The 113,658-nt window shown below is 72.4% G+C and carries 100 protein-coding genes and 5 pseudogenes (2 of these 105 only partly in view); 67 read left to right on the forward strand and 38 right to left on the reverse strand.

Annotated elements, in window-relative coordinates:
• The 5 genes in view from AC4IHM_RS31790 to AC4IHM_RS31810 are tightly spaced (at most 52 nt apart) and all read left to right on the forward strand, a layout consistent with a single transcriptional unit that may run on beyond the window.
• On the forward strand, positions 1–367 hold the 3' end of the coding sequence (locus AC4IHM_RS31790) for a siderophore-interacting protein (protein WP_490870413.1). It extends 437 nt beyond the left edge of the window; the window shows 367 of its 804 coding nt (coding positions 438–804); the start codon falls outside the window, past its left edge; the stop codon is at positions 365–367.
• A gap of 5 nt (positions 368–372) precedes the next feature.
• Positions 373–1,185, forward strand: a complete 813-nt coding sequence (locus AC4IHM_RS31795; protein WP_490870414.1) for an alpha/beta fold hydrolase — start codon at positions 373–375, stop codon at positions 1,183–1,185.
• Entirely contained in the window at positions 1,182–2,903 is a 1,722-nt protein-coding gene (locus AC4IHM_RS31800) for an ABC transporter ATP-binding protein (RefSeq protein ID WP_490870415.1), read from the forward strand. The genes AC4IHM_RS31795 and AC4IHM_RS31800 overlap by 4 nt, the downstream gene beginning before the upstream one ends.
• Positions 2,896–4,626, forward strand: coding sequence for an ABC transporter ATP-binding protein (locus AC4IHM_RS31805; protein WP_490870416.1), 1,731 nt, complete (start codon positions 2,896–2,898; stop codon positions 4,624–4,626). The genes AC4IHM_RS31800 and AC4IHM_RS31805 overlap by 8 nt, the downstream gene beginning before the upstream one ends.
• 52 nt (positions 4,627–4,678) lie before the next feature.
• Entirely contained in the window at positions 4,679–5,662 is a 984-nt protein-coding gene (locus tag AC4IHM_RS31810; RefSeq protein ID WP_490870417.1) for a phosphotransferase family protein, read from the forward strand.
• A 49-nt stretch (positions 5,663–5,711) separates the two neighbouring features.
• Here the strand turns inward: AC4IHM_RS31810 and AC4IHM_RS31815 are convergent, their stop codons facing one another.
• Positions 5,712–6,398: a TetR/AcrR family transcriptional regulator gene (locus tag AC4IHM_RS31815; protein ID WP_490870418.1), complete on the reverse strand. Its 687-nt coding sequence runs from the start codon at positions 6,396–6,398 to the stop codon at positions 5,712–5,714.
• Positions 6,399–6,516: 118 nt separating this feature from the next.
• Between AC4IHM_RS31815 and AC4IHM_RS31820 the strand changes: the two genes are divergently transcribed.
• Both AC4IHM_RS31820 and AC4IHM_RS31825 read left to right on the forward strand, forming a co-directional pair.
• Positions 6,517–7,650 (forward strand): FAD-dependent oxidoreductase, encoded by a 1,134-nt coding sequence (locus AC4IHM_RS31820; RefSeq protein ID WP_490870419.1) that lies wholly within the window; start codon positions 6,517–6,519, stop codon positions 7,648–7,650.
• Between the two features lie 144 nt (positions 7,651–7,794).
• On the forward strand, positions 7,795–8,139 hold the full coding sequence (locus AC4IHM_RS31825; RefSeq protein WP_490870420.1) for an STAS domain-containing protein: 345 nt from the start codon (positions 7,795–7,797) through the stop codon (positions 8,137–8,139).
• 206 nt (positions 8,140–8,345) lie between these two features.
• Here the strand turns inward: AC4IHM_RS31825 and AC4IHM_RS31830 are convergent, their stop codons facing one another.
• Both AC4IHM_RS31830 and AC4IHM_RS31835 read right to left on the reverse strand, forming a co-directional pair.
• Positions 8,346–8,636, reverse strand: coding sequence for a DUF3040 domain-containing protein (locus AC4IHM_RS31830; RefSeq protein ID WP_490870421.1), 291 nt, complete (start codon positions 8,634–8,636; stop codon positions 8,346–8,348).
• A 93-nt stretch (positions 8,637–8,729) separates the two neighbouring features.
• The gene (locus tag AC4IHM_RS31835) at positions 8,730–10,010 is read right to left on the reverse strand and encodes an ArsB/NhaD family transporter (RefSeq protein ID WP_490870422.1); all 1,281 of its coding nucleotides are present in this window, start codon (positions 10,008–10,010) and stop codon (positions 8,730–8,732) included.
• Between the two features lie 528 nt (positions 10,011–10,538).
• On the opposite strand from AC4IHM_RS31835, the gene AC4IHM_RS31840 reads away from it, so the two are divergent.
• Positions 10,539–11,510, forward strand: a complete 972-nt coding sequence (locus AC4IHM_RS31840; RefSeq protein ID WP_490870423.1) for a HAMP domain-containing sensor histidine kinase — start codon at positions 10,539–10,541, stop codon at positions 11,508–11,510.
• Between the two features lie 35 nt (positions 11,511–11,545).
• Here AC4IHM_RS31840 and AC4IHM_RS31845 read toward each other — a convergent pair whose 3' ends face one another.
• Positions 11,546–12,154, reverse strand: a complete 609-nt coding sequence (locus AC4IHM_RS31845) for a ScbR family autoregulator-binding transcription factor (protein ID WP_490870424.1) — start codon at positions 12,152–12,154, stop codon at positions 11,546–11,548.
• A gap of 452 nt (positions 12,155–12,606) precedes the next feature.
• Here AC4IHM_RS31845 and AC4IHM_RS31850 point away from each other — a divergent pair, with 452 nt between their 5' ends.
• Positions 12,607–13,341: an HAD family hydrolase gene (locus AC4IHM_RS31850; RefSeq protein ID WP_490870425.1), complete on the forward strand. Its 735-nt coding sequence runs from the start codon at positions 12,607–12,609 to the stop codon at positions 13,339–13,341.
• A gap of 1,024 nt (positions 13,342–14,365) precedes the next feature.
• On the opposite strand, the gene AC4IHM_RS31855 is transcribed toward AC4IHM_RS31850, so the two are convergent.
• On the reverse strand, positions 14,366–15,154 hold the full coding sequence (locus tag AC4IHM_RS31855) for an IclR family transcriptional regulator domain-containing protein (protein WP_490870426.1): 789 nt from the start codon (positions 15,152–15,154) through the stop codon (positions 14,366–14,368).
• 201 nt (positions 15,155–15,355) lie between these two features.
• Between AC4IHM_RS31855 and AC4IHM_RS31860 the strand changes: the two genes are divergently transcribed.
• From AC4IHM_RS31860 to AC4IHM_RS31910, 11 genes and pseudogenes are all read left to right on the forward strand, one after another.
• Complete coding sequence (locus AC4IHM_RS31860; protein ID WP_490870427.1) at positions 15,356–16,339, forward strand: ABC transporter substrate-binding protein; 984 nt, start codon at positions 15,356–15,358, stop codon at positions 16,337–16,339.
• 1 nt (position 16,340) lies between these two features.
• Entirely contained in the window at positions 16,341–18,053 is a 1,713-nt protein-coding gene (locus AC4IHM_RS31865; RefSeq protein WP_490870428.1) for a dihydroxy-acid dehydratase domain-containing protein, read from the forward strand.
• Positions 18,050–18,886: an ABC transporter permease gene (locus AC4IHM_RS31870; protein ID WP_490870429.1), complete on the forward strand. Its 837-nt coding sequence runs from the start codon at positions 18,050–18,052 to the stop codon at positions 18,884–18,886. Before AC4IHM_RS31865 ends, AC4IHM_RS31870 begins: the two co-directional genes overlap by 4 nt.
• Positions 18,883–19,659 carry an ABC transporter permease gene (locus AC4IHM_RS31875; protein ID WP_490870430.1) on the forward strand — a complete coding sequence of 259 codons (777 nt, stop codon included), beginning with the start codon at positions 18,883–18,885 and terminating at the stop codon, positions 19,657–19,659. Before AC4IHM_RS31870 ends, AC4IHM_RS31875 begins: the two co-directional genes overlap by 4 nt.
• Positions 19,660–19,667: 8 nt before the next feature.
• Entirely contained in the window at positions 19,668–20,459 is a 792-nt protein-coding gene (locus AC4IHM_RS31880; RefSeq protein WP_490870998.1) for an ABC transporter ATP-binding protein, read from the forward strand.
• The gene (locus tag AC4IHM_RS31885; protein ID WP_490870431.1) at positions 20,456–21,238 is read left to right on the forward strand and encodes an alpha/beta fold hydrolase; all 783 of its coding nucleotides are present in this window, start codon (positions 20,456–20,458) and stop codon (positions 21,236–21,238) included. Before AC4IHM_RS31880 ends, AC4IHM_RS31885 begins: the two co-directional genes overlap by 4 nt.
• A 44-nt stretch (positions 21,239–21,282) precedes the next feature.
• Positions 21,283–22,588: pseudogene (locus AC4IHM_RS31890) on the forward strand (FAD-dependent oxidoreductase).
• A gap of 7 nt (positions 22,589–22,595) precedes the next feature.
• On the forward strand, positions 22,596–23,882 hold the full coding sequence (locus AC4IHM_RS31895; RefSeq protein ID WP_490870432.1) for an aconitase X: 1,287 nt from the start codon (positions 22,596–22,598) through the stop codon (positions 23,880–23,882).
• A complete protein-coding gene (locus tag AC4IHM_RS31900) occupies positions 23,875–24,282 on the forward strand; it encodes an aconitase X swivel domain-containing protein (protein ID WP_490870433.1) in 408 nt (135 codons plus the stop codon). Before AC4IHM_RS31895 ends, AC4IHM_RS31900 begins: the two co-directional genes overlap by 8 nt.
• A gap of 4 nt (positions 24,283–24,286) precedes the next feature.
• The gene (locus tag AC4IHM_RS31905) at positions 24,287–25,117 is read left to right on the forward strand and encodes an SDR family NAD(P)-dependent oxidoreductase (RefSeq protein ID WP_490870434.1); all 831 of its coding nucleotides are present in this window, start codon (positions 24,287–24,289) and stop codon (positions 25,115–25,117) included.
• Positions 25,118–25,171: 54 nt separating this feature from the next.
• Positions 25,172–25,936 carry a DUF1838 family protein gene (locus AC4IHM_RS31910; protein ID WP_490870435.1) on the forward strand — a complete coding sequence of 255 codons (765 nt, stop codon included), beginning with the start codon at positions 25,172–25,174 and terminating at the stop codon, positions 25,934–25,936.
• Here the strand turns inward: AC4IHM_RS31910 and AC4IHM_RS31915 are convergent.
• Positions 25,902–26,865, reverse strand: a pseudogene (locus AC4IHM_RS31915) (AraC family transcriptional regulator). The gene AC4IHM_RS31910 and the pseudogene AC4IHM_RS31915 sit on opposite strands and share 35 nt — an antisense overlap.
• A gap of 126 nt (positions 26,866–26,991) precedes the next feature.
• On the opposite strand from AC4IHM_RS31915, the gene AC4IHM_RS31920 reads away from it, so the two are divergent.
• Positions 26,992–28,011 carry an MBL fold metallo-hydrolase gene (locus tag AC4IHM_RS31920; RefSeq protein WP_490870436.1) on the forward strand — a complete coding sequence of 340 codons (1,020 nt, stop codon included), beginning with the start codon at positions 26,992–26,994 and terminating at the stop codon, positions 28,009–28,011.
• On the opposite strand, the gene AC4IHM_RS31925 is transcribed toward AC4IHM_RS31920, so the two are convergent.
• Positions 27,987–31,358, reverse strand: coding sequence for an ATP-binding protein (locus AC4IHM_RS31925; RefSeq protein ID WP_490870437.1), 3,372 nt, complete (start codon positions 31,356–31,358; stop codon positions 27,987–27,989). The genes AC4IHM_RS31920 and AC4IHM_RS31925 overlap by 25 nt on opposite strands.
• A gap of 318 nt (positions 31,359–31,676) precedes the next feature.
• On the opposite strand from AC4IHM_RS31925, the gene AC4IHM_RS31930 reads away from it, so the two are divergent.
• The 3 genes from AC4IHM_RS31930 to AC4IHM_RS31940 all read left to right on the forward strand — a co-directional run bounded on the left by AC4IHM_RS31930 (position 31,677) and on the right by AC4IHM_RS31940 (position 35,654).
• Complete coding sequence (locus tag AC4IHM_RS31930; protein ID WP_490870438.1) at positions 31,677–32,924, forward strand: MFS transporter; 1,248 nt, start codon at positions 31,677–31,679, stop codon at positions 32,922–32,924.
• Between the two features lie 88 nt (positions 32,925–33,012).
• Positions 33,013–34,413 carry an NtaA/DmoA family FMN-dependent monooxygenase gene (locus tag AC4IHM_RS31935; protein ID WP_490870439.1) on the forward strand — a complete coding sequence of 467 codons (1,401 nt, stop codon included), beginning with the start codon at positions 33,013–33,015 and terminating at the stop codon, positions 34,411–34,413.
• Positions 34,410–35,654, forward strand: coding sequence for an LLM class flavin-dependent oxidoreductase (locus AC4IHM_RS31940; protein WP_490870440.1), 1,245 nt, complete (start codon positions 34,410–34,412; stop codon positions 35,652–35,654). The genes AC4IHM_RS31935 and AC4IHM_RS31940 overlap by 4 nt, the downstream gene beginning before the upstream one ends.
• 64 nt (positions 35,655–35,718) lie before the next feature.
• Here AC4IHM_RS31940 and AC4IHM_RS31945 read toward each other — a convergent pair whose 3' ends face one another.
• Entirely contained in the window at positions 35,719–36,675 is a 957-nt protein-coding gene (locus AC4IHM_RS31945; protein WP_490870441.1) for a DMT family transporter, read from the reverse strand.
• A 39-nt stretch (positions 36,676–36,714) separates the two neighbouring features.
• On the opposite strand from AC4IHM_RS31945, the gene AC4IHM_RS31950 reads away from it, so the two are divergent.
• Positions 36,715–37,242, forward strand: a complete 528-nt coding sequence (locus AC4IHM_RS31950; protein ID WP_490870442.1) for a MarR family winged helix-turn-helix transcriptional regulator — start codon at positions 36,715–36,717, stop codon at positions 37,240–37,242.
• A gap of 45 nt (positions 37,243–37,287) precedes the next feature.
• Here AC4IHM_RS31950 and AC4IHM_RS31955 read toward each other — a convergent pair whose 3' ends face one another.
• Genes AC4IHM_RS31955 through AC4IHM_RS31965 form a run of 3 tightly spaced genes read right to left on the reverse strand, consistent with a single transcriptional unit; the run spans position 37,288 to position 39,541 of the window.
• On the reverse strand, positions 37,288–38,145 hold the full coding sequence (locus AC4IHM_RS31955) for a 5-oxoprolinase subunit C family protein (RefSeq protein ID WP_490870443.1): 858 nt from the start codon (positions 38,143–38,145) through the stop codon (positions 37,288–37,290).
• Positions 38,142–38,792, reverse strand: a complete 651-nt coding sequence (locus tag AC4IHM_RS31960) for a 5-oxoprolinase subunit B family protein (RefSeq protein ID WP_490870444.1) — start codon at positions 38,790–38,792, stop codon at positions 38,142–38,144. Before AC4IHM_RS31960 ends, AC4IHM_RS31955 begins: the two co-directional genes overlap by 4 nt.
• Positions 38,789–39,541 carry a LamB/YcsF family protein gene (locus AC4IHM_RS31965; RefSeq protein ID WP_490870445.1) on the reverse strand — a complete coding sequence of 251 codons (753 nt, stop codon included), beginning with the start codon at positions 39,539–39,541 and terminating at the stop codon, positions 38,789–38,791. Before AC4IHM_RS31965 ends, AC4IHM_RS31960 begins: the two co-directional genes overlap by 4 nt.
• A 236-nt stretch (positions 39,542–39,777) precedes the next feature.
• Here AC4IHM_RS31965 and AC4IHM_RS31970 point away from each other — a divergent pair, with 236 nt between their 5' ends.
• Genes AC4IHM_RS31970 through AC4IHM_RS31985 form a run of 4 tightly spaced genes read left to right on the forward strand, consistent with a single transcriptional unit; the run spans position 39,778 to position 43,278 of the window.
• Positions 39,778–40,497 carry a DUF969 domain-containing protein gene (locus AC4IHM_RS31970; protein ID WP_490870446.1) on the forward strand — a complete coding sequence of 240 codons (720 nt, stop codon included), beginning with the start codon at positions 39,778–39,780 and terminating at the stop codon, positions 40,495–40,497.
• Positions 40,494–41,468, forward strand: a complete 975-nt coding sequence (locus AC4IHM_RS31975; RefSeq protein WP_490870447.1) for a DUF979 domain-containing protein — start codon at positions 40,494–40,496, stop codon at positions 41,466–41,468. Before AC4IHM_RS31970 ends, AC4IHM_RS31975 begins: the two co-directional genes overlap by 4 nt.
• A 50-nt stretch (positions 41,469–41,518) precedes the next feature.
• Positions 41,519–42,169 carry a pyroglutamyl-peptidase I gene (gene pcp / locus AC4IHM_RS31980; RefSeq protein WP_490870448.1) on the forward strand — a complete coding sequence of 217 codons (651 nt, stop codon included), beginning with the start codon at positions 41,519–41,521 and terminating at the stop codon, positions 42,167–42,169.
• A complete protein-coding gene (locus tag AC4IHM_RS31985; protein WP_490870449.1) occupies positions 42,169–43,278 on the forward strand; it encodes a DUF2891 domain-containing protein in 1,110 nt (369 codons plus the stop codon). The genes pcp and AC4IHM_RS31985 overlap by 1 nt, the downstream gene beginning before the upstream one ends.
• On the opposite strand, the gene AC4IHM_RS31990 is transcribed toward AC4IHM_RS31985, so the two are convergent.
• Positions 43,196–43,984 (reverse strand): alpha/beta fold hydrolase, encoded by a 789-nt coding sequence (locus AC4IHM_RS31990; RefSeq protein WP_490870450.1) that lies wholly within the window; start codon positions 43,982–43,984, stop codon positions 43,196–43,198. The genes AC4IHM_RS31985 and AC4IHM_RS31990 overlap by 83 nt on opposite strands.
• Positions 43,985–44,168: 184 nt before the next feature.
• On the opposite strand from AC4IHM_RS31990, the gene AC4IHM_RS31995 reads away from it, so the two are divergent.
• From AC4IHM_RS31995 to AC4IHM_RS32090, 20 genes and pseudogenes are all read left to right on the forward strand, one after another.
• On the forward strand, positions 44,169–44,978 hold the full coding sequence (locus AC4IHM_RS31995; protein ID WP_490870451.1) for an alpha/beta fold hydrolase: 810 nt from the start codon (positions 44,169–44,171) through the stop codon (positions 44,976–44,978).
• The gene (locus tag AC4IHM_RS32000) at positions 44,975–46,243 is read left to right on the forward strand and encodes a PP2C family protein-serine/threonine phosphatase (protein WP_490870452.1); all 1,269 of its coding nucleotides are present in this window, start codon (positions 44,975–44,977) and stop codon (positions 46,241–46,243) included. Before AC4IHM_RS31995 ends, AC4IHM_RS32000 begins: the two co-directional genes overlap by 4 nt.
• The gene (locus AC4IHM_RS32005) at positions 46,240–46,599 is read left to right on the forward strand and encodes an STAS domain-containing protein (protein WP_490870453.1); all 360 of its coding nucleotides are present in this window, start codon (positions 46,240–46,242) and stop codon (positions 46,597–46,599) included. The genes AC4IHM_RS32000 and AC4IHM_RS32005 overlap by 4 nt, the downstream gene beginning before the upstream one ends.
• Before the next feature lie 173 nt (positions 46,600–46,772).
• The gene (locus tag AC4IHM_RS32010) at positions 46,773–47,993 is read left to right on the forward strand and encodes a cytochrome P450 (RefSeq protein WP_490870454.1); all 1,221 of its coding nucleotides are present in this window, start codon (positions 46,773–46,775) and stop codon (positions 47,991–47,993) included.
• A 50-nt stretch (positions 47,994–48,043) separates the two neighbouring features.
• Entirely contained in the window at positions 48,044–48,640 is a 597-nt protein-coding gene (locus AC4IHM_RS32015; RefSeq protein ID WP_490870999.1) for a TetR/AcrR family transcriptional regulator, read from the forward strand.
• Positions 48,641–48,732: 92 nt separating this feature from the next.
• Entirely contained in the window at positions 48,733–48,933 is a 201-nt protein-coding gene (locus AC4IHM_RS32020; RefSeq protein WP_490870455.1) for a ferredoxin, read from the forward strand.
• Positions 48,930–50,138 carry an NAD(P)/FAD-dependent oxidoreductase gene (locus AC4IHM_RS32025; protein WP_490870456.1) on the forward strand — a complete coding sequence of 403 codons (1,209 nt, stop codon included), beginning with the start codon at positions 48,930–48,932 and terminating at the stop codon, positions 50,136–50,138. The genes AC4IHM_RS32020 and AC4IHM_RS32025 overlap by 4 nt, the downstream gene beginning before the upstream one ends.
• 94 nt (positions 50,139–50,232) lie before the next feature.
• Positions 50,233–51,471, forward strand: coding sequence for a cytochrome P450 (locus AC4IHM_RS32030; RefSeq protein ID WP_490870457.1), 1,239 nt, complete (start codon positions 50,233–50,235; stop codon positions 51,469–51,471).
• A 428-nt stretch (positions 51,472–51,899) separates the two neighbouring features.
• Positions 51,900–53,633 carry an aa3-type cytochrome oxidase subunit I gene (gene ctaD / locus AC4IHM_RS32035; protein WP_490870458.1) on the forward strand — a complete coding sequence of 578 codons (1,734 nt, stop codon included), beginning with the start codon at positions 51,900–51,902 and terminating at the stop codon, positions 53,631–53,633.
• 10 nt (positions 53,634–53,643) lie between these two features.
• Positions 53,644–53,988 carry a hypothetical protein gene (locus AC4IHM_RS32040; RefSeq protein ID WP_490870459.1) on the forward strand — a complete coding sequence of 115 codons (345 nt, stop codon included), beginning with the start codon at positions 53,644–53,646 and terminating at the stop codon, positions 53,986–53,988.
• 39 nt (positions 53,989–54,027) lie between these two features.
• Positions 54,028–54,549, forward strand: coding sequence for a hypothetical protein (locus AC4IHM_RS32045; RefSeq protein WP_490870460.1), 522 nt, complete (start codon positions 54,028–54,030; stop codon positions 54,547–54,549).
• Positions 54,550–54,677: 128 nt separating this feature from the next.
• Positions 54,678–56,183 (forward strand): Y4yA family PLP-dependent enzyme, encoded by a 1,506-nt coding sequence (locus AC4IHM_RS32050; protein ID WP_490870461.1) that lies wholly within the window; start codon positions 54,678–54,680, stop codon positions 56,181–56,183.
• Positions 56,180–57,517, forward strand: coding sequence for a pyridoxal-phosphate dependent enzyme (locus AC4IHM_RS32055; protein ID WP_490870462.1), 1,338 nt, complete (start codon positions 56,180–56,182; stop codon positions 57,515–57,517). Before AC4IHM_RS32050 ends, AC4IHM_RS32055 begins: the two co-directional genes overlap by 4 nt.
• Before the next feature lie 4 nt (positions 57,518–57,521).
• On the forward strand, positions 57,522–58,757 hold the full coding sequence (locus AC4IHM_RS32060) for an aminotransferase class V-fold PLP-dependent enzyme (protein WP_490870463.1): 1,236 nt from the start codon (positions 57,522–57,524) through the stop codon (positions 58,755–58,757).
• A gap of 81 nt (positions 58,758–58,838) precedes the next feature.
• Positions 58,839–59,600, forward strand: coding sequence for a class I SAM-dependent methyltransferase (locus AC4IHM_RS32065; protein ID WP_490870464.1), 762 nt, complete (start codon positions 58,839–58,841; stop codon positions 59,598–59,600).
• Between the two features lie 51 nt (positions 59,601–59,651).
• Positions 59,652–60,527, forward strand: a complete 876-nt coding sequence (locus AC4IHM_RS32070) for a helix-turn-helix domain-containing protein (RefSeq protein ID WP_490870465.1) — start codon at positions 59,652–59,654, stop codon at positions 60,525–60,527.
• 166 nt (positions 60,528–60,693) lie between these two features.
• Positions 60,694–61,557 carry an ABC transporter ATP-binding protein gene (locus AC4IHM_RS32075; RefSeq protein WP_490870466.1) on the forward strand — a complete coding sequence of 288 codons (864 nt, stop codon included), beginning with the start codon at positions 60,694–60,696 and terminating at the stop codon, positions 61,555–61,557.
• A gap of 92 nt (positions 61,558–61,649) precedes the next feature.
• Positions 61,650–62,715: pseudogene (locus AC4IHM_RS32080) on the forward strand (iron-siderophore ABC transporter substrate-binding protein).
• A complete protein-coding gene (locus AC4IHM_RS32085; protein WP_490870467.1) occupies positions 62,712–64,814 on the forward strand; it encodes an iron ABC transporter permease in 2,103 nt (700 codons plus the stop codon). The pseudogene AC4IHM_RS32080 and the gene AC4IHM_RS32085 overlap by 4 nt, the downstream one beginning before the upstream one ends.
• Positions 64,815–64,884: 70 nt before the next feature.
• Positions 64,885–65,958: a peptidase C39 family protein gene (locus tag AC4IHM_RS32090; RefSeq protein ID WP_490870468.1), complete on the forward strand. Its 1,074-nt coding sequence runs from the start codon at positions 64,885–64,887 to the stop codon at positions 65,956–65,958.
• A gap of 104 nt (positions 65,959–66,062) precedes the next feature.
• Here the strand turns inward: AC4IHM_RS32090 and AC4IHM_RS32095 are convergent, their stop codons facing one another.
• The 6 genes from AC4IHM_RS32095 to AC4IHM_RS32120 form a co-directional block, all read right to left on the reverse strand.
• Positions 66,063–66,341 (reverse strand): GlsB/YeaQ/YmgE family stress response membrane protein, encoded by a 279-nt coding sequence (locus tag AC4IHM_RS32095; protein WP_490870469.1) that lies wholly within the window; start codon positions 66,339–66,341, stop codon positions 66,063–66,065.
• 106 nt (positions 66,342–66,447) lie between these two features.
• Positions 66,448–67,236 carry an enoyl-CoA hydratase/isomerase family protein gene (locus AC4IHM_RS32100; RefSeq protein ID WP_490870470.1) on the reverse strand — a complete coding sequence of 263 codons (789 nt, stop codon included), beginning with the start codon at positions 67,234–67,236 and terminating at the stop codon, positions 66,448–66,450.
• Complete coding sequence (locus AC4IHM_RS32105; protein WP_490870471.1) at positions 67,233–68,492, reverse strand: CaiB/BaiF CoA transferase family protein; 1,260 nt, start codon at positions 68,490–68,492, stop codon at positions 67,233–67,235. Before AC4IHM_RS32105 ends, AC4IHM_RS32100 begins: the two co-directional genes overlap by 4 nt.
• A 20-nt stretch (positions 68,493–68,512) precedes the next feature.
• Positions 68,513–70,666: a hydantoinase B/oxoprolinase family protein gene (locus AC4IHM_RS32110; protein ID WP_490870472.1), complete on the reverse strand. Its 2,154-nt coding sequence runs from the start codon at positions 70,664–70,666 to the stop codon at positions 68,513–68,515.
• A gap of 24 nt (positions 70,667–70,690) precedes the next feature.
• Positions 70,691–72,748 carry a hydantoinase/oxoprolinase family protein gene (locus AC4IHM_RS32115; RefSeq protein ID WP_490870473.1) on the reverse strand — a complete coding sequence of 686 codons (2,058 nt, stop codon included), beginning with the start codon at positions 72,746–72,748 and terminating at the stop codon, positions 70,691–70,693.
• A gap of 336 nt (positions 72,749–73,084) precedes the next feature.
• Positions 73,085–75,061 carry a helix-turn-helix domain-containing protein gene (locus AC4IHM_RS32120; protein WP_490870474.1) on the reverse strand — a complete coding sequence of 659 codons (1,977 nt, stop codon included), beginning with the start codon at positions 75,059–75,061 and terminating at the stop codon, positions 73,085–73,087.
• Between the two features lie 211 nt (positions 75,062–75,272).
• Between AC4IHM_RS32120 and AC4IHM_RS32125 the strand changes: the two genes are divergently transcribed.
• Complete coding sequence (locus tag AC4IHM_RS32125; protein ID WP_490870475.1) at positions 75,273–76,547, forward strand: hydroxymethylglutaryl-CoA reductase, degradative; 1,275 nt, start codon at positions 75,273–75,275, stop codon at positions 76,545–76,547.
• Between the two features lie 252 nt (positions 76,548–76,799).
• The gene (locus AC4IHM_RS32130; RefSeq protein WP_490870476.1) at positions 76,800–77,729 is read left to right on the forward strand and encodes a hydroxymethylglutaryl-CoA lyase; all 930 of its coding nucleotides are present in this window, start codon (positions 76,800–76,802) and stop codon (positions 77,727–77,729) included.
• A gap of 60 nt (positions 77,730–77,789) precedes the next feature.
• Here the strand turns inward: AC4IHM_RS32130 and AC4IHM_RS32135 are convergent, their stop codons facing one another.
• Positions 77,790–78,725, reverse strand: coding sequence for a LysR family transcriptional regulator (locus tag AC4IHM_RS32135; protein ID WP_490870477.1), 936 nt, complete (start codon positions 78,723–78,725; stop codon positions 77,790–77,792).
• A 196-nt stretch (positions 78,726–78,921) separates the two neighbouring features.
• Between AC4IHM_RS32135 and AC4IHM_RS32140 the strand changes: the two genes are divergently transcribed.
• From AC4IHM_RS32140 to AC4IHM_RS32155, 4 genes are all read left to right on the forward strand, one after another.
• Positions 78,922–80,259, forward strand: coding sequence for an MFS transporter (locus AC4IHM_RS32140; protein ID WP_490870478.1), 1,338 nt, complete (start codon positions 78,922–78,924; stop codon positions 80,257–80,259).
• 44 nt (positions 80,260–80,303) lie between these two features.
• Positions 80,304–81,950: an amidohydrolase gene (locus AC4IHM_RS32145; protein WP_490870479.1), complete on the forward strand. Its 1,647-nt coding sequence runs from the start codon at positions 80,304–80,306 to the stop codon at positions 81,948–81,950.
• Between the two features lie 96 nt (positions 81,951–82,046).
• Complete coding sequence (locus tag AC4IHM_RS32150; RefSeq protein ID WP_490870480.1) at positions 82,047–82,514, forward strand: hypothetical protein; 468 nt, start codon at positions 82,047–82,049, stop codon at positions 82,512–82,514.
• The gene (locus tag AC4IHM_RS32155; protein ID WP_490870481.1) at positions 82,511–83,080 is read left to right on the forward strand and encodes a DUF4126 family protein; all 570 of its coding nucleotides are present in this window, start codon (positions 82,511–82,513) and stop codon (positions 83,078–83,080) included. The genes AC4IHM_RS32150 and AC4IHM_RS32155 overlap by 4 nt, the downstream gene beginning before the upstream one ends.
• 21 nt (positions 83,081–83,101) lie before the next feature.
• Here AC4IHM_RS32155 and AC4IHM_RS32160 read toward each other — a convergent pair whose 3' ends face one another.
• From AC4IHM_RS32160 to AC4IHM_RS32200, 9 genes are all read right to left on the reverse strand, one after another.
• Positions 83,102–84,004 carry a class I SAM-dependent methyltransferase gene (locus AC4IHM_RS32160; RefSeq protein WP_490870482.1) on the reverse strand — a complete coding sequence of 301 codons (903 nt, stop codon included), beginning with the start codon at positions 84,002–84,004 and terminating at the stop codon, positions 83,102–83,104.
• Positions 84,005–84,074: 70 nt separating this feature from the next.
• Entirely contained in the window at positions 84,075–85,178 is a 1,104-nt protein-coding gene (locus AC4IHM_RS32165; protein ID WP_490870483.1) for an NAD(P)-dependent alcohol dehydrogenase, read from the reverse strand.
• Positions 85,175–86,527: an aldehyde dehydrogenase family protein gene (locus AC4IHM_RS32170; protein ID WP_490871000.1), complete on the reverse strand. Its 1,353-nt coding sequence runs from the start codon at positions 86,525–86,527 to the stop codon at positions 85,175–85,177. Before AC4IHM_RS32170 ends, AC4IHM_RS32165 begins: the two co-directional genes overlap by 4 nt.
• Before the next feature lie 65 nt (positions 86,528–86,592).
• Positions 86,593–87,345, reverse strand: a complete 753-nt coding sequence (locus tag AC4IHM_RS32175) for a (5-formylfuran-3-yl)methyl phosphate synthase (protein ID WP_490870484.1) — start codon at positions 87,343–87,345, stop codon at positions 86,593–86,595.
• 248 nt (positions 87,346–87,593) lie between these two features.
• Positions 87,594–88,772 (reverse strand): GTP-binding protein, encoded by a 1,179-nt coding sequence (locus tag AC4IHM_RS32180; RefSeq protein ID WP_490870485.1) that lies wholly within the window; start codon positions 88,770–88,772, stop codon positions 87,594–87,596.
• A 5-nt stretch (positions 88,773–88,777) separates the two neighbouring features.
• Entirely contained in the window at positions 88,778–88,948 is a 171-nt protein-coding gene (rpmF, locus tag AC4IHM_RS32185) for a 50S ribosomal protein L32 (protein ID WP_490870486.1), read from the reverse strand.
• A gap of 88 nt (positions 88,949–89,036) precedes the next feature.
• Positions 89,037–90,113, reverse strand: a complete 1,077-nt coding sequence (locus AC4IHM_RS32190; protein ID WP_490870487.1) for an HTTM domain-containing protein — start codon at positions 90,111–90,113, stop codon at positions 89,037–89,039.
• Positions 90,103–90,714, reverse strand: a complete 612-nt coding sequence (locus tag AC4IHM_RS32195) for a DUF5819 family protein (protein ID WP_490871001.1) — start codon at positions 90,712–90,714, stop codon at positions 90,103–90,105. The genes AC4IHM_RS32190 and AC4IHM_RS32195 overlap by 11 nt, the downstream gene beginning before the upstream one ends.
• Positions 90,715–90,952: 238 nt before the next feature.
• Positions 90,953–92,257, reverse strand: a complete 1,305-nt coding sequence (locus AC4IHM_RS32200; RefSeq protein ID WP_490870488.1) for an ice-binding family protein — start codon at positions 92,255–92,257, stop codon at positions 90,953–90,955.
• A gap of 461 nt (positions 92,258–92,718) precedes the next feature.
• Between AC4IHM_RS32200 and AC4IHM_RS32205 the strand changes: the two are divergent.
• Positions 92,719–93,183: pseudogene (locus AC4IHM_RS32205) on the forward strand (DUF5994 family protein); the annotation flags it as partial.
• 49 nt (positions 93,184–93,232) lie between these two features.
• Here the strand turns inward: AC4IHM_RS32205 and AC4IHM_RS32210 are convergent.
• A complete protein-coding gene (locus AC4IHM_RS32210) occupies positions 93,233–94,396 on the reverse strand; it encodes an FAD-dependent oxidoreductase (protein ID WP_490870489.1) in 1,164 nt (387 codons plus the stop codon).
• Between the two features lie 86 nt (positions 94,397–94,482).
• On the opposite strand from AC4IHM_RS32210, the gene AC4IHM_RS32215 reads away from it, so the two are divergent.
• Positions 94,483–95,172 carry a TetR/AcrR family transcriptional regulator gene (locus AC4IHM_RS32215; RefSeq protein WP_490870490.1) on the forward strand — a complete coding sequence of 230 codons (690 nt, stop codon included), beginning with the start codon at positions 94,483–94,485 and terminating at the stop codon, positions 95,170–95,172.
• An 18-nt stretch (positions 95,173–95,190) separates the two neighbouring features.
• On the opposite strand, the gene AC4IHM_RS32220 is transcribed toward AC4IHM_RS32215, so the two are convergent.
• Both AC4IHM_RS32220 and AC4IHM_RS32225 read right to left on the reverse strand, forming a co-directional pair.
• On the reverse strand, positions 95,191–96,423 hold the full coding sequence (locus tag AC4IHM_RS32220; RefSeq protein WP_490870491.1) for a Gfo/Idh/MocA family protein: 1,233 nt from the start codon (positions 96,421–96,423) through the stop codon (positions 95,191–95,193).
• A gap of 352 nt (positions 96,424–96,775) precedes the next feature.
• The gene (locus AC4IHM_RS32225) at positions 96,776–97,705 is read right to left on the reverse strand and encodes a DUF4232 domain-containing protein (RefSeq protein ID WP_490870492.1); all 930 of its coding nucleotides are present in this window, start codon (positions 97,703–97,705) and stop codon (positions 96,776–96,778) included.
• Between the two features lie 186 nt (positions 97,706–97,891).
• Here AC4IHM_RS32225 and AC4IHM_RS32230 point away from each other — a divergent pair, with 186 nt between their 5' ends.
• Positions 97,892–98,641, forward strand: coding sequence for an SDR family oxidoreductase (locus AC4IHM_RS32230; RefSeq protein ID WP_490870493.1), 750 nt, complete (start codon positions 97,892–97,894; stop codon positions 98,639–98,641).
• Positions 98,642–98,690: 49 nt separating this feature from the next.
• On the opposite strand, the gene eno is transcribed toward AC4IHM_RS32230, so the two are convergent.
• Positions 98,691–99,977: a phosphopyruvate hydratase gene (eno, locus tag AC4IHM_RS32235; RefSeq protein WP_490870494.1), complete on the reverse strand. Its 1,287-nt coding sequence runs from the start codon at positions 99,975–99,977 to the stop codon at positions 98,691–98,693.
• Between the two features lie 175 nt (positions 99,978–100,152).
• Between eno and AC4IHM_RS32240 the strand changes: the two genes are divergently transcribed.
• From AC4IHM_RS32240 to AC4IHM_RS32260, 5 genes and pseudogenes are all read left to right on the forward strand, one after another.
• On the forward strand, positions 100,153–100,575 hold the full coding sequence (locus AC4IHM_RS32240) for a MarR family winged helix-turn-helix transcriptional regulator (RefSeq protein WP_490870495.1): 423 nt from the start codon (positions 100,153–100,155) through the stop codon (positions 100,573–100,575).
• A 266-nt stretch (positions 100,576–100,841) separates the two neighbouring features.
• A complete protein-coding gene (locus AC4IHM_RS32245; protein WP_490870496.1) occupies positions 100,842–101,675 on the forward strand; it encodes an NAD(P)/FAD-dependent oxidoreductase in 834 nt (277 codons plus the stop codon).
• 164 nt (positions 101,676–101,839) lie between these two features.
• Positions 101,840–103,027: an NAD(P)/FAD-dependent oxidoreductase gene (locus tag AC4IHM_RS32250; protein ID WP_490870497.1), complete on the forward strand. Its 1,188-nt coding sequence runs from the start codon at positions 101,840–101,842 to the stop codon at positions 103,025–103,027.
• An 18-nt stretch (positions 103,028–103,045) separates the two neighbouring features.
• Positions 103,046–103,241: pseudogene (locus tag AC4IHM_RS32255) on the forward strand (ferredoxin).
• A gap of 67 nt (positions 103,242–103,308) precedes the next feature.
• Positions 103,309–103,707, forward strand: a complete 399-nt coding sequence (locus AC4IHM_RS32260) for a nuclear transport factor 2 family protein (RefSeq protein ID WP_490870498.1) — start codon at positions 103,309–103,311, stop codon at positions 103,705–103,707.
• 106 nt (positions 103,708–103,813) lie between these two features.
• Here the strand turns inward: AC4IHM_RS32260 and AC4IHM_RS32265 are convergent, their stop codons facing one another.
• Both AC4IHM_RS32265 and AC4IHM_RS32270 read right to left on the reverse strand, forming a co-directional pair.
• Complete coding sequence (locus AC4IHM_RS32265) at positions 103,814–105,058, reverse strand: MaoC family dehydratase (protein ID WP_490870499.1); 1,245 nt, start codon at positions 105,056–105,058, stop codon at positions 103,814–103,816.
• Positions 105,059–105,078: 20 nt separating this feature from the next.
• Complete coding sequence (locus AC4IHM_RS32270; protein WP_490870500.1) at positions 105,079–106,626, reverse strand: class I adenylate-forming enzyme family protein; 1,548 nt, start codon at positions 106,624–106,626, stop codon at positions 105,079–105,081.
• Between the two features lie 176 nt (positions 106,627–106,802).
• On the opposite strand from AC4IHM_RS32270, the gene AC4IHM_RS32275 reads away from it, so the two are divergent.
• Entirely contained in the window at positions 106,803–107,570 is a 768-nt protein-coding gene (locus AC4IHM_RS32275; RefSeq protein WP_490870501.1) for an SDR family NAD(P)-dependent oxidoreductase, read from the forward strand.
• Positions 107,567–108,337, forward strand: a complete 771-nt coding sequence (locus AC4IHM_RS32280) for a crotonase/enoyl-CoA hydratase family protein (protein WP_490870502.1) — start codon at positions 107,567–107,569, stop codon at positions 108,335–108,337. The genes AC4IHM_RS32275 and AC4IHM_RS32280 overlap by 4 nt, the downstream gene beginning before the upstream one ends.
• Positions 108,338–108,509: 172 nt before the next feature.
• Here AC4IHM_RS32280 and AC4IHM_RS32285 read toward each other — a convergent pair whose 3' ends face one another.
• The 3 genes from AC4IHM_RS32285 to AC4IHM_RS32295 form a co-directional block, all read right to left on the reverse strand.
• On the reverse strand, positions 108,510–109,268 hold the full coding sequence (locus tag AC4IHM_RS32285) for an enoyl-CoA hydratase/isomerase family protein (protein ID WP_490870503.1): 759 nt from the start codon (positions 109,266–109,268) through the stop codon (positions 108,510–108,512).
• Between the two features lie 50 nt (positions 109,269–109,318).
• On the reverse strand, positions 109,319–110,152 hold the full coding sequence (locus AC4IHM_RS32290; protein WP_490870504.1) for a mycofactocin-coupled SDR family oxidoreductase: 834 nt from the start codon (positions 110,150–110,152) through the stop codon (positions 109,319–109,321).
• Between the two features lie 178 nt (positions 110,153–110,330).
• Positions 110,331–111,476, reverse strand: coding sequence for a serine hydrolase domain-containing protein (locus tag AC4IHM_RS32295; protein WP_490870505.1), 1,146 nt, complete (start codon positions 111,474–111,476; stop codon positions 110,331–110,333).
• 141 nt (positions 111,477–111,617) lie between these two features.
• Between AC4IHM_RS32295 and AC4IHM_RS32300 the strand changes: the two genes are divergently transcribed.
• Positions 111,618–112,484 carry a mycofactocin-coupled SDR family oxidoreductase gene (locus tag AC4IHM_RS32300; RefSeq protein ID WP_490870506.1) on the forward strand — a complete coding sequence of 289 codons (867 nt, stop codon included), beginning with the start codon at positions 111,618–111,620 and terminating at the stop codon, positions 112,482–112,484.
• 110 nt (positions 112,485–112,594) lie between these two features.
• Entirely contained in the window at positions 112,595–113,203 is a 609-nt protein-coding gene (mftR, locus tag AC4IHM_RS32305; RefSeq protein ID WP_490870507.1) for a mycofactocin system transcriptional regulator MftR, read from the forward strand.
• Here mftR and mftF read toward each other — a convergent pair.
• Positions 113,119–113,658, reverse strand: the final stretch of a protein-coding gene (mftF, locus tag AC4IHM_RS32310; protein ID WP_490870508.1) for a mycofactocin biosynthesis glycosyltransferase MftF. 1,011 nt of this gene lie beyond the right edge of the window; the window shows 540 of its 1,551 coding nt (coding positions 1,012–1,551); its start codon lies beyond the right edge, outside the window — the gene reads right to left on this strand; its stop codon occupies positions 113,119–113,121. The two genes, mftR and mftF, sit on opposite strands and share 85 nt — an antisense overlap.

The raw sequence follows: 113,658 nt of genomic DNA on the forward strand, positions 1-113,658 counted from the left end.
CGTTCTCCTCGGCGACGAGACCGCCCTGCCGGCCATCGCCGTCATCCTGGAGGAACTGCCCGCCGGCCACCCCGTCACCGTCCTCGCCGAAGTCGCCGACGCCGAGGAGGAACTCCCGCTGCCCACCCGTGCCGACGCCCGGGTGCGCTGGCTGCACCGCCATGGCCGCCCGGCCGGCGAACTCCTGGTCCGGCACGCCACCGCCCTGCGCACACCGCCGGGGCGCGGCAGCGTCTGGGGCGGCGCCGAACGCGCGGTCGTCCGCACCCTTCGCGGCCACTTCACCCGGAACCTCGGCATGGACCGCGCCGACACCCACCTCACCGCCTACTGGACGCGGGGCAAGACCCAGGACGGCGAGGTCTGAACCGTATGCCCACCCTCCCCCTCAACGGCATCGACCTCACCTACGACGACCAGGGAAGCGGCGAACCCGTCGTGCTGGTCATGGGCTCGGGGGCGTCCCGCCGCCCCTGGCACCTGCACCAGGTACCCGCGCTGACCGCCGCGGGACACCGCGTCATCACCCTCGACAACCGGGGCATCCCCCCGAACGAGAAACCGCCCGGCGGCATCACCCTCGCCGCCATGGCCGGCGACGTCCTCGCCCTCGTCGACCACCTGCGACTGCCCCCGTGCCGTCTCGTCGGCTACTCACTGGGCGCGTCGATCGTCGCCGAAGTCCTGCTCACCCGCCCCGAAACGGCCCGCCAGGCCGTCCTGCTGGCCGGCCGCGCCCGGACCGACGCCTTCGGCCGGGCCGTCACCCGCGCCGAACGCGAACTCGCCGACAGCGGCATCGCCCTCCCGCCGGCCCACCACGCCGTGCACTCCGCCCTGCGCTACCTCTCACCCACCACGCTCCGCGACGACCAGGCCGTCCAGGACTGGCTGGACCTCTTCCAGTTCGCGCCGCAGCCCACCGGACCCGGCCAACTCGCCCAGCTCGACCTGGACGACATCGGCGACCGCCGCGCGGAGTACCGCACCATCCGCACCCCGGTGCTCTGCGTCGGCTTCCGCGACGACACCGCCATCCCCGCCACCGCCACCCGGGAACTCGCCGACTGCCTGCCGCACGGCCGGTACCTCGAACTGCCCGACTGCGGACACTACGGCCACCTCGAACGCCCCGCCGAGGTCAACGCCGCCCTGCTGGACTTCTTCGCCGGAAGTGAGGCATGACGACCACACCCCCCACCCCCACGACAGCGGAGCCCCCCGGCACCACCCACGCGCTGCGCCTGCTCACCGGCTGTCTGCGCAACCGGGCAGGACTGCTCACCCTCGCCGTCGTCGGCGGCCTCCTCTACCAACTGGCGCTCATCGCCATCCCCTGGTGCATCGAACGCGCCGTCGACCAGGGCCTCGTCGACGGGGACCACGACGCCCTGCGCGCCTGGGCCCTGACGGTCCTCGCGGCCGGAGTCGTCGCCGCCCTCGCGGAGATGGTCCTCGGCTGGTTCTCCACCCTGTCGGCCACCCTGGAGGGCAACCGCCTCTACACCGCGCTCGCCGACCGCGTCGCCGCCCCCGACCCCCGGGACCTCGCCCGCTTCGGCGAGGGCGACCTCGCCATGCGCGGCACCCGCGACATCGACCTGGTCCGCACCTGGCTCATGGGCTTCGCCTCGCTCGTCACCGGCGTCCTCGGCTTCGCCCTGATGATCGTCGCGATCGTCCGCCTCGACCCCCTGCTCGCGGTGATCTGCCTGGTGTGCGTCCCACCGCTGGTCTTCCTCAACACCTACTGGTTCCCCAGGCGCTTCGGAAAGGCCAACACCGCGCTGTCCGCCGCCCACGGCAGCCGCGCCGACGCCGTGCAGGAACTCCTCTCCGCCGGCGCGGCCGTCCGCGGCCTCGGCGGCGAGAGCGCGCTGGTACGCCGGCACGGCACCCGCAGCGCCGAGGTCACCCGGCACACCCTGGCCACCGCGCGGATCTCCGCCGACTGGTCCGCGCTCTCCCCCTTCGTGCCCGCCCTCGCCATCGGCGCGGGCCTGGCCTTCGGCGGACTCGCCGTGCTGCGCGGCAGCATGTCCGTCGGCGGCATCGTCGCCTTCACCAGCTGGATGAGCATGCTCGTGCTGTGGGTCGGCGTCCTGACCATGCGGCTCAGCCAGCTCAGCCAGGCCACCACCGCCGGCCGCAGGCTCCAGGAGGTGCTGAGTCCCGGCCCCCGCGAACGAGACGGCGCCCCGCCCGCGGTCCCGCTGCCCGACAGCGGCGACCTCGTCGCCGAGGACGTGAGCGTCCGCGTCGGCGCCAGGACCGTACTCGCGCCCACCTCACTCAGGGTCCGGCCGGGCGAGTTCCTCGCCGTCACCGGCCCCATGGCCTCCGGCAAGACCACCCTGCTGCGCGTCCTCGCCCACCTCGCCCCGGCCGACGCGGGCACCGTCGCTTTCGGCGGCGTACCCCTCGACGAGGCCGACCCCGAGGAAGTCCACCGGCGGATCGGCTTCGTTCCCCAGCGCCCCGTCACCCTCTCCGGCACCCTCGCCGACAACCTGCGCCTCGGGTCCGCCCACACCGACGAGGAACTGTACGCCGCCCTGCGCACCGCCGCTCTCGACGACCATGTCCGCTCCCTGCCCGAGGGGCTGGACACGGAGGTCGGCGAGGGCGGCGGCACCCTGTCCGGCGGCCAGTTGCAACGCCTGGCGCTCGCCCGCGCCCTGCTGCGCCGCCCCGCGGTCCTGCTCCTCGACGACGTCACCTCCGCCGTCGACACCGCCACCGAGCGCCTCATCGTCGAACGGCTGCGGGCCGGGGCCGGGCAGACCGCCCTGGTCTTCGCCACCCACCGCCCGGCGCTCCTCGACGCGGCCGACCGCGTCCTGCGACTGGAACCCGCCGGAACACCGGCCGAGCAGGAAGTACAGGTGAAGACCGGTGGCTGAGCAGAAGCGCCTGAGCGCGTCCCCCGACAACCGCCGTGTCCTGCGGCGGTTCTGGAGCCACACCGAGGGCCACCGCCGGCTCATCGCCCTCGCCCTCGCCGCCGGCACCGCCGCCACCCTCACCACCGTGGCGGTCCCCGCGGTCATCGGCGCCGGCGTCGACCGGCTCCTCCAGGAGGACCGCGCCGGCCTCCTCACCGCGGCCGGCGCCCTGGTGGTGCTGGCGGTGCTGCGGCTGGTGCTCTTCCGGCAGTCCGAGATCCTGCTGATCGACGCCGGTGAACGCGTGGTGCGCAGACTGCGGGAACTCGCCGTCGAACGGCTCTCCCGGGCACCCCTGCGCTTCCTGGAGGCCCACCCCTCCGGCGACCTGCTGCGCCGTACCACCACCGAGATCGCCGACCTCGCCAACTTCGTCCGCGGCCAGTTGCCCGACGTGCTGAACGTGGCGGGCTTCCTGCTCTTCACCCTCGTTCTGCTGCTCAGCCGGTCCTGGCTGCTGACCCTCGCGCTGCTGGTCGTCTTCGTACCGGCGCTGCTGTACGTGCTGCGCCGCTTCAAGAAGGTCGCCCCGCCGGCCTTCGCCGCCGAGGCCGCCGCGGCCGGCCGGGTCGCCACCACCTACCAGGAGCTGGTGGGCGCCCGCGAGATGCTGCTCACCAGCGGCGGCACCGGATACTGGCGAGAGCGCTTCGCCCAGGACAACGAGGTCCGCTACCGCGCCGCGCGGCGCACCCAGCGCACCTTGTTCGTGATCAGCCTCTCCAGGATCGTGCAGGGCGTCACCACGGCCGCCCTGCTCCTGGTGGGCGGTCTGCTGGTCTCCCACGACCAGGTCAGCGTCGGCGTCGTCGTGGTGTTCGTCCTCGCCACCCGCCAGCTCTTCGACTCCGCGACCCAGGCCTCCAACCTCGTCGGCCAGGTCCAGCACACGGTCACCGGCCTCGCGCGCCTGCTCGACCTCCTGGACGTCACCGGCGGCGGCCCGGACACCGCGGCGGCCGGCCGGCTTCCGGCCCAGCGGCCCACGGCACCGGGCGCCCGGAGCACCAGAGAACGCGGGCCGCTGGAGGCCGAGGGCCTGCACTACTCCTACACCCACGGCGTCGAGGTCCTGCACGGACTCTCACTCCGGGTGGAGGCGGGGGAGCGGGTGGGCCTGGTCGGCCCGACCGGCGCCGGCAAGACGACCCTGGCCAAGCTCCTCACCGGCCTCTACACACCCGACCGCGGCCGGGTCCGCTACGACGGGACGGACCTCGCCGAACTGCCCGCGGACGAACTGCGCAACCGGGTGGTCCTGGTTCCCCAACGGGTGCACATGATCGCCGGGTCGCTCCTGGACAACCTCGGCCTCGTGCCCGGCGATCCGGACGAGAGGACGGTCCGCCGCGCCGTGGAACACCTCGGGCTGACCGACTGGACCGACTCGCTGCCCGTCGGGCTGCACACCCCGCTCGGCGCCGACCGGGGCCGGCTCTCCGCCGGTGAACTGCAGATCGTCGGCCTGGTCCGCGCCGCCCTCCTCGACCCGGCCGTCCTCGTCCTGGACGAGGCCACCGCCGACATCGACCCGGACACGGCCACCCGACTGGAAACGGCCCTGGACGCCCTGCGCGCCGACCGCAGCCTCATCGTCATCGCCCACCGCGAGACGACCATCGCCCGACTCCCCCGGGTGGTCCGCCTCGACCAGGGAGAGGTCGAGGCGGTCCGAACCTAGACCAGCCCCGACGAGAGCCGCAGGCCGACCCACCCCCGGCTAGCCTGCTGCCATGGCTGAGGACGAGAGCGCGCCGGTTGTCGACCACGGGACCGGCGGCGCCGACTGGCCCCGCACCCGCGCATGGGTGGAACGCGGCCTCCCGCCCGGGGACCGGATACACGCCGTGGCGACACTGAGAGGAGGCTGGACGTCACGGATGCGCCGCCTCGACATCGCGGGGGAGGGCGAGCCGTACGCCCTGGTGCTCCGGTCCTTCGTCAAGCCCTTCTTCGTACGGCACGCACGGGGACTGCTGACGAGGGAGGCGGACATCCTCCGGCTGCTCGCGGACACGAGCGTGCCGGCCGCCCGTCTCCGGGGCGTCGACGCGGCGGCCGAGCACTGCGACCACCCGTCGCTGCTGATGTCGTCGCTGCCGGGAAGCCTTCGGCTGGACCCGCGGGACACCGAGCGGCAGACGGAACTCCTCGCCCGGCAACTGGTCGCCGTCCACGGCTTGCCGGTCCCGGAACGAGACCGACCACGCGCCTACCAGGCGTGGACCGGCCCCGAGCGGGTGCGGCCGCCCGGGAGTCCAAAGCGGCCGGACGTGTGGCGGCGTGCCGTGGAGGTGATCCGCCGGCCGCCCCCGGCCCACCGACCGTGCTTCCTGCACCGGGACTTCCACCCCGGGAACGTGCTCTTCACCGGAGAGGGAGCCGACCTGGCGATCACCGGCGTCGTGGACTGGGTGGAGACCTCCTGGGGCCCCGCCGACCTCGACGTGGCCCACTGCTCCACCGCGCTCGCCCTGCTGCACGGAGCGAACGCCGGCATGCGGCTGGCGGACCACTACGTCGCGGCCGGCGGAACGCTCGACGAGGACCCGGCCGGCCACCTGTACTGGCGCGTGCTGGACGCGCTGGCCTTCGCGCCGGACGCGGAGAAGGTCGCCGAGCCCTGGCGGGAGGTCGGCAGGCGGGATCTGACACCGTCCCTCCTCGCCCGGCGCCTGGAGGACTACCTCCAGGCGCTCCTCGTCCGCTACGCCTGACGCCCCGTGGGCCGCTGCCGCCCGGCGCCCTCGGCGACCACCGCGGCCCCTACCCCAGCGCCGGGATGCCGCCCAGGAAGATGTCCACCCCGACGAGGAACTGCTCGCGGTCGTCGTGTTCGCCCAGGTGGGTCGCAGCCTCGTGCACGAACGGGTACCGTGCCGGGTCGATCCGGGTCCAGCGCTTGGCTGCGTCCTTGAGGAAGGTCTCCCGGTCCGTGTCGCCGTCCGCGAGGAGGCGTGCGTTCGCGGCGTTCTGCGCGGCCGCGCCGAGGACGTAGCTGACCAGCGCGCCGGCCGCGTCGAAGCGTGCTTCTCCCGGCACTCCGAGGGCGTCCACGAGGCGGCCCACACTCTCGTAGAAGTCCAGCAGCGCGGGCCTCCACGGCCGGCGGGAGAGCTGCGCCCCGACCCAGGGGTGGGCGTCGACCGCGTCGAAGAGGCCCAGCGCGAGGCGGCGCAGGGCGGTGCGCGGGTCCGCGTCGGCGACCACGCCGGACAGGACGCCGGTGATGACGTCGTCGGTGGCCGTCGCCAGCAGATCGTCCTTGTCCGCGACGTGGTGGTAGATCGCTCCGTAGCCGGTGCCCAGGCGCACGGTCAGCGCGCGCAGTGTCAGCGTCTGCTCGCCGCCGCTGTCCAGGATCTCGATCGCGGTCTGGATGATCAGTTTTCTCGACAGGCCGTCCTTGCGCCGCGGGGCCCGCGCGGATCCGGTCGCCGCTCGCTTCACCATGGCCCCATCGTCGCATGAATGGAGCGTCGATGGAGCGTCGATCCAACTCTGTGCTAGCGTCATTGGAGCGACGATCCAATAGGCATCCGAATGCCCCGAAAGGGGATGAGGAGGAACCATGGCGACACCGGTCACGATCATCGGAGCGGGTCTGGGCGGCCTGACGCTCGCCCGCGTGCTGCACGTCCACGGCATCCCGGCCACGGTCTACGAGGCGGAGCCCGCCCCGGACGCCCGCCGCCAGGGCGGACTGCTCGACATCCACCCCCACAACGGACAGGCGGCGCTGAGGGCCGCGGGCCTGTTCGAGGACTTCCGCAAGCTGATCCTGCCGGGCCGCGAGGCGTACCGGGTCATGGACCGGGCCGGAAACGTGCTGCTCGACCTGCCCGACGACGGCACCGGCGAACGCCCCGAGGTCCCGCGTGGCGAACTGCGGCAACTGCTGCTCGACTCCCTGCCCGCCGGCACCGTCCGCTGGGGCCACAAGGCCACCGCGGTACGCGCCCTCGGCGAGGGCCGCCACCAGGTGGACTTCGCCGACGGCGCCACCGCCGTCACCGGCCTCCTCGTCGGCGCCGACGGCGCGTGGTCGCGGATACGGCCGCTGCTGTCCGGGGCCGTACCGGAGTACTTCGGCGTCTGCGGCGTGGAGACGTTCCTGCTCGACGCGGAGACCCGCCGTCCCGCCTCCGCGGAGGCGGTCGGGGCCGGATCGCTGTTCGCGCTCGCGCCGGGCAGGGGACTGCTCGCCCACCGGGAAGGCGCCGGGAACCTGCACACCTACGCGCAGTTGAGGAAGCCGCAGGAGTGGTTCGCCGGCCTCGACGCCACCGACGCCGCGACCCTCACCGCACGGGTCGCGAAGGAGTTCGCCGGCTGGGCTCCCGAACTCACCGCCCTGATCACCGCAAGCGACACCCCGCCGGCCCTGCGCCCCGTCTTCTCGCTGCCCGCCGGACACCGCTGGGACCGCACACCGGGCGTGACCCTGCTCGGAGACGCCGCCCACCTGCGGCCACCGAACGGCGAGGGCGCCAACCTCGCCATGCAGGACGGCGCCGAACTCGGCCGGTTCCTCGCCGCGCACCCGGACGACGCGGAGACCGCCCTCGCCGCGCACGAACAGGCCATGTTCGCCCGCGCCGCCGCCGTGGAGGCCGACGACGACGACTTCTACACGATCATGATCGACGACCACGCGCCCCACAGCCTGCTCGCCCTGATGACCGGCGCCGGACAGGACGCCTGACCGGCGGCCGGACGGCCACGAGGACCCGGGGCAGGTCCACCGCTTCGTCCGGACCCCGACCGCCGCCGCACGGCGATTTGATGAGGCATATTCAGAACGAATGTGCGGTGCCACCTGTCCCCGGGGCATCCCCGTTGGCTGAGTATGGAACCCCCCATCGAGATCATCTACAGCGAAGCGGACGGCTGGACCGTCCTGGAAATGCTCGGGGAGATGGACGTGTTCACCGTGCCGACGATCAGGCAGTACATGATCGAGCGGCTAGCGGACGGCCACCGCCGCTTCGTCATCGACCTGCGCAGCGTGACGTTCATCGACTCCATGGGCCTGGGCGTCCTGGTCAGTGTCCTCAAGCGCGTCCGCGCCGTCCACGGAGAGCTGCGGCTGGTCATCGCCGACGCGAACACCAGGAAGCTGTTCACCCTGACCGGCCTGCGGCAGGTCTTCCCGATCCACGACTCGGTCCACCAGGCGAGGCGCACCCGGTGAGGGCCGCCGGTCCCGGCACACCCCACGGCACCCGGCGCGCGGGCGCCCGCCCGGCCCGCCGCGTCGTGGGAGGCGGTGGGCCGGGCGGGCGCCGGGGGTGTCAGCCCGAGTGGCTCGGGCGGTGAGTGTCCGGACGTACCGGGTGGGCTCGTACGCGCGTCGGGCGGAACCGTTTCGGCGGCTCCGCGGTTCGGTGGGTCCCGGTGTCAGGGGCCCGGCGGTCGGTTGCGGCGGTCGCGTGTGCCGGGGCCGGGGGACAGCAGTTCCCCGGCCATGCCGGCCAGCACGAGTCCGGCGGCGATGAGCAGTCCGTGCGCCACCGCGACGCCGGTGCCGAGCACCGCGAGAGCGACGGCCAACAGCAGCCACAGCGCGGGGCGTCGGTACTGGCGCGGCTCGTGCGGACGGCCGGTCGACAGGGCGCGGGCCAGCCGGGGGTCATCGCGACGCAGACGCTCCTCGATCTCTCTGAGCCGTCGGTCAGGCGACCGGGACATGGCTCCTCCCTCCCGGCGCCGGGCCGTCGGCGTACGGGACGGTGGGCGTCAGGTGCTGCCATCCGCTCTCCTCACGGGGTCGTGGTGCCACGGTCATATCAGGACGAAGTAGCGCAACCACACATAGGCGGCGGCGACGGTCACGGTGACCGCGGTGACGATCAGGCCGTAGCGGCTGAACTGCCAGAACGAGATGTGGTGGCCCTCCCGCTCGGCGATGCCGACGACCACGACGTTGGCCGAGGACGCGATGATCGTGGCGTTTCCACCGAGGTCCGCGCCGAGGGCGAAGGCCCACCAGAGCATCCCCGCCTCCTCCAGACCGCCGGCGGAGGACACGATCTCGCCGACGATCGGACTGACCGACGCCACGAACGGGATGTTGTCGACGATCGCGGACGGGACGACGGAGCCGAACACCAGGGCCATCGAGGTGCCGAGCAGGTTGCCGTCGGCCGCCCTGGCCGCCGCCTCGCCCAGATCGCCGATGACTCCGGTCTGCACCATCGCGCCGACCATGACGAACAGCCCGACGAAGAACGCCAGCGTCTCCCACTCGACGTCCTTGACAACGTCGCCGGCGCTGAGCCGGGAGACGGCGAGCAGGATCAGCCCGCCGCTGATGGCCACCACCGAGGGCTCCATGTGCAGCACGGTGTGCAGGACGAAGCAGGCCATCACGGCGGTGATCACCACACCGCTCACCAGCAGCAGCCGGCTGTCCTTGATGGCGTCCCGCGGATTGAGTTCCATCACGGACGCGGCACGGTCGGGGTCGTAGTGGAACGCCCCCCGGAACATCACCCGGCTCATCAGAATGAACACGATCATCAGCACGATGACGATCGGCGTCATGTGGAGCAGGAAGTCGTTGAAGGACAGACCCGCCCGGGAACCGATCATGATATTGGGCGGGTCACCGATGAGAGTGGCCGCTCCTCCGATGTTGCAGGCCATCACCTCGGCGATGAGATACGGGACGACGGGCACTCCGAGCCGCCGGCAGACCGAGATCGTCACCGGGACGATCAGCAGCACGGTGGTGACGTTGTCCAGCCAGGGCGAGAGCACACCCGTCGCGATGATCAGCAGGACCATGAGCCGGTACGGTCTGCCCTTGGCCTTGCGCGCGGCCCAGATCGCGATGAACTCGAAGACGCCGGTCCGTTTCAGCACGGCGACGATCAGCATCATGCCGAGCAGCAGAAAAATGACATTCCAGTCGACGCCCGCGTCCTCGGAGAAGAACGCGTGCTCGGCGTCGGTCGCGCCGATGAGCAGCATCACCACCGCGCCGCCCAGCGCGGCGGCGACCCGGTTCACCCACTCCGTCGCTATGAGGACGAAGACGACGGCGAAAACCGTTACGGCCATCCAAGTTGTGAGGCTCACCCAGTGTCCTCCCCCGCGCGGTGCCGGCCGGGGGCTGCCGTCAGGGCGCCCGCCGGGCGCGCCGACGGTTCGGGGTCATCGGATTCCTTGAACCAGCCCAATATCTGCGGCACTGTTTTCACGGCTGCCGGGGCTCCTCTCGTGGTCGACCGGCCGGCGGCGTCTTACGCCCGCCGGCGAGCCGGGCCCGAAGCCTCCGGGGGAGGCTGACGCGGGCGACACGGCCGTCGAGAACCGGGGAGCACCAGACGAGTACGTCGCGGAGCGGCAGAAGGCCGCACGACGCTCACCGGGCCGGGTAAGGGGGTTGCCCAAACCCTCGCCCACCTGACGGAGCGTGGCCATCGGGGACGCCACCCAATTACGGCCGGGTCCGACCTGTAGAAGCGCTCGTGAGCAGGGTGAATGGGTGCCAGAACCGATGGACGGCCGCGCCGCGGGCCGCTCACGCTGAGGCTGACGGCCGCGTAGGCGGCAGTCGGAGCAGGGACGTCAGAAAGGCGGTCCGAGGTGCCCTTGTTCTGGAGGATCTTCCTCTTCAACGCCGTGGTGCTCGTCGCCGGCACCGCGTTGCTGCTGGGACCTGTCACGGTGTCGACGCCCGTCCTGGCCACGGAGGCGGCGATCCTCACCGTGGGCCTGGCCGTGATTCTGATCGCCAACGCCCTTCTCCTGCACGTCGGTCTGGGGCCGCTGCGGCGGCTCGCCCACGCCATGACCGCGACCGACCTGCTGCGGCCCCGGGCCCGGCCGGACGCCGGCGGTCATGGCGAGATCGCCGAACTGGTCAGTACGTTCAACACCATGGTCGACCGGCTGGAGGCCGAGCGCGCCGCCAGCGCGGCCCGCGCCCTGAGCGCGCAGGAGTCCGAACGCCACTGGGTCGCCCGGGAGTTGCACGACGAGATCGGGCAGACCCTGGCCGCCGTACTGCTCCATCTGAAACGGGTCGCGGACGGGGCGCCGGACCCGGTGCGGGAACAACTGCACCAGGTGCAGGAGAGCACCCGGGCCAGCCTCGACGAGATCCGCCGCATCGCCCGCCGCCTGCTGCCGGGCGTGCTGCGGGAGTTGGGCCTGGCCAGCGCGCTGCGGTCGCTCACCGCGGAGTTCGCCGGCCCGTCGACGCTCGTGTGCCACCACATCGAGTCCCGCCTGCCCGCACTGGGCGCCGACGCCGACCTCGTCCTGTACCGGGTCGCCCAGGAGAGCCTGACCAACACCGCCCGGCACGCCGGCGCCACCCGCGTCGACCTCACACTGGAGCGGACCCGGGACGGCCAGGTCGAACTCCGGGTCCGCGACAACGGCTGCGGCATGCGCGACGCCGACGAGGGAGCCGGCATCCGGGGCATGCGCGAACGCGCCTTCCTCATCGGCGCCGCCCTCTCCCTCGGCCCCGCCCCCGGCGGCGGCACCGAACTGCGCCTGACCACACCCGTCCGGGACCGCGCGCCGATGGCCGGTCCCGTGGGCCGGTGAACACGGCGCTGGTGCACGGGGCGCGCGCGTGACCGTCACTCCACCAGGGGTTCCTCGGGCCGCGAGCCCCGTCTCAGCGCGGGCAGGGTGAGGCGCCACCAGTCGTGGAGGCCTTCGGTGAGGGCGTGCGGACCCTCCAGGGACTGGGTGAGGGTGCAGAAGCCGTAGAAGGCGCGGACCAGGGTGCGGGCGGCGAGGGCCGGGCGGACATGGGCGGCCAGATGACCGCTGGAGCGGGCCTGGGCGAGCAGGCGTGTGGTGGCGGCCGTCCAGAGGACGAACGGGTCGGGCAGGGGCGCGTTGATGGTGTCGCGCTCTGCCCACAGGCGTGCGCCCGCGCGCGTCAGGGGGTCCTCGGCGAGGGCGCGGGCGATCTCGTGGCTCAGCGCGATCAGGCGTTCCAGCGGGGGCACCGCGTGGTCGCCGTACCGTGCGACGAGGCCCGGCCAGGTGGCGAAGCCGTCGTGGACGACGGCGCGGGCGATGCCTTCCTTGCTGGCGTAGTGGAAGTACACGGACCCGCTGGTCCGGCCGGAGCGGTTGCCTATGTCGTTGACGCTGGTCCCCGAGTACCCCTGCTCGGCGAAGAGGCCGGCGGCCGCCTCCAGGAGTGATCTCCGGGTTGTTCTGGCCCGTTCCTGCAAGATCCCGTTCACCTTCGTTCGGCTCTGAAGTGACGCCGGGAAATGTAGTGCGCCCGCGTACGCCGGGAGTAATCAGAAGTGGTGCGCGCATGGTAATTGCGCATCTTTTTCGAATATGAACGCGTGTGAGTGGCCATTAGCCCTTTCAGGTGCCGTTCTTGGCTGTCGGCCGGCGAATCGCGGCATGTTGACGGGAGGGTGAAATGTCACGTGCATATGTTCCAACTCCCTCTGTGCGGCGCCTGACTGACTGAGTATCAGGCTACTCGGCCCCGATGTGTTCTCGCTTTCCCTTACACCTGATTCGGGTTCCGGTCCAGCACTCTAAATGGTGATTGCGTTGAATTTCAGGGACGAAATAACGTAGCGGCCACAATGTTTTCCATTTGCGGCTGATGTCCTGAATGTGAACTGTTCTGGCGGCACGGTCGCCCGTTTCCCAGGAGGTCACCGTGGCTGCAAGGTCACACTCCCTGCTCGACTGGTCGCCCGAGGCCGTCGTCTTCGACTGCGACGGCACCCTGATGGACTCCGAACGCCACTGGCAGGACGCGCGCAACCGGGCCTTCCGGGACTTCGGGCTGCTGCCCCCGCCCGGCTTCGCGGACCGGGCGAAGGGCGTCCACTACATCGACTGCGGGCGGCTGATGGCGCAGGAGACCAACAAGCCCGAACTGGCCGGTGAACTGACGGCGGCCCTGCTCGACCACTTCCGGGCGTTCGTCGCGCAGGACCCGGTGACGATGCCCGGGGCGGTCGAGTTCGTCCGGCTGTTCTCCGGCCGGATGCCGCTGGCGGTGGCCAGCAACTGCCCCCTGGAAGTGGTGGAGGAGAGCCTCGGCCGGGCCCATCTGCGCCGGCACTTCCTGCACGTCGTCGTCCCCACCGGGACGCAGGGGCAAGAGGGGGAGGCGGTGCGGCCCAAGCCGTGGCCCGACGTGTACGCGACGGCTGTGCGGCTGTGCGGCGTCCGCCCGGAGGCGGCCCTGGCGGTCGAGGACTCCATGGCGGGCGTCGAGTCCGCCCGGCGCGCGGGCCTGCGCGTACTCGGCGTCGGACCGCGGCCGAGCGACGAGGACGCCGCGAGGACCGACCTGTGGGTACCCTCACTGCGCGCCGAGGAGGTGCTGCTGTGGGCCCGGGACCGGGTACCCGACCGCGCACCGGGCGACGACGAACAGTCCTGACCGCCCCCGCACCCCCGGATGCCGCACGCGCCCACGCCTTGGCGGCCACTCCCCGCCGGGTCACCCCGCGCCCGGCAGAACCGGGCGACCGGCGCCCTTGCGATCGGCGACCCGGCGGTTGGCGACCTGCGGCCGGTGCGTGGTGCTCCGGCAGGCGATCCGCGCCCGCGGCCGGCGGCGGGTGGCAGCTGGCCGGGGGACGTGATCCGTTGGTCGGCGGCCGGCGACCGGCGCCCTTGCGGTCGGTGACCGGGGCCCCGCGCCGGCAATCCGCGGGTGGTGACCGGCGGTTGGTGGTCCGGGGCCCGCGCCCCGCGGCTGGTGACCGGCCACTGATGCGCTGGTGGGCCTGGGTGCCCCGCGACCCGCGCCCGGTGTGCCCCCGGCGCCCGCGCCCCCGGTCGGCGCCCGCGCCCCGGCCGGTGCGTGGTGCTCCGGCAGGCGATCCGCGCCCGCGGCCGGCGGCGGGTGGACTTGGGGACTTGCGGCCGGTGGCCCTGCGGTCGTTGACCGGGGCCCTGCGGCCGGCAACTCGCGGTTGGCGAACGGCGGTTGGTGGTCCGGTGGCCCGCGCCTCGCGGTTTGCGGCCGGTGACTGGCCACCGATGCCCCGGCGACCGGTGGCTGGACCTGGCGCCCGCTGCCGGGGTGACCCGGCGGCCGGCGCCCGCATCCGGTGGCCGGTGGGTGGTGCTCAGGTCGGCGACCCGCGCCCGGGGTCGGCGATGGGTGGACCTGGTGCCCTGCGGTCGGCGGCTGGTGCCGCGCGTTCGCCAACTCGCGGTTGGTGTACGGCAGTCGGTGGTCCGGCGGCCGGCGATCCGCGCCTGCGGTCGGTGGCTGCCGGCCGGCGACCTGATGCCCCGGTGGCCGGTGCTCGGCGGCTGGTAGGGTCTGGGCGCCCCGTTCCCTGCGGCCGGGGTGACCCGGGCGGCCGGCGCCCCCGCCCCCCGGTCGGCGCCCGCACCCCGGCCGGCGGGAGCCGAGGTCATGGCACGCCGGGACCCCTGGGGCGCGGCCGTCGTCAGGGGCCGGAGACCAGTTGCAGGTCTGCCTCTATGCCGGCGGCGCACGCCTGGAGCCGGGGGACCAGGGTGCGCAGTTCGTCCAGGCCGCGCATGCCCGCCCCGACGGCGATGTTGGCCGCGGCGATGACGGCGCCCGACCGGTCGCGCACGGGTACGGCCACGGCCCGCAGTCCCTGGTTCAGCTCCTGGTCCGCGATGCAGAAGCCGCTGTCGCGGACCGACTCGATGATCGTGCGCAGTTCCTCGGTGTCGCGGACCGTGCGGTCGGTCAGGGGCTGGAGGTCGACCCGGGCCAGGAAGCCCCGGAAGTCGTCCTCGTCCAGACCGGCGAGCAGCACCCGGCCCATGGCCGTCGCATACGCCGGGAACCGGGACCCCACGTTGATCGACACGGTGATCACGCCGCCGGCCGGCACCCGCGCGACATGCACCACGTGGTCGCCGTCGAGCACGGACAGCGCCGTGGTCTCGTGCACGTCGCGCATCAGATCCTGGAGGTGGGGTTCGGCGATCTGCGGAGTGGACAGCGCCCGCAGATAGGCGTGGCCCAGCTCCAGGGTCTTCGGGGTGAGACCGAACAGCGTCCCCTCGCTGCGCACGTAGCCGAGCTTCAGCAGGGTCAGCAGCGAGCGCCGGGCCGCGGCGCGCGAGAGTCCGGTCGCGCGGGCCACATCACTCAGCGAGCGGGACGGATGATCTGCGTCGAACACCTTGATCACTTCCAGCCCGCGGGCCAGCGACTGAACGAAGTCCGTGTCTCCCGGCTCGACTTCGAGCAGATCCATGTCTCGTCTCCTGTCTCGGCGCGGTCGCGGCGCCCACTGTCCCACATCCGCCGAACGTGTGCGAGCAGCAGTGTACGCACAGCGAACGACTGTGCGTGCGTCTAGCGCACACGTGTACAGATATGTATGGTCCCTTCCATCGCACCTCGGGTCCGGTTCCCCGGACCCCATTTCACTGGAGGAACGATGGAGTTCCGGAGCATGCGTAGAAGGACGGCGCTGGCCGCCGCGGCCGGACTGGCCCTGTCGCTCACAGGCTGCGGCAGCGATGGTTCCTCGGCCGGTGTGGACCCCTCGTCCAAGACACCGGTGACCGTGCAGGCCGGGTTCATCCCGGTCATCGACGTCGCCGCGCTCTACCTGGGGGAGAAGCAGGGCTTCTTCTCCAAACAGGGCATCAAGCTGAACATCAAGACCGCCCAGGGCGGCGCGGCGCTGGTGCCCCCCGTGGTCAGCGGGCAGTACCAGTTCGCGTTCAGCAACATCGTCTCGGTGCTCGCCGCCCGCGACAAGGGACTGCCCCTGAAGGTGATCGCCTCCGGGTCCGACTCCACGGGCGTCGCGGGCAAGGACGTCACGATGATCCGGGTCCCGAAGGACAGCCCGATCAAGACGCCGGCCGACCTCGCCGGCAAGAAGGTCAGCGTCAACACGCTCAACAACCTCCTCCAGATGCTGGGCGAGGTGGCCGTCACCGCCGACCACGGCGACCCGAAGGCGGTCAAGTTCGTCGAGCTGCCCTTCCCGGACGCGGTCACCGCGCTGGGCAAGGGAGACATCGACGCGATGGTCACCGCGGAGCCGTTCGACACCATCGCCGCGGGCAAGAACACCAGGGTCATCGCCTCTCCCTACCTGGAGATGTCGAAGAGCAGCCTGACCACGTCGGTCTACTTCACCTCGGAAGAGCAGCTGAAGAAGAACCCCAAGCTGTTCACCGCGCTCAAGGCCGCCATCGACGAGTCGCTCGCCTACGCGCAGGCCCACCCCCGGGAGACCCGGGACCAGCTGTCGTCCTTCATGACGATCGACCCGGCGGTGGCCCAGAAGGTCACCCTGCCCACGTTCTCGCCGCAGATCCCGAAGGCCTCGGTCGAGGCGTTCGTCAAGGCCGCCCGCAGCCACGGCCTCGTCGACGGCGACATCTCCTACGACGACCTGGTGTGGTCGGGAGCGGCTGGCTGACATGACGATCCCCCTACGCAGCGACCTGCCCGTCGGCAGCTCCCGCTGGGCGGTCCGGCGGGCCGAGTGGAGGTCTTTGGGCATCACCGACGAGGAGATGGCGCGGCCCAAGATAGCCATCGTCAACTCCTCGTCCGACCTCGCCGCCTGCTTCGCCCACCTCGACGACATCGTGCCGGTGCTCAAGGACGCCGTCCGCCGGGCGGGCGGCCTGCCCTTCGAGATCCGCACCGCCGCTCCGTCCGACTTCATCACCAGCGCCGGCGCGGGCGGTCGGTACGTCCTGCCCACCCGCGACCTCATCGTCAACGACGTGGAAGTGGTCGTGGAAGGCGCCCTGCTCGACGGCATGGTGTGCCTCAGCTCGTGCGACAAGACCGCGCCCGCCCACATGATGGCGGGCGGCAGGCTCGACATCCCCACCCTCCTCGTCGCCTGCGGCTACCAGCGCAGCGCCCTGCACGAGGACGGCGGCGCCGACATCGAGGACGTCTTCCTGCACGCCGGCCACACCGCCCTGGGCCGCACGTCCGCCGAGGACCTGCTCGCCATGTCCGAGAACGCCATCCGCGGCCCCGGGGTCTGCGCGGGAATGGGCACCGCCAACACCATGCACATGGCCGCCGAGGCACTCGGCATGGCGCTGCCCGGCACCACCCCGACCCGCGCCAACGGCACCGTCATGTGGGACGCGGTCCGGGCGGCCGGCCGGACCATCGTGGACATGGTCCACGAGAAGCGGACGGCCCGCTCGGTACTCACCCCGGCGGCGATCCGCAACGCGGTCACCGTGATGCTCGCCGTCGCCGGCTCGATCAACTCCGTCAAGCACCTCCAGGCCATCGCCGTCGAGGCCGGGCTGGACGTCGACGTGTGGCGCACCTACGAGGAACTGGCCGACCGGGTCCCCGTCATCACCGCGGTACGGCCCAACGGACCGCACCTGATCGAGCAGCTCGACGACGCCGGCGGCACCCGCGGCGTGCTCGCGGCCCTGGCCCCGCTGCTGGACCTGGACACCGTCGGGGCCACCGGCCGCCCGCTCGGCGAACTCGTCGCCGAGACCCCGGCCCCGGACCCGGAGTTCATCCGCCCGCTCGCCGAGCCGTTCAGCCGCCGGCCCTCGATCGTGATCCTGCGCGGCTCCCTGGCCGCCGAGGGATCCATCGTCAAACTCCCCGCCGACGAGGAACGCCCCACCCGGTTCCGCGGCCCCGCCCGCTGCTACTCCTCCCGGGAGGCGGCCATCGACGGCCTCGCCGCGGGCGAGGTGCGGCCGGGCGAGGTGGTCGTACTGCGCGGCATGGGCCTGCACGGCGGCCCCGGCATGGCCATGGCCTCGGCCTTCGTGTTCGCGCTCGACGGCGCCCAGCTCGGCGAGAAGGTCGCGGTCGTCACCGACGGCCAGCTCTCCGGACTGGTCAACAAGGGCATCGTGGTCGGCGAGGTCTCTCCCGAGGCCGCCACCGGGGGACCCCTCGGCCTCGTCCACGACGGCGACCTCATCAGCATCGACCTCACCACCCGCACGGTGGACCTCGACGTCGACGCGGACACCCTGGCCGGCCGCGAGCCCGCCGCCGCGGAGACCGTCCGTACCCCGGGATGGCTGGCCGCCTACGACCGAACCGTCACCAGCCCCGCCTGCGGTGCCGTACTCGCCCGCGAGGGCTGCGCGCTCGACTGCGGGCAGAACCGCGGAGGCGTGCGATGAAAGTGCTCGACGCCACCCGGCCGGCCCAGGCCCCGGCCGCCCCGGCCCCGCGCCGCCGCGCGCCCCGGCCCCGGTTCGCCCCGCTGGTCGGCATCGTCGTCGCCGCCCTGGCCGCCGAGATCATCCCGCGCACCGGACTGATCGCGGACGGCGCGCTGCCCCCGCTCAGCTCCGTCCTGGCCGAACTGGGCAGGCAGGCGGGCGACGCCGCGCTGTGGGAGGCCCTGGGCCGCACGATCCGCACCTGGGCCATCGGCCTGGTGATCTCCGTCGTCGCCGGAGTGGTGGCCGGTGTGGTCATCGGACTGGTGCCGGTGCTGCGCGCGATCACCGCGTCGACGGTGGAGTTCCTGCGCCCCATCCCCTCCGTGGCCCTCATCCCCGCCGTCATCCTCATCTTCGGCACCGGCTTCGAGTCCGGAGTGGTACTGATCGTCTACGCCGGGTTCTGGCAGGTACTCGTGCAGGTGCTCTACGGCGTCCAGGACATCGACCCCGTCGCCCACGACACCGCCCGCTCCTACCGCTTCAGCGTCTGGGGCCGGGTCCGGCACGTCATCTGGCCGACCACGCTGCCCTTCGTGTTCACCGGGATCAGGCTGGCCGCCTCGGTCGCCCTGGTGCTGGCCATCACCGGCGAGCTGGTCATCGGCACCCCGGGCCTCGGCCAGCTCATCTCCGTGGCCCAGAGCAGCGGCGCGACGACCGCGATGTTCGCGCTCGTCCTGGTCACCGGCATCCTCGGGGTCCTCGTCAACATCGGATTCAGGTACGCGGAGCGAGCCGTGCTCGGCTGGCACCCCTCCGTGAGGCGATCGGAAGGTGCCCGATGAACATCCTGCGCCGCGTCCTGTTCGCGCTCGGTCTGCCCGTGGCTCTCGTGGCACTGTGGTGGGTCACCAGCGTCAACAGCACCAGCTACTACTTCCCGCCGCTCCCGGACATCCTCGACTGGTTCGGCCGGCTGTGGCTCTCCAGCCGCTTCGCCGACGACGTGGTGCCCAGCATGCTCAGGCTGCTCGCCGGGTTCCTCCTGTCCGCCGTGCTCGGCGTGGCCCTGGGCGTCGCCCTCGGCCTGACCGACGTGCTGCGCCGCGGCGCCGAACCGGTCCTGGAGTTCCTGCGGGCCCTGCCCCCGACCGTGCTGGTACCGGTCATCGCGATCGTCGCCGGCATCGGCGACGGCTCGAAGATCCTGGTCATCGTCTCCGGCTGCATATGGCCGGTCCTGCTGAACACCGTCGAGGGCGTACGCGCCGCCGACGAGGTCATGGTCGACACCTGCCGCACCTACGGCATCACCCGCGGCGCCAGACTGCGCCACATGGTGCTCCCCGCCGCCTCCCCGCAGATCGCGGCCGGACTGCGGCAGTCCCTGTCGATCGGGCTGATCCTGATGGTCATCGGCGAGATGTTCGCCGCCACCAACGGGCTCGGCTTCAGCATCGTGCAGTTCCAGCGCACCTTCGCGATCCCCCAGATGTGGAGCGGCATCATCCTGCTCGGCCTCATCGGATTCGCCCTCTCCGCGCTGTTCACCATTGTCGAGAAGCGGGCCCTGGGCTGGTACCTGGGCCTGCGCGAGTCGCAGAAGAGGAACGGCTGATGGCAGACATGGTCACCGTCAAGGGCCTCAACAAGGTCTACGAGTCCGCCGGCCGCCGGGTCGAGGCGATCGGGGACATCACGTTCTCCGTCGCCCGGGGCGAGTTCGCCTGCATCGTCGGCCCCTCCGGCGCGGGCAAGACGACCCTGCTGAAGTGCCTGGCCGGACTGCTCACCCCCACCGCGGGCGAGGTGCTGCTCGACGGCACACCCGTGACCGGACCGCCCCCCGGCATGGCCGTGGTGTTCCAGGAGTACGGCCGAAGCCTGTTCCCCTGGAAGACCGTGGCGCAGAACATCGACCTGCCGCTGCGGCAGAAGGGCCTGTCCCGCGCCGACCGCGACCGGCTGGTCACCGAGGCCCTCACCGCCGTCGGACTCGCCGACTCCGGCCACTCCTACCCCTGGCAGCTCTCGGGCGGCATGCAGCAGCGCGTCGCCATCGCACGGGCCATCGCCTACGAGCCGCAGGTGCTGCTCATGGACGAACCCTTCGCCGCCGTCGACGCGCAGACCCGCGCCGACCTCGAAGACCTCGTCCGCTCCCTGTGGCGCACCCTGGGCATCACCACCCTGTTCGTCACCCACGACATCGACGAGGCCGTCTACCTCGGCGAGCGGGTCCTGGTCCTGTCCGCCTCGCCCACCCACGTCCTCGACAACGTCCCCATCGGCCTGCCCGCCGACCGCGACCAGGTCACCAGCCGCTCCACGGCCGCCTTCGCCGACCTGCGCACCCGGGTGCACCGCGGCATCCAGGACGCCAAGGCCGGCCGCCGCACCACCGGGGCCGCCGCATGACCTCGTTCACCGACGAGGGCTCCGGAAGCCCGGTCCTCCTCTCCGCCTCGCTCGGCACCACCGCCGCGATGTGGGCACCCCAGCGCGAGCGGCTGCGCGAACGGCACCGCGTCATCGCCTACGACCACCGCGGACACGGCGGCTCCCCGACACCCCCGGGCCCGTACCGCCTCGCCGACCTCGTCCACGACGCCGTGACACTGCTCGACTCCCTGCACGTCGAATCCGCCGACGTGGTCGGCGTGAGCCTCGGCGGCACCGTCGGACTGGCCCTGGCCGCGGCACACCCGGACCGGGTACGCAGCCTCGTCACCGTCAACGCGCCCGTCGTCGCCGACGACCCCGGCTTCTGGCGCGCCCGCGCCGCCACGGTCCGCGAGCAGGGCATGCGGGCGGTGACCCCCGGCCTGCTCGGCCGCTGGTACGCCCCCGCGGTCGCGGCCGACCCGCCGCCCCTGGTGACCGACACCGTCACCGGCGTCGAACACCTCGATCCCGAGGGCTACGCGGCGTGCTGCGAGGCCATCGCCGGAACCGACCTGCGAGACCGGCTCGCCGCCGTCCGGTGCCCCGTACTCGCGGTGAACGGACTCGCCGACGCCGTCGTCCCCGCACACCACGCGGAGACCATCGCGACCACCGTGCCCGGCGCCCGGCACATCGCCCTGCCCGGCGCCGGACACCTGCTGACCCAAGAGATCCCCGACCGGTTCCACGCGCTGCTCACCGAGCACTGGACCCGCGCCGCCGGCGGAACCGACCGAAAGGCCACCGCGTGAACGCCGTGAACACCCATGTCACCGAACCCGCCCGCCAGACCCCGGTGCTCGGCGAGTGGGAGGTCGTCGTCCTCGGCGGCGGACCCTCGGGACTGGCCGCCGCCACCGCGGCCGCCCGCGCCGGCCGCAGCACCCTGCTGGTCGAGAAGAGCGGATACCTCGGCGGCGCCGGCACCGGCGGCGGGCTGTCCACCTTCTGCGGCATGTACTCCAACGTCCACGGCGAGCACGTACTCACCGTCCGCGGCCACGCGAGCGAACTCCTGGAGCGCATCGACCGCCTGGGCGGACTGCGCGCCCCGCACCTGTCCTTCGCCGACCGCATCCAGGCCCAGGCCTACGACATCCCGGCCTACCGCAGCGCCGCCGACGAACACGTGCTCGCCGCGGGAGCCCAACTCCTCTACCACGCCTTCGCGGTGGCCGCGGTCACCGGACCGCAGGGCATCGAGGCGGTCGTCGTGGAGTCCAAGTCCGGCCGCGGCGTCCTGCGCGGCCAGGTCTTCATCGACTGCTCAGGGGACGGCGACCTGATGGCCTGGTCCGGCACCGGACACGAGAAGGCCGACCCCTACGGCGACATGCTCTACCCGTCCACCATGTTCCGGATCAACGCGGTGGACGACGAGCGCGCCGGGGCCGCCTGGAAGACGCTGCCCCGCCTCATGGACGAGGCGGTCGCGGCCGGCCGCCCGCGCTTCCCCCGCCGCGGCGCCATCGTCCGCCCCCAGCGCGACGCCGTCGAGTGGCGGGCCAACGCGACCCAACTGCGCAACCCGGACGGCAGCGCCGTCGACGGCACCGACGTTCTGGCAGCTCACCCACGGCGAGGTGCAGGGCCGCGCACAGTCCCAGGAGGTGTTCGGCTTCATCCGCGAGAACCTCCCCGGCTTCGACCGGTCCTACATCGTCGACATCGGCCCCGAGATCGGCATCCGCGAGACCCGCCGGCTGCTCGGCCGGTACGTCCTCACCGAGGACGACGTGCGCTCCTGCGCCCGTTTCGAGGACTCCATCGGCCTCAACGGCTGGCCCGTGGAGGCCCACGTCGACGGCGACCTCGACATCCGCTGGCCCTACGGCGACGACCCGGTGGGCTACAACCAACTGCCCTACCGCATGCTCGTCCCCGCCGACGGCCCCGGAAACCTGCTGGTCGCCGGGCGCTGCGCCTCGATGACCCACGGCGGCCAGTCCGCCGCCCGCGTCGCCGGCCCGTGCTTCGCCATGGGCCAGGCCGCCGGTACGGCCGCCCATCTGGCGCTCAAGGCCCAGGGCGCGGTCGCCGAGGTCGACACCGCTCAACTGCGTACCGAACTCGAAGTGGAGGGCGCATGCCTGACGCTGTGATGTCCTCATGATGCTGACTCCCGCCGACGAACGCATGCTGGCCGGAGAACAGGGCCCGGCGGTCGGCGCCGCACTCGAACTCCTGGTGCGCTACGGCGAGCTGATGGGCGCCGAGCGCCTCGTCGACACCGACAACGTGTGCGGCGCCAACCTCTTCGGACCGCGGCACGCCCGGGTGCTGGGCACCACCGACCCGGCCGCGCTGTTCTCCCGGTTCTCGCTCGACCTCGACGAGAAGGTCGACGTGCCGCCGTTTCGCGCGCACAGCTGCCAGCTCATCGGGCCCCGGGACCGCGAACAGTGGGACCTCCAGGGCATCGCGCCCACCGACGCCGCCGCGATGGACGACAGCGAGCGCTATCTCGCCGAGCGGGGCGTCGACCTGCTGTCGACCTGCACGCCGTACCAGGTGGGCAATGTGCCCCGGTTCGGCGAGCACTGCGCGTGGATGGAGTCGTCCGCGGTGGTGTACATCAACTCCGTGCTCGGCGCCCGCACCAACACCGAGGGCCGGGAGTCCTCGGCCGCCTCCATGCTGACCGGCCGGACCCCCTACTGCGGCTACCACCTGGACGGACACCGCCGTGCCACGCACCTCGTCGAGGTGCGGCACCCGGTCGTGACCACCGAGGACTGGAACATCCTCGGCTACTGGGTGGGGGAGCGGGTGCAGGAGGCCGTCCCGGTCCTCACCGGCCCCGGCCTCGCGCAGGCCCCCGGTGTGCCGACCCCGGTACAGCTTAAGCAGTTCGGTGCGGCCGCCGCCTCCTCCGGCGACGTGGAGATGTACCACCTGCCCGGTGTCACACCGGAGGCCCGGACGGTGCGGGAGGCACTGGGCGGACGGGAACCCGAGGCGGTCTCGGTGTACGACGCCGCCGCCCGCGCCGAGACGGTGGCATCGCTGTGCCGGACCGCGACCGACCGCGACGTGGACTTCGTGATGATCGGCTGCCCCCACGCCTCGCTGGAACAGGTCCGTGAGGTCGCCCGCCTGCTGGACGGCCGCCGGATCGCCGACTCCACGGCTCTGTGGGTGTTCACCCCCAGGGCGCTGCGCACCGTGGCCGAACGCAGCGGGTACGTCGAGACCATCGAGAAGGCCGGTGCGCGCGTGCTGTCCGACACCTGCCCGGCGATCGGGCAGTTCCTGCCGCCCGGCACCAAGGTGTTCGCCACCGACTCGGCGAAACAGGCGCACTACCTGCCGGCGATCACCGGCGTGCAGGGCTGGTTCGGCAGCGTGGAGACCTGTGTCACCGCGGCTGTGCGGGGCCGGTGGTCCGATGCCTGAGCTGCTGCGGGGCCGCGGTGTCGTCGCCGGCCGGGCGAGCGGACCCGTACTGCTGTGCACCGCGCCGGTGTCGGGCTGGGGCGGCATCGACCCGAACACCGGCGTCATCGTGGAGAGCCGCCACCCCCAGCACGGGCAGAGCGTCGCCGGCACGGTGCTCGTGCTGCCGGGCGCCAAGGGATCGTCCGGCTGGTCCGGGCAGTTCCACCTGGCCAAGCTGCGCGGCACGGCACCGTGCGCCATCGTGTTCACGCGGATGAACAGCAAACTCGCGCTCGGCCTTGTCGTCCTGGACGTTCCGGCGGTGACCGACCTGGAAACCTCCGGGACGCTGCGCACCGGAGTCATGGCGGACGTCGACGGGACGGCCGGAACCGTGCTGATTCGAAGGGAAGGATGACCGGATGGACACTCTCCGCATCGACGGGCAGGTGGTCCTGGTGACCGGCGCGGCCGGCGGCATCGGCCACGCCCTCGCCCGCGCCTGCGCGGCCGGGGGAGCCGTCGTGCACCTCGCGGACGTGTCGGACGCGGTCCACGCGGCGGCCGGGGAAGTGGGCGGGACGGGCGAGGGGACCGTGGCCTCGCACGTGTGCGACGTACGGGACCCGGACGCGGTCCGCTCCCTGGTGGAAGATGTCGTCGCGGCTTCCGGCCGTCTCGACACCGCCTTCCTGAACGCGGGCGTCAACGGCGCGCCCTCCATGCTCCAGCCCGGCGGCGCGATCGACGAACTGTCGTTCCAGCAGTGGCGACGGGTCATGGACGTGAACCTGGACGGGCTCTTCCACTGCCTTCAGCAGTCCGCCCGGGTCATGAAGCGGCAGCGGTCCGGCAGCATCGTCGTCACCGCCTCCACCGCGGGTCTGCGCGCGGAGCCCCGCGTCAGCCACCCCTATGTCGCGTCGAAGTCCGCCGTGGTCGGTCTGGTCCGCCAGACCGCGCTGGAACTCGCCCGCTTCGGTGTCCGCGTCAACGCGCTGGCCCCGGGTCCGGTGGTCACCAACATCGGTGGCCCGGGTCCGCGGCCCGCGGCGGCCGTGGCCGCGTGGGAGGACTCCATCCCGATGCGGCGCTGGGGCCGCCCCGACGACCTCGCGGGCCTGGCCCTCCTGCTGGCTTCCGGCGCCTCGTCCTGGATGACCGGTGGCGTGCACGTCGTGGACGGCGGCGCGTCGGCCCTCACCCAGATCGACAGCGGGACCCTCCCCGCCCCCGACGCCACCGGACCGTGAGCGACTGAGGTGTTCTCCGCCCGGGTGGGGCGCGAGTCGCGCAGAGTGCTCTGTATGAACACGCCCGCACAACTGCTCCGCTCCTTCGCCCGCACCCGGGCCTCGCTCGACGGCGAGGAGGTCACGTACTGGTGGTCGGGAGACGTGTACTCCTGGGCCCCCGACGAGCCCTACCGGCGCGTCTTCGGCTTCGAGGGGCTCAATGTCGCCCGCCTCGTCCAGGACCCCGAAGACGGCCCGGACGCCTACCGGCTGCTCACCCGTGAGGCCGCCTTCTACCTGGATCCCGCCACCCGGGAGATCCTTCAGACCTGGCAGGACCTGCCGGTGGTGCACGTCTGGAACGACCCGGCGAACCAGAAGTGGCGCCCCTTCCCGGTCCCGACGACCGATCTCGGCGAACAGGTCTGCTTCAGCCTGGAGATCCCGCTCGCCCACCCCTCGCCCCTGCCGGTGGCCCAGTACCCCCTCCACTCGGCGGGCGACACGTACAAGGCCCTGGAACTCTTCCAGTTCTTCGCCGACCGCGCCGACCTGGCGGGCCCCGCGCCCGGTGTCGCGGCCACCATGTCGTGGACCCGGATGTCCCCGTGGCTGCCGTGGATGGCGCGCGGCCGGCGGCCCGGCGGCCTCACCTTCCACTGCCGGGGCCGCAAGCTCGGTTCGTACACCGAGGTCCCCGAGCGCACCCGTGCCTACATCGCCGACCACCGACCGGAGTTCGCCCGCGCCCCGCAGAAGTGGAGCGAGCCGAACGAGACCAGCTGGACGTACTTCCGCAAGCTCAACCCGCCCGCGTCCGGTACCGCCCCGGAGTAGTGCCGAACTCCCTCTCGAAGGCGTGCGAGAGCGCGTACGGACTGCCGTAGCCGACCCGCCCTGCGATGGTGGCCAGGGTGTCCGAGGTCTCCCTGAGCAGGGTGGCGGCGAGGATCAGCCGCCACCACGTGAGGTACGCCATCGGGGGGCGGCCGACCAGGGCGGTGAACCGGCGCGCCAGGGTGGGACGGGAGACGCCCGCCTCCGCGGCCAGCCGGTCGTTGCTCCACGGGGCGGACGGGTTCGCGTGCAGCGCCCGCAGGGCGGCGGCCGTCACCGGGTCGCCGAGCACACGGGGCCAGGCTCCGGTGGTGGCCTCGGCCATCCAGGAACGGATGATGTAGACGAGCAGGAGGTCGAGCAGGCTCGGGAGCGCGACGCAGGAGCCGGGCCGCCTCTCGTCCAGCTCGCCGGCGAGCAGGTCGATGGCCGCGCGGAGTTCGAGGTGGCTGCCCACCCGGCTGGGAAGGTGCACGACGTTCGGGCAGTTCCCTCATGAGCGGGTGCAGGCGGCTGCAGTCGAGCCAGTACGTGCCGCTGAGCAGCTCCACCTCGGAGAACCCGGAGAACCCGGAGAACTCTGAACCCTCGGAAGGCGGGACGGGGGCGTGCTCGGGCCGGGACCGCCGCCCCGTCCCCGCGAGCCACTGCCGAAACGGCACCGCCCGCTCCGCGGCGACCGCCGCATCGGTCAGCGAGTCGGCGATCACATGCCCCGTGCCATGAGGCAGCAGCACCGCGTCCCCCACACCGAGAGACACCGGGGCGGCGCCGTCGGGCAACAGCCGGCAGCCGCCCTTCAGGACCACGTGGAAGCCCGCGCCGTCGTACGGGTCGAGCCGCACGCACCAACTCCCGCTCGTCCGCACCCGGTGGGACGCCGGGTGCCCGAGGTGCACCGCGGAGATCGCGTCGCTCACCACATCCATCCACGCAGGCTATCTCCCGCCGTCCGCCGTATGCCGGGCGAGCCGGACGCGGATGAGACGGACACGTATCCCATTGAGCCGCCGGCGCATTGAGAGGATCGTCCGGCCCTTCCTAACGTCGAGCACATGGCTAACGAGAACGAGAACGACCGGGTGCGGAGCATGATGCTGGGGGATGTCGAGGTCATCCGGGTCGTCGAATGGCAGCAGCCGTTCGCACCCGCCTCCGACATGTTCCCGCAGGCGGGCGCGAAGGTGTGGAAGGACAACGCGGACCGGCTGGTGCCGGACCACTGGGAGCCGGAAAGCGGCTGGGCGGTCCTGGCCCTGCAGACCTGGGTGCTGCGCAGCGCCGGGCGGACGGTCCTGGTCGACACGGGAGCGGGCAACGGGCGGGAGCGCCCCGGCATGCCGCCCTTCCATCAGTGCCAGGGGGACTTCCTCGCCCTCCTGGCGGCGGCCGGTGTCCGTCCGCAGGACGTGGATGTCGTCGTCAACACCCACCTCCACGTCGACCACGTCGGCTGGAACACCGTGGAGGCGGACGGGCATTGGGTGCCGACGTTCCCCAACGCCCAGTACCTCCTTCCCGCCGCGGACGACTTCCACTACGGTCCGGACAACGCCTACGGGAACGGCCGACAGGCGGTCGACCGCCTGATCTACGAGGACAGTGTCGCGCCCGTCCACCGGGCCGGGCAGGCCCTCCTGTGGGACGGCCTGCACCGCGTCGACGAACACCTCACCCTGGAGTCCGCGCCCGGCCACACTCCCGGTTCGTCCGTGCTGCGGCTCGCCTCCGGGAGCGAGCGCGCGGTCTTCGTCGGCGACCTGGTGCACAGCCCGGTGCAGATCCTCAGCCCTTGCTGCAACAGCAACGCCTGCCTCGCCCCCGAACAGGCGGTCGCCAGCCGCCGGCGGATCCTCGGGCGGGCCGCCGACGAACGCGAACTGCTCGTCCCCGCGCACTTCGCGGGTGCCGGCGCAGTGGAAGTCCGGCGGGAGGGCGGAGGGTTCGTCCTCGGCCCGTGGGCGGCCCGACGAGGAGAGCGCCGGTCCCCGGGTAAGTCTGCGGCCCGTGCCCCGCGTCGGCCCGTGTCCGCTGTCCCGGCTTCCGCGTTTCAGCCGGAGGCGCCCCGTCCCTGAGAGAGCGCCGTACGCGCGTGGCCGGCCGCGTCCTCGGCGGTCAGCCGGGCGCCGCGGTCGTACGCCCTTGTGAACGCGCCCTCGCCCAGGGCGGCCTGGGCCGAGGCGGTGACGCGGTCGACGTCGGCGCGTTCGGCCGGCGGCAGCGGGGCTCCGGCGCGGCGGCGGGCGGCCGCCGCCGCGCCCAGCAGGACGGCCGCGCAGGTGGCGTCGCAGCCGTGGCCGGGCAGGGCCGCCGCGCCCGCGAGTCCTTCCAGGGAGAGCGCCAGGGCGCGGGGCTCCGCGAGGGCGCGGGCGACCTCCAGCCCCGCCAGGTGGTGCGCCGCCGCCGCACGCGCGTCACCGCGGAGTTCGGCGACGAAGCCCAGCTCGGCCAGGAGCAGGTGGTCGCCCGCCCGGGAGGACACGTCGGCGTAGCCGTCGCGGATGCGCAGCAGGTGCACCTCGGCCCCGTCGAGGTCGCCGGAGCGGCGCGCGCCCAGGGCGAGGCCCATCTCGGAGTGGATCTCCCCGTACTTGTAGCCCTGTTCCGCGGCGCTCCGGCGTGCCTGTTCGTGCAGATCACGGGCGCGGTCCCAGTCCTTGGCCAGCAGCGCGAGGCGGCCGAGCCCGGAGAGCCGCGCGGACACCTCCGCCGCCAGCCCCAACTCCCGCGCCATCCGCAGGCCCTCGTGCTGACGGCGCTCCGCCTCCTCGTAGGCGCCCTTGATCTCGGCGAGCGCGGCGAGTGGGGAGACGGTTTGCAACTCGCCCCAGGGGTCGCCCAGTTCACGGAAGAGCAGGGCGCTGCGCAACCCGTCGCGGCCGAGTCCGGCGAGGTCGCCGCCGACCAGCGCGAGCGTGGCGCGCAGGCCGAGTGCGGCGGCAATGCCCCACCGGTCCTCGGCGGTGTCGAACAGGGCGAGGGCACGGCTGTTCAGCTCATGGCCCGCGACTGTGTCACCCGCGCTGAAGAGGCCGTACGCGCAGAGCCACAGGGCACGGGCGCGGCGCACCGGGTCGGGGACGGCGTCGCCGGTGGCGACGAGGGCGCGTTCAGCGGTGCGACGGCCCCGCGCCGCGGAGGCACCGCCCGCCGTGGGGGCGTCGAGCGCCGCGTGGTCCCCGGTGAGCAGGGCGAACGCGGCGTGCAGGAGGGTGAGTTCGGCGGGGGAGCAGTGACCGGGAGCCGCGGCCGGCACCGACCCCAGGCTGCGGCGGGCCTCGGTGAGGCGGCCACGCAGCAGCCACCACCAGGCCAGGGCGGTGGCCAGCCGAACCGCTTCCCCCGCCTCGCCCGCTCCCGGGCGGCGCACCGCCTCGTCGAGCGCCGTACGCAGATTGCCGGCCTCGGCGTCCAACCGGGCCAGCCAGGACCGCTGTCCGGGCCCGCGCAACAGCGGCTCGGCGTGTTCGGCGAGCGCCAGGTAGTGGCGCAGGTGACGGTCCCGTACGGCGCTGAGGTCGTCCGCCGTCTCGTGGAGCCGCTCGGTCGCGTACGCGGCGACGGACTCCAGGAGCCGGTAACGCGGGCCGGTGGGCCCGTCCACCACGACCACCAGGGACCGGTCGACCAGCCGGGTCACCAGGTCGAGCACCTCCTGTCGGGCGACACCGTCACCCGCGCAGACCGCTTCGGCGGCGGCCAGGTCGCAGCCGTCGCTGTGCGCGGCGAGGCGCCGCAGGACGATGCGTTCGGGCGTGCCGAGCAGCTCCCAGCTCCAGTCGATCACCGCCCGCAGCGTCTGCTGACGCGCCGGGGCACCGCGTCGCCCGAGGGTCAGCAACCGGAAGCGGTCGCCCAGCCGGGCCGCCAACTCCCGTACCCCCAGAGCCCGTACCCGAGTGGCGGCGAGTTCCAGGGCGAGCGGGATGCCGTCGAGGCGGCGGCAGATCTCGGCGACGGCCAGGCGCTCGGGCTCGTCCGGGGCGTCCGGATCGCGCGGGAAGCCGGGGGTCGCGGCGGCCGCGCGTTCCATGAACAGCCGGACCGCGTCGGCGGGCTGCAGGGGCTCCACGAGGAACACCGCCTCGCCCGCCAGAGCGAGCGGCTCCTGTCCGGTGGCAAGGACGCGCAGGCCGGGCGCGGTGCGCAGGAGCAGTTCGGTGAGTTCGGCGGCGGCGTCGACGACGTGCTCGCAGTTGTCCAGGACGAGCAGCGCGCGGCGGTCGCGCAGGGCGGCGGCGAGACGGTGCGGCAGGGAAGGGGCGGAGATGTCGGCGCCCGGCAGCGAGCGAGGGGCGTCGTCCCGGACGCCGAGGGTGGCGGCGACGACCTGGGCCAGGTCGGCGGCGGTGTCTGCGCGGATGCCGGCGAACTCCACGAGCCACACCTCGGCGCCCGGTTCACCGCTCCGGGCGCCGTCCCGCTCGGCGGTGGCCGCCGCCACGGCCAGCCGGGTCTTGCCGACCCCGCCGGGGCCGGTGAGGGTCACCAGCCGTGTCTCCGCGAGGAGCCGGGAGAGCCGGGCGAGGGCCCGGCGACGGCCGACGAGGCGTGTGAGGGGGAGGGGGAGGTTGGAGTGGGGGCACGTGCGCGCCGCGTCCGCGCCGCCCGCGGCGGCCGTCGTGCCCGCGGTGCGTGTGTCCGCCGCCCGACCCGCCGTGTCCCTTGCGGTGGGGACCCGCGTGCTCAGCACCGGGTCCTGGCGCAGCACCGCCTCGTGCAGGGCGGCCAGTGCGGGGCCCGGGTCGACCCCCAGCTCTTCGACGAGCCGGGACCTCAGATCGTCGTACGACGCGAGCGCCTCGCTCTGGCGCCCCGCCGCGTACAGGACCCTGATCTGGACGGCACGCAGGCGCTCCCGCAGCGGGTGCCGCGCCACGAGGCCGGCCAGCTCTCCGACGAGGAGCGTGTGGTCCCCCGCCTCCAGCCGCGCCTCCGCCTGCTCCTCCAGCACGGACAGCCGCTGCTCCGCGAGGCGCCGCGCGGCCCCCCGGACGAATCCGCCGTCCGCGAAGTCGGCGTACGCCGGCCCCCGCCACAGCTCCAGGGCCTCGGTGAGCAGCGCGGCCCGCACGCGGGGGTCGGGCACGGGCCGGGCCTCGGTCACCAGGGCACGGAAGCGTACGGCGTCCACCTCGTCGTCGCCCGCGTCGAGCCGCAGCCGGTAGCCCGGCGGCTGCCGCACCACCCGGTCCCGGCCGACGACCCGGCGCAGCTGGGAGACCTTGGCCTGAAGGGCGCCAGAGGGGCTGCCGGGAGGGGCGTCGCCCCACAGGTCGTCGATGAGCCGGTCGGCGGAGACCGGTCCTCCGTCGTGGGCGAGCAGATCCGCCAGCAGGGCCCGGACCTTGGTCTCGGGAACCCTGACCTCCCGGCCCTCCGCGTCCCACACCACCAGTGGCCCGAGCACCCCAAACCGCATGGGCGTCACCGTACATGTCCCCGGGACCGGCCCCGGCGCACCTCGACAGCACCGGCCCCACCGCCGGCCGGGCCACCGGCCGTTCCGAAGCTTTCCCGAAGGTTCCCCGAAGCACCCGGGCGCAGAGTCGTCCTGGCGGGCGGCACCACGCCCCGGCGAGGAACGGGCACCCCGGAGGGAGCGGCAACCACGACCGGGTACGCGTGCCAAGGCCCTCGCCGTCGGCGAGTCCACCGCCGTCGGCTCCGCCGCACAGGCCGGCCCGGCTCACCTCCGCCGCCCCACACCTCTCGTCCGGCAAACCTGGAGCACCTCCCCATGAGCACCGCACCCGACACGGCGGCACCGGACCCGAAGAGCGAAGGCGAGGAACAGCAGGGGCTTCCGCTGTTCGCCCTGCTCGCCCTCGCCACCGCCGTCTTCGTCACCAGCCTCACCGAGACCCTTCCCGCGGGTCTGCTGCCCGCGATGAGCCGGGACCTGCGGGTGAGCGAGTCCGCGACCGGTCAGACGGTCACCGTCTACGCGATCGGCACCGCGCTGACCGCGATCCCGCTCACCGCCGCCACCGCGGGCCGGCGGCGCAAGAAGCTGCTGCTCACCGCCATGGGCGGCTTCGCCCTCGGCAACACCGTGACGGCCGTGTCGTCCGTCTACGGGCTGACGACGGCGGCGCGGTTCGTCGCCGGCGTCGCGGCCGGCCTGGCCTGGGCCCTGCTCGCCGGCTACGCGCGCCGCATGGCCCCCGTCCACCTCCAGGGCAAGGCGATGGCCATCGCCATGGCGGGCATCCCGCTCGCCCTCTCCCTCGGTGTGCCCGCCGGCACCTTCCTGGGCGACCGGCTCGGCTGGCGGATGCCGTTCTGGGCGATGACGGCGCTCACGGTGCTGCTCCTGGTGTGGATCGTGATGGCCGTACCGGACTTCCCCGGGCAGGAGCGCGGCGAGCGGCCGAAGATGCTGCGCACCCTGCGCATCCCGGGCGTGAGCCCGGTCCTCTTCGTCACACTCGTCTTCGTCCTGGCCCACACCGTCCTGTACGCGTACATCGCCACCTACCTCGACGACCTGGGCCTGGGCGGCAGCACCGGCCTGGTGCTGCTCGTCTTCGGCGCCGCCTCGCTGGCGAGCATCTGGATCGTCGGCGCGCAGATCAACCGCCGGCTGCGCGGCCTCACCGTCGGCGGCGCCCTGCTGGTGGCCCTGGCCGCGGCGCTGCTTGCCGTCCTCTCCGACACCACCGCACTCGTCTATGCCGCGGTGGTGCTGTGGGGCCTGGGCTGGGGCGGCGTGCCCACGCTGCTCCAGACCGCCGTCGGTGACGCGGGCGGCGAGTCCGCCGACTCGGCCCAGGCGATGCTCGTCACGCTCTGGAACGCCGCGATGGCGGGCGGCGGCATCGTCGGCGGCATCCTGCTCGACGTGGTCGGCAGCGAGTCCTTCCCCTGGACGGTGCTGCTGCTCCTGCTGCCGGTGATCGCCGTCGTCCTGTACGCCCGGCGCGCGGGCTTCCCCGCCCGGCGGCCGGCGGCTCCGGCCGAGACGGCTGCGGCCCCGGTGGCCTGACGCACCGCGGCCGACCGCCTCGGAGCGGCCCGCGCACGCTCCGACAACGCCCCCCGCCCCGTTGAACCTCGCAGGAGGAGACCGCACCGTGCCCGCCACCCGAAAGAAACAGGTGCACCTCGCAGTCCAGTTGCCCGGCATCCACAATGTGACCGTCTGGTCGGACCCGCGTTCCGGGAGCCAGATCTCCATCGACTCCTTCGTCCACCTCGCGCGGACCGCCGAACGCGGCAGGTTCGACTTCTTCTTCCTCGCCGAGGGGCTGCGGCTGCGCGAGCACAAGGGGCAGATCTACGACCTGGACATCGCGGGCCGCCCGGAGAACCTGACCGTGCTGAGCGCCCTGGCCGCCGCCACCACGCACCTCGGGCTGGCCGCCACGGTCAACACCACCTTCAACGAGCCGTACGAGGTGGCGCGCAGGTTCGCGACCCTGGACCGCCTCAGCGGCGGGCGGGCCGCCTGGAACGTGGTCACCAGCCACGACGCGTTCACCGGCGAGAACTTCCGCAGGGGCGGCTTCCTCACCGAGGCCGACCGGTACCCCCGGGCCGCCGAATTCCTCTCCACGGCACGGGAGTTGTGGGACAGCTGGGCCGAGGGTGATCTGAGGGCCGACAGGGCGGCGGGAGAGTTCGTACGGTCCGGGGCAGGGAGCTTCGCCCACCGGGGGAGGCACTTCGACGTGTCCGGACGGTTCTCCACCCCGCCGGGCCCGCAGGGCCACCCGGTGATCATCCAGTCCGGGGAGTCCGACGCGGGCCGTGAGTTCGCCGCGTCCGACGCCGAGGTCATCTTCAGCAAACACCACCGGCTCGACGTGGCCCGGGACTTCTACCGGGACGTGAAACGGCGCCTGGCCCGCTACGGCCGCGGCCCCGACGACCTGCTGATCCTCCCCACCGCCAACGCGGTCGTCGCCGACACCGACGAGGAGGCCGCCGCCCGCGCCGAGGAGATCAGCCGCGAACTGGTCGGCCCGCGGACCGCGATCGCCCACCTGGAGGCGGTCTGGGGCCGCGACCTGTCCGCCTACGACCCGGACGGGCCGCTGCCCGACATCGAGCCCGAGGACGACGCCCACTTCCTGAAGGGACACTCCGTCTTCCGCAAGGGCAGGGCCGAGACGGCCCGGCGGTGGCGCGGGCTCGCCGCGGAGCGGAACCTGTCGATCCGGGAGCTGGTCATCGAGGTCGGCGGCCGCCCCACGTTCGTCGGCAGCCCCCGCACGGTCGCCGACGCCCTCGACCACCACGTCCGGAGCGGGGGCGCCGACGGCTTCGTGCTCGTCCCCCACCTCACGCCCGGTGGCCTGGACGACTTCGTGGACCGGGTGGTCCCGCTGCTCCAGGACAGGGGCGTCCACCGCGAGGACTACACCGGCACGACGCTCCGGGACCACCTGGGGCTGTCCGAAGCGCCCCGCCCGGCCGCGTGGACCGGACGGCCCGTGCGCGCGGGGCAGGACGAGAAGGAGACCTCCGCATGACCGGCACGACCGGCGCCACCCACCCGACGGGCACCCCCGGTGCCCCGCTGCACCTCGCCGTCGCCCTCGACGGCGCGGGCTGGCACCCGGCGGCCTGGCGCGAGGCGGACGCCCGCCCCGGTGAGCTGCTCACCGCCGGGTACTGGGCCGACCTGGTCGCGGAGGCCGAGCGGGGCCTGCTCGACTTCGTGACCTTCGAGGACGTCCTCGGCCTCCAGTCCGCCGCCTTCCACCGGCCGGACGACCGCACCGACCAGGTCAGGGGCAGCCTGGACGCGGTGCTGCTCGCCTCCCACCTCGCCCCGCTCACCACCCGCATCGGCCTGGTCCCGACCACGAACGTCACCCACACCGAGCCGTTCCACCTGGCCGTCGGCATCGCCACGCTCGACCACGCCGCGCAGGGCCGGGCCGGCTGGCGCCCGCAGATATCCTCCCGCGCGGCCGACGCCGCCCTCTTCGGCCGCCGCACCACGCCCCGGCTCACCGAGGAGGACGTGACCGACTCGGAGCTGATCGCCGGGCGACTGCGCGAACTCTTCGCGGAGGGCGCCGAGGTGGTGGAGGCGGTACGGCGGCTCTGGGACAGCTGGGAGGACGACGCGGAGATACGGGACGCGGCGACGGGCCGCTTCATCGACCGGGACAAGGTCCACCACATCGACTTCCGGGGCACGCACTTCAGCGTGAAGGGCCCTTCGATCACCCCGCGCAGCCCCCAGGGGCAGCCCCCGGTGGTGAGCCTCGCGCACGCCTCCACGCCGTACGAGTTCGCGGCCCTCGGCTCCGACCTCGTCCACATCACGCCGCACGACCGGGCCGGCACGGCGGCGATCCTCGCGCGGGTCGACGAGGCGGTGCGGCGCACCGGCAGGGACGTGACGGACCGGCCGCTGCGGACCTTCGCCGACCTCCTCGTCCTCCTGGACGACAAACCGGGCACCGCCGCCCGCCGTCGGGCACGCCTGGACGAGACGGCCGGCGCCGAACTCACCTCCGACGCCGAGATCTTCACCGGCACCCCCGGCGAACTGGCCGACCTGCTGCTCGACCGGCGCGCCGCCGGCCTGGACGGCTTCCGCCTGCGGCCCGGCGCCCTCCCGCACGACCTGACCGCGATCACCCGGGGCCTGGTCCCGGAGCTGCAACGACGCGGGGTCTTCCGCAGGGCGTACGAATCCACCACACTGCGCGCCCACTTGGGCCTCCACCGCCCCGTCAGCCGCTACGCGAGGGCCTGACGCCGGCGTGGCTCACCGACCCCCGCCCTCGGGCACGTCCCTCCGGTCGAGCGCGGATCGCGGCTCATCCGCCCGACCGCCCCTCTGCGCAGCGCTCCGCCCTCCGGCCCCCGGTGGACGGCGCCGGGTCCCTCGCGGACGGAGGCCCGGGGAGCGGTGCGGCCGGCCGGGGCTCGCGCGCCCTCGTCCGTCCGCACAGGACGGCGGAGACGACCAGCACCATGCCCGCCACCTGCGGGACGCCCAGGCCCTCCCCGGCCAGGGTGACGCCGAGCAGGACACCGGTGAGCGGGTTGAGCAGGCCCACCAGACCCACGGTGCTCGCGGGCAGGCGCCGCAGGCCGGTGAACCAGGCGACGAAGGCCAGGGCGGTGGCCACCACGGAGGTGTAGGCGTACGCCGCCACGGCCGCGCCCCCGACCGCGGGCGGCGGCCCCTCCACCGCCGCGGCGGCGGCCAGCAGGAGCAGGCCGCCGCAGGTGAGCTGCCAGGCCGTGACCGACAGCACGCCCGGCCCGGTGTCCCAGCGCTTGCTCAGCAGGAATCCGGCGGCCGAGACCAGCATGGCCGCCACCGACGCGAGCACCCCGACCGGCCGGGCCTGCGCGCCGGGGCCGCCCAGCAGCAGGGCGACGCCCGCCGGTCCCACCGCCGCCGCTGCCAGATGAGCGGTGCGTGGCCGCTCGGCGAACAGCAGCCACGCCCCCAGCGTCAGCGCCAGCGGGGACAGCGCCATGATCATGGAAGCGGTGCTCGTGGCCAGGGTCTGGGAGGCGACGTAGACGAGCACGAAGAACGCGCTGGTGTTGAGCAGCCCCAGCAGGGCCGACCGCCCCCACCACACGCCGCGCGGACGCTCACGGGCGGCGAGGAGCAGCAGGCCGCCGGCGGGCAGCGCGCGCAGCGCGGCACCCCAGAGCGGCTGGTCGGCGGGCAGGAACTGGCGGGTGACGTAGTAGTTGGCACCCCAGGCGACCGGCGCCACGGCGGTCAGGGCGATCCATCGGAAAGTACCTTCCATGGAAGCCAATATAGCTTCCCGGGAAGGTATGGTGAGGGTGTGGAAGAGGACAGCACCCCGGCAAGCGGCACCCCGGCCCCGGACCACGTCGCCCGTATCCAGGCCGCCTGGCGGCGGGAGCGGCCCGACCTCGACGTGGCTCCCCAGGGCGTCATCGGCCGGCTGCACCGCCTGGCCGCGCTGCTCACCGAGGAGTTGTGCGTCGTCTACCGCCGCTACGGGCTCGGCGAGGGCGACTTCAACGTCCTGGCGGCCCTGCGGCGGGCCGGTGAGCCCTTCGAGCGGGCACCCGGGGAGCTGGCGGCGCACACCATGGTCACCACCGGCGCCATGACCAAGCGGGTCGACCGGCTGGAGCGGGCCGGCCTGGTCACCCGCCGCCGTGCCGCGGACGACGGCCGGGGCCGCGTCGTCGCGCTGACCGCCGCCGGACGCGAACTCTTCGACCGCGCCTTCACGGAGCACATCCACAACGAACACCGCCTGCTCAGCGCCCTGGACCCCGGCGAGGCCGCGGCGCTCCAGTCCCTCCTCACCGACTGGCTGGCCCGCGTCGAGACCCGCTGAGCCCCGGCCGGCGTCGCCCCGGCCCCGGTGCGGTGCCTCGCGGCGTCAGCCGAGGACGAAGCGCACCGGTGTCCCGGCCGCGGCCTGGGCCGCCGCCGCCAGGGCGGCTTCCGCGACGACCGCGACGACCGGGTAGCCCCCGGTCGTCGGATGGTCGTGCAGGAAGATCACGGGGCGGCCGTCCGGCGGGACCTGCACGGCGCCCAGGACCATGCCCTCACTGGGCAGTTCACCCGGCACCGCCCGTTCAAGCGCCGGTCCCTCCGTACGCAGCCCGATGCGGTTGCTGTGCGGGGAGACCCGGTACGTGGCCGAGGTGAGGGTGCGCAGCGCGGCCGGGGTGAACCAGTCGGAGCGGGGCCCCGGGCACACCGGCAGCACGAGTTCCGCGGGCGGTGCCGGCCAGGGGGCGGCGCCGGGCAGGGCCACCGCCCGTGCGGGGGTGCCCACCGGGACAACGTCCCCGTCCCGCAGGGGCCGCGGACCGAGCCCCGACAGCAGGTCCGTGGAGCGGCTGCCGAGAACGGGTTCGGCGGCGACGCCCCCTGCCAGCGCCACGTACGAGCGCACGCCCGCGGTCGCCGTCCCCACGTCCAGGACCGCGCCCGCGGGCACCCGCACCGGCAGGCCCCAGGCGGCCGGCCGCCCGTCCACGGCGACCGGGCAGTGCGCACCGCCGACCACGGCCGTGACGGCACGGTCGGGCCGCAGGGCGCAGCCGGTCAGGGTGGTCTCCAGGACGGCGGCGTCCGGGTCGTTGCCGAGCAGCCGGTTGGCGAGCCGCATCGCCGGCGCGTCCAGGGCCCCGGAGCGGGGCACCCCCAGATGGGCGTGGCCGGGCCGGCCCGCGTCCTGCACGGTGGTGAGCGCGCCGCAGCGCACGGCCGTGAGCCGGGCCGTCATCCCGCCACCCCCGTGGTCGCGACGAACCGCACCCGGGTCCCCGGCGTGAGCAGCGCGGCCCGCTCCCGCGCGGGGTCCCACAGCGGCCCCGGATCGGGCATGGTGCCGATCAGCTGCCAGCCGCCCGGCGTGGCGCGCGGGTAGACGGCGCTGTACGGGCCGGCGACCGCGACCGCTCCGGCCGGCACCCGGGTCCTGGGCGTGGCCCTGCGGGGTACGTGCAGCTCGGGAGGGAGTCCGGTGAGGTAGCCGAAGCCGGGTGCGAAACCGCAGAACGCGACCCGGTGGGTGAGGGCGGCGTGGCGTGCGGCGGCCTCCTCGGGGGCGACTCCCCACAGTGCCGCCACGTCGGCCAGGTCCGGCCCGTCGTAGCGTACGGCGATCTCCACGACCTCGCCCTCGTCGACGGCGCCGCGCGGCACCTCCCACCCGGCGAGCGCGCGGGCCAGCGCCGGCGGGTCCTGCACCCCGTCCAGCAGGACGGTCCGCGCCCCCGGCACGATCTCCGCCACGGGTGGCATCGTCCCGGCGGCGCGCCGGCGCAGCACCTCGGCGTGGAAGGCCGCGGTGTGCTCGGCGTCGGGCAGTTCGACGAGGAGCGCGCGGCGGCCGGCGGGACGCGCCGTGGGGGAACCGGTTCCCGTCATGCGAACGCCCCGATCCCGATCCCCGACGACTCCAGTGCCTCGCGCACCCGCTGGGCGATCCTGGCCGCGTTCGAGGTGTCGCCGTGCACACACAGCGACCGGGCCGCGACCGCGACGGTCGTACCGTCCACGGCCTCGATCACCCCCGCCACGGCGAACGTCAGCGCGCGCCGCACCACCGCGTCCTCGTCCGTCACCACGGAGTTCGCCTCGCGGCGGGGGACGAGGGTGCCGTGCGGGGTGTAGGCGCGGTCCGCGAAGGCCTCGCTCACGCCGGTGAGCCCGGCCGCCTCGGCGGCGCCGAGGAGTTGTGAGCCGGGCAGGCCCAGTACGGGCAGCGCACCGCCCGCGAGCCGCACACCGGCGACGACGGCACGGGCCTGCTCGGCGTCGTGGACGGTGCGGTTGTAGAGCGCGCCGTGCGGCTTCACATACGCCACCTCGGCGCCGGCGGCCTCGGCGAACACCCTGAGCGCGCCGATCTGGTAGGCGACCTCGGCCGCCAGTTCGTCGGCGGGCACGTCCATGGCGCGCCGTCCGAAGCCCGCCAGGTCGCGGTAGGACACCTGGGCGCCGATCCGCACCCCGCGCGCGGCGGCGAGGTCGCAGACGCGACGCATCACCGAGGGGTCGCCCGCGTGGAAACCGCAGGCGACATTGGCGCTGGTGACGACGGAGAGCAGGGCGTCGTCGTCGGTGAGGGTCCAGCGGCCGAAGCCCTCACCGAGGTCTGCGTTGAGGTCGATCACCTTCTGAACGTAGACGATCGTTGAACGATCCGACAAGGGAGATTGACGGACATCCGTAGCGGTGCCGGCGGGCGCCGGCGGCGGCACCGTGAAATTCGCCTCTTGTTAGATCGTTCAACGATCGCTAGTGTCCGTGTATCTACCACGTATCTGGGGTCATGGTCCGAGGACGCCGAAGTCACGCTTCCCAGGCCTCCGGATCCGTGCCCCGCCCCCTCATGCCCGAAGGCCACCGAATGATCGTTCTCCTCGGTGTGGTCGTGGTGATCCTCGGATTCGTCACGCGCCGCAACCCCGTCCTCGTGGTGGGCGTCGCCGGTATCGTCACCGGACTGCTCGGCAAGATGAACCCCCAGGAGGTCCTCGCGGCCTTCGGCCGGTCCTTCGCCGACAGCCGCTCGGTCACCGTCTACGCCATCGTGCTCCCCGTGATCGGCCTGCTTGAGCGCTACGGCCTGCGCGAACAGGCACGCAACCTCATCGGCCGCCTGGGCCGGCTCAGCGCCGGCCGGTTCCTCACCGTCTACCTGCTGGTGCGGCAGGTCACCGCGGCCTTCGGCCTGAACAGCATCGGCGGCCCGGCGCAGACCGTACGGCCCCTGGTGGCGCCCATGGCGGAGGCCGCCGCCGAACGCTCCACCGGCGCCAGGCTGCCCGACCGACTGCGCGAGAAGGTGCGCTCCTACGCGGCGTCGGCCGACACCGTGGGCGTCTTCTTCGGCGAGGACTGCTTCATCGCGATCGGCTCCATCCTGCTGATCACCGGCTTCGTGAACTCCACGTACCACCAGGACATCGAACCGACCCAGCTGGCCCTGTGGGCCATCCCGCTCGCCGTCTGCGCCTTCCTCATCCACGGCGCCCGGCTGCTGCTCCTGGACAGGCAACTGGAACGCGAGATGGCGCTCGCCGCCGCCGAGCACGACCTGCCGCTTCCCGAGGGGGCCGACAAGTGATCAAGGTCGAATGGCTCTACTGGCTGATAGGTCTCGTCTTCGTCGTCATGGCCGTCCAGATGGCGGCCGACCGCAGCAACCCCAAGCGGTGGACGTCCGCCGCGTTCTGGGGCCTGCTCGGACTCACCTTCCCCTACGGCACCGGTGTGGCCGACGCCACGGCCGGCAACGGCGACTGGACCCTGCCCGCCGAACCGCTCGGCGTCGCGGTCCTCGCCCTGATCGTGCTCGCCGGGTTCAACTTCCTGGGCAAGGGGGTCCCGGTCACGACCACCGCCGCACAGCGCGACGCCTCCGCCGCCCGGCTCGGCAGCCGGATCTTCATCCCCGCCCTGACGATTCCGCTCGTCGCGATCGTCTGCGCCTCCGTACTGGACGACTCCGGCCTGTTCGAGAAGGACAAGGCCACGCTGATCGGACTCGGCCTCGGATGCGTCGTCGCGCTCGCCGTCGGCATGCTGGTCACCGGCGAGCGGAGGCTCTCCGTACCGATCCACTCCGGCCGCTCCATGCTGGAGGCGATGGGCTCCGCCCTGCTGCTGCCCCAACTCCTGGCCGTACTCGGTTCGATCTTCGCCGCCGCCGGGGTCGGCACGCAGGTCGGCGACATCATGGACAAGGTCCTGCCGGACGACTCCAAGTACCTGGCCGTCGTCGCGTACTGCGTCGGCATGTTCCTGTTCACCGTCATCATGGGCAACGCCTTCGCCGCGTTCCCGGTGATGACCGCGGCGATCGGCTGGCCCGTGCTCATCCAGCAGATGCACGGCAACGAGCCCGCCGTCCTCGCGATCGGCATGCTGGCCGGATTCGCCGGCACGCTCTGCACCCCGATGGCCGCGAACTTCAACATCGTCCCGGCCACCCTGCTCGAACTCAAGGACCAGTACGGGCCGATCAAGGCACAGCTGCCGACCGGGATCGCGCTGCTCGGCTGCTGCACGGTCATCATGGCGCTCTTCGCCTTCTGAGCCGCCGCCTCGGCCCCGCCCGGCACCCCTTCGAACCGCAAGGAACGTCCATGCCCCGTGTCCTCATCACCGGCTTCGCCCCCTTCGGCGGGGAGAAGGTGAACTCCTCCTGGCAGGCCGCCCGTCTGGTGGCCGCGGAACCGCCCGCCGGGCTCACGGTCACCGCCACCGAACTCCCGTGCGTCTTCGGCGAGTCCCTCAACGTCCTGCGCGACGCGATCCGCGCCGGAGCCCCGGATCTCGTGCTCTGCCTGGGCCAGGCGGGCGGTCGCCCGGCCGTCACCGTCGAACGCGCCGGCCTCAACGTCGACGACGCGCGGATCCCCGACAACGCCGGCCGGCAGCCCATCGACGAACCGGTGGTCCCGGCAGGACCCGCCGCCTACTTCTCCACCCTCCCCGTCAAGGCCTGCGTCGCCGCGATGCGCGAGGCCGGTGTCCCGGCCGCCCTCTCCCACACGGCCGGCACCTTCGTCTGCAACCATGTGGCCTACGGCCTCGGCCATCTCATCGCCACCGAGTTCCCGCACGTACGGGGCGGTTTCGCGCATGTGCCGCAGACACCGGAACAGGTCCCCGACGGCACCGCGCCGTCCCTGCCGCCCGCCGTCGTCGCCCACGGACTGCGCGCCCTGCTGGCCACCGCCGCCCGCACCCCGGCCGGCCGCGACCTGAAGGTCACCGAAGGAGCCACCCACTGATGCCGCTCAGCGCCCACGCGGCCCCCTTCGCCAGGCTCGCCCTGGCCAACATCACCCGCGAGTACCCCAACTTCCCCGCCCACCTGATCACTTCGCCCGACGAGCAGCTCGCACCCCGCACCCTGCACCCCGCCTTCTACGGCGCCTACGACTGGCACTCCTCGGTCCACATGCACTGGCTGCTCCTGCGGGTGCTGCGCCGCCACGGCGGCACACCCGCACTGCCGGACACCGGGCCGGCCCTCGACGTGCTCGACCGGCACCTCACCCCCGGCAACCTCGCCGCCGAGGCCGCCTACCTCCAAGACCGCCCCACCTTCGAGCGGCCCTACGGCTGGGCGTGGCTGCTCGCGCTCGCCGCCGAGTGCCGGGCCCTCGACGGCCCGTCGGGCGCCCGCTGGACCAGCGCGCTGGAGCCCGCCGTCAGCACCGTGGACCGGCTGCTGGCCGACTGGATGCCCAGGGCCACGTATCCCGTACGCCACGGCAACCACCCCAACAGCGCCTTCGCGCTGGGCCTCGCACTCGACTCGGGAGAACTGTCGGCCGCGACCGACCGAGCCGTACGCGAACGCCTGACGACGTGGTTCGCCGACGACCACGACGCCCCCGCGCACTGGGAGCCGTCGGGGCAGGACTTCCTGTCCCCGGCGCTGAGCGAGGCCGACGCGCTCCGCAGGGTCCTTCCGCGGGAGCGGTTCGCCGAGTGGCTCGACCGCTTCCTGCCCGCGCTGCGCTCCGGCGCCCCCTGCCCGCCGCTGGACGTGCCGGTCGTCTCCGATCACGCCGACCCGCAGATCGGCCACCTTCTCGGCCTCACCCTCAGCCGGGCTGCGGCGCTGCGCTCCCTCGCGGACGCCCTGCCCGCCGGGCCGGTCCGCCGCCGCCTCGACGAAGCCGCCGACGCGCACCTGGCGGCGGGCATGCCCGCGGTGGAGCGCGGCGACTTCACCACCGACCACTGGCTGGCGACCTTCGCCGCCCTGGCCCTCGACCCGGTGGCCGCCCGCCGCGAAGAGGAGCGCGTCAGTGCTCCCGGGCCGCGCGCCGGACGGGCATCATCGTCTCCGGCGCGCCCTGCGCGAGATGGTCGAGGATCAGCCGGTTGACCAGGGCGGGCCTCTCCAGCGGGACCAGGTGGGAGGCCCCGGGGACCACGGCCAGCCGGGAGTCCGGGATCGCGCGGTACAGGGCGACGGTGTGCTCCAGCGTCATCATGTCGTCGTCGCCGACCATGACCAGCGTGGGCGCCGGGATCCTGCCCAGGTCCTCGGTGGTCAGCGTCGGCTGGGTGCGCCACATGTCGAGCACCTTCGCCGCCACCACCGGCCAGTGGCCGGCCCCGTCCGGCGTGACGGCCTCGTACATCTCGCGGAAGAGGGCCAGTTCGGGACCGTCGGCCGCCACGCCGTCGAACATCGCCGGCTCGGCGAAGGACTCCGGGGACGGGCGGAAGGTGGCTCCGATCGCCACGACCCGGCGCACCAGGTCGGGCCGCGCGGCGGCGACGAGCAGCGCGACGATGCCCCCGTCGCTCCAGCCGACCAGGTGCGCCGCCCCGCCCACGACCCGCTCCAGGAAGGCCACCGTGTCGTCGGCCATGTCCTGGTACGAGAGCGGGCCCGCGACATCGGGGGTGTGCCCGTGCGCGCGCCGCTCGGGCAGGTGGACGCGGTACGCGGCGCTGAGGTCCGGGCGCTGTGCTCCCCACGTCCCGTTGGTGCTCAGGCCGCCGTGCAGCAGCACCAGCGGCTCGCCCTCGCCCTCGGTCTCGTACCAGGTCCTGACGCCGGGAAGGTCCGCGTAGTCGCCCATCGCCAAGGCCCTTTCCGGCCGCCGTCGCTCCCGGCCAGTCTCCGCCGCGCCGCACACGCCCGCAACGCGGGCGCCCGGGGCGGCGGGCCGACCCGGACCTGACGCGGAACCTCCGGGATCCCCACGCCCGGGACCGTGGATCGTCCGAGGGCACTCCGCGGGGCGGTCTGGGAGGATGTGGCGCATGAGCGTGCGCAGCAGGAACCACGTGACGGTGACCGGGCGGGCCGGGGCACCGGTGGTGATGCTGGCGCACGGGTTCGGCTGCGACCAGAACATGTGGCGCCTGGTGGTGCCCCGACTGGAGCGGGACTTCACCGTCGTCCTCTTCGACCACGTGGGCGCGGGCCGCTCGGAGCTGTCCGCGTGGAACCGGCAGCGGTACGCGTCGCTGGACGGGTATGTCGACGACGTGCTTGAGCTGTGCCGGGAGCTGGAACCCGGTCCGGTGATCTTCGTGGGGCACTCGGTGAGCGCGATGATGGGGGTGCTGGCCGCCGCGCGGGAGCCGGAGGCGTTCGCCGGTCTGGTGCTGCTCGCCCCCTCGCCGAGTTTCATCGACGACCCGGAGACCGGCTACCGGGGCGGGTTCAGCGCCGAGGACATCGGTGAGCTGCTGGAGTCGCTGGACGCCAACTATCTGGGCTGGTCGGGCGCCATGGCACCGGTGATCATGGGCAACCCGGAGCGGCCCGAGCTGGCGGAGGAGCTGACCAACAGCTTCTGCCGCACCGACCCGGAGATCGCCCGCGTCTTCGCCCGGGTGACCTTCCTGTCCGACAACCGGGACGATCTCGCGGCGGTGCGGGTGCCCACGCTGGTCGCCCAGTGCTCCCACGACGCGATCGCCCCGCCGGAGGTGGGCGCGTTCGTCCACGAACGGATACCGGGAAGCCGGCTGGTCACGCTGCGGGCGACGGGGCACTGCCCCCAGCTCGCCGCCCCGCGGGAGACCGCCGCGGCAATCGCCGCGTTCGCGGGATCAGTCGGATGACGCCCCGGGCCGACGGCGGCGAAGACGGCGGTGCGAGACAGCCCCACGGTCCGGTGGACGAGCGGACACGGTTCTCGGCACTGATGGAGGAGAGCGCCGAGGATCTCTACGAGCACGCGCCCTGCGGCTATCTGTCCACGACGCCCGACGGGCGGATCGTGAAGGTCAACGCCACCCTGCTGGACTGGCTCGGCTACGAGCGCGACGACCTGGTGGGACGCAGACTCTTCTCCGACCTGCTGACCGTCGGCGGCCGGCTCTACCACGAGACCCACTTCGCCCCGCTGCTGAGGATGCAGGGCGAGATCAGCGGCATCGCCCTCGAACTCAGGGCCGCCGACGGCTCCCGCCTGCCGGTCATGGTCACCTCGACGGTGAAGACCGGCGGCGACGGGCAGCCGCTGCTCATCCGCACCACGCTCCTGGACGCCCGCGACCGCCGCGCCTACGAGACGGAACTGCTGCGCGCCCGCCAGGAGGCCGACCGGGAACGCGACCGCCTGAAGCTCCTGGCCACCACCTTGCAGAAGACGCTGCTGCCGCCGGCCCTGGCGAACGTGCCCGGCCTGGACGTGGCCGCGCACTACCACATCGCCTCCGCCGACGAGGTCGGCGGCGACTTCTACGACCTCTTCCCGCTGGCGGCCGGGACCTGGGGACTGTTCCTGGGCGATGTGTGCGGCAAGGGCGCCGGCGCCGCGGCCATCACCTCCCTGGCCCGCTACACCCTGCGCGCCGCCGCCGTCTACGACCCCGACCCGGCCGCCGTACTCGCCAACCTCAACACGGTCCTCAACCACGAGTACAACGGCGACGACCCCCGCTTCTGCACCGTCGTCTTCGGTCTGCTCACCCCCGAGACCGACCGGGGCGGCTTCCTCGTCACCCTGGCCGCCGGCGGCCACCCGCCGGCCCTGCTGATGCGCGCGGACGGCACCGCCGACTTTCTGCCCACCCCCGGCGGACAGCTCATCGGTGTCCTCCCCGACGCCCACGTCGCCACCACCTCCGTCCACCTCGCCCCCGGTGACACCCTGCTCCTGCACACCGACGGACTCACCGAGGCCCACACCGCCGCCGGCCGCCAGGACCGCTACGGCGACGACGCCCTGCTCGACCTCGGCCGCGCCCTGGCCCCCACCACCGCGTCGGACACCATCGAGGCGGTCCGCGACCTGCTCGACGGCTTCGGCGCCGGCGTGGACGACGACACCGCCGCCCTGGCCGTCCACGTGCCCCGAACCACCAGTGAAGAGCGACAGTGACCAGGAACCTGACCCTCCGCATCCGCACCACGACCGCCGGGGCCGTCGTCGAACTGACCGGGGACCTGGACCACACCACCGCACCCGAGGTCCGCGCCAAGCTGCCCGGACTCGGCCTGCGCACGGGCCAGCAACTCGTCCTCGACCTCGAAGGCCTCGCGTTCTGCGACTCCAGCGGCATCACCGTGCTGATCGCCGCCCGCAACCACGCCCTGGCGGCCGGCGCGGGCATCGCGCTGGCCGCCGTCCCGGACCGCGTCACCCGGATCTTCCGCCTCGTCGGCCTGGAACAGGTCTTCCCCACCCACCCCACCGTCCAGGCCGCGCACGACGCCTGGCGGCCCGGCACGGACTGACCGCCGGACACCCGGTCCGCACATCTGTCCGACCATTGTCCGCCCGTGCGAGGGCGCGAAAGCGTGCCCGCACCGGTTTCCGGTCACTCACTCCGCTCAATTAAGTCAGGCGGTTGATTTAAGTATCGGCTGTGGTGTCTAGTGATCGAGAACGCGAACCGAAGGAGGCCGGCATGAGCGAACCCCGGAAACCGCGGCCGCTGGACTACCCGGTCGTCGCGCCGACGGCCCTGGCACCACCCGTGGAGTGGACCGAACTGCGGCAGAAGTGCCCGGTGGCGGACGTGACCTTCCCGAGCGGCGACCCCGCGGTGCTGCTGACCCGCTACGAGGACGTGCGCACCGCCCTGGCCGACCCGCGGCTCACCCGTGAGGGTCTGGCCCGGCCCGACGCCGCCCGCATCACGGCCGGTGACGCCGAGGGCATCTTCAGCAGCCCGATGGCACGGGCCCTGAACGACGAGGGACACGAGCGCTGGCGCAGGATGGTGGGCAGGTGGTTCACCGCCAAGCGCATGGCCGCCCTGAAACCGCGCATGGAGGAGATGGCCGACCGGCTCGTCGACACCATGGTCGAGCACGGCGCCCCCGCGGACGTGGTCGGCCACCTGGCCTTCCCGCTGCCGGTCTACGTCATCTGCACGATGCTCGGAGTGCCCGAGAGCGACCGGGACCTCTTCAAGAAGTGGTCCGACACCTTCCTCAACACGACGAAGTACACGAGGGAGGAAACCGGCGCCGCCCACCAGGACTTCGCCGACTACATGGCGGCCCTCGTCGCCGACAAGCGCGCCGCGCCCGGCGACGACCTCCTCAGCCAGCTCATGACCGCCGCGGACACCGACGGCGAGCCGATGTCCGAGGCGGGGCTGGTGGCCACCGGCCAGGCCCTGCTGCTGGCGGGCCACGAGACGACCGCGGGATTCATCGCCATGATGACGGCGCACCTGCTGTCCGACCGCGGCCGCTGGGAGCGCCTCGTCGAGGACCGGTCGCTGATCCGCCCCGCGGTGGAGGAGGTGCTGCGCTTCGACCCGAACGCCAGTGGCTTCGGGATGCTGCGCTACGCCCACGAGGACATCCCGCTTCCCGGCGGCACCGTGCCGCGCGGCGCGACGGTGGTGTGCAGCATGGCCGCGGCCAACCGGGACGAACACGCCTGGGACGAACCCGAGGTGATGGATCTGGGACGCAGCCCCAACCCGCATCTCGCCTTCGGCGCGGGCCCGCACTCGTGCCTGGGCCAACCCCTGGCCCGTACCGAACTGCAGGCCGTGCTCGGGGTGTTGTTACGCCGCCTGCCACGGCTCAGGCTCGCCGTGGACGCCGACGCCCTGCGACGCCACGAAGGCATGCTCACCAGTCCGCTGCGCGAGGTCCCGGTGCGTTGGTGAGGACGATCCACCCCCACGCCGGTCGCGGCGTCGGCACACGCGAGGCCCTCATGGCGGCGGCCGAGCGCCTCTACGCCGAGCACGGACTGTCGAACGTCTCCAACCGGCAGATAGGCGAGGCGGCAGGCCAGGGCAACACCAGCGCCGTCAGCTACCACTTCGGCGGCCGGACGGCACTCGTACGGGCGATCATCGCCGAGCACGGTGCGCACGTCGACGCCCTGCGCACCCGTCATGTGGAGGCGGCGGGGGACAGCACCGACCTGCGGGACTGGGTGCGCTGCCTGCTCAGGCCGATGACCGAACTGCACGCCGCTCTCGGCGTCCCCTCCTGGTGCGCCCGGTTCGCCGTACAGGTGATGACCGACCCGCTGCTGCGCACGCTCGTGCAGGACGAGTCCCTCACCCGCGACAGCCTGCGCCGCACCCTCCAGGGCCTCGGCCGGTGCCTGCACGGCATCGTGCCTCCCGAGGTCCGCCCCGAGCGCGCCGAGATGGCCCGCCATCTGATCATGCAGACCTGCGCGGAACGCGAACGCGCCCTGGCCGCCGCCACCGCCGCGCCCGGCGCGTCCTGGGAACGCACCGCCGACGCGCTGGAAGACGCGCTCGTCGGCCTGCTCACCGCACCCACCACCCGCCGCTGAGGAGCGCACCGGCCAAGTCAATCCATCCCAGCCAGATCCAACGCGACTCAGATCCAACGCAACTCAGATCAACCCGACAAAGGGGAACCAGTATGAAGATCACCGTGGACGAGGAGAAATGCTGCGGTGCCGGCCAGTGCGTACTGATCGCACCGGAGGTGTTCGACCAGCGCGACGAGGACGGCATCGTCGTCCTGCTCGACTCCGAACCCGCCGCCGACCAGTACGAAGTGGTCCGCGAGTCCGCCACCGTCTGCCCCGCCGCCGCCATCCACCTGCACGAGGACGCGTGAGCACGCCGTCGAACGTACTCGTCGTCGGGGCCGGCGCCGCGGGCCTGGCCGTGGTGGAGAGCCTGCGCCGCAAGGGCTACCCCGGGCGGATCACCCTGCTCGGCGCCGAGACCGGTACACCGTACGACCGCCCGCCCCTGTCCAAGCAGGTACTCGCCGGCACCTGGGAGGCCGAGCGCACACACCTGCGAAGCCGGGACGCGCTGGACGCCCTGGACGCCGAGTTCGTCCTCGGCGAGCGCGCGCTGGCCCTCGACGCCGCCGCGCGCACCGTGCACACCGCGAGCGGGGCGGTACTGGAGGCGGAGGCCGTCGTCCTGGCCACCGGACTGCACCCGCGCGAACTGCCCGGCGTGTCGGACGTGGCAGGCGTGCATGTGCTGCGGACCCTCGACCACGCCACCCGACTGCGCGGCGAACTCCTTGCGGCCGAACGGGTCGTGGTCGTCGGCGACGGGGTGCTCGGCGCCGAGATCGCCGCCACGGCCCGCCACATGGGCGCCGACGTGACACTCACCGGGCCGCAGGCCGCCCCGATGCGGTCACAGCTGGGCCAGGACGTGGCCGGGCTGCTCGCCGCGCTCCACACCGAGCACGGGGTACGGCTGCGCCCGGACACGCTGGTGGAGGAGGTGGAGACGGCCGACGGACGCGTCACCGGTGTCCGCCCGGCCGGTGGTGCGAGCCTGACCGCCGATCTCGTCGTCTCGGCGGTCGGCAGCACCCCCGCCACCGACTGGCTGGCCGGCAGCGGGCTGGCGCTGGAGGACGGCGTCGTGTGCGACTCCCGCTGCCGCGCCGCCGACGGTGTCTACGCCGTCGGAGACGTGGCCCGCTTCCACCACGAGGGCCTCGGCCGGTCCCTGCGTCTGGAGAACCGCACCAACGCCACCGAACAGGCCATGCTGGTCGCGGCGAACATCCTGGGCGAGGACCGCCCCTACACCCCCGTCCCCTACTTCTGGACCGACCAACTCGGCGTCAAGATCCAGGTGTACGGGACACCCGCGCCCACCGCCACGACGCACATCGTCGAAGGCGACACGGAGCGGGGCCGGTTCGTCGCCCAGTACCTCGACGACGAGGGCCGTCCCGTGGCCGTCCTCGGCTGGAACATGCCCAAACAGGCACGCCTGCACCGCGGGCACCTCCTCGACCGGTACGTTCCCGCACCCCGGCCCGAACCCGCCGCCGTCCCACGGTGACCGAAGGCCACCGCCGGTCGACCGGCACACCTTGTCCACTCGCGCCACCCGCCTCCCCCCTGCACGACGGAGGCGCCCCCCACCGGAGGCCATCATGACCAGCACGCCCGCCGCCCCCGAGGCAAGCACCCTCGGCATTCCCGACTTCCCCCCGCCGCGCTCCGCGCAGTGCCCCTTCTCCGTGTCCCCCGACATGCGGGCGCTGACCGGGTACGGCCCGCTCACCCGGGTCCGCTCCTGGGGCGACAGCACCCCCTGGGCCGTGACCGGGCACGCCGAACAGAAGGCGCTGCTCTCCGACCCGCGCCTGAGCGTGGAGTTCACCCGGCCGGGCTTCCCCAGCCCCGTGGACCCGGCGCACGCCCACGCGGGCAGCACCGACCTGAGCTTCGTCGGCATGGACGACCCCGAACACGCCCGGCTGCGCCGCATGATCAGCGGCACCTTCACCATCAAACGCGTCGAGGCGCTGCGCCCCCGGGTCCAGCGGATGGCCGACGACTTCGTCGACGCCATGCTGGAAGGCCCCCGGCCCGCGGACCTCGTCCAGGCCCTCGCCCTGCCGATCCCCTCCCTGGTCATCTCCGAAATCCTCGGAGTCCCCTACGAGGACCACGAGTTCTTCCAGATCAACAGCAAGACCATCGTGTCCGCCGTCGCCAGTCCCGAGGAGCGCCAGACCGCTCACAGCAACCTCGGCACCTACCTCGACGACCTAGTCGGGCGCAAGCTCACCGAACCCGGCGACGATCTCCTCTCCACCCTCGGCGAGCAGATCAAGAGCGGCGAACTCACCCGCCGCGAGGCCGCCACGATGGGTGTGCTCCTGCTCCTGGGCGGACACGAGACCACCGCGAACATGATCAGCCTGGGGACGCTGCTGCTCCTGCAACACCCCGAGCAACTCGCCCTGATCCGCGACACGGACGACCCCGCCGTCGTCCGCGACGCGGTCGAGGAACTCCTGCGCTACCTCTCCATCGTCCACCTCGGCCGCCGGCGCACCGCCCTGGAGGACATCGACATCGCGGGCCACACGATCAAGGCCGGAGAGGGCGTCATCCTCCTCGGTGAACTCGCCAACCGCGACCCCTCGGTCTTCCCCGAGCCCGATCGCCTCGACCTCACCCGCAACGCCCGCCTGCACCAGGCCTTCGGCGCCGGCGCCCACCACTGCGTCGGCCAGCCCCTGGCCCGGATGGAACTCCAAGTCGTCTATCCCACCCTCTTCCGCCGCATCCCCACCCTCCGCGCCGCCGACGACCTCGACGCGATTCCCTTCAAGTACGACGCGATCATCTACGGCCTGCACGCCCTGCCCGTCACCTGGTGAGGTGACGAGCCGGCTGCGCTCGGTGTCCGGAGTCCCGGTTTCGGCCGGGGCTCCGGACACCTCGCCGTGGGCCCGCTCCGCCATCCGAGAGCCCGACGGCGTGGCATCCGCCGCGGGCGTATGCGCGGTGAAAAGCTACCCGCCGCCTTGTACGCCCGGAATGACGGCCCGACGCTTCGGCGCGGACCCGGCGCCACCGCCGCCGTGCGGCAGGCCGAACGTGAAGTGATCGTGAAGTGATGAGGAGTGCTCGACGCGTGCGACCCGTGGTGCGGGAGCGGAGGCGGGGAACGGGCCGGACGCCGGTGACCGGCCTCCCCGGTGACCGCCGCCTCCCGTCCCGGGTCCTGGGACGAATACCTCTCCTGGTCCGTCTCCCCGGCCCAGAGCGGCCCGTACTTCACCGGTGACCTTCAGGAGAGTTCCCCGTGCCCGTAGTCGACCAGCCCGCCCTCACCGCAGTCGAACCACCCCGGCGCAAGCCGGGCAACGCCGTCATCACGTGGTTGACCACGACCGATCACAAGACCATCGGCACCCTCTACTTCGTCACCACCTTCGTCTTCTTCCTGATCGGCGGGGTGATGGCCCTCGTGATCCGGGCCGAGCTGGCCCGGCCGGGCATGCAGGTCGTGTCCAACGAGCAGTTCAACCAGGCGTTCACGATGCACGGCACGATCATGCTGCTGATGTTCGCGACGCCGCTGTTTGCCGGCTTCGCGAACTGGATCATGCCGCTGCAGATCGGCGCGCCGGACGTGGCCTTCCCCCGGCTGAACATGCTCGCCTACTGGCTGTACCTGTTCGGCTCGCTGATCGCGGTGGGCGGCTTCCTGACCCCGCAGGGCGCGGCCGGCTTCGGCTGGTTCGCCTACTCGCCGCTGACGGACGCCGTGCACTCGCCGGGCGTCGGCGGCGACCTGTGGATCATGGGCCTGGCCTTCTCCGGCTTCGGCACCATCCTCGGCTCGGTCAACTTCATCACCACCATCGTCTGCATGCGCGGGCCGGGCATGACCATGTTCCGCATGCCGATCTTCACCTGGAACGTGCTGCTGACCGGTGTGCTGGTCCTGTTCGCCTTCCCGGTGCTGGCCGCGGCCCTGCTGGCGCTGGAGGCGGACCGCAAGTTCGGTGCGCACATCTTCGAAGCGTCCAACGGCGGGGCACTGCTGTGGCAGCACCTCTTCTGGTTCTTCGGGCATCCGGAGGTGTACATCATCGCGTTGCCGTTCTTCGGCATCGTCAGTGAGATCATCCCGGTCTTCTCCCGCAAGCCGATCTTCGGTTACATGGGCCTGATCGGCGCCACGATCGCGATCGCTGGTCTGTCGGTGGTGGTGTGGGCCCACCACATGTTCGTGACGGGGGGTGTTCTGCTGCCCTTCTTCTCGTTCATGTCCTTCCTGATCGCGGTCCCGACCGGGGTGAAGTTCTTCAACTGGATCGGCACCATGTGGAAGGGCTCGCTCAGTTTCGAGACGCCCATGCTGTGGGCCGCGGGCTTCCTCGTCACCTTCCTCCTCGGCGGTCTGACCGGGGTGCTGCTGGCCTCGCCGCCGCTGGACTTCCACGTCTCGGACTCGTACTTCGTGGTGGCGCACTTCCACTACGTGGTGTTCGGCACGGTGGTGTTCGCGATGTTCGGGGGCTTCTACTACTGGTGGCCGAAGTTCACCGGCAAGCTGCTCGACGAACGCATCGGCAAGGTCCACTTCTGGACGCTGTTCGTCGGCTTCCACACCACGTTCCTGGTCCAGCACTGGCTGGGCGCCGAGGGCATGCCGCGCCGCTATGCCGACTACCTCGCCTCCGACGGCTTCACCGCCCTCAACACCACCTCCAGCATCGGATCCTTCCTCCTCGGATGCTCGATGCTGCCGTTCATGTACAACGTGTGGAAGACGGCCAGGTACGGCAGGCCGGTCGACGCGGACGACCCGTGGGGCTACGGCCGTTCCCTGGAGTGGGCGACCTCCTGCCCGCCGCCGCGGCACAACTTCCTCACGCTGCCGCGCATCCGCAGCGAGTCCCCCGCCTTCGACCTGCACCACCCGGGCCTGTCGAGAATCGACCTGGAGGAGAACGCCGGCCGTCGTGACGCCGTCGAGCCGGAAGCGCACAGCCGCGCGAAGCGCCCCCCGCTCGACGAGACCGAGTAGCCGCTCGGGCATGGCGATCCCGAAGGACGGCGCGGACGACCCCGTCGGCGTCGGCATGCGGCAGTTGGAGGGGTTTTTGCTGTGGCAGTCGGAGGTGGAGCGGGCTCGGGCGGAGGCCGAACAGACCGCCGACGCACTGGACTGGCTGACCTCGGCCCAGCGCGAGGCGCTCGTCTCCCGCCTCGCGGAGCGGCAGCTCCTGCTGTCGCGGCAGTACGTGGAACGCACGGCGCGCCGGGCACAGGAATTGAGGGGCGAGTACGAGCGCCGCTACGCCGTGCTGAGGGCGCGGCTGCTCGCCCTGGCACTGGCCGCTCTCGCGGCGACCGTCTTCGCGGTACGCCTGATCGCGTGAGGCGCGACCCGGGTCCGACGACAGGTGAGGGGCCATGAGATGACGGACGACGACCGCCGGGCGGGTCTGCCGCCCGGCGCGGACGCCGGCGTGCTGGCGGACCGCCTCAAGGAGCGCATCTACGCGACCATCACGATGATCGCCGTGGTGGTCGGCCTGTCCTTCACCGACGTGGGTTCCCTCGGCGCCGTCGCCACCGTCCTGACGACCGCGCTGGGCCTGTGGCTCGCGGCGTTCGTCGCCGACCAGCAGGCGCACCGCACGGTCCACCGCCGGCTCGCCGCCGGCCGCGAACTGCGCCGCATGCTGTACGTCAGCAGCCCGCTGCTGTCGTGTGCCGCGGGCCCGGCCGTGCTGATCGGCCTGGCCGCGCTTGACGTGCTCTCCCTGCACGCCGCGTTGTGGGCGTCGGCGGGCGTCGGCGTCGTCTCCCTCTTCCTGTGGGGCTGCCTGGGCGGACTGCGCATGGGGGACGGAGTCCTGGTGGCCGCGCTGGCGGGCCTCGCCGACGCGGTGATCGGCGTGGCCGTGGCCCTGGTGAAGGCGGCTGCCGGGCACTGACGCGGCGGGGTACCGCACAGACCCGCGTGCGACGAGGCTTAGCGGCGCGTGTAGGTGGAAACGACTACTCCGGAACGGTTGTCGTAATCATGAAGCGGCGGCCAGTCGACAAGGGGGAGGGGCACGTCATGAAGGATGCACCCTTATGTCTGAGGCCGCGGGTGGAACCACCTCTGGCCCGGCTGCTCGGGGACGTACCGTTCCTGCACTCGCTGGTCGACGCGCTCGGCTCACCGCTCAACGTGCTGCTCCCGGAGGTCGTCGCCGACAACGCCGAGCGTTTCCGTGCCGTCTACCGCCGGCACCACCTCGCCGGACGCGTGTACTTCGCGCACAAGGCGAACCGTTCCAGCGCCCTGGTGCGCAGGCTCGCGGCCTGCGACCCGGCGGCCGTCGGGGTCGACGTGGCCTCCCTGGCGGAGTTGCGGCACGTGCTGGGCTGCGGCTTCACGGGTGACCGGGTGATGGCCACCGGCCCCAAGGACCGGGAGTTCCTGTGGCTGGCGGCCCGGGTGGGGGCGACGGTGAACCTGGACTCGCCCGGCGAGCTGGAGCAACTGGCGGCCCTGGTGCACGAGTACGGGCTGGGCAGGGTGGACGTACTCGTGCGGCTGTCGGGATTCGAGTCGGCCGCGGGACCCGGCGGCGCGGGCACGAGGGTGCTCTCACGCCGCAGCCGCTTCGGCACGCCGGTCGCCGACGCGGACGACCTGTGGCGGGCACTCGAACGTCACGCGGGCGCCGTCCGGCTGACCGGTCTGGCCTACCACCTGGACACCACCGGGCTGGAGGAGAAGGTTCGGGCCCTGGAGCAGTGCGTGCTGCTGATGGACGAGTGCCGGGCGCGGGGCCTCGACCCGCGGGCCGTCGACATCGGCGGCGGCTTCGGCGTCGGCTATGTCGAGGACGCGGGGGAGTGGGAGCGCTGGACCACCGCGCTGAGCGAGGCGGTACTCGGCACCCGGCCGCCGCTGACCTGGCGCGGCCACGGCTACGGGCTGCGCAACGAGGGCGGCACGGTGCGCGGGGCCGCCGCGCTGTATCCCGCCCACCGTCCCGTCGCGGGCCCCGGCTACCTCGACGAACTGCTCTCGCGCCCCGCGCCCGTGCTGGGCCGGTCGCCCGCCACCCTGCTCCTTGAACACCTGCACGACCTGTACGTCGAACCCGGCCGCGCCCTGGTCGACCAGGCCGGACTGTCGCTGGCGCGGGTGCTGGACGTGCGGCCCACGGGCGACGACCCCGGCCGGTACCTGGTGCGCCTCGGCATGAACGCCGGGGACGTGAGCCTGGAGGAGCACGGTGTCCTCGTCGACCCCGTACTGCTGCCCCGCGGTGGAGCGCCGGCGGGCGATGGCGAGGAGGGGCCGGTCGGGGTCCACCTCGTCGGCAATCTCTGTCTGGAGGCCGATCTGATCACCCGCCGCCTCGTCTTCCTCCCCCGGCTGCCGCGCGCCGGCGACCTGCTGGCCTTCGTCAACACCGCCGGCTATGCCATGGACTTCCACGCCCACCGCGCGCAACGGCAGCCGGTCGCGCGGACCGTGGCGGCCGAGCGGGAGGGCGAGTCCTGGCGCTGGCGCCCGGACGAGGACTACTGGCCGATCACACACCCGCAGGGAGCGCAGTCATGAGGTACGACAGCATCACGGAGGCCATCGGCAACACACCGCTGGTCCGCATCGACCCCGCCGTGCACGGACTGCGCCACATCGACCTCTACGCCAAGCTCGAGATGCTCAATCCGTTCGGGTCGGTGAAGGACCGGCCGGCCTGGCACATGGCCCGCCCCCATCTGGAGACGGCGGCCGGCGGCGACGGGACGGTGGTGGAACTCTCCAGCGGCAACACGGCCAAGGCGCTCGCGCTGCTGGCCGGAATGCACGGGCTGAGGTTCAAGAGCGTGACCAACCGGATGCGCGTCCCCGAGATCAAGGAGCTGCTTCTGCTCCTCGGCGCCGAGATCGAGGAACTCCCGGGGCAGAGCGAGTGTCTGGACCCCACGGACACCGACGATCCGCTGACCCGCTTCCACCAGGCCCTCTCGGAGCCCGGGAGCACGTACCTGCACACCGACCAGTACTTCAACCCGCGCAACGTCGAGGCGCACGCGGAGGGGACGGGGCCGGAGATAGTCAAGGACCTGGACGGGCGGGCACCGGACTGGTTCGTCGCCTGTGTCGGCACGGCCGGCTCGTCGACCGGGGTCGCCAGGGTGCTGCGCGAACACGACCCGGACGTGGCCGTTCTGGGGCTGGTGGCCGACAAGTCGGACTTCATACCCGGCATCCGCACCATCGACGAGGTCCATCAGGTCGGCCTGTTCGACCCCGCCACCTACGACTCCATCGCGTCGGTCACCTCCCAGGAGGCCATCGACGGGATGATCACCCTCATCCGCCGCTGCGGACTGCTGTCGGGACCCACCGGCGGGGCCGCCTACCACGGGGCCGTCCGGCATCTGGCGTCCGTCGACGCCGAGTTGGAGGGCACCGGCCGTCGTCGGACGGCCGTGTTCATCGTGTGCGACCGTGCCGAGAGCTACCTCAGTTACGTACGGCAGCGCCGTCCCGAGCTGCTGGGCAAACCCCGGCGCGGGCACTCCCTCGCGTCGTTGGGCGACCACGAGGCCCAGGCGGAGGCCCGGGTCGTCGGCGTCGAGGACGCCCGGCGCTGGATCGCGCAGGTCGACCCCCGCCCGCTGGTGGTCGACCTGCGAGGTCCGCACGCCTACGCGGCCCTGCACATCGAGGGCTCGGTGAACATCGTCGACGAGGTCTTCGAGGAACTCGTCAGGGGAGGGCTCCCCTTCAGCAGGCGGACGCCCGTGCTGCTGGCCTGCCCGGTCGGTGAGAAGTCCCTGCGCTACGCCGCGCTGCTGACCCGCATGGGCCATCCTGACGTGCGCAGCCTGGCGGGCGGGATCGTCGCCTGGCGGGACGCGGGCCAACCACTGGTGAGGGAGTGAACCCATGGCTGACGAGGCACATGACGCGGACGCCCGCTGGCAGCGGGAACTGCGGGAGCAGTTCCCCATCATCACCGCCCACCCCGAGCTGTCGTACCTGGACAGCGCGGCCACCTCGCAGAAGCCGCGGGCCGTCCTGGACGCCGTCCAGACCTACCTCACGACGTCCAACGCCAACGCCGGCCGCGGCACCTACCCCTGGGCCAACCGGACCACGGCACTGCTGGAACGGGCTCGTGAGCGGGTCAAGGAGTTCCTCGGGGACGGGGATCCGGAGTGCTCCGGTGTCCACTTCACCAGCGGCACCACCGAGGGCCTGCGCACCGTCGCCCGCGACTGGCTCGAACCGCGGCTCGCCGACGGCGACGAGATACTCGTCCCGTTCGCCGACCACCGTGCCAACCTCGAACCCTGGATCGAGGTCCGGCAGACGCTCGCCCGGCGCGGGGTCGACGTGTCGGTCAGGGCGCTGCCCCGCCAGGAGGTCTCCGGCGACTACGACCACCGCGCCCTCGCCCGCGCCGTCGGGCCCCGCACCCGCTTCGTCGCCGCCACCCACGTCCACCACGTGTACGGCGGCGACATGAACGTCCATCGCCTGCGCGCCGCGGTCGGCCCGGACGTACCGATCTGCCTGGACGCCGCGCAGAGCGTCGGCCACCTGCCCGTCCGCGTCGGCGAGGGAGGGCTCGACGTCGATTTCGTCGTCTTCTCGGGCCACAAGGCGTTCGCCCTTCCCGGGACGGGCGCGGTGTGGGCGCGCAACACCCGGGGCCCCGCCCTGCGGCCCTCCGGCTGGCAGGGCACACCCAACACGGCGGGCATCGTGTCGCTGCTGGCCGCTCTCGACTGGCTGGACGCGGCCGGCCAGGAGCGGATCGCCCGCCACGTCACCCGGCTGACCACCCGGCTGACCGACCGGCTGCGCCGCCTCACCGCGTACGAGGTCCTCGGCTGCCCCGCCAGCCTGGCCGCCGACTCCGCACAGCCCGAGGCGCAGCGGCGGCACGGCATCGTCACCTTCCGGCACCGCGACATCCCCTCCGACGACCTCGGCTTCATTCTCTACAGCCACGGTTTCATGGTCCGGGCCGACAGCCTGTGCCAGGCGGGCGCCGACGACAAGGACGGATCCGTACGGGTGAGCCTGCACATCCACAACACCGAGGAGGAGATCGAGAGCCTGCTGGCCGTTCTCGCCTCGTTGGATCCCGGCTCGGATCTCACCGCGGGCGAGTGATTGGCGATTGATTATCGTTTCCATCTGTAGATTGCGCGGTAGTCGCGAACAGATGAGAGACGAAAGAGGTGGCGCGATCAGATGGGCGTGAGCATGGATACGGCCAGTACGTGGGTGGAGCGCTGGGAGCGGCAGCAGCAGCGGTACGCGGTGGACCGGGAGGAGCGCTTCACCGTGATCTCCGACGTGGTGGAGCACCTGTGCGCCGACCGCGACCGGCCCGTCCTGCTGGACCTCGGGTGCGGCCCCGGCTCCCTGTCCGCCAGGCTCGCGCACCGTCTGTCGGACGCGGAGATCGTCGCGGTGGACATGGACCCCGTGCTGCTGGAACTGGGGCGCACCCATCACGCGGACGCCGCCCGCTACGTGGACGCGGTGATCGGCGAGGACGGCTGGACCGAGGCTCTGCACCTGGACCGCAGCCCGGACGTCGCCGTCTCGACGACCGCGCTGCACTACCTCCCGGAAGCGGTCCTGCTGCGGACGTACGAGAGCCTCGCCGCCCTCCTCGCCCCCGGCGGGGCCCTGGTCAACGGGGACCACTTCCCTCCGGACGGTTCGCTGTGCTCCGACCTGACCGCCCACGTCGGGCGCCGCCGGGCCGAGCGCGCGGGCGGCCACGGTCACGAGGACTGGGAGTCCTGGTGGACGGCGGTGGCCGCCGACCCGGAGCTGGCCGATCTGTACGAGCAGCGAAAGCGCAGCCGCCCGTCCACCGACGGCGGCAACCGGCACCTCTCCGTGGGCCGGCACACCGACCTGCTGCGCCGGGCGGGATTCCGGCACGTCACACCGGTGTGGCAGGTCGGGGACAGCTGCGTCCTCGTGGCGGTGAAGGACTGACGCGCGGAGCCGTCCGCCGGGCGCAGGACGCCGGGGGATAGACTCCCGCGCATGGTCCGATCGTCCCGTGGTGAGGCGACCTCCGGGATGTGGCGCCGCGAGGCGGGCACCGTGGTGCGCCCGGTCGCGGCGGTCCCCGAACAGGCCGCGGTCCCCTTCGCCATCACCGCCGGGTTCCGCATTCCCCCCGTTCCCACCGAGTGGGCGCCGCACTCGCACACCTTGCACGAACTCGTCTGGGTGCGCGGGGGAACCGTGACCTCCCGGGTGGCCGACCGCGTCTTCACCGTGTCCGAGGGGCACGGACTGTGGATGCCCGCCGGCATGGTGCACGGCGGGCGCGCGACGGCGGGCGCGGAGTTCTACGACGCCTTCTTCGCCCCCGACCGCACGCCGTTCGCGTTCGGGGAGCCGAAGACGATCGAGATGACGCCGCTGCTCGATTCGCTGCTGACCCACCTCTCCCGCACGGACCTGGACGCGGCGGCCAGGGCGCGGGCTGAGTCGGTCGTGTTCGACGTGCTCCAGCCCTCACCACGCCAGTTCGCGTTGCACCTGCCCAACGACCCCCGGATCGACGCGATCGCCGAAGCCCTGCTGGACGATCCCGCCGACTGCCGCTCGCTGGAGGAGTGGGCGCGCCGGCTGGGAGTCAGCGACCGCACGATCACCCGCGCCTTCCGTCACGCGACGGGTCTCTCCTTCGCGCAGTGGCGGCAGATGCTGCGGGTGCACCGCGCGCTGACGCTCCTCTCCGAGGGCTTCGACGTGATGACCGTCTCCGAGACGCTGGGCTACGCGCAGCCCAGCTCCTTCATCGCCGCCTTCCGGCGGGTCATGGGCACCACGCCCGGCGCGTTCTTCGACACGGGCGGCGACACCCCCGGGAATGTCCGGAATCCCGTATCGGGTGTCCAGAACTCCTGATTGTCGACACCGCGAGCGGAATATAACCTTCTCGGAGTTAGGTGACCCTTAGTTGTTGCTCGCCGCGCACGGCGCTTTCCCGTGCGCGAGGGAGCGTGCGGCCCGGCCGGTGAAGGCCGGACGGAGGGTGCCGCAGCCCTGCCCCTCCGAGCACCCGGAACCATCGATGTTCACAAGCCCCTTCCGGCACACCGTCCACCCGGTGGCCGAGCCCGCCGCGTCGGCGGCCGCCCTCAACGGACACGACCTGGTACTGCGCTACGGCGGCACACCGGTCGTCCACGGCGTCTCGATCGACCTCCGGCCCGGCCGCGCGACCGCCCTGGTCGGGCCGAACGGCAGCGGCAAGTCCACGCTGCTGCGCGCGCTCTCCCGACTGCACCGGCTGGACGGCGGCCGGGTGACGCTCGGCGCCGCCGAGGGACAGCCGGAGCGCGACGCCGCCCTGCTCAGCGCCCGCCAGTTCGCCCGCGAGGTCACGCTGTTCTCCCAGTCGAGGCCCGCGCCCCAGGGGCTGACGGTCGCGGAGGTCGTGGCGTTCGGACGCCACCCCTACCGGCGCGGCTTCGCCGGCCCGACCGCCGAGGACCGGACCGCCGTCGACCACGCCATGGGCGTCACCGGCGTCCGCGACATGGCCGGCCGCCCGGTCGGAGAACTCTCCGGCGGGGAGATGCAGCGAGTCTGGCTCGCGGCCTGCCTGGCCCAGGACACCGGCGTCGTGCTGCTGGACGAACCGACCAACCACCTGGACCTGCGCTACCAGATCGAGACCCTCGACCTGGTGCGCGATCTCGTCGAGGAACACGGCATCGCGGTCGGGATCGTGCTGCACGACCTCGACCAGGCGTCCCGTGTCGCGGACACGCTGGTCCTGATGCGCTCCGGCCGCGTGCATGCGGCGGGCGCACCGGCCGACGTGCTCACCGCCGAGAACATCGGCGAGGTCTACGACATCCGGGTCGAGGTCGGCGTCGATCCCCGCACCGGCCGTCTGCGCATCGACCCGATCGGGCGCCACCCCGTCTGACGCGGCCCGCCCGCCGCCTCGACGCGTCACAAGCCACTCGCCCAACGAATCGCAAGAAGCACGCAAGAAGAACGCAAGAAAGAGGACCCCTCATGAACCGTGCCCGTCGTCTGGCGGCGGCAGCCTCCACAGGGCTCGTCGTCCTCACCGCAGCGGCCTGCGGCACGACCGACGTCGACAAGGCCGAGGCCGGCAGCAGCGCCTCCGCGTCGCCCGCGTCGAAGAGCTGCGCCGAGGACACCACGACCACCTCGACGAAGCCGGTCTCCTTCAAGGACGGCGTCGGCCGGCAGGTGAAGCTCGACAAGCCCGCCCGACGGATCGCGGTCCTGGAATGGCAGCAGGTCGAGGACGCGCTGACGCTGTGCGTCACCCCCACCGCGGTCTCCGACGCGAAGGGCTACAGCACCTGGGTCAGCGCGGAGAAGCTGCCCGCCGGGGTGAAGGACATCGGCACCCGCGAGGAGCCCGACCTCGACACCCTGTATGCGGCCAAGCCCGACCTCATCGTCGTGGAGGCGTTCGACGCCGACGACGAGACCATCACGAAGCTGGAGAAGCGCGGCGTGCCCGTGATGGCCACGCGGGGCGCCGACCCGGACGACCCGATCGGGAACATGCGCGAGGTGTTCAGCATGATCGGCAAGGCGACGGGGCGCACCGAGCGGGCCGACCAGGTGCTCAACGAGTTCGACCAGCACCTGGCGACGGCGAAGAAGCAGGTCACCGACGCCGACCTGCCGACGAAGGACTTCCTGTTCTTCGACGGCTGGCTGGAGGGAAGCAACCTCACCATCCGCCCCTACAGCGACGGCGCCCTGTTCACCGAGATAGGCAAGGAACTCGGCATGACCCCCGCGTGGACCAACGACGTCAACAAGGCCCACGGAGACGGCGGCGTCGACCCCGCCTACGGCCTCGCGCAGACCGACGTTCGAGGGACTCACCGCGGTCGGTGACGCCAACCTCTTCTACGCCAACGACGAGGGCGCCGGCGGTTACGTCGCCGCGCTGGCCAAGAACCCGATCTGGAAGACCCTGCCGGCCGTGAAGGAAGGCCGCGCGCACGCCTTCCCGGCGCGGGTGTGGGGCGCCGGCGGTCCGCGCTCCTGCGAGCAGGCGATCGACGCCTACGTCGACGTACTCGAAAAGAAGTGAGCGCACCGCAGACCTCGGCGCCCGTGAAGGGGTCGCCGCCGCGCACCGAGCGCGGCGGCGGCCCCGCCGGTGCGGCCGTCCTGGCACTCCTGCTCGTCCTGACCGCCCTGGTGGGGATGTGGCACCTGACCCAGGGGACCTCGGGCGTCGGCGTCGGCGACCTGGTGCGCCACCTCGCCGGGCAACGGGAACAGGCCGGCGGCGCGCCGGTCGGTGAGATCCTCACCGGCTCGCGCCTGCCGCGCCTGCTCGCGGGCGTGGCCGTGGGTTTCGCCCTCGGCTGCGCCGGCGCGCTGCTCCAGTCCGTCACGCACAACGCGCTCGCCTCGCCCGACACCCTCGCCGTCACGGCCGGGGCCTACTTCACGATCACACTCGTCGCGGCCTTCGGCCTCGCCGTACCGCTGTGGGCGTCGGGCGCCGTGGCCTTCGTCGGCGGCATGATCGCGGCGTCGCTCGTACTGCTGCTGGCGGGCCGGGCCGCGGGTACCGCGGGCACCCGCCTCATCCTCGCCGGATCGGCGACGGCGTTGGCCCTGGACGCGGCGACCGGGATGCTCCTCATCCTGTTCAAGCAGAACACCACCGGTCTCTACGCCTGGGGGAGCGGTTCGCTCGCGCAGCTGAACATCGACGCGTCCCTGCGCGCCTACCCCCTCATGGCCGTGGTGCTGTGCGTCGCGCTGGCCCTGTCCCGGCGGCTGGACGTGATGAACCTCGGCGACGACGCGGCGGCCACCCTCGGCGTGCCGATCCGGGCCACCCGCGTGGCCGCCGTGATCTGCGCGGTGCTCCTCACCAGTACGGCGGTGACCCTCGCCGGCCCGATCTCCTTCGTCGGCCTCGGCGCCCCCGTCCTGGTCCGCCTGATCGCGGGGCGGGTGGGGGCGCTGCGCCGGCACCTCATGCTGGTGCCCGCGGCCGGGCTGGTCGGCGCGCTGCTCATCCTCCTCGCGGACGTGTCCCTGCGCGCGGTGCAGGGCGCGGACGGGGCCGCGTCCATCCCCACCGGAGTGCCGACCGCGCTGCTCGGCTCCGTCGTGATCGTGGTCCTCGCGCTGCGCCTGCGTGACACGGGCGGGCTCAGGCGGCCACCGCACGCACGGGTCGCCGTCCGCTCGCGCCGCGCGTTCCTCCTCGTCGTGTTCGGCTCGGTGGCACTCCTGGCCGTGGCGGTCCTCGTCGCGGTCCTGGCGGGAAGCCTCTGGCTGCGCACGGGGGACATCGTGCTCTGGGCCCGGGGCGCCGCCCCGGACCTGATCGGCCAGGCGCTCGACGACCGGGTCCCGCGCGTGACCGCGGCGGTGCTCGCCGGCGCCGCGCTGGGACTGGCCGGATGCGTCGTGCAGAGCGCGGTGCGCAACCCGCTGGCCGAGCCCGGGGTGCTCGGCATCACGGCGGGCGCCGGGCTGGGTGCGGCGAGCGTCGTCACGTCGGGCCTGCCCGGCGGGCGGCCGGTGCTCATCGCGGTCGCGGTCGCGGCGGGGCTCGCCACGTTCGCGTTGATCACCCTGCTGGCCTGGCGCGGCGGCTTCCTGCCCGACCGGTTCGTACTGATCGGCATCGGCTGCGGCTACGGCCTCAGCTCGATCACCACCTTCCTCCTGCTGCGCGCCGACCCGTACAACACGCCCCGGATCTTCACCTGGCTGTCCGGCACCACCTACGGCCGCACGCTGCCCGACGTGGTACCGGTCGCGGTGGCCCTGGCGCTCGCGCTTCCCGTGCTGCTCGCCATGCGTGGCCGGCTCGACCTGCTCGCCGTCGACGAGGACACCCCGCGCATCGTCGGCGTCAGGGTCGAACGCGTACGCTTCGCCGCGCTGGCGATCGCCGCGGTGCTCTCGGCGCTCAGCGTGATCGCCGTCGGCGTCGTCGGCTTCGTGGGACTCGTCGCCCCGCACCTCGCCCGCTCGCTGGTGGGTGCCCGGCACGCCCGCGCGATCCCGGTCGCGATGCTGCTCGGCGGGCTGCTGGTGTGCGTGGCCGACACCCTCGGCCGCACGCTTGTGGCACCCGCGCAGGTGCCGGCGGGCCTCATGATCGCGCTGGTCGGCGCTCCGTACTTCGTCTGGGTGCTCCGGCAGTCGCGCGGATGACCGGCCGCCCGCCCGCGGGAGCCCTCGCGTCCCGTCTCGTCCTCCTCTTCGAACCGCCAGGAGCACCGGAATGCCGTCCCCGCAGGAAAACCCCGTCAAGAACGTCGTCGTCCCGTTCGAACGCGGCACCTCGCCCGCCCCGTTGGAACGGCTCGCACACCCCAAGGTGGCGGAGCGCTGGCACGCGGTCGACCGCTCCGCCCACGCCCCGCATGTCGTGGCCGTCGCGGGGGACGACGGCGAGGACTGGGCCGCCGCCGCGCTGGTGACGGCACGGCCGCACACGGCCTATCTGAAGATCGTGGACGCCGTCGGCGACGTGCCTGCGGCGGTCGCGGCCGTCGTCGCCCACGCCCGCGACCGCAAGCTCGCACAGGTCAAGTGGGAAGGCTGGACGGCGAGTCCCGAGGACGCCGCTGCCGCCGGCTTCGCCCCGCTGCGTCCCCCGCTCGCGCGTGCGGACGACGCGGCCGGGCCCGCGGCCGGTTACGTTCGCTGGCTGTCCGGGGCCGCGGTGACCGAGCCCCCGTACTACGGGCAGACCACGCACTTCACGTGCGGCGCCGTCACCGCCCTGGTCGCGCAGGCGCACGCGGGGACGCTGCCGGCCGAGTCACTGGACCGCCGCTCGGAGCTGACGCTGTGGCGCGAGGCGACCAACTTCCCCGCGTGCGAGCCCGTCGGACTGGCCGTCGCCGTGCGCCGGGCATGGCCGTCGGCCCCCGTCGCGGTCCACCTGGACACGGACCGGCCGGTCCTGCTCGACCACCACCCGGAGAACGAGCGGGAGTGGCGGGCCGACCTCCAGCGCATGTCGCGCACGGACGCCGGACGACTCGGCGTCCCGGTCGAGCCACGCCGCCTCGCCACGGCCGGGATCCGGGACGCGATCGGCGGACACGGGCAGGTGCTGCTCCTGGTCTCGCTCGCCGGGATGCAGGGGTTCGACGTGCCGCACTGGGTGCTCTGCCACGGCGCCGTACCCGGTGCCGTCGTGATCGAGGACCCGTGGGCCAACGCGGAGACCGGGGACACCTGGGTCGACGCCCATCTGCTGCCCGTGCCCGACCCGTCGCTCGACACGATGTCGGCCGTCTCGGCGGAGCCCTTCCACGGCGCTGTGACCGTCGGCAGCCCTCGGTGAGGGACGGGCTCCCGCACGGCCGGGCGTGACGCACGCCGACGGCTCCCGCCCTGCACACTGGGCGGGAGCCGTCCGGAGGTGTTCTGGCGTGGGCGCCGTCGCGGTCAGGCGTGCCGGTGCGAGCGTCGGTTGCCGGAGACGACCCGGTAGAGCGCGAGCAGGATGAGCGAGCCGACGATCGCCGCGATCCAGGTGGAGATCTCGAAGAACCCGTCGACGGAGTCCACGCCGAAGACCACCTTGCCGAGCCAGCCGCCGAGCAGGCCTCCGGCGATTCCGATGAGCATGGTGATGATGATCCCGCCGGGGTCCCTGCCCGGCATGATGGCCTTGGCGATGGCGCCGGCGAGCAGGCCGATGATGATCCAGGCGATGATGCCCATCCTGTGACTCCGATTCGTTCGAATGCGTGAAGGTGGTGTCAGTTCCCCGTGTGTACCGTTCGCGCTCGAACAAACGTGTCTTGCGGGTCGTACATCTGATGACCCGTCATCCTCGGCCGGCGTCGTGCGACGGGAAGCGCGGGGCGCGGCGCTCGCGGAAGGCGGCCAGGCCCTCCCGGGCGTCCGGCGAGGTGAACGCCTTCTGCCCGTAGAGGGCTTCGCTGTGGAAGGCCTGGTCCTGGGGGAGGTCCCCGAGCCGGAGCACCGCCTCCTTGACGGTCTGCAGGGCGGTCGCGCTGCGCGTGGCGAGCCGGTGGGCGCGCTCCAGCGCCACATCGAGCAAGTCCGCCCCGGGCACCACGTCGTTGAGGAGCCCGTACCGCAGCGCCTGCTCCGCCGGGATCCGGTCGCCATGGAGCATCAGCTCCATGGCCCAGACATACGGGATCTGCCGGGTCAGCCGGGTGAGCGTGCCACCGGCCGGCACGACGCCGACGCCGCTCTCGGGGAGCCCGAACTCCGCCGTGTCGGCGGCGATCCGGATGTCGGTGGACAGCATGATCTCGAACCCGCCGCCGAGGCACAGGCCGTTGACAGCGGCGATCACCGGCTTGAAGAGCCGGGTGTGCTTCTGGTGCGCGGCATCCCAGTGCGAGATGTCGAAGCGGCCCTCCGCCAGGGCCGGGATGGACTCGGTGAGGTCGGCGCCGACGCAGAAGGCACGGGAGCCGGCACCCGTGAGGATCGCGACGGTGTACGAGTCGTCGTCCCGGACCTCGGCGAAGGCGGCCCCCAGCTCCTCGTACATCGAGAGCGTGAGCGCGTTGAGCTTGTCCGGCCGCGCGAACCGGATGACCGCCACCTCGCCGTCCCTGTCGAGGCTGATGCCGCTCATCGGACGACCCCCTTCCGGCGCAGCTCGGCGATGTGCCGTCCGTCCAGGTCGGCGAGGGCCCGCAGGACCGCGTCGGCGTGCTCCCCGACCCTGGGGGCGAGCCCCCGCGGCTGTGCGGGGGTGCTGCCGAGCTTGATGGGCGTGCCGAACATGCGCAGTTCGCCGAACTCGGGATACTCCACGTCGACCACCATGTCGCGCGCCGCGATCTGCGGGTCCTCGACCACCTCGCCGATGTCCTTGATGGCGCACAGCGGCACCGCGTCGCCGGCGATCTCCTCCAACTCCGTCTTGGTCCGGTCCGCGAACCACCCGTGCAGCAAAGGCCGCACCCGTGCCTCGTAGACCTCGGGCGTGAACCGTTTGGCCATGGTGTCGATCTCGGGATCGTCGGCGAGTCCGGGCTGCCCGAACAGCTCACAGGACAGCCGCCAGAACTTGTCGGTGTAGCCGCCGAAGAACACGAACCCGTCCTTGCACGGGTAGAGTTCGTACGGTTTGACGAAGGGGTGCTCGTTCCCGAGCGGACCGGGGACCTTGCCCTCGACGGTGTAGGACACGACCGCGTTCTCGGTGAGGCTGAGCACCGAGTCCTGCTGCGAGACGTCGACCATCTGCCCCTCTCCCGTCTTCTCGGCGTGCCGCAGCGCGGCCAGGGTGCCGATGACGGAGTACAGCGTCGCGGACAGGTCGCCGATGATGGTCCCCACGCGTACCGGCGGCCGGTCCGGGAAGCCGTTCATCGACCACAGCCCACCGGTGGCCTGGGCGCTGTTGTCGTAGGCGGGCCGGCGCCGGTACGGGCCGGTCTGCCCGTAACCGGAGATCGCCGTGTACACCAGGCGGGGGTTCTCCCGCCGCAGCACCTCGTGGCCGACGCCGAGCCTGTCCATCGTGCCGGGGCGGAAGTTCTCCACGAGCACATCGGCGCGGCGGACCAGCTTCCTCAGTACGTCCTTGCCCTCCGGGGTGGACAGATCGAGGGTCAGGCCGAACTTGTTGCGGTTGAACTGGGCGAAGAAGCCGCTGAACTCCTCACCGGACTCGGCCCGGAGCTTCGGGGGGAAGTCGCGGGCGTAGTCGGGGTCCTTCGGGTTCTCGATCTTGATGACGGTGGCCCCGAGGTCGGCCAGCAGCATCGAGCAGAACGGCCCCGCCACGACACGCGTGATGTCCAGGACCACGACGCCGCGCAGCGCGCCCCTCGAAAGTCCCTGGGGCAGCATGCCCCCGATCGCGCCGTACGCGCCGCTCATGTCTGTCTCCGGTTGCTCGCTCACTCGTCGGCTCCCGTTGTGCCGACCCGCAGACGCGCCTCCAGGAGGGTGCCGCAGGAAGGGCTGTAGAACTCGTCGATCAGTACGGGGCTGCCCTCGGTGCGGGGACGGACCCGGACACCGTGCTCGGCCAGCCGGTCGGACGCGACATGCGTGGCTTTGCGCGCCTGGTCGTGCCAGTCGTCGCCGCTGCCCAGGCGGGCGCCGCTGGCGGGCACGTACCAGCCGTCGGCGTCGCGCCGGGGCGCGGAGGAGCCGGCCCCGCCCGGGGCGATGTCCAGGGCCGGGGCGGCGCCGAGGCGTTCGCGGCGGATCGCGCCGCGGGCCTGTTCGGTGGCGGCCTCGTCGAGCGCGCCGTCCGTGAGGACCACGCCGTAGGTGAGCCGTGCCGTACGGGCGCTCACGTACCCGTCGCTCACATCTGCGGCCACCCGCCGCGGATCACGCAGCAGCGGGTCGCCGTACCCGCCGCCGCCGGCGATCCACTGCACCAGGACGTCCCCGGAGCGGATCGTCACCGACTGCTGGTTGATGGCGAGCAGTTCGCGGTGTGCCGTGCCGAGCGAGTCCCGGGTGGGCACCCGGCCGTCGGCGAACGCCTCGGCGACATCGGTCCCGCGCCAGACCTCGTGACCGCTGCCGCCGCCGGGCAGCCCGCCGCCGAAGCCCTCCGCGACCACCTGGGCGGTGGGGGCGAACACCGTCTGGGTGACCTCCTTGGCGCCGTGCAGGGTCCAGGCGAACCGCAGGCCGAGTCCGCCGCGGTGGGCGCCGTGCCCCGCGCTCTCGGTGCTGAGCTGCTTCCACAGGTAGAGCACCGGATAGAGCATCTCGTTCATCTCGACGTCCGGCAGCATGTTGTTGACCTGCGTCATCATCCCCGCGCAGTCCAGCCCGTCGGCGTCCGGCTGGGCGCCGGCGCCCGTGCCCCCGCCGTCCATGTTGAACAGCACGAAGTACTCGCCGGCGTCGTCGGTGCCCGCGGAGATGCCGCCGGTCCACGAGTCGGCCCAGGAACCCTGGGTGCGGTCCCGGACGGTCGCGTCCTCACTGCCGCGGCACGCCTCGTTCATCAGCTTGGTGACCACCCGGCTCACCCGGGCGCCGGTGGTGAGATGCCCGTTGCTGATGGGCGCCGGCGGCCGGGGATTCACGAGGGAGCCGGGTTCGGCGACGATGTCGAAGGCGGTCATCACGCCCTCGTTGAACGGGACGTCCCAGGCCAGGATCGGCACCACGGCGGACGCCACACTGCCGACGAGCGCACCGTAGCTGCAGTTGACGAAGCCGTCGGTCTGCTCGCTCGAACCGCTGAAGTCGAAGGTGATCTGGTCGTTCCGCTTGGTCATGGTGCACGCCACCCGGTACAGCTCGTCGACGTGCCCGTTGTGCTCGGTCCACTCCTCCGCGGTGTAGGTGCCGTCGGGGATCAGCCGGATCCGGTCGCGCACGACCTGCTCGGCCAGCTCGAAGGAGAGCTTGGTGTAGTCGCGGAACCGGTCGATGCCGAACTCGTCGATCGTGCCCAGCAGCCGGCGGATGCCGGTGTTGTTGCTCGCGACCAGGGAGCGCACGTCGTTCCAGAACAGCGCGGGCACCCGGACGTTGTTCAGCAGGATCCGGCGCACCCACTCCACCGGCTCGCCCCGCTCGAAGACCTTGACGCCCGGCGGCAGCCGCAGGGCCTCGGCGTAGCAGTCGTGGGCGCCGGGCGCGAACCCGCCCGGTGTCATGCCGCCGACGTCGACGAGATGCGCCTGCGACTGGGCCCAGCCGATCAGCTCGTCGCCGTGGAAGACCGGGGAGATCACGTTGGTGTCCGGCGGGTGGCTGGCGCCGGCGGTGTGCGGGTCGTTGCAGATGAACGCGTCACCGGGCGAAAGCTCTTCGCCCTCGATCACCTTCACCAGGTTCTGCACGGCGACACTGCCGGACCCGATGTGGAACTGCACGTAGTCGGAGTAGGCGTAGATCCGGCCGGTGGGGTCGAACAACGCGGTGTTGAAGTCACCGGCCTCGGTGATCACCGGGGAGCCCGAGGAACGGATCATCGCGATGCCCATCTCCTCCACGATGGAGTCCAGGCGCATGCGGATGACTTCGAGGGTGACCGGGTCGAAGCCCTGGGGCAGGGCACGAGCGGCGCTGGTCATGTCGTCTCCTTCGACGGTGGGAGGTCAGCGGTCGGCGAGGAGCAGCAGGAAGTCGCCGCTGTCGGTGAGTTCGACGGTCGCGCCGTCGGGCACGTACACGGTGGTGTCGGGCTCCTCCAGCAGGCACGGGCCGGCCGCCCGGCCGAGTGCGCCGAAGCCGCGGTGCACATCGACCTCCAGCCGCTCGCCGGTGAGCGGATCGAGCACCTCGCGCCGGCTGAGCGCGTGCTGTTCCGCCTCGGCGTCCGGAACGGGGCCCACGGTCTGCACCTCGCTGCGTCCGATGGCCCGGACCCGCGAATTGACCAGCAGGATCTCCGCCTCGGTCCAGGCGGTGCCGACGCCGAACTCCTCCTCGTAGTCGGCGATGAACCGGGTCCGCAGCGCCTCCTTGTCCTCCTCGCGGAAGGGTCCGGCGGGCAGCCGTGTGGTGACCTCGAAGATCTGGCCCACGAACTTCATGTCCGCCTCGCGGTAGAGTTCGCGCCGGTCCTGCGCGATGCCCTCGGCCTCGAACCAGGCCTCGGCGCGGGCCTCCAGGGCGGCGAACTCCTCGTCCAGGGCGGCGGCCGGCCGGTCCATCGTCCAGGGGCTGGTGCGCACGGCGGAGAACACCGAGTCGGCGTGCATCAGGCCGTAGGCGGAGAACACCGCCGCGTTGCGCGGGATGACGACCTCGCGGACCCCGGCCTCGGCGGCGATGGCGGCGGCGAAGAGACCGCAGGCGCCGCCGAAACCGACGAGGGTGAACTCGCGCGGGTCGTGCCCGCGGTTCACGGTGATCTTGCGCAGGGCGTTGGACATCTGCGAGGTGGCCAGCCGGTACACGCCCTGGGCCGCCGCGTCCTCGGTGAGGCCGAGCGGTTCGGCGACCTGCGCGCGCAGCGCGGTCCTGGCCCGGTCGGTGTAGAGGGGGACGGTTCCGCCGAGGTAGTAGTCCGGGTTGATCAGCCCGAGGACGAGCGCGGCGTCGGTGACCGCGGGCCGGGTGCCGCCCTTGCCGTAGCAGGCGGGGCCCGGTGTCGAGCCCGCGCTGTGCGGGCCGACGCGCAGCAGATTGCGGCCGTCGACCCAGGCGAGGCTGCCGCCGCCCGCGCCGATGGTCTCGATGTCCACCGCGGTCAGGCTGGTCGGCAGCCCGCCGATCTCGGCGCGCGGCAGCAGCCGGAACTCGTCGTCCAGGATCGCCGCCGCGTCGAGGCTGGTGCCGCCCATGTCCGCGGTCAGCACCCGTCGTCGGCCGAGTCGCTTGCCCAGCAGCCGCGCGCCGGTGACACCGCCCACCGGGCCGGAGTTGAACATCGAGATGGGCGCCTTGCCGGTCTCCTCCACGGAGAGGAACCCGCCGTGCACCTGCATGATCTGCACCCGGGCCCGCAGTCCCCGGCGGCGCAGCTCCTCGGCGAGGTGCTGGAAGTGCGACGCCACGAGCGGCTTCACCGCGGCGTCCAGGGCGGTGGTGACCATGCGCTCGTACTCGCGGTAGACCGGCGTGAGGGTGCTGGAGAGCGTGTACGGGAGGTCGGGATGGTGCTTGTCCAGGTACTCGCCGATCGCCTTCTCGTGCACCGGGTTGCGGAACGACCACAGCAGACAGACGGCGAGGGTCTCGGCGCCCTGCGCGAGCGCCGCGTCGACGGCGGCGGCGACGGCGGCGCCGGTGAGCGGGACCAGTACCTCGCCGTGCGCGTCGACCCGTTCGGTGACCTCGACGATGCGGCGCCGCTCGACGATGTCCGGCGGCGCCGCCATCTTGTGCGGGTCGCGCTCGTCGGTCCGGGCGGAACGGGCGATCCGGAGGGTGTCACGGAAGCCCTGCGTGGTCAGCAGTCCCACGGGGGCGTACTTCTGCTCGTCCACCGCGTTGGTGACGATGGTGTTGCCGAGCACGAAGCGGTCCACGGCGGCGAAGAAGGCGGCCTCGGTCATTCCGGCGCGTTCCTGGAGCACGGCCAGCGCGCCCAGGATGCCGGTGGTCACGTCCCTGGTCGAGAAGGCCTTGCCGCGCACCGCCCTTCCGTCGATGACCGCCACGGCATCGGTGAACGTGCCACCGACGTTGATGCCCACATGAAGTGTCATGTTCGCTGTCTCCTTTGACTGCGTCGGGGGCTGATCGTGCAGGGTGACGAGAAGTCGCGCATGAGGCGCTCGTTCCGCTTTTGCGGGACCCCTCTGTCTCAGCGATGCTTCGGACGCTACGTGCGCTGGATCACCTCCGGCCATGGGTGGTCGGTCCATATTTGACGGCATCAGATGGACCATAGGCACACTAATACGGGGCTGCGGCGCCAGGAGCCGACCGGAAGCGGGGGAGTGGCACTCGGGCCGGCGGCCACGGCAGGGCGGAACGGTACGGGTATATCAGCCATCGATCCGGGCCGGCCCGGACCGTCCGGGCGGCGGAACGCGACGGACTCAGGCCGGGGGCGGGGGCGCGTCGCCGGGGCGGACGGCCGCGAGGTGCGCGATGCGGACCGCGACCGTGATGCGGAAGAGCCGCTCGGGGTCCTGCCAGCCGTCACCGAGCAGCTCGCCGATCCGGTCGAGCCGCTGGAGCACGGTGTTCTTGTGCAGGTGCAGCGTCCGCCCGGTGGCGACCGGGCTGAGCCGGCTGTCGAGATAGGCGGCGAGCGTCGTGAGGAGGTTCCCGCCGCGCTCGGTGTCCCAGTCGAGGACCGGGCCGAGCAGACGCCGTACGAAGGCGTCGACGCGGGTCTCGCCGGGGCCGAAGAGCGCGGTGTACGGCAGATACTCGTCGGTGGTCACCGCGGTGTCGGTGACCCCGAGCGCCGGCAGGACCCGGGCACACGCGGTGGCCGCCTCGACCTGGCGGCGCACGTCGCCGGGCACCTCGCCCAGCGACGTGCCCACCGCCAGCGCGGGATGACCGAGCGCACGGCGCACCGTGGTGTGCACGAGGCCGGCCGCCGCCGCCGGATCCGCCTCGGTGGTGAGCGCGATCACCCAGCCGGCGTGCTCGCCGATGAGACCGCTGGAGCCGACCGCGCCCCGGGCCGCACGGGCGGCCGAGTGGCGCAGCTCGGCCGGCAGGGACACGACGACGAGGGAGGCCAGCCGGTCGGTGTGGATGCCCCTGGCCTGCGCCCGCTGGGCGACACCGGCCAGGCGGTGCGGATCGTCGGCGAGCAGGTCGGCGAGGAGATCCCTGCGCACCGTCTGTTCGGCCTCCACGAGCGCGTCCTGCTTGAGGCTGAGCAGCGCCGTGATCTGAGCCGCGCGTTCCGCCGTGCGGCGCTCGACCGGACCGAACTCGACGGCACCCTGCTCCAGGACCAGCGCGCCGAGCAGCGACTGGCCCGCGACGACGGCCACGACGACCTCCCGCCCGGACTCCCGCAGCGGCACGCAGCGCCCGCTGCGCCGGCTCTCGTCGACGGCACGGCGCACCGCCTCCGCGCGGACGGCGGCGTCACCGCTGCCGTCGCCGTCCGCGCGCACTCCTTCGGGCCCCGCGGTCGTCGTGGACGGGCCGAGGCCGGCGTCGAGGATGGTCACCCGGCAGCGCAGCGCCTTGCCGAGCGCGTCGGCGACCGCCGTGGCGTCGCCGCCCCGCAGGACCAGGGCGGTCAGGTCGGAGTGCACGCCGCTCGCGCGTTCCATCGCCTCGACGTGCCGTGCGAGCTGGTCGTAGGCCTGCTGGGTCTCCTTCGCCGCGTCCTGCGTCCGGGCCAGCAGCCGCGCGGTCTGCAGGACGACGGCCGCGTGGTCGGCGAAGGCCGAGAGCAGGGAGATCTCCTCGGGCGAGAAGGTGTGCTCGATGCGGTTCGCGGCGAACAGGACACCGATGACCTCCTCGCCGGCCAGGAGCGGCACACCGAGCAGGGACGAGATCCCCTCGGCCGCCACGGTGGCGTCGATCTCGGCGTCGTGCGGAGCCTGCGACATGCTGGAGTAGCTCGACGTCCAGGAGGGACTGCGGGTCTCCACCACCCGGCTGGCCAGCCCCATGCCCGGCGGCACCCGCAGCCCGGGGAACGTGGGCGCCACCGTCCCGAGGGTGGTCCGTACGCGCAGCTCACGGGTCCGCACGTCGAACTCCGACAGGTAGGTGATGTCCGTGCCGACGAGGTCGTGGGCCCGTTCGACCAGGCGTTCGAGCAGTATGTCGACGTCCCGGAGCTGCGCCAGTTCACGGACGCCGGAGGAGAGCGCGGCCAGTTCCCGCCCGCGCCGCCGCCACCGCTCGGAGCCGGCCCGCAGGTGCCGGACGCCGTCGCCGACGCGGGCCGCCGCGTCGGACGGCAGGCCGAGGCCGGTGAGCAGGTCCCTGACCTCGGCGTCGTCGACCGGCCGCTCGGCGCCGGCCACGTCGAGCAGGGAGATGACCGTGTCGACCGGTACGACGCCCGGCCCTCCTGGTGAGGCGCTCATGCGCTCGCCCTCCGGTGATTCGCGGTGTGCCGCGCGGGTGTCGGTGTCGGTGCGCGGACTACAGCCACGGTAACGGGTGCGAGCTGGGCCGACCGCATAGTGAACTCCCTCATTCTGTGTGCCGTCGGTCCATACCTGGCAGCAGGAGACGGAACTAGCGTCGCCTAGCGCACCGAGTGTTTCGGTGGACCACAACGCAGTGGAGGACCGTATGCCGAGCACCAGCCGTATCCAAGGTCTCCGGGACCTGTCCGTCGACGCCCGCCGGAAGACCGTCGCGGAGTCCGCCGCGGTCGACCCGGGGCTCGTCGCGGCCTTCGCCCCGCAGCACGGCCTCGGCCTGGACCTGGCCGATCACATGATCGAGAACGTGGTCGGGGTCATGGCGCTGCCCGTGGGCGTGGCGACCAACTTCATCGTCAACGGCCGCGAGGTCGTCGTGCCGATGGCCACCGAGGAGGCCTCGGTGGTCGCCGCGGCCTCCAACTCGGCGAAGGTGGCACGCGCCCACGGCGGATTCTTCACCTCGTCCACCGAGCCGATCATGCAGGCCCAGGTGCAGATCGTCGGGGTACGCGACCCCGAGGCCGGCCGGGTCCGGCTGCTGGAGGCCCGTCGGGAACTCGTCGAACTCGCCAACGCCCAGGACCCCAAGCTGGTCGAGTTCGGCGGCGGGGTCCGCGACATCTCGGTGCGCGTGGTCCCCTCCCGCGCCGGTACCTACGTCGTCGCCCACCTCCAGGTCGACGTCCGCGACGCGATGGGCGCGAACGCGGTGAACACCATGGCCGAGGCGGTCGCCGAGCGCGCCGGACGGATCGCCGGCGGCCGTACGCTGCTGCGGATCCTGACCAACAAGGCCGACCTGCGCCTGTCCCGGGCCCGCGCGGTCTTCGACGCCGAGGCGCTCGGCGGCCGGGCCGTGGCCGACGACATCGTGCACGCCGCCGCGCTGGCCGAGGCCGACCCCTACCGCGCCGCCACCCACAACAAGGGCATCATGAACGGCGTCTCCGCCGTCGTGCTCGCCACCGGCAACGACACCCGCGCGGTCGAGGCCGGCGCACACTCCCACGCCGTCTCCCCGTCCGGGCGCTACACCTCGCTGTCCCGCTTCGAGAAGGACGCCGACGGCAACATCGTCGGCACCCTGGAGCTGCCGATGCCGGTCGGCCTGGTGGGCGGCGCGACCAGGCTGCACCCCGTGGCGCAGGCCGCGGTCGCCCTGCTCGGGGTCACCAGCGCGGCCGAACTCGCGGAAATCGTCGTCGCCGTCGGGCTGGCCCAGAACTTCGGCGCGGTCCGGGCCCTGGCCACCGAGGGCATCCAGCGCGGACACATGTCCCTGCACGCCCGCAACGTCGCCCTGACCGCGGGCGCGACGGCCGAGGAGGTCCCCACCGTCGTCGCCCGTCTCATCGCCGACAAGCAGGTCCGCGCCGACCGCGCCGAGCAGATCCTCGCCGACCTGCGCGCCGGCCGCTGAACGTGGCACCCCCGCCGCCTCGGCCGGCCTGCTCGTGGTGTCGATGACGGACCGCGGGCTGCCGCACGGCCCTCACGGTGACCGGGACCGGTGAAGTCGCCGACCGGCGGGTGCGGGCGTCACGGGCGCGGGTGTACGCACCCCGCGGCCGGCCACCGTCGTCCGCCGCACCGCCACCACGTCCCACTCCACCACGGCCGCCGTGCACCGCACCGCCCGTATCGAGATCGCCGAACCCCCGGAGGCCGTCAGATGAACCGCTACGGTGCCGACCCGCTGCCCAGGCTCCCCGCGAGCGTCACCATCTGCGAGGTGGGCCCCCGCGACGGACTGCAGAACGAGTCGGAACTCGTACCGACCGACGTCAAGGCCGAGTTCGTGGAGCGACTGGTCGACGCCGGGCACCGCGTCGTCGAGACCACCAGCCTCGTCCACCCCAGGTGGGTGCCCCAACTCGCCGACGCCGAGGAGCTGCTGCGCCGCATCGACCCCCAACCGGGCGTGCGCTACCCGGTGCTCGTACCCAACCGGCGCGGTCTCGAACGGGCCGTCGACCTCGGCGTGAGCGACATCGCGGTCTTCGGCTCGGTGACGGAGTCCTTCGCCAAGGCCAATCTGAACCGGACCGTCGCGGAGTCCCTGGAGATGTTCGCCCCGGTCGTGGCGCGGGCCCGCGGGGCCGGCATGCGGGTGCGCGGCTATCTGTCCATGTGCTGGGGCGACCCGTGGGAGGGCGCGGTCCCGATCCCGCAGGTCGTCTCGGTGGCCACCCGCATGCTCCGGCTGGGCTGCACCGAGCTGAGCCTCGGCGACACCATCGGCGTGGCCACCCCCGGCCGCGTCGCCGCCCTGCTCGACGCCCTCACCGCCGCCGGAGTGCGGGTGGACCGGATCGCCGTGCACTTCCACGACACCTACGGGCAGGCCCTCTCCAACACCCTGGTCGCCCTCCAGCACGGCGTCACGACCGTCGACGCCTCCGCGGGCGGCCTGGGGGGCTGCCCGTACGCCAAGTCCGCCACCGGCAATCTGGCCACCGAGGACCTGCTGTGGCAGCTCGAAGGCCTCGGCATCCGCACCGGTGTGGACCTGGACAAGCTCGTCGAGACCAGCGCGTGGCTCGCCACCCGCCTCGGCCGGCCCAGCCCCTCCCGCACCGTCCGCGCCCTCACCGGCGGCTGACCGCTCGGTGCGGCAGGCGGGCACGCCCCTCGGGCCGGCGTCCGACGGGCCGGCCCCGCGTCAGCCGTCCGCGGCGCTCGGCTCCGGGCGGCTGCCCGGCTTTCTGCCACCGTCGTTGGCCGTCAGCCAGCCCGACAGTTCCCGCATGGCCGCCTCGATCTCGGCGTGCGCGTAGTGGTCGGGATCCCACCCGGCGTACAGGGAGATGGTCAGCGGACGGCCCCCCGAGGTCAGGGTGCGCGCGTGCAGGCCGAACTGCGGATGGTCGACGACGACGCAGGCACCGTGTCCGGCGGCGGCCAGCGCCTGGGCCATCGCCTCGGAGTGCGGTTCGAGGGCCGGCCGCAGCGGCGTGCCCTGCTCGTACAGAGCGGTGTCGAGTGTCCGGCGTACGGCGCTGGCCCGGCCGCTGACGATGACGGGGTGGTCGAGCAGCCCGGCCAGCTCCAGGCCGCCGCCCGCCTCCCGGGCCAGGGGATGCGCGCAGGGGATCTGGACGCTGATCCTGCGCCCGCCCAGCCGCCGCGCGGCCATGCCGCCGGGCGGCGGACTTGTGGAGATGCCGATGTCGACCTCTCCCGCCCCCAGCCGGTCGTAGACCTGGTCCGGTTCGCAGCCCCGGGCGTCGGAGAACGGGCCGCCCATCTCGGCGACGAACGGCGCCATGACATGCGTGATGGTGGAGGCCGGACACGCCACGCGGAACTGCAGCGGGCTCTGCCCGGAGACGGCTTGCAGCAGTTCCGTGCCGCGGGCGGCGCGCAGGGTGAGGTCGCGGGCGACGGGCACGAAGCGGCGCCCGGCCGCGGTGAGTTGCACCCCCGTCGTGGTCCGCCTGAGCAGTTCGGCGCCCAGCTCGCGCTCCAGGGAGCGCAGTTGCCGCGACACGGAGGGCTGGGCCACATGAACGCGCGCGGCGGCGGCCGTCATCGACCCGGTGTCGACCACGGCCAGGAAGTACCGCAGCACCCGCAGTTCCATCGCGCCTCCGGTCATGCCTTGAACGTATGACTGTGCAGCTTAGAAGGTACTGGACCGTATGGCGGGCAGCCTACGAGACTGTGGCGCACCGGACAACGCCATTCGAACGGGCGCCCGCAGCGTCGCGGTCCGCACCATGGCCGGCCCATCGCCGCCCCGCACCGCGCACAGGTCGAATCCGCCGGTACCGCCGCTCACTCCCGGAGCCACCATGTCCCAGACCACACACGCCACCGGCCGCAACGCCAGACGTGCCACCACCGCGTCCTTCATCGGGACCGCCGTCGAGTGGTACGACTTCTACATCTACGGCACCGCCACCGCCCTGGTGTTCGGCAAGCTGTTCTTCCCGGGCGCCAGCTCCGCCGCGGGAACCCTCGCGGCCTTCGCCACCTTCTGGGTCGGCTTCCTCGCCCGTCCCCTGGGCGGCCTGATCTTCGGCCACATCGGCGACCGGGTGGGACGCAAGAACGTCCTGGTCACCACCCTGGTCCTGATGGGCACCGCCACCACCCTCATCGGCCTGCTGCCCACCTACGCCACCATCGGCGTCGCCGCGCCGATCCTGCTGGTCCTGCTGCGGGCCCTCCAGGGCATCGCGGTCGGCGGCGAATGGGGCGGCGCCGTACTGATGGCCACCGAGAACGCCGAGCGGGGACGCCGCGGCCTCGCCGGCATGTGGGTCCAACAGGGCTCACCGGCCGGATCGATCCTCGCCACCCTGGTCTTCATCGCCGTGGGACACCTGTCCGACGACGCGTTCCTGTCCTGGGGCTGGCGCGTGCCCTTCCTGCTCTCCGCCCTCCTGGTGGCCATCGGTCTGGTCATCCGGCTCAAGGTCACCGAGTCCACCGACTTCGAGGCGGCCAGGCAGCAGGAGGACGCCACCCCGAAGATCCCCGTGGTCGAACTGTTCCGCACCTCCTGGCCCCTGGTCCTGCTCGGCGTGGGCGCCAGCGCGATGGGCATCTCCTCCGCCTACTTCACCAACACCTTCGTCCTGTCCTGGGCCACCAGCGACCTGGGCGTCGAGCGGCAGACCATGCTCGACATCCTGCTGATCCTCGCCATCGCGCAGTTCCTGTGGCAGCCCCTCGCGGCGCTGCTCGCCCAGCGGGTGGGCGCCGTCCGGCTGATGACGGGCGCCCTGATCGCCAACATCGCCGTCGCGGTGCCGATGTTCCTGCTGATCGCCACGCGCGACAGCACACTGATCGGCCTGGGACTCGCCCTGGGCGTGCTGACCGGGTGCAGCTACTACGCGCTGCTCGCCGGCTTCCTGTCCCAGGCCTTTCCCGTCAGGGTCCGCTACACGGGAGTGTCCCTGGCCTACCAGCTGTGCAGCACCGTCATCGGCGGCTCCACCCCCCTGATCGCCCAGTGGCTGCTCACCCGGGGCGGCGGCCACTGGCCGGTGGTCGCCTACTACATCACGCTCCTGCTGCTGACCACGGTCTGCGTGCTGGGCCTGGCCCGGCAGCGGGCCGCCCGCCACGACCCCTCCGGGACCGGCACGCGGGAGGCCGAAGGCCTGCCCACCGCCGTGTGACCCCGCCGTACCGCCCTTCACAAGGACCCTTCGCAAGGACCCCCATGCACCTGGACGCACTGTTCACCAACGGCCGCTTCACCACGCTCGACGCGGACCGCCCCACCGCCCACACCATCGGCGTCCTCGGGGGGCGCGTCGTCGGCCTCGACGACGAGGTCGCCGGATATGCCGCCGACCGCGTCCACGACCTGCGCGGCGCCCCGGCGGTCCCCGGCTTCAACGACGCCCACCAGCACCTGAGCATGCGCGGCCGCCGGCTCCTCCAGCTCGACCTGCACACCGGGACCGTCCCCACCCTCGACGCCCTCTACGCCGCGGTACGCGAACGGGCCGCCCGCCTGGGCCCCGACGAGTGGCTCTTCGGCGCCGGCTACGACCAGAACAAGATCGGCGCCCACCCCACGGCCGAGGCCCTGGACGAGGCGGCGCTGGGGCGCCCGGTGTGGCTGGAGCACGTCTCCTGCCACATGGGCGTGGCCAACACCGCGGCCTTCGCCCGCGCCGGCTTCACCGACCGGCTCGGCGTCCCCGACGTCGACGGCGGACACGTCGAACGCGCCCCGGACGGCCGGGCGGCCGGCCTGCTCCAGGAAACGGCCCAGCACCTGGTCACCCGGGCGTTCCGGCCCACCCCCGTGGACTCCGTCGTCGCCGCCATCGCGGCCGGCAACGACAAGGGCGTCACGGAGGGCATCACCAGCCTCACCGAACCGGGGATCGCCGCGGCCGACCGCGTCGGGCACGGTCCGGCCGACCTGCACGCCTTCCACCGCGCCGTGGAGGTGGGCGCGCTGACCATCCGGACCACGGTCATGCCCTACATGACCGTCCTGCACGACGCGGGGGACGTTGGCGGCGGCGACACCTGGTTCGGGCTCGACACGGGCCTGCGCAGCGGCTTCGGCGACGACCGCCTGAAGATCGGAGCCACCAAGATAGCCACGGACGGCTCCCTCATCGGCCGCTCCGCGCACATGTGCTGCGGCTACCACGACGAGCCCGACAACTCCGGCTTCCTGCTGTTCGACGAGGACCGCCTGCGGTACATGATCACCGAGGCGCACCGGTGCGGCTGGCAGGTCGCCGCCCACGCGATCGGCGACGCCGCCATCGACGTCGTCCTGGACGCCTTCGAAGCCGCCCAGGCCGCACATCCGCGCCCGGACGCGCGCCACCGCATCGAGCACTTCGCCGTCGCCTCCGACAAGCAGGTACGCCGCCTGGCCGACAACGGCGTCGTCCCCGTGCCGCAGGGGCGCTTCGTCTCCGAGATCGGCGACGGCATGATCGCCGCGCTGGGACCCGAGCGCGCCGCCCGCTGCTACCGCATGCGCAGCCTGCTGGACGCCGGAGCCGTCCTGCCCGGCAGCAGCGACGCCCCGGTCGCGCACGGCAGCCCCCTGCTCGGCATCCACGACATGGTCAACCGGCGCACCGCCGCGGGCGCCCCGCTGGCCCCCGCCGAGGCGGTCACCACCGAACAGGCGCTGTACGCCTACACGGTGGGCTCCGCCTACGCCGAGCACGCCGAGGACCGCAAGGGACGGCTCGCCCGCGGCATGCTGGCGGACTTCGCCGTCCTCTCGGACGACCTGCTGGCCGTCGACCCGAGGCGGATCGACACGCTGTCCGTCGGGGCGACGGTGATCGGCGGCAATGTGGTCCACGACGCCGGCGCACTGGGCTGACCGGCCCCTTCCGCACGGTCGAGCCGGGCGCGGGCGGTACGACATCGACGGCCCGGCCCGTGATTCGGGCGGGTACGGCGGGGAACCCGGCCCGGCATGATCCAGAGCATCCTGCGCGGCGGCGCCGCGGGCGCCGCCGGGACGACCGTACTCAACGCCGTCACCTACGCGGACATGGCCTGGCGGGGGCGCCCCGCCAGCGAGGTACCCGCCCACGTCGTGGACCGGCTGGCCACGGAGGCGGGGCACCCGGTACCCGGCTCGGGCAGCAGCCGGGACAACCGTCTCACCGGCCTCGGCGCCCTGTCCGGCATCGCCGTCGGCGCCGGCACCGGAGCGGCCGTGTCCCTGCTGCGCCGCGTCGGCGTACGCATGCCGGTGTGGCTGGGCGGTGTGGTCACCGGCGCGCTGGCCATGGCCGCCACCGACCTGCCGATCGCCCGCCTCAAGGTGAGCGATCCGGCCGGCTGGTCGGCCGGGGACTGGGCCTCGGACGCCGTACCGCACCTGGTCTACGGACTGGTCACGTACGGTCTCCTCACGGCGACGGAGCGCCGGCCGTGAAACCGGCGGTCGAGGCCCTGGCCAGGGCCGGGCTCATCGGTGCCGCCACCGGGCTGCGCAGCCAGTGGGGCATCGCGGCCCTGTCGTGGAGCACGCCCGCCGCGGGCGGTCCCACAGGGGCCGGGAAGCTGCTGACACGGCCGTGGACCCGGGGCATCACCGCCTCGGCCGCCGCGGCGGAGTTCGTCGCGGACAAGTCGCCGCTCACCCCCACCCGGCTCAACGCCCAAGGGCTGGTCCCGCGCGTCCTGTTCGGCGCGCTGGCCGGCACGGTGCTCACTCAGCGGCGCCGGGCCGGCCTCCCGCCGTCGGCCGCGGCGGCGGTCGCGGCCTCGGCCGCCGTGGCCTTCGCCTTCGCCGGGGCCCACTGGCGTCGTACCGCCCGGCCGGTGCTCCACAGCGACGCGGTCGCCGCCGCACTGGAGGACGTCGTGACGGCCGGGCTGGCCCTGGCCGCGTGCGCCCCCGGCCGACGGCACACCCACCGGACGGACGACGACGGGCCACGCCACCCGGCCGGCCCACCCGACCCGCACGAGACCGGCTCGGTGACCCGGCCCCGGTGACACCCGGCACGCCCACCGAGGCTACGGTTTGCTCGCGAACGCCCAACGGTTGCCCTCCAGCGCGTCGTTGGGCTCGGGCAGCGGCCCGCGCCCGTGCAGGCGGCTGAAGTCGAAAGGAGTGCGGACCGATGTCGACCAGCCCCTGTCCGCCAGATCACCCGCCGAGTCGGGCCGGGGCTCCCCACTGAACAGGCCGAGCAGGTCGATGCCGAGCCGGCGCTTCGTGGCGGTGTAGAGCGGGCTGTCGCGGTACTCCATCAAGTCCTTTTCGAGCTTGACCTCGAACGCCAGTGAGCTTCCCCTGGCGGCCAACCGGTCCACCGTGCCGATGAGATATGTCTCGGCGGCGCTGGGCAGATAGAACAGCAGTCCTTCCGCCAGCCAGACGCTGGGCGCGCGCGTGTCGAAACCGGCGCCGGTCAGCGCCGCGACCCAGTCGTCCCGCAGATCGACCGCGACCGGTACCCGCGCCGCCCTCGCGGTGGCCGACAGCCCACCGAGCACACCGTGCTTGAACGCCAGCACGCCCGGCCTGTCGACCTCGAAGACCACGCAGCCGGCGGGCCAGTCGAGCCGGAACGCCCGGGTGTCCAACCCTGCCCCGAGCAACACCACTTGACGCACGTCTCCCGCGTGCACCGACTCCAGGAGGAAGTCGTCGAGGACCCGCGTGCGCAGGCCGAAGTAGCGCGCGAACCGTCCCCACAACGGGTCCGCGTCCCCGTCCGGCACCTGTTGAACACGGGTCGGCCAGTCCGCGCACGCCGGTGCCGCGCGCACGAAGTGCTCCGCGTAGACGTCCCGCGCCAGGCAGTCGTCGCGGTGGGTCTCGATCGCCCGTGCCGCGGCGACCAGCAGCGCCGTCAGGCCCACACCCCCTTCCACGCCCTCCAGTTCGATGTCGCGATGCGCCGTGTCCGTCATGTGTTCTCCCTCGTGAAAGTAAGGACCCCGACTCAATTCGCCGCGCGGGCGGAGGGCGTGAGCACCTCGCTCATCGGCTCCCGCCCTCGGGAAGCAGTACGGGTTTGACCACGCGCCCCGCGTCGCAGTCGCGTTCGGCCTCGTTGATGTCGGCGAGCGGGTAGGTGCGGATCAGCCGGTCGAAGGGAAACAGACCGGCCTGCCACAGGCCGGTCAGTCGCGGAATCAGCAGCCCGGGTACCGCGTCCCCCTCGCAGATGTGGGAGATCCCGCGCCCCCGGTCCAGTGCCCCCGGTTCGATCGGCAGCGCGGTGTGCAGCCGGGCCACCAGGCCGAGGCGGCCGGTGGGGCGCAGGGCCCTGAGCGCCTCGTTGATCAGCCGGGCGGAACCCGTGGTGTCCAGCGCGTACCGGGCGCCGCCGTCGGTCAGCTGCCGGATGCGTTCGGGCAGGCGGTCCGCCGCGCCGTGCAGCGGGATCGCGTGCAGCCGCTCGGCGAGGGCCAGCCGTTCCGCGTGCCGGTCGACGGCCACGGCCAGCGCCCCGGCGGCCGTGGCCGCCATCACCGCGGCCAGCCCCACCGCTCCCGCGCCGAACACCGCCACCGTGTCCCCCGGCCCGGCGCGGAAGGAGTTGAGGACCGCTCCCGCACCGGTGAGGAAGCCGCAGCCGAGCGGTCCGAGCAGCTCCAGGGGCAGCGAGCGGTCGACCCGGACGGCGTTGCGGGCCGGGACCATCGCGTACTGCGCGAACGAGGACTGTCCGAACCACCGGGGCGCCAACGCGCCCCCGGCCGCGTCGGTGAACCGCCCCGCGTTCTCCCCGCGCCCCCCGAAGAGGTTGAGGGAGGCGAAGGAATCGCAGTAGGCCGGGGCCGCGCCCACGCAGGTCGGGCAGTGTCCGCAGGAGTCGAAGCTCAGCACGACATGGTCACCGACGCTCAGGCCGGTGCCCGGCCCGCCCGTCTCCACCACGGCCCCCGCCCCCTCGTGGCCGAGCACCGCGGGCAGCGGTGAGCGGCCCGCCGAACGCCGTACCGCGAGGTCGGTCCGGCACATCCCGCACCCCGCGACCCTGACCAGCACCTCGCCCTCGGCCGGCCCGCCGTCGAGACTCACCTCCTCAAGGGCGAACGGGCCGTCGTACGAGCGCAGTACCGCCGCACCGAACCTCATCGACCCGCCTCCAGCGGGCGGTGCACGACGAACGGTCTGAGATAGCCGTAGAGCCCCCACGGTCCGCCCGCCACGCCGACACCGCTCTCCTTGACGCCCGCGAAGGGCTGGGCGAGGGACAGTTCGGCGTGGTGGTTGATCCACGCCGTCCCGCACTCCAGCCGGTCGGCCACCGCCTCCGCCCGGTCGAGGTCGGTCCCCCACACCGAGCCGCCCAGCCCGAAGCCCGTGTCGTTGGCCGCCCGGACCGCCTCGTCGAGACCGCGGTACGGCAGCACCGGCAGGACCGGACCGAACTGCTCCTCGGTCACCACCGGGCTGTGCGCGGGGACATCGGCCAGGATCGTCGGCGCGAAGAAGTAGCCCGGCCCCTCCAGCCGCCGGCCGCCGGCCACCGCACGGCCACCGTCCGACAGGGCTCGGGCCGTGTACCGCTCGACCCGGGCCAGTTGAGCGGCGTTGTTGACCGGACCGAGCTGCGAGCCCGGGGCGAGCCCGGCTCCGACCACGGTGGACTCCGCGCGGTGCGCGAGGGCCTGGACCACCTCGGAGTACAGCCGGGCCGGGGCGTAGACCCGCTTGACCGCCATGCAGACCTGGCCGCAGTTGCGGAACGCCGCCCAGAACAGCCGGTCCGCGATGCGCTCCACCTCCACGTCGTCCAGCACAATGGCCGCGTCGTTCCCGCCCAGCTCCAGGGTGACCCGGGCGAACGAGTCGGCCGCGCCCCGCGCGACGGCCCGTCCGGTGGGGACCGAACCGGTGAAGTTCACGTGCCGGATCCCCGGATGGGACACGAGACGGGCGCCGAGCGGCTCGTGACCGGTGACGATCGTCAGTACGCCGGCGGGCAGGACCCCGGACAGGACGGAGCCCAGCAGCCGGGTCGCAAGGGGTGTGAAGGGCGAGGGCTTGAGCACCATCGTGTTGCCCGCGGCGAGGGCGGGGGCGATCTTCGCCGACGCCAGCTGGAGCGGCAGGTTCCAGGGGACGACGGCGGCGACGACCCCGAGCGGTCTCCAGCGGATCTCGCTGCGCACCGGCCGGCCGTCCGTGATCGGCCGGGTCCTGGCCCCCAGTTCGGCGAAGTACCGCAGGCGGGCCGCGGTGCGGTCGATCTCCGCGTACGACTCGGACAGCGGCTTTCCCTGCTCACGGGTGAGAAGCGGGGCGAGGTCGGCCCCGGCCGCCTCCACGGCGTCGGCCGCCGCGAGCAACGCCGAGGCACGGGCCACCGGATCGGCCCGCCAGCCGCGCCAGGCCTCGCGGGCCCGGTCGACGACGGCGTCCAGTTCGTCGGGCGACTGGTCGGGGGCGTCGTCGAAGACCTCGCCCGTCGCCGGATCGATGACGGCGACGCCCGTCCCGCGGCCGCCGGCCGCCCGACGGTCCCGGCCCGTGCCCCCTCCCGCGGTCAACCCGCGGCGGCGACGGCCGCGTGATCGCGGGCGTGCCGGTCCATCTCCGCGCGGAAGGCCGCCACCAGAGGCGGCTGAATGCTGCCGGTGTTCCGGTCGCCGCCCGCGCACACCGCCCCACGCACTCCCACGATGTCCGTGCCGATACGGGTCAGCTCACCGAGGTCCTGCGCCTTGACGCTGCCGGCCAGGGCGGCGAGCAGACCGGCCTCGTGGGCCAGCCGGACGAACTCCGCGCAGCCGGCGGGCGGAACGTGGTCGAACAGCCCCGAGCCGTCCTTGACCGCGGTGTCGAGCATGGCCGCGTCGGAGCCGGAACGGCGGGCGATCTCGGGCAGCGCGAGCGGGTTGACGCAGCCGATCCGATGGGCGTCGGCGTAACCCGAGGCCACCACGAACGCGTCCGCCCGATAGTCCTTGACCGCCCGGACGACCCCTCGCATGACCTCGACGGCCTGTTCGGGCGTCGTGCATCCGTACAGACCGACCTTGATGTACGTGGCGCCGGAGACGGCCGCGCCGAGCGCCGCCTGGGCCACCGTGCCGGGCTTGTACGGTACGTCGCCCACGGTGGCCGACACCGGTTTGTCCGCCGGGACCGAGGCCCGGATCTCCCTGATGACCCACGGGAAGTTGGCGCCGAGGGAGCCCTCGTCGGGTTTCTTCACGTCGACGATGTCGAGGTGTTCCGCCGCCTTCGCGCAGGCGAGGGCCTCCTCGACGCTGTCCGGGGAGATGAGAAGCAACAACGTGGACTCCTTCCACCGGGTGTCCACCCGACAAGGGGCGGGCGGATCAAGCCGCGGGATCATGTGCGGTCGGCTCATCATCTCCGCGGCCCGCGGCCCCCCGGCAGGGCGTGAGGAGTCTCGAACGAATCACTGTTCCGGGGTGTCCACGCCCCCCGCGTCGCGCCGTCCACTCCGGCTCGAAGAGCCTCGCGGCGCGCCGGCTCGCCTCGTTCCCGCCCGGACGACGGCGCGCTGCGGGGCCCGTCTCAGGGCAGCGGCACGAGTGCGGGGTGCGCGTGCTCGTGTTCGCACGTGTCCTCGCCGGCGCCGTACGTGTCCCAGGCGGGGAAGGGGTCGTCGGACGGCGGTGTCTCGCCCTCCGCGAGCAGGCAGCCGGCGAGCGCGGTGTGCAGGCGGTCGGCGCGCAACCCGGTGCCGATGAACACGAGTTCCTGGCCCTGGGGCGCGTCCGCGTCCCGGGCACCGGAGGGCTCGAAGCGGGCGACGGATCCGGCCTGCGACCACAGGCCGGTCACCCGGGGGCGGGTGGCCAGAAGGAAGAAGCCCTTGGAGCGCAGCACCTGTCCGAAGGCGCCGCTGTCGAGCCGCTCGGTGACGAACGTCCACAGACGGCCGGGGTGGAAGGGCCGGCCGGAGCGGAAGACCGTGCTGGAGATCCCGTACTCCTCGGTCTCCGGCACATGGTCGCCGTTCAGCTCCATCACCCAGCCGGGCGCCTGCTGGGCGCGCTCCAGGTCGAAGAGGCCGGTGCCGAGGAGCTGCGCGGGATCCACGCGGCCGTGCCGGGCCGGGACGATCCGGGCCGCCGGATTGAGCCGGGTCAGGGCGGCCCCCAGCCGCGCGCCCCGCTCCTCGTCGACGAGGTCGAGCTTGTTGACCACGATGACGTCCGCGAACTCGATCTGGTCCATGAGCAGATCGCTGACCGTGCGCTCGTCGTCCTCGTACTGGTCGAGCCCGCGCTCGGCGAGCCCGTCCCCGCCCTCCAGCTCGCGCAGGAAGTTGGCGGCGTCGACGACCGTGACCATGGTGTCCAGCCGGGCGAGGTCGTCGAGGGTGGCGCCGTCGTCGCGCGGGAACGCGAAGGTAGCGGCGACCGGCATCGGTTCGGAGATGCCACTCGACTCGATGAGCAGATAGTCGAAGCGGCCCGCGCGGGCGAGGCGGTCGATCTCTTCGAGCAGATCGTCCCGAAGGGTGCAGCAGATGCAGCCGTTGGTCATCTCGACGAGGCGTTCCTCGGTTCGCGACAGGGCGGCACCGCCGCCGCGCACGAGCGCGGCGTCGATGTTGATCTCGCTCATGTCGTTGACGATCACTGCGACGCGCAGGCCCTCGCGGTTGCTCAGCACATGGTTGAGCACGGTGGTCTTGCCCGCGCCGAGGAAGCCCGACAGGACGGTGACCGGCAGCCGTTCGGTCATGCCGGTCAGCCCTCGGGGCGCAGCAGACCGCGCCGGTAGGCCTTGGCGAGCCGCTGCGGTACGAGATGGCGCACGCCGTCGACGGTGACCGGCACGAGCCGGGGCGGCGTCGCCTTCCACTGGGCGCGGCGGTGCCGGGTGTTGCTGCGGGACATCTTCCGCTTGGGTACGGCCATGGCATGTCTCCTGATGAGGGGCGAGGTGAACGGCGCCTCACGCTACATGAAAACGGTACCCATTCTCAAAAGGCGGAGCGGGCCGCCCTCACCCCGCCGCCCCCGCGCCCTCCCCGGAAGCCGCCGCCAGTGAAGCTCCGGAACCGGCCGACGGCTTGCTCCCCGCTTCCTCGCGGGGCCTCGGCAGCCGTACGCCGAACCGTCGCGGGCGGGGCAGGGAGGCGTAGAAGCGGTCGGGCAGGAACACCGCATCCGCGATGATCATGGCGCCGGAGAAGACCGGCAGCCCCAGCAGCACCGCGATGCCGAGGTGCATGCCCAGCAGGAGTACGAGAACGGGGTACTTGAGCCTTCCGAACAGGACGAAGGGGAAGGCGACCTGGGTCAGGACGGTCAGGTAGCTGATCGCCGCGATCGCGAGCGGGTACTGGTCGAGCAAGTGGGAGAGCGCCGGCCAGGGCTGGAAGAGTTCGAGGTGCAGCACGTAGTGGAGTGCCGTGCCGTCGGCCCAGTACGAGCCCTGGACCTTGTACAGACCGGCCGAGCCGTAGAGGAAGCAGACCTGCGCCGCGATGACGAACACGCCGCAGTTGTGGACGACGGTGGTCAGGGTGGTGCGGGCGGCCCGGAGTTGCCGCGCGGTCGCCGTGCGACTCTTCGCCCGGTCCGATGTGCCGGCTGCCCTGCGCCGCGCTCGGCGCGCGTCCAGGGACCAGCGCCGGCCGCACGCGGTGAGCACGAGGTAGAGGGACATCAGCAGGACCAGGTTGTCACCCCCGTCCGTCATGAAGATCGACCGCGAGTGGAACGAGGTCACCACGACGGCGAACAGGACGGACATGGCCCGGGTCCGCCAGCCGAGCATGAACAGCGCGGACACCGCGAGAGCCACCACGTAGCACAGCTCGAAGTAGGCACGGCTGTCCGACAGGAGCAGGAAGCTGTACCAGCCCGTCTGGTCGAAGAGTTGCGCGGCCAGCGCGGGTGTCCAGGGGGAGCCGGGTCCCCAGATCTCGTTGCGGTGCGGGAACTCACGCAGCAGGAAGACCAGATAGAGCAGTCCGTAGCCGATGCGCAGCACCGACGTGGCGTACAGGGACACCGGTCGGCCCGTGACAAGCTCGGCCGCCGTGGCGGTGAACCGCCGCATTCGCTCACTTCCCATGAGAGGTCACCTTCCACCAGGGCAGAAGCCGGTTTTCGACGGGTGTCGGCGGGCGGTCTGCGGCGGCGGAGCCGGGCGCCGCGACGGGCAGGGTGACGACGCGAAGCTGAACGAAGTCGAAGTCGCCGTCGCCGCGATGCCCGGCGACGCGGTCCGAGGCGATGTTGTTCACATACTTCTGGATCATCACGGCCCGTTCCGAGCCCGCCGTGTCGTCCTTACCGTGTGTTTCGGTATAGGAGGACCAGGCGCGGCGCAGCATGTTCTGTGCGGTGTGGCTGGGAAACACCTGGTGCTTGACGGCGTCGGTGTCCACGGCCGTCAGGTCGAACCACGGGCTGACCCGCATCGCTCCGTCGGGCCCGGAACGCGCGGTTCTCGCCCACACCTGCCGGTTGACGGAGTCGGGGTTGGGCGCGAAGAGCCGCCAGTTCTGTTCGAAGAGGGGGTAGACCCATGCGTCGATCTGCTGGCTGTACCGCCTGGATACGGGGTTGGGGGGAGCCACATGAAGGAAGACGAGGAAGACGTGGACCAATGTGGTGGCCAGACAGAGGAAAACGGCCGCGCGCAGTCCCGCGCTCAGCGCGCGTGCGCCCATGGCTCGCCGTCCGGATGTATCTGATTCACCGCGGAATTCTCGCGGCGGATCGGATTCGGACCGCTCGCATTCCTTCACGTCCGCCGGTTCGATTCGGCTCGACACCGCCCACCCTGCCTTCTTCTCTGTCATTCGCGATCGGTGATTTTGTGGACACGCACTGGCGGCGCGTGGCGGAATCGAGGTGATTCCGCCACGCGCCGTGATCCGATGAGGGACTCATCGCAGCCTGGACTGCCTAGCCCTGGTGACCCTTGTGGCCCTCGTGCTCGGCGGGCTTCGGCGCGTCCCCGTAGCCGTAGTTGCCGGGGAACTCTTCGGAGTCCATGCCGTAGCCGTGGTCCGGCTTGCCGGGAGCTTCGCCGTGGCCCTTGCCCGGCTTGCCGCCGTGGTCGTGGCCGTTGCCGTGGTCACCGCCGGGCTTGCCGCCGTGGTCGTGGCCGTGGCCGCCACCGGGCTTGCCGCCGTGGCCGCCGGTGGCGTTCCCGGCGGTGTTGCCCGACGTGTTTCCGGTGGTGACGTTGTTCCCGCCGGTGTTTCCTGCGGTGTTGCCCGCGGTGTTGCCCACGGTGCCGCCGCCGGTGACGATCGGCCCGCCCAGGAGGCCGCCGCCGATCAGGCCCACGGTGGTGCCGGTGGTCGTACCAGTGGTGGTACCGACCGTCGTGCCCGTGGTCGTGCCCGTGGTCGTGCCGGTCGTGGTGCCGGTGGTGGTTCCGGTCGTCGTGCCGGTCGTGGTGCCGGTGGTGGTTCCGGTCGTCGTGCCGGTGGTCGTGCCGGTGGTGGTCCCGGTGGTCGTGGTGGAGCAGGTGCCCGGGAAGATCCTGTTGTCGTCGAGCGTCACGGCACCGTTGCGGGCCAGCGCCCGGCCCTCGATGTTCGTCCCCGTGGTCACGCTGATCGAGGTCAGCGCCATGAGGGTGCCCACGAAGGTGGACGTGGTGCCGAGAGTGGCCGAACTACCGATCTGCCAGTACACGTTGCAGGCGGAGGCGCCGTTGGTGAGCAGCACCCTGCTGGAGGAGGCCGTCGTCAGGGCCTCGGGAATCTGGAAGACCCAGACGGCGTCCGGGTCCCCGCCGGCGTCCAGGATGAGGTCACCCGTGAGCCCGACACCGGACGAAGCGGTGTAGACGCCCGGAAGCAGGGTGTCGCCGTTGCCGATTCCGGCCGCGAGGGCGAAGTCCGTGGCCTGGCTCGCGGCGTTGTTGTAGGCCGTGACCAGGTCGCTCTTGGCGACGTCGGCCACCTGGTCCGCCGAGTGCACCGCACCGAGCACCTGGCCGGGCGGGAAGCCCGAGATGGCCGTTCCCGGGCTCACCCCGAGGTCCTGACTGAGCAGTGAGGGACCGGTGTTGGTGACCTCGGAACCGGCCAGAACCGAGAACGCGCCGGCCGTGCCCAGGGGGACGGGTGTTGCGATTGCCTGCGCCGGAGTCGGCACGACGGCGACCATCACGGCGGCAACCGCCGCGGCGACGCCCGTGGTCAGCCATCCGGTCACAGTGCGGCGTCTGGCCGCCTGGGGAATTTTCAGCTTCATCGAGAGGCCATTTCCTGTGGGAGGGGGCCGTGGCCTGCCGGGCCTTTTCGCCTGCCCGGGGCCTTGAGCATGGGCGGCATATTACGCAGATATCCACCCGGGCCGTATTGATTGAGAAGCGGGTCGTGAATAATTGGGAGTTCGGTACTCCGATGCAGGAAAGTCTTCTTCATTCCATATATAGGATGAAGTGAAGCGGCAGTCTCGATTACCCGATCGGCCAAAAGGGATGGCCGCTTTCGAAGGCTGTGAGTGGAGATCCGCGAGGCACGGACGGGGGTGTCACGGTGGCCGGTCCGGTGACGGGCTTTCGGATGCCGGGCCACGGTCCTCGTCGGATTGTCCGAGGAGTATGCTCCGGGTACCGGGGATATTTCGCACACCGGCTTCCACGCCGGTGTCGTTTTCGGCGATTGATGACACCGGGCCGGTCGTTGCCGGCCCAGGGCAGGGTCCGCGTCATGACAGCGACCATTTCTCTCCCGCCGACGTCCGAGGACCGGTCTTCCGCCCCGCCTCCCCGTGTGTCGCTGGCTCCCGTCGGTTCCGCGCCCGCTCTGCTGGACGGTGCCTGGTGGCCGCGCTCCCGTGATCTCGCGGCCGAACTCCCCGGGCTGCTGGCCCTGCTCGACCCGTTGTGGGGGCGGGTCACCCGGGTCACGGTGAATCCGACCCACTGGCCGGTCGTCCCGCGCAAGGTGGCCGTCACCGGCCGTGTGGTGAAGGTCGGCTGGTTCCTGGCCGAGCAGGACCCGCACGAGCTGTTGCTGCTCTCGTACCGCGTGGGCCGCTGGAACCTGCTGGTGGTTCCGCCGGCGACACCTCCTGCCTCGGCCGCGTGGCTGATGGCCGCCGCGAGTGACCCGCTGGGCGTGTCGACCGCGAGCGCGCTGATGGCGGAGGCCGCCCGCCCGCCGACTGCGGCGCGGGGCGAGTGAGCGTGGCGGCGGGAGGCGCCGCCGGTGCGGGTGTGTCTCAGGCCAGGCCCGGCGCCTCGTGCATCTGCTCGGGGCCGCCGGTGAGGAAGTCGATGAAACTCTTGGGGGCGTCGGCGCCGAGGCAGATGTCGACGATCTCGAGGGCGTCCTCGTGGAAGCGGGCGCTGCGCGGGAACATGTCCTGTTCGTAGGCGGCGAGGCCGGCTTCGGTGTCCCCGGGGTGGGCGGCGATCGCCTTGCCGAGTTCGGCACCGTCGTACATGGCGAGGTTCGCGCCGTCGCCGGAGGGCGGCATGAGGTGCGCGGCGTCGCCGACGAGCGTCACCCCGGGGACGCGGTCCCAGCTGTGCCCGGCGGGGAGGGTGTGGATCATACGGGCGACGGGGGAGGTCTCGCCGTCGGTTATCAGGGCGGTGAGTTCGGGTGCCCAGCCCTCGAACTCGGCGGCGATCCGGGTGCGCGCGGCGGCCGGGTCGGTGAAGTCGATGTCGGCGATCCACCGGGCGGAACGGTTCAGCTCGACGTAGGTGTGCAGGGCGTTCCCCGCCTCACGGTGGGCCACGATGCCCTTGCCGGGGGCGAACGCGGACATGGCGCCCCTGCCGACGGCGGCGGCGGTGGCGGCGTGGCTCCGGTCCACGTCGTGCAGGTAGGTCTCGACGAAGGTCGTGCCGGTGTAGGCGGGCACCGCGTCCGAGAGCAGCGGCCTGACCTTGGACCAGGCGCCGTCGGCACCCACGAGAAGGTCGCTGGTGACGGTGGTGCCGTCGGTGAACGCCACCTCGTGACGGCCGTCGCCCACGGAGCGCACGCCGGAGACCTTGCGCCCCCACCGGACCGTCCCCTCGGGCAGGGAGTCGAGGAGAATCCGGCGCAGATCGCCGCGCGCGACCTCGGGGCGGGCCATCGCGTCGTCACCCGGGATGTCGAGGAGCAGCCTGCCGTCCCGGCCCAGTACGCGGGCCGCGTCGGCGCCCTCGTGGATGATCGCGAGGAACTCCTCGGTGAGACCGGCGTCCGCGAGGGCACGCTGCCCGTCCTGCGCGTGGATGTCGAGCTGTCCGCCCTGGGGGCGTGCGGTGGCCGAGGGATCGGCCTCGTAGACCGTCGCGGCGATGCCGTGGACGTGCAGGACGCGGGCGAGCGTCAGGCCGCCGAGGCCCGCACCGATGATCGTGACAGAGGGTATGGAGGTCGTCATGGGGATTCCTTCCGAGGTATGAGTCTGGAACGTTGTTCCACGACTCCAGGTTGGAACAATGTTCCAGGCGTGTCAAACTGGACCTCATGGCGAGCAGACCGCAACAGGCGCCTCGGCGCACCCACGCGCTGTCCAAGGAGCGCATCGTCGAGGCCGCGATCGAGATGCTCGACGCGGGGGGCGAGAGGTCGCTGACCTTCCGCGCCCTCGCGGCGCGGCTGTCCACCGGCAGCGGGGCGATCTACTGGCACGTCGCCAACAAGGACGAACTGCTCGCGGCGGCCACCGACGACGTCGTCGCCCGCGTCGTGACGGACGTGGCCCGTGACGCGGACCCGCGGGAGACGATCCGGGCCATAGCCCTGGGAGTGTTCGACGCGATCGACGCGCACCCGTGGGTGGGCGCCCAGCTCTTCCGCGCACCGTGGCTGGCGGCGATTCCGCGGATATTCGAGGGCCTCGGCAGTCAGCTGGAGGCGCTCGGCGTGCCCGAGCCGATGCTGTTCGAATCCACGTCCGTGCTTGTGAACCACGTCCTCGGCGTCGCGGGGCAGAACGCCGCGAACGGCCGCCTGCACGCGGACGGGACGGATCGCGGGGCCTTCCTCGGCTCGGTCGCCGAACAGTGGGCACGGCTCGACCCCGAGCGGTTCCCCTTCGTGCGCCGGGTGGCCGCGCAACTGCCCGGACACGACGACCGCGAGCAGTTCCTCGCCGGCATCGACTTCTTCGTGACGGGCATCCTCGCCGCCCGCCGGCCTCAGTCACCGAAGTAGGACAGGAACCGTCCGCCGTCAGTCCCGCGGCCGCGCCGGCTGGTGCTCTCGGAAGTAGTCGGTGATCGCGGTCGGCGGCGCGCTCACGTCGACCGGTGTGCCGCCGGTGCGCAGCGAGGTGGTCGCGGCGACCGCGGCGGCGACCGCCTCCCGGGCGGCCACCGGGGAGGTCTCCGTGGGCCCTCCGGCGGCGGCGAAGCGGAGGAACTCGTCGACCAGCGCCCGGTCGGCGCCGCCGTGGTCGTCCTCGGACGGTGTGGCGACGGGGACGGTGAGGTCGGCATCGCGCCGGTAGCCGGAGCGGCGCCCGTTCCACACCTGGATCGTCGCGGGGTCGCCGTCGATGCCGTCGCCGAAGTTCTCCAGCCGGCCCTCGTCCCCGATCACGGTGTAGTTGCGCCAGTAGTCCGGCGTGAAGTGGCACTGCTGGTAGCTGGCGAGTACGCCGTTGTCCAGGCGGGACAGCATCATGCTGATGTCCTCGACATCGACGACGGGGTTCAGCTCCCGCAGGGCGGACGGCGGCCAGACCTCCCGGTCGAACCAGTCGGGCATGCGCCCGCCGGCCGGCGCCGGATCGTCGGCCCCGCGCCTCGGGTTGTCGCCGTAGACCGACAGGGCGCCCTGCGCGACGACACTCCTGGAACAGCCCCCGGCGAGCCAGTGGATCACGTCGAGGTCGTGCGCGCCCTTCTGCAGGAGCAGCCCCGTGGTGTTGGCCCGCTCCGCGTGCCAGTCCTTGAAGTAGTAGTCCCCGCCGTCCCCGACGAAGTGGCGGCACCACACCGCGCGCACCCGCCCTGTCGCGCCGTCGTCGATCAGCGCCCGCATCCGCCGCAGCACCGGGAGATGGCGCAGGTTGTGGCCCACGTACAGGCGGGTGCGGGAGCGGTACGCGGCCTCCAGCAGCGCGTCGCAGTCCTCGACGGTGATCGCGAGGGGCTTCTCCACGAACACCGGGACCCCGGCGGCCAGGAAGAACAGCGCGGGCCGCGTGTGCACGTAGTCGGGCGTGAGGACGAACACGGCGTCCAAGCCGTCGTCGGCCATCTCCTCGTACCGCTCGTGCAGCGCCACCCCGGGCCCGAACAGCTCCAGGGCGTCGGCCCGACCCCTCGGATCCGGGTCGGCGCACGAGACGACCCGGGCCGCACCCGAACGGTTCGCCAGCGCGGCCAAGGGCGCGCGCTGGCCGACGCCGACCACTCCGACCCGCAGTTCCGGTCCCGGTGTCCGGTCACGGTGGCTCACTGAACTGTCCTTTCGTTCCCGCCCGCCTGGATTCCGGGGCAGAGTGCCGCGGTGGGGTCGGACGGGTCTGTTCCGCCGGGCGCCGTGCCGGGCACTCCCCGCGGGGGTGGCTGTGCGGGCCGCTGGGTGATGCCGTGGAGTTTACTGACTCGGTACGGTGCGGGCGGCGGTGCCGGGTTCAGGCGATCGGACACCGCCGCTCCGTTCCGGGTACGACGGCCGTGGTGAGGCCGACCTCGGCGCAGCCGGTCGGCCGGGCCCGGGGAGGGCGGCAACGGCGCCCCGCCGCCTCACGGACGACCCGCGGTCCGGTCCGGTACGCCTCCTCGCGGCCTGCGTCCGCCGCCCGGCATCAGCCCTCCGCCTGCTGCCAGGGCCGCACTCCGAGCCTTCCCGTGGTTCCCAGGTCGAGTTCGGGGGTCACCGTGACCGGAACGGCGCCGGCCTTGGCCCGGACCCGGACGTGGGGCACGTTCACCGCCGTGCCGGACCCGGTGGTGTTGCGCCAGACCAGACTTGCGGTCGCCGACTCCCCGGGCCCGAGCGTGACCGCCCGGGGCGCCTCGTCGGGTCCGGCGCCGGTGGTGATCCCGCCGCTGCCGTCGAGGATCTCGATGCCGTCGACGGGCTGGAAGTCGCCGTCGAGGAGTTCCAGCAGCGGGTAGCCCTCGACGGTGTAGTCACGGGTGCCGCAGTTGTCCAGACGCAGGCCCACGACCCGCAGACCCATGGCCGCGTCCCCCTGGTCCGCGCTGACCCGGATCCCCGAGGCGGGGCACGTGCCGGCGCCGGCCGGTGCCTCGCTCGCGGGGACCTTGGTCACTTTCAGTATCCTGACCTGCGTGATCCGCGGTACCGCGGGCGGCAGTTCGCCGGCCCGGACCGTGCCCCGCACCGTCTTGCCGGGACCGATGTCGCGCACGGTCGCGGTCCGGTTCACGACGGCCCCGCCGTCCGCGCCCGTGAAGGTGAGGACGACCGAGTAGGTCAGTGCTTCGGCGCCCTCGTTCGTGACCTCGTAGGTGGCGGAGATCCCCGAGTCCGTTCCGACGGTGAGGCTGTCGGCGGAGACGGAGTAACTGCGGGAGGGAGAGGGCGAGGGAGAGGCCGACGGGAGGGTCAGCGAGGTGATGCGGACGCCGTCCCGGCCAGGATCGTCGGCCTGTGTGGAGGAGGGCGGGGACACGGGGGCGTTCTCGGTCCGCGTGCTCTGCGTCCCGCAGGCGGTGAGCAGCGAAGTGGTCGCGGCGAGGGCCGCCAGCAGGGCGGTGGAGTTGCGCATCCGGTCATTTCGTCAGGCCGCGTGCCGTGCGGGGCGCGGCAGGACATGCCGTAGAGGTTCGTCCGCATGAACCGGCCGTGACGCGACCGGAGGGTTTCGCTGAGTATTGTCTGATATGTCCGTCTAGTGTTGGTGATGACAGAGGTGATCATCACGGTCGCCGAAGCCCTTTGGAGGGAGCGCGCAATGGCGGAGACAGCACTGCGGGACAAGGTCGTCCTGATCGGCGGCGGCGAGAAGAACCTGGGCGGACTGCTCAGCCGGAACTTCGCAGCGGAGGGCGCCAAGGTGGTGGCGCACTACCACCGTGGGGAGGACGAGGCGCGGCAGACCGTGAAGGAGATCGAGAGCGCCGGCGGACAGGCCGTCGCGGTGCGGGGAGACCTGACCCGGGTCGTGGACGTGCGCGCGCTCTTCGAGGCGGCGGTCGACGCCTACGGCGGTGTGGATGTCGCGGTGAACACCACCGGGATGGTGCTGCGCAAGCCGATCCTGGAGACCACCGAGGACGAGTACGACCGGATGTTCGGCATCAACGCCAAGGCGGCGTACTTCTTCATCCAGGAGGCGGGCCGCAGGCTGAACGACCACGGGAAGATCATCAGCCTCGGGACCTCCCTGCTGGCGGCCTTCACCGACGGCTATTCCACCTACGCGGGCAGCAAGGCGCCCCTGGAGCACTTCACCCGGGCCGCGGCCAAGGAGTTCGCCGACCGCGGCATCTCCGTGAACACCGTGGCACCGGGACCGATGGACACGCCGTTCTTCTATCCCCAGGAGACCCCGGAGCGGGTGGAGTTCCACAAGTCCCAGGCGATGGGCGATCGGCTCACCCACATCGAGGACATCGCCCCGATCATCCGTTTCCTCGCCACCGAGGGCTGGTGGTTCACCGGCCAGACGCTGTTCCCCAACGGCGGGTACACCACTCGCTGAGGGCACTCCCGCTCGCGCCGGACGCGGGCGAGTCCTTCGCCCGGTTCCCTCACGCCCGACGCAGTGCTGAGCCGCCCGCGTAGCGTGCCGAGCCGCCCAACTCCTCCTCGATCCGGATCAGTCGGTTGTACTTCGCGGTGCGGTCGGAGCGGGAGAGCGAGCCGGTCTTGATCTGGCCGCATCCGGTCGCGACCGCCAGATCTGCGATGGTGGTGTCCTCCGTCTCGCCCGAACGGTGCGACATGACGGCCGTCCAGCCCGCCTGGTGGGCCGTCACCACCGCGGCCAGCGCCTCGGTCAGGGTTCCGATCTGATTGACCTTGACCAGGACCGAGTTGCCGACGCCGGTGCGGATGCCCTCGCGCAGCAGCGTCACGTTGGTGCAGAACACGTCGTCGCCGGTGAGCTGGCAGCGGTCGCCGACGCGGGCGGTCAGCTCGCGCCAGCCGTCCAGGTCGTTCTCCGCCATCGGATCCTCGACGGAGACGACCGGATAGGCGTCGATGAGCTTGACCAGGTGGTCGGCGTGCTCGGAAGGGGTGCGGCGCACTCCCTCGCCCGCGTAGTCGTACACACCGTCGCGGAAGAACTCTGACGACGCCGGGTCCATGACCAGGGCGATGTCCGCGCCTGGACGGTAGCCGGTGCGCTCGATGGCGGTCGTCACGAAGTCCAGTGCCTCCTCGGCGGTGCGCAGCGCGGGCGCGAAGCCGCCCTCGTCGCCGACGCCCGTGGAATGCCCGGCGGCCAGCAGCTCGCGGCGCAGGGTGTGGAAGACCTCGCTGCCCATGCGCACGGCCTCGGCGAAGCTGTCCGCGCCCACGGGCGCGATCATGAACTCCTGGAAATCCAGCGGGTTGTCGGCGTGGGCGCCGCCGTTGACGATGTTCATCATCGGCAGCGGCAGGAGGCGGGCGTCGGCGCCGCCGAGGTAGCGGTGGAGGGGCAGGCGGTGGGCCGCCGCGGCGGCCCTGGCCGTGGCGAGGGAGACGCCGAGGATCGCGTTGGCGCCGAGCCGGGACTTCGTGGCGGTGCCGTCGAGAGCGATCAGCGCCGCGTCGATGCCCGCCTGGTCGGCCGCGTCCCGGCCGTGCACGAACGCCGCGATCTCCCCGTTGACATGGGCGAGCGCCCGGTCGACGCCCCTGCCGTGCCAGCGCGCGGGGTCCCCGTCGCGCAGTTCCACGGCCTCCCGGGCACCGGTGGAGGCACCGGAGGGGACGGCCGCGCGCCCCAGGGAACCGTCCGTCAGGACGACGTCGACCTCGACCGTGGGGTTGCCCCGGCTGTCGATGATCCGGCGGGCGGTGACGGTTTCGACTGTCTTCGCGGACATGGGAGTTCCTTCCCGTTGTCGTATGCCGTGGCCCCGGCTGCGACAGCGCTGGCGCTGAGCCCGACGAGCCCAAACATACAGCAATACTGCTCAGTTTGACTGTGCAGTTTTGCTGTGCAGAGTCGCTGTGCAGGTCAGGTGCGCAGCTTGGCCGGTCAGCGGGGTAAAGTGCCCTATGCCCACCCCGGATGCCGCCGCCATCGCCGCCGAACTGCGCACCGCGATGGGCAAGCTCACCCGACGCGTCAAGCACGAGGACCACATCCCGCTGGGCCAGGTCGCCGTGCTCGGCGCACTCGACCGCAACGGCGCCATGACCACCAGCGACCTCGCCGCCGACCAGCGCGTACGCCCCCAGTCGATGGCCCGAGCGGTGGGACTGCTCATGGAGCAGGACCTGGTCACGCGCCGGGCGCACCCCACGGACGGCCGCAAGTCGCTGGTCGAGCTGTCGGACGCGGGCCGGGCCGCGCTCGAAGCGGAGCGGGGGCGCAGGGCCGGTTGGCTCGCGCAGGCCATCGAGGCCGAACTCACGGACGAGGAGCGGTCGGTGCTGACGCGGAGCGCCGCCCTGCTGGAGCGGCTCGCCGCACGCTAGCGGAGCCCTGCCGGGCTTCCGCCCGGACCATTGCACGCACCGTGGCGACAGGTCGCCCGACATCCCCTCCGGGGCCCCTTGCCGGCTCCTCGCGGAGGGCTCGTCGGCGGCCCCGGGCCGGTGCCGACATATACGCGATTCGCCTGCGTTCCGGGCATTGCCCGCCCTCGCAGGGGTCCGTTAATGTGTCAATCGTTTCATCGATCGATCGGTACAACCTCCGGCCCACACAGTGGTGGGCGATTGCCTGGCATATGGAGGGTTCCTTGAGCATGCTGAAAAACGCCCCGAGCCTGGCGGCCGTGAGCGCCGCCCGCGAGGACGGGCCCGCGGCGCACTCCCCATACACAGCTGACGTGTTGGTGATCGGCGCCGGGATGACAGGTCTGTACCAGCTCGACCGGGCTCGGGAGTCCGGTTTCCACGCGGTACTTCTCGAAGCCGGCCTCGGAGCCGACAGGACCCGGCACACGAACCGCGGTATCCGGCCCTGCGCCCGCGTCGTCTCGGCGACGTACGACGACCCGACCGGGACCTGGGTGGTGGCGACCGACGACGCCACCGAGTACCGCACACGCTTCCTCATCGCCACCACGGGTGTCCTTCCGGTGCGGCGACGACCGGTCGGCACCGGAGCACGCGAGGCGGGCGGCGGCCAGGACTCCGTCCGGGAAAGGCGTGACGCGCTGCCGCGGCTCGCGGTGCGGGGCCGCGACGGCTTCGCCCTAGAGGGGTACTGGGCGGACGGTCCGCGCACCTATCTCGGTGTCATGACCGCGGGCTTCCCCAACTTCTTCTTCCCCGGCGGTCCGCACGGCGTGCCCACGGAGCCCCCCGGCTGCGCGGACGAGCAGGTGGACTTCGTCACCAGCGCCCTCGTGGCCGCACGGGACCGCGGCTGCGCGGTGGTCGAGACGGCACTTGAGGCGGAGGACGGGTGGACCAACCTGGTGGGCGCCGCGGGGGCGATGACCGACGGCGGACGATTCCAGCCCTCGCCCACGTCGTCCGGGTGGCCGCGACTGCGCAGACTGGTCACCGTGACCACGCACGACGAATTCGCGGGAATCGTCTTCTCCGAAGCGGAGAACGCCCTGTGACCCGCGCCTTCGCGCGCGCCTCGTGAAGCGGTACTCACGACAATCACGCCTGTTTCCGGCAACCGCGCCAAGGCAGTCAGGGAGTCATCCATGAGCAGCGAGCACGTTTTCCCGGACAGCGAGGAGCGGCCGCCCCCTCGGCCGGCGACCGACGAGGCCCGAGCGTGACCGCCCCCGGCCGTCTCCTGGTGGTGGGCGCCTCGGCGTCCGGACTCACCGTGGTGGAGGCCCTGCGCCGCAAGGGGTACCAGGGAGAGATCGGCATGGTCGGCGCAGAGCCGCACCCGCCGTACGACCGGCCGCCCCTGTCCAAGCAGGTCCTCTCCGGCGCGTGGGAGCCGCAGCGGGCGACCCTGCGGACACCGCAGATCCTCTCCGGCCTGGACGTCGACCTCGTCCTCGGTGACGCGGCGGTCTGCCTGGACGCGGAGAACAGGACCGTGCGCACGGAGTCCGGGCGCGAGCTGTCCGCGGACGCGGTGGTGATCGCCACCGGTGTCAGGGCACGCACCCTGCCCGGTCAGGACGGCCTGCGCGGGGTGCACGTGCTGCGCGGCCTCGACGACACGCTGGCCCTGAAGGAGGAACTGCGTCCCGGCGCGCGGCTGGTGGTGGTCGGCGAGGGCGTGCTCGGGTCCGAGATCGCGGCAACCGCGCGCACGCTGGGGCTTGAGGTGACCCTCGCCGGTCCGCTTTCGGCCCCGATGGCCCTGCAAGTGGGGCCCGTGGTCTCCGAGTTGCTGGCGGACCTGCACCGAGAGCGTGGAGTGCGGCTCCGGCTCGGCTCCGGTGTCGCGGGACTGGCCGGCGAAGGCGGACGGGTGACCGGCGTGCAACTCGCCACCGGCGAGACGCTTCCCGCCGACGCGGTCGTCGTCGCCATCGGTGCCTCCCCGGCGACGGAGTGGCTGGCGGACAGCGGACTCACCCTGGACAACGGAGTGGTGTGCGACGCTCGTTGCCGTGCCGCGGAGGGGATCTACGCGACCGGTGACGTGGCCCGCTTCCACCACGAGGGGTACGGCCGGCTGGTCCGGCTGGAGAACCGGACGAACGCCACCGAGCAGGCACTCGCCGTCGCCCGAGTGATCCTCGGCGACAACGTGCCGTACGTGCCCGTGCCCTACTTCTGGACCGACCAGTTCGACGCGAAGCTCCAGGTGTACGGGCTGCTGCCCTCGGACGCCGAGGCCGAGGTCGTCGAGGGTGAGGCGGCGGGCCGGCGGTTCGTCGCCCGGTACACCCGCGAGGGAGTGGTGACCGGAGTGCTCGGCTGGAACATGCCCAAGCAGGCGCGCATGCGCCGCAAGGAGGTCCTGGACGCCCTCCTGACCGCGGCCGCGACCCCCTGAACGAACAGGAGAGATCTCATGAAGGTGCTCATCGACGAGGAAGAGTGCTGTGCGGCCGGTCAGTGCGTGGCCGCCGCCCCGGACGTGTTCGACCAGCGCGAGGAGGACGGCATCGTCATCCTGCTGAACGAGAACCCGCCGGAGGAACTCGCGGAAGACGTTCCGCAACGCGGCCGCCATGTGCCCGGCGCTGGCCATCCGCATACAGGAGTGACACCGCTCGCCGGCCGCCCCGTCGACCTGTTCCCCTCCCAACCCCCCTTCTGGACTTGGAGCCGATGATGAGCACAGCAGCCGAGGAATCGGTCGCCGCGCATGTGCAGCGGGCCGTCGCCGCCTACGCGCAGGCCCTGGACGCCGACCGGATCGACGAACTGGTCCAGCTCTTCTGGCCCGACGCGGTCGCGGAGATCGCCGGTGTGGGAGTCTTCGAGGGCCACGACGCGATACGGCAGGGGTACGCCGCGTTCTCGCCCACCCGGCCCCAACTGCACCTCGTGGGCAATGTGGTGGTCGCACCGGTGGGGCCGGACGAGGTGACGGCCACCAGCAACCTGGTCTTCTTCCAGAAGGGGGACTCCGGTTGGGCCGTGCAGCTGCTCGGCCGCTACGACGACACGCTGCGGCGGCGCGGCGGCGAATGGCGGTTCCAGAGGCGGGTCACGACGTTCTTCCCCTAGAACCTCTCAGAACCCCCGACGCGAACGACCTCCGGGGCGGTTGGTCCTCGGCAGGAAAGGGGTCTCCCCGGGAGCCTGGTGACGCTCCCGGGAAGACCGGGCGGAGTCAGCCGGCGGACCGGGCGATCTCCACCTCCAGCAGTTCACCCAGGCTCTCGGCCGGCGGTTCCGGCAGGTGCACGGGGGCGTCCCGGGTGGGCAGCAGGACCACGGCGCGGCCGGGGGTGGAGACCTCGCCGCGCTGATTGCGGCAGGACACCTCCAGATGCACCTCGTTGCGTCCTTCGGTCCGCACCTTGTCCACCACCGTCCCGTGCACCCAGGTGGTGTCACCGATGTAGTTGAACTTCCGGTGCTCGCAGCGGAGTCTGAACAGCCAGCCGTCGTCGCCCATCCAGTCGGTGAGGGCGTGCGTCAGCCAGGTCTCGCGCATGCCTCCGTAGTCGTAGCTCATGGGGATGCCGAGTTCCTTGGCGCGTTCGGGCTCCCAGTGCAGCCGTTGCACGGTGTCCGGGATGTTCCGGGCGTTCGGCGGATACAGCCCGGGTGCCTTGCGGCGCACTCGGCGGGCGACCGCGAACGCGCCGGGCGGTGTCAACTGCATGCCCCAGCCCACGTGCCAGACCACCACGTCGGTCACCGTGAGCGGTCCCTTGACCCGTGGCTGGATCTCCTCACCGATCCGCACGTCCTCGAAGTAGCGGGTGCGCGCCCCGCGTCGCTCCTCCGCGTCGTAGGCGGCGTCGATCTCCGCCAACTCCGCGTCCGCGTAGGGGGGAAAGGACAGCGCCGGCTTGTCGCGCGCACGTTCCACGCTGGTGTGCCGTTCGGCGTGGATCCAGGTGCCCCGCTGGACGGCGACGACCTGTCCGTCCCCGTCGGCGAAGAGGAAGGCGTTGGTGACATGGGCCGCCCGGCCGCCGAAGGAACTGGGCTTGACCCGGACACCGACCTGGGAGCGCAGGCACGAGCAGCGGTCGCCCAGCCGTAGCGGACGGTAGTACTCGAACTCCATCACCGCCTGGTAGGCGCCGAGTCCCGCGAAGGGGTCGCCCTTGAGGACCGCCTTGGCGGCCGCGTCCGGCTCGACGGCGTTCTCGCCCATCGTGTACAGGAAGTTGGGCGGTGCGATCGTGCCGGCCCAGCGGGTCTTCGGGCCATGGGCGGGATCGCACCACAGGGGGTTGTCGTCGCCGTAGCCGAGTGCGAAGTGCCGTATCCCGTCGGCGGTCACCTCGATGTTGTGCGGTGGCAGCCGGCGCTGCGGCACGCCGATGCGGCGGCGGGAGCGCTCGACGGCCTCGTCCGTGAGGGTGCCGTAGTCCGGACGATCGGTCTGAGTGGTCACCATTCCTCCTGCGTACTGTCGAGTCAGCCGGTCGGCTGGTCCGGCGGGGCGGTCCGGGCCGGGGGCGCGCTGAACAGCTCCCGCACATCGGGCCGGCTGACCTTCAAGGAGGGCGTGCGCGGCAGTTCGTCCAGGATCCGCAGGGCCACCGGCATCTGATACCGGGTCAGCCGCTGTGCCAGATGGCCCATCAGCTCGTCCTTCGTGGCCTCGCCGTTCAGCGTGACCGCGGCGACGGGCACCTCGCCGAGCCGGTCGTCCGGAAGGCCGACCGCGGCGGCGTCACTCACCGCCGGATGCCGGCACAGGGCCTCCTCGATCACACTCGGCGGGATCTTGAAACCGCCCCGGTTGATCGCCTCGTCGGCCCTGCCGTGGATGAACAGGAAACCGTCCTCGTCGAGCGAGGCCAGGTCGTTCGTGTTCAGCCACTGCCCGTCGGACGTGGGCAGTTGCGGGCCGCGGACCTCCAGAAGACCGGTGCCTCCCGTCTCCTTCACCTTCCGTGTCTCCTGGTCGACGATGCGCAGCTCGATCCCCCGGTGGGCACGTCCCACGCTGCCGCGTTTGCGCCGGCCCCACTCGCGGTGGTCGCCGATCGACCAGCCCGCGATGGCACCGGCGAACTCCGTGGCGCCGTACATGACGAGTACCGGCACCCCGTACCGCTCCTCGAACTCCTCGGCCAGTTCCGGGGGCAGGGGAGCGGTCCCGGAACCGACCGCGCGCACACTGCTGAACGTGTCCCTGGGCAGGCCGGCGTGGAGCACCATACGGATCGTGGCCGGCGGCAGGCGCAGATAGCGCGGGCGGTGCCGGCGCACCAGCTCCGCCCACTTGTCCACTTCGAAGCGCTCCATGAGGGTCACCGTGCGGCCCTCCGAGGCATGGGCGATGGCGAAGTAGAGACCGCTGATGTGGGCGAGCGAGGCCCAGAGTATGACGCAGCCCGAGCGCAGCCGTGGGTCTCCGTCGAGGGGGGTCCCCGCCGCCCGGAAGGCGGCGGTGAGTTGGTCGTAGGTGAGGGAGATGCGCTTGGGGCGGCCGGTCGTGCCGCTGGTCATCATGACGACCGCCACGTCGTCCACGGGCCGGCACGACGGCGCCGGCTCCCAGGCGACGGGGTGGGCGCTCAGCCCGGACTCGGCGGAGGCGAGGACCGCGACGGCCCGCACCTTCTGTGCCGAGACGCGCACCGACTCACGGGCCCAGTCGTCGGCGTCCGCGACGACGACGTCCGGGCCCAGCGCGACGATGTCCTCGGCCAGCCCCGTCTCGCCCACGTGCGGGCTGAGGGTGATGACCTGACGGCCGGTGGCCACGGCGGCCAGCAGCGCGGCCAGTTGAGCCGGTCTGTTGCGCAGGACGAGGCCGATGCTGCGCGCTTCGGGGTGCGCCCGCAGCAGCTCGTCCAGGGTTCGTGCGGCGTCGGTGAAGTACGACCAGGGAAAGCTCAGGTCCGCGAAGGTCAGTGCCGTCGCATCCGGATCGACAGTCATCACCCGGCGCAGCCAGGTGGACAGCAGGGGCAGCTTGCGCCCCGCAGGGAGTGGGCGTGCCTGATTCGTCATGGCGCCCTTCTACGGAGAGACAGTCGTTTGAGGTAAATTAGTTACTTGATTCTAGAGCGAGTGTCCAGGCGGGGCCAAGGGGGCTCGGGCGCGACCGCACCCGATCAGGCCGCGCAAACAGGTATATCTCTGTACTGAGCTGTCGGTATGAATATGGTCGAACTCCGGGAGAACACATGCGAACAGACGCGATCACGGCACTCGTCACCGGCGGTGCCTCGGGGCTGGGGGCGGCGACGGCGGCGGCGTTCGCCGAGGCGGGGGCGAAGGTCGTGATCACCGACCTGCCCACATCGCCCGGCGCCGACGTGGCGGCCTCGCTCGGTCCCGGCGTGCGGTTCGTACCGGCCGACATCACGGACGAGGACAGCCTGCGCGCGGCCCTGGAGACGGCGGCCGAGTCCGGAAACCTGCGGGCGGTCGTGCACTGCGCGGGCCGCGGGGGCGACCGGCTGCGCATCCTCGACAAGTCGGGCAACCCCGCCGGGCTGGACAGCTACCGGCAGGTGCTTGAGGTCAACCTCGTCGGCAGCTACAACGTCCTGCGGCTGGCCGCCGCCGCCATGGCCGGGAACACGGTCGAGGACGGCGACCGGGGAGCCGTCGTCCTGACGGCCTCGGCGGCGGCCTTCGAGGGCCAGATCGGCCAGACCTCCTACGCCTCCTCCAAGGGAGGCGTGCACGCCATGACCCTGGTCGCAGCCCGGGACCTCGCCGGCTGGGCGATCCGGGTCAACACCATCGCACCGGGCACCTTCGACACCCCCATGCTCGCCCGGCTGCGCGAGGACATCCGGCAGAGCATCGCCGAGACCATCCCGCACCCCAAGCGCCTCGGCCACGCCGCGGACTACGCCGACCTGGCCCTCACCCTCGTGCGCAACCCCTACATCAACGGCGAGACCGTACGCCTCGACGGCGCCCTGCGGATGGGGCCCCGATGAGCACCGAACCCGAGGTGCTGGTCGCCGAGCACGGACGCGTTCTCGTCATCACGATCAACAGGCCGGCGCAGAAGAACGCCATGACGCTCGCGGCGTCGAAGATCGTCGCCGAGGCACTGGACCGCCTCGACGGCTCACCCGGGCTCTCCGTCGCGGTGCTGACCGGGGCCGGCGGCACCTTCTGCGCCGGCATGGATCTCAAACGGTTCGCGGCGGGGGAGCGCCCCGCCCTGCCGGGACGCGGTTTCGGAGGGCTGGTGGAGGCCCCGCCGAACAAGCCGATCCTCGCCGCCGTGGAGGGCTGGGCGCTCGGCGGCGGGTTCGAACTGGTCCTGGCCTGCGACCTGGTGGTGGCGGGCGAAGGCGCGCGGTTCGGGCTGCCGGAGGTGCGTCGCGGCCTGGTGGCGCGCGGCGGCGGCATGCTGAGGCTGCCGCGCCGGCTTCCGCACTCCGTCGCCATGGAACTGCTGCTCACCGGCGACCCGATCGACGCGCCGCGGGCCGAAGCCCTCGGACTCGTCAACCGCGTCGTGCCCCCGGGCCGGGCGCTCGACGCCGCGCTCGACCTGGCGGAGCGGATCGCGCGCAACGCGCCCCTCGCCGTCCGGTGCGCCAAGAGCGTGGCGAACGCGGCCCTCGGATGGCCCGAGGACGAGGCCTGGCAGCGGCAGGCCGCCTTCTCCGACCCCGTCTTCGCCTCGGACGACGCGCGCGAGGGAGCGCAGGCCTTCGTGGAACGCCGGGACCCGCTCTGGCGGGGCCGCTAGTGATGCTTCGTCACATCGGGGATCCCACCTGATGTGTTCGCCTCGCCGCCGCGGCGGGATCAGCGGCGGTGAGGCGCGTGTCGTGCGCCGGGTGCCGCGCCGGGCGGGTTCGAGCGGAGGGGGCGGGAAGCGGGCGAACCGTCCGGTTGCGGCCGGCGTCCACGCACAGTGGTCAGACCTGGTACGGCTTGTCGGCCACGGAAAGACCTTCCAGTACCAGCCCGAGTGTCGTGCCCTCCTCCAGCCGTCTGGCGAGTCGCTGGCGCAGGGCGAGCGGCGTGAGGCGCAGCAGCAGGGACGGTCTCCTCGCGAGGCTCTCGGCCAGCTCCTGGGCCCGGGGGAGGACCCCGGAAGGGGGAAGGACCTCGTTGACCATGCCCAGCCCGAGTGCCTCGTCGGCCTGGATCACCTGTTGGGTCAGTGCCGCGTAGCGTGCCCGGTTGATCCCCAGGATCTCCTCCCACACGACGTGGACACCGTCACCCGGCACGACCTCGCCCGCCAGGTGCGCGAGATCCTGGAAGTGCGCGGTGTCGGAGGCGATGGTGATGTCGCCGAGCAGTACCCACTCCGAGTGGATGGTGGCCGGACCGTTGATCGCCGCGACGATCGGCATGGGGAGGTCGACCAGGTTTCGCAGGACCTGACGGCCCTCCCAGAGGATCTCGTCCCAGTTGAGCGGTTTGAAGGCCTGACGGTCCTCGCTCAGGTCCATGTCCGTCATGAAGCGGTCCCCGCTGCCCGTCAGGACCAGCACCCGATTGGCCCGGTCCTCGGAGATCTCTCTGAGCACCCTGGGAAAGTCACGGTGCAGCCGTGTGCTGAGCTGCGCCGGCCCACCGTCGTTGTGCAGCCGCAGAGTCAGGACTCCGCTCGGGCCGCGCTCGAAGGCGAAGTCCGGGAACGCGTCGAAGTAGGGCGGGGTGTGCATGCGGGAAGTCCTCACGGTCGTGGGCGGGAGGGGGCGGAACCGGGTCGGCCTCAGCGGATGCTGAAACCGGCGTCGAGCGGCCACTGGATGCCGGTGATGAACCGGGCCTGCTCCGACACGAGGTAGGCCACCGCGCCGGCCACGTCCTCCGGCTGAAGGATGTCGAGGGGCAGGGCGTTCTGCATGCCGGAGATGAGGTTGTCGTCGCCGGTGGCCGCCTGCGCCATCAACGCGTCCATCGCCGCGTTCTGGGTCATGCCGCTCAGGACGCCGGTCGGATGGATCGTGTTGACCCGGATCCACTCGGGAGCGAGCGCGCCGGCGAGATTCTGCATCAGTCCCACGAGACCGCGCTTCGCCGCGGTGTACGCCATGCCGCTGGTGTTGAGCGAGGGCGTGCCCTTGAGCCCGGCCGACGAACTGGTGATCACGATCGAGCCGCCCCGGCCCCCGGCCCGCAGCGCCGGAAGCGCGGCGCGGACCGTGTGGAACACGCCGGTGAGATTGACGTCGATCACGTCGTTCCAGTCGGCCAGGAAGTCGTCGGACTCGTCGCCGAGCCGGATGATGCCGGCGTTGGCGACGACGATGTCCACCCGCCCGAATTCCGCGTACCCCTCGTCGAACGCCGCCTGGAGGGCCGCGAAGTCGCGCACGTCGCAGGCGCGGGCGACCATGCGCCGCTTCTCCTCCCGGACCAGCCGGGCCGTCTCGGCGAGATCGTCCTCGGAGGCGTTCGGATACGTCATCGTCGGGATGTCGGCACAGATGTCCACCCCGATGATGTCGCACCCCTCCCGGGCGAGCCGCACGGCGTGGGCCCGTCCCTGGCCCCGGGCGACCCCGGTGATGAAGGCGACCTTTCCGGCAAGGCCCTCGGACATCGGCACTCCTTCGTGGTGGGGACACTTCGTCCTGCACCAGCAGTGTGGAAGCCGAATTGAGGCGCCGGTCCGCGAAGGCCCGTTCAGCGGAACTGAATTCGGCCGGTTCCGGGGTACGGCACTCGCGGGGCCGGTCCCGGGCCGGGCGCCGTCAGATGTCGCGGTCGGCGGACGCCGGTCAGCTCTGCTCGGCGGCCACCGCGCGGACCGCGTCCGCCACCGCGCCGAACGGACTGATCGGCTGTTGGCCGAAGAACAACCGGTTGTGCAGGATGGCCACGGACAGTCCGCGTTCCGGCTCCGCCCAGGCGACCGTGCCGCCGGCACCGGTGTGGGAGAGTATTCCCTCGGTCAGGGCACCGTCCGGGCTGCTGTCGCTCACGCCGGGGGCGATGTGCCACAGACCGCCGTGCCCGACCGGTATGGGGAACCCGTACGTGTGGTCGACATCCGCGGGCCGTGGACGCCGGCAGCGGCTCAGTGTGCCGGCCGTGAAGAACTTCGTGTCGCTCGGGCGCCCGACCGTCGCATAGGCCGAGAACAGCCGTGCCGTGGCACGGGCCGTCGCGATGCCTCCGGCCGAGGGCAGCCCCGCGCGTTGCAGCTCGGGCAGGTTGAACAGGGAGGCCGCGAACGGCAAGTGCGAGGGCGACGCGGCCTCGAGCATGTCGCTCGGCGGCAGGGCGGGAGTGTCCTCTCCGCCCAGGACCGCCACTCGGTGCCGCTCCTCGTCGGGCAGGCCGAGGAAGAAGTCGTCCATCCCGAGGGGGAGCAGCAACTCCTGACGGACGATGTCGTGGAAGGAACGCCGTTCCGGGTCGACCCGCCGTACCGCTTCGCCCAGCACCCATCCGAAGGCGTAGGGGCTGTAGGCATTGCGTACGTCCGGCGGGTCGATCGGTACCTGGTCGGCCACCTTCGCCGTCATCGTGTCCCAGTCGCACAGCTCGCGCAGCGTGGTGTCGGCGCCGATCGTGGGCACGCCGGAGCGATGGCTCAGCACATGATCGAAGGTGATGCCCCCCTTTCCCTGAGCGGCGTACTCCGGCCAGGCCTTCGCCACGGGTCCGTCCAGATCGAGCAGGCCCCGCTGGGCGTAGAGATGCGCGACGGACGCGGCCACGGCCTTGGTGACGGAGAAGACGGGAAACAGGGTGTCGCCGTCGACCGGCCTGCCCGTCCCGGTCTCGCCCGCCCAGGCGTCGACGATCAGCCTGCCGTCCGACCAGGCCGCGATCTGGACTCCCGTCTCTCCGGCCCTGAGTGCCTGATCGAGTGCCCGGCCGATCCTGGGGTCCGAATTCGTTGCCACGTGCTTGGTCATGAGAGCCCCTGTGGTCGCGTGTTCCCGACGGACCGGTGGCGCTGGAGGTCACCGGCGAATCCCCTTGCAAGAGTGTATATAGTTCACTTATTCATCGCTATAGTCGCGGAGAGGTGCGGTGGCGAACCAAGGGGCATCGGCATGACTGGACGGGTCGAAGGCAAGGTGGCGTTCATCACGGGCGCCGCACGAGGGCAGGGACGCAGCCACGCGGTGCGTCTGGCGCAGGAGGGCGCGGACATCATCGCGGTCGACCTCTGTGCGGACATCGACTCCAACCACTACGCCCTCGGGCGGGAGCCCGACCTGGCCGAGACCGCCCGCCTGGTCGAGAAGGCCGGGCGCCGGATCGTCACACGCACGGTGGACGTGCGGGACCGCGCTCCTCTCGCCGCGGCCGTCGACGCCGGGGTCGCCGAACTCGGCCGACTGGACATCGTGGTGGCCAACGCCGGTATCGCCCCGCTGGGCGCCGACGTCGAGCCGGTGGGGTTCCTGGACGCGGTCGGGGTGAACCTCGTCGGTGTCATCAACACGGTGGAGGCCGCCTATCCGCATCTCGGCACGGGTGCGTCCGTCGTGTGCATCGGATCGGCCGCCGGTCTCATGCACGGAAGCGCGGACAGTCCCGAGAACGGCCCCGGCGGGTCGGGCTACTCGCACGCCAAGCGGGGCGTCGCACGCTTCGTGCACGACCTGGCGCTCCAACTGGCGCCGCGGTTCATCCGTGTCAACGCCGTGCACCCGACCAACTGCGACACGGACATGCTGCAGAGCGGGCCCATGTACCGGGTCTTCCGTCCCGACCTCGCCGAACCGGGCCGGGAGGATGTCGAGGAGGCGTTCCGCAGCGTGCAGGCCATGCCGGTGCCGTACGTGGATCCCTCCGACATCAGTAACGCGGTGCTGTTCCTGGCCTCCGACGAATCCCGGTACGTGACCGGCCTCCAGCTCAAGGTCGACGCCGGCGCGCTGTTGCGGCTCAGCACCTCCGGAGCGCCCGCCTGAGACCGGCTCCCGCTCGGGCGTATGTGCCCGGCCGGGCGTCCCGGCGGGCGTAGGCTGACCCTCCGGGACCGGTCGGTGGACGCGCGACCGGGTGGGCGGAGGGAGAGCGGGTGGAGCCGCGTGACTCCGGGACGGTCGTCGACAGGCGGGCCAGGGGCGGGCGTCCGCGCTCGACGACCCGGGCCGAACTGGAGCGCATCGGGTTCGAGTTGTTCGAACGCCGGGGCTTCGACGGGGTGACGGTGGACGACATCGCCGCCGCGGCCGGCATCGGACGCCGGACCTTCTTCCGCTACCACGCGTCCAAGAACGACCTGGTGTGGGGAGACTTCGAGAACCATCTGCTCTGGTTCCGCGAGCTGCTGGCGGCCGTCCCCGCGGACGTGCCGGCGATGGCGGGTCTGCGGACGGCGATCGTCGCGTTCAACCGGTTCGATTCGGATGTCGTTCCATGGCACCGACGGCGCATGGAACTGATCCTCCATGTGCCCGCGCTTCAGGCCGACTCCACCCTCCGCTACCGCGAGTGGCGCACCATCGTCACCGAGTTCGCCGCCGCCCGGTCCGGCGTGGCACCGACGGACCTCGGGCCGACCCTGATGGGGCATGTGGCTCTTGGCACGTCCGTCGCCGCCTACGAACTGTGGCTCCGCGAGGCGGGGTCCGACCTGGCGGAAGTGATGGACGAGGCGTTCGGGCGGCTGGCCGACGGGCTCTGAACCCGCGGCAGCAGTGCGGCAGCGGAACGTCCGCGCACCGCCGACCACCAGACGCCGCTGCCGTAGGCGAGGTCGTCGAGCCGTCGCGCCACCGTGTACCGGAAGGGGTCGAGGCCTCCCCTGCCGCCCCGGTACTCCAGCGCCACGTCCAGGACCGCGGCCACCGCCGCCGCCCGGCGCGCTCGGCGGGAGACGACACACAGGGCCGCGCCGACCGGCCACCAGTGACGGGTCATCAGCGCGCCGGTCTGACTGAGCGCGGAGACGGCCCCGTTGCCGGTGAGCCGCGCGCCGGTGAGGAACGGGCGGTCGGTCCCGCCGAGCCGACGGCCGACGCGCAGCGCCGTCACACCGCACAGCGTCGCCGCGACGGGCACGGACCATCGCCTCTGGGCGAGAAGGGCCAGCACCACAGCACCGCTCCAGGGGGTGAACACGGCGGGTGCGACCGACCG

This window comes from Streptomyces sp. SL06 (genome assembly GCF_058244745.1).

Coding starts and splice junctions, on each gene's coding strand:
- AC4IHM_RS31795 (WP_490870414.1), top strand. CDS start 373: ATGCCCACCCTCCCCCTCAACGGCATCGACCTCACCTACGACGACCAG.
- AC4IHM_RS31800 (WP_490870415.1), top strand. CDS start 1,182: ATGACGACCACACCCCCCACCCCCACGACAGCGGAGCCCCCCGGCACC.
- AC4IHM_RS31810 (WP_490870417.1), top strand. CDS start 4,679: ATGGCTGAGGACGAGAGCGCGCCGGTTGTCGACCACGGGACCGGCGGC.
- AC4IHM_RS31815 (WP_490870418.1), bottom strand. CDS start 6,398: ATGGTGAAGCGAGCGGCGACCGGATCCGCGCGGGCCCCGCGGCGCAAG.
- AC4IHM_RS31820 (WP_490870419.1), top strand. CDS start 6,517: ATGGCGACACCGGTCACGATCATCGGAGCGGGTCTGGGCGGCCTGACG.
- AC4IHM_RS31825 (WP_490870420.1), top strand. CDS start 7,795: ATGGAACCCCCCATCGAGATCATCTACAGCGAAGCGGACGGCTGGACC.
- AC4IHM_RS31830 (WP_490870421.1), bottom strand. CDS start 8,636: ATGTCCCGGTCGCCTGACCGACGGCTCAGAGAGATCGAGGAGCGTCTG.
- AC4IHM_RS31835 (WP_490870422.1), bottom strand. CDS start 10,010: ATGGCCGTAACGGTTTTCGCCGTCGTCTTCGTCCTCATAGCGACGGAG.
- AC4IHM_RS31855 (WP_490870426.1), bottom strand. CDS start 15,154: ATGGATCTGCTCGAAGTCGAGCCGGGAGACACGGACTTCGTTCAGTCG.
- AC4IHM_RS31860 (WP_490870427.1), top strand. CDS start 15,356: ATGCGTAGAAGGACGGCGCTGGCCGCCGCGGCCGGACTGGCCCTGTCG.
- AC4IHM_RS31865 (WP_490870428.1), top strand. CDS start 16,341: ATGACGATCCCCCTACGCAGCGACCTGCCCGTCGGCAGCTCCCGCTGG.
- AC4IHM_RS31870 (WP_490870429.1), top strand. CDS start 18,050: ATGAAAGTGCTCGACGCCACCCGGCCGGCCCAGGCCCCGGCCGCCCCG.
- AC4IHM_RS31875 (WP_490870430.1), top strand. CDS start 18,883: ATGAACATCCTGCGCCGCGTCCTGTTCGCGCTCGGTCTGCCCGTGGCT.
- AC4IHM_RS31880 (WP_490870998.1), top strand. CDS start 19,668: ATGGTCACCGTCAAGGGCCTCAACAAGGTCTACGAGTCCGCCGGCCGC.
- AC4IHM_RS31885 (WP_490870431.1), top strand. CDS start 20,456: ATGACCTCGTTCACCGACGAGGGCTCCGGAAGCCCGGTCCTCCTCTCC.
- AC4IHM_RS31895 (WP_490870432.1), top strand. CDS start 22,596: ATGATGCTGACTCCCGCCGACGAACGCATGCTGGCCGGAGAACAGGGC.
- AC4IHM_RS31900 (WP_490870433.1), top strand. CDS start 23,875: ATGCCTGAGCTGCTGCGGGGCCGCGGTGTCGTCGCCGGCCGGGCGAGC.
- AC4IHM_RS31905 (WP_490870434.1), top strand. CDS start 24,287: ATGGACACTCTCCGCATCGACGGGCAGGTGGTCCTGGTGACCGGCGCG.
- AC4IHM_RS31910 (WP_490870435.1), top strand. CDS start 25,172: ATGAACACGCCCGCACAACTGCTCCGCTCCTTCGCCCGCACCCGGGCC.
- AC4IHM_RS31920 (WP_490870436.1), top strand. CDS start 26,992: ATGGCTAACGAGAACGAGAACGACCGGGTGCGGAGCATGATGCTGGGG.
- AC4IHM_RS31925 (WP_490870437.1), bottom strand. CDS start 31,358: ATGCGGTTTGGGGTGCTCGGGCCACTGGTGGTGTGGGACGCGGAGGGC.
- AC4IHM_RS31930 (WP_490870438.1), top strand. CDS start 31,677: ATGAGCACCGCACCCGACACGGCGGCACCGGACCCGAAGAGCGAAGGC.
- AC4IHM_RS31940 (WP_490870440.1), top strand. CDS start 34,410: ATGACCGGCACGACCGGCGCCACCCACCCGACGGGCACCCCCGGTGCC.
- AC4IHM_RS31945 (WP_490870441.1), bottom strand. CDS start 36,675: ATGGAAGGTACTTTCCGATGGATCGCCCTGACCGCCGTGGCGCCGGTC.
- AC4IHM_RS31955 (WP_490870443.1), bottom strand. CDS start 38,145: ATGACGGCCCGGCTCACGGCCGTGCGCTGCGGCGCGCTCACCACCGTG.
- AC4IHM_RS31960 (WP_490870444.1), bottom strand. CDS start 38,792: ATGACGGGAACCGGTTCCCCCACGGCGCGTCCCGCCGGCCGCCGCGCG.
- AC4IHM_RS31970 (WP_490870446.1), top strand. CDS start 39,778: ATGATCGTTCTCCTCGGTGTGGTCGTGGTGATCCTCGGATTCGTCACG.
- pcp (WP_490870448.1), top strand. CDS start 41,519: ATGCCCCGTGTCCTCATCACCGGCTTCGCCCCCTTCGGCGGGGAGAAG.
- AC4IHM_RS31985 (WP_490870449.1), top strand. CDS start 42,169: ATGCCGCTCAGCGCCCACGCGGCCCCCTTCGCCAGGCTCGCCCTGGCC.
- AC4IHM_RS31990 (WP_490870450.1), bottom strand. CDS start 43,984: ATGGGCGACTACGCGGACCTTCCCGGCGTCAGGACCTGGTACGAGACC.
- AC4IHM_RS31995 (WP_490870451.1), top strand. CDS start 44,169: ATGAGCGTGCGCAGCAGGAACCACGTGACGGTGACCGGGCGGGCCGGG.
- AC4IHM_RS32000 (WP_490870452.1), top strand. CDS start 44,975: ATGACGCCCCGGGCCGACGGCGGCGAAGACGGCGGTGCGAGACAGCCC.
- AC4IHM_RS32010 (WP_490870454.1), top strand. CDS start 46,773: ATGAGCGAACCCCGGAAACCGCGGCCGCTGGACTACCCGGTCGTCGCG.
- AC4IHM_RS32015 (WP_490870999.1), top strand. CDS start 48,044: ATGGCGGCGGCCGAGCGCCTCTACGCCGAGCACGGACTGTCGAACGTC.
- AC4IHM_RS32020 (WP_490870455.1), top strand. CDS start 48,733: ATGAAGATCACCGTGGACGAGGAGAAATGCTGCGGTGCCGGCCAGTGC.
- AC4IHM_RS32030 (WP_490870457.1), top strand. CDS start 50,233: ATGACCAGCACGCCCGCCGCCCCCGAGGCAAGCACCCTCGGCATTCCC.
- AC4IHM_RS32040 (WP_490870459.1), top strand. CDS start 53,644: ATGGCGATCCCGAAGGACGGCGCGGACGACCCCGTCGGCGTCGGCATG.
- AC4IHM_RS32045 (WP_490870460.1), top strand. CDS start 54,028: ATGACGGACGACGACCGCCGGGCGGGTCTGCCGCCCGGCGCGGACGCC.
- AC4IHM_RS32050 (WP_490870461.1), top strand. CDS start 54,678: ATGAAGGATGCACCCTTATGTCTGAGGCCGCGGGTGGAACCACCTCTG.
- AC4IHM_RS32055 (WP_490870462.1), top strand. CDS start 56,180: ATGAGGTACGACAGCATCACGGAGGCCATCGGCAACACACCGCTGGTC.
- AC4IHM_RS32060 (WP_490870463.1), top strand. CDS start 57,522: ATGGCTGACGAGGCACATGACGCGGACGCCCGCTGGCAGCGGGAACTG.
- AC4IHM_RS32065 (WP_490870464.1), top strand. CDS start 58,839: ATGGGCGTGAGCATGGATACGGCCAGTACGTGGGTGGAGCGCTGGGAG.
- AC4IHM_RS32070 (WP_490870465.1), top strand. CDS start 59,652: ATGGTCCGATCGTCCCGTGGTGAGGCGACCTCCGGGATGTGGCGCCGC.
- AC4IHM_RS32075 (WP_490870466.1), top strand. CDS start 60,694: ATGTTCACAAGCCCCTTCCGGCACACCGTCCACCCGGTGGCCGAGCCC.
- AC4IHM_RS32090 (WP_490870468.1), top strand. CDS start 64,885: ATGCCGTCCCCGCAGGAAAACCCCGTCAAGAACGTCGTCGTCCCGTTC.
- AC4IHM_RS32095 (WP_490870469.1), bottom strand. CDS start 66,341: ATGGGCATCATCGCCTGGATCATCATCGGCCTGCTCGCCGGCGCCATC.
- AC4IHM_RS32100 (WP_490870470.1), bottom strand. CDS start 67,236: ATGAGCGGCATCAGCCTCGACAGGGACGGCGAGGTGGCGGTCATCCGG.
- AC4IHM_RS32105 (WP_490870471.1), bottom strand. CDS start 68,492: ATGAGCGGCGCGTACGGCGCGATCGGGGGCATGCTGCCCCAGGGACTT.
- AC4IHM_RS32110 (WP_490870472.1), bottom strand. CDS start 70,666: ATGACCAGCGCCGCTCGTGCCCTGCCCCAGGGCTTCGACCCGGTCACC.
- AC4IHM_RS32115 (WP_490870473.1), bottom strand. CDS start 72,748: ATGACACTTCATGTGGGCATCAACGTCGGTGGCACGTTCACCGATGCC.
- AC4IHM_RS32120 (WP_490870474.1), bottom strand. CDS start 75,061: ATGAGCGCCTCACCAGGAGGGCCGGGCGTCGTACCGGTCGACACGGTC.
- AC4IHM_RS32125 (WP_490870475.1), top strand. CDS start 75,273: ATGCCGAGCACCAGCCGTATCCAAGGTCTCCGGGACCTGTCCGTCGAC.
- AC4IHM_RS32130 (WP_490870476.1), top strand. CDS start 76,800: ATGAACCGCTACGGTGCCGACCCGCTGCCCAGGCTCCCCGCGAGCGTC.
- AC4IHM_RS32135 (WP_490870477.1), bottom strand. CDS start 78,725: ATGACCGGAGGCGCGATGGAACTGCGGGTGCTGCGGTACTTCCTGGCC.
- AC4IHM_RS32140 (WP_490870478.1), top strand. CDS start 78,922: ATGTCCCAGACCACACACGCCACCGGCCGCAACGCCAGACGTGCCACC.
- AC4IHM_RS32145 (WP_490870479.1), top strand. CDS start 80,304: ATGCACCTGGACGCACTGTTCACCAACGGCCGCTTCACCACGCTCGAC.
- AC4IHM_RS32150 (WP_490870480.1), top strand. CDS start 82,047: ATGATCCAGAGCATCCTGCGCGGCGGCGCCGCGGGCGCCGCCGGGACG.
- AC4IHM_RS32160 (WP_490870482.1), bottom strand. CDS start 84,004: ATGACGGACACGGCGCATCGCGACATCGAACTGGAGGGCGTGGAAGGG.
- AC4IHM_RS32165 (WP_490870483.1), bottom strand. CDS start 85,178: ATGAGGTTCGGTGCGGCGGTACTGCGCTCGTACGACGGCCCGTTCGCC.
- AC4IHM_RS32180 (WP_490870485.1), bottom strand. CDS start 88,772: ATGACCGAACGGCTGCCGGTCACCGTCCTGTCGGGCTTCCTCGGCGCG.
- rpmF (WP_490870486.1), bottom strand. CDS start 88,948: ATGGCCGTACCCAAGCGGAAGATGTCCCGCAGCAACACCCGGCACCGC.
- AC4IHM_RS32190 (WP_490870487.1), bottom strand. CDS start 90,113: ATGGGAAGTGAGCGAATGCGGCGGTTCACCGCCACGGCGGCCGAGCTT.
- AC4IHM_RS32195 (WP_490871001.1), bottom strand. CDS start 90,714: ATGGGCGCACGCGCGCTGAGCGCGGGACTGCGCGCGGCCGTTTTCCTC.
- AC4IHM_RS32200 (WP_490870488.1), bottom strand. CDS start 92,257: ATGAAGCTGAAAATTCCCCAGGCGGCCAGACGCCGCACTGTGACCGGA.
- AC4IHM_RS32210 (WP_490870489.1), bottom strand. CDS start 94,396: ATGACGACCTCCATACCCTCTGTCACGATCATCGGTGCGGGCCTCGGC.
- AC4IHM_RS32215 (WP_490870490.1), top strand. CDS start 94,483: ATGGCGAGCAGACCGCAACAGGCGCCTCGGCGCACCCACGCGCTGTCC.
- AC4IHM_RS32225 (WP_490870492.1), bottom strand. CDS start 97,705: ATGCGCAACTCCACCGCCCTGCTGGCGGCCCTCGCCGCGACCACTTCG.
- AC4IHM_RS32230 (WP_490870493.1), top strand. CDS start 97,892: ATGGCGGAGACAGCACTGCGGGACAAGGTCGTCCTGATCGGCGGCGGC.
- eno (WP_490870494.1), bottom strand. CDS start 99,977: ATGTCCGCGAAGACAGTCGAAACCGTCACCGCCCGCCGGATCATCGAC.
- AC4IHM_RS32240 (WP_490870495.1), top strand. CDS start 100,153: ATGCCCACCCCGGATGCCGCCGCCATCGCCGCCGAACTGCGCACCGCG.
- AC4IHM_RS32260 (WP_490870498.1), top strand. CDS start 103,309: ATGAGCACAGCAGCCGAGGAATCGGTCGCCGCGCATGTGCAGCGGGCC.
- AC4IHM_RS32265 (WP_490870499.1), bottom strand. CDS start 105,058: ATGGTGACCACTCAGACCGATCGTCCGGACTACGGCACCCTCACGGAC.
- AC4IHM_RS32270 (WP_490870500.1), bottom strand. CDS start 106,626: ATGACGAATCAGGCACGCCCACTCCCTGCGGGGCGCAAGCTGCCCCTG.
- AC4IHM_RS32275 (WP_490870501.1), top strand. CDS start 106,803: ATGCGAACAGACGCGATCACGGCACTCGTCACCGGCGGTGCCTCGGGG.
- AC4IHM_RS32280 (WP_490870502.1), top strand. CDS start 107,567: ATGAGCACCGAACCCGAGGTGCTGGTCGCCGAGCACGGACGCGTTCTC.
- AC4IHM_RS32285 (WP_490870503.1), bottom strand. CDS start 109,268: ATGCACACCCCGCCCTACTTCGACGCGTTCCCGGACTTCGCCTTCGAG.
- AC4IHM_RS32290 (WP_490870504.1), bottom strand. CDS start 110,152: ATGTCCGAGGGCCTTGCCGGAAAGGTCGCCTTCATCACCGGGGTCGCC.
- AC4IHM_RS32295 (WP_490870505.1), bottom strand. CDS start 111,476: ATGACCAAGCACGTGGCAACGAATTCGGACCCCAGGATCGGCCGGGCA.
- AC4IHM_RS32300 (WP_490870506.1), top strand. CDS start 111,618: ATGACTGGACGGGTCGAAGGCAAGGTGGCGTTCATCACGGGCGCCGCA.